The organism is Bacillus sp. FSL L8-0099 (assembly GCF_038006385.1).
Taxonomy (GTDB): domain Bacteria; phylum Bacillota; class Bacilli; order Bacillales; family Bacillaceae_G; genus Bacillus_A; species Bacillus_A toyonensis.
This window is the reverse complement of sequence record NZ_JBBOVC010000001.1, coordinates 4,710,681-4,826,023: the sequence shown is the minus strand read 5'-3', so window position 1 is coordinate 4,826,023 and position 115,343 is coordinate 4,710,681. Positions and strand designations below refer to the sequence as shown.

Here is a 115,343-nt window from a genome sequence, read left to right as displayed (position 1 = left end):
ATCGACTCATTGATTTCATGCTTTCCAATATGGTGAATTCTAATATTCATAGTGTGGCGGTTTTTACAAGCCATAAAAACCGTTCGTTAATGGACCATGTTGGTTCAGGGAAACAGTGGGATTTAGATAGAAAACGTGACGGATTGTTTTTATTCCCACCAAATTGCCAATGTGACCAAGATGAGTTTGGATCTTTTGCACATTTTAGAAGACATATTGATTATTTTCTAAGAAGCAGAGAAGAATACGTTGTTATTACGAATAGCCATCTCGTAACAGCATTAAATTTCCAGGCGGTGTTAGAGCGGCATATACATACGGCAGCTGATATTACTGAAGTTTGCCATGAAGGGGTTTCGCTTCAAACATACGTGTTAAAGAAACAATTATTGTTAGATTTATTTGAGACATATAAAGATGTGGAGCAATACAGTTTATTTGATGTAGTGAGAGAAAAGCGCGGAAAATCACTGCATATTGCTACGTATGAGCATACAGGATATGTAGCTATTATTGACTCGATTGAAAGTTACTATAAACATAGCTTAGAAATTTTGCAACCTGCTATTTGGAAGCAATTATTTAAGAAAGAAGCACCGATTTTTACGAAAGTAAAAGATGAGCCACCAACTCGTTACCTAAAGGATGCAGTCGTGAAAAATACAATGATTGCAAATGGCAGTATTATTGAAGGGGAAGTAGAAAACAGTGTTGTTTCCCGTTCTGTTAAAATTGGAAAAGGTTCAATTGTTCGTAATAGTATTATTATGCAAAAGAGCCAAATTGGAGATAACTGTATAATAGACGGTGTTATTATTGATAAAGACGTGAAAATTGGTGACGGTGTCGTTTTAAAAGGAAACACCGATGAGCCGTACGTTGTAGAAAAAGGAAGCATTCAAAACAGTACGATTAATAGTTATTCTTGAAGAATCAGTGGGGGTCTTTCCTCCACTGATTAAAGTTTTAATTTAAATGAAAACTCGAAGGGAGGAAGCTGCAAGAAGAGTAATATATGCTTTTCGAGCAGTGGGACAACAAGTGAATATTTTATTTGCAGTATCAGAATGTGTACCGTTTGTTAAATCGGGAGGATTAGCTGATGTAGCAGGTGCGCTCCCAAAAGAGCTTAAAAAATTAGGTGTGGATGTACGTATTATACTTCCGAATTATAGTCTTATTCCGCAAAAATTAAGAGATGGATGTACGCTTCATAAAGTAATTAACGTTCCTCTTGGCTGGAGAAATCAATATTGCGGAATTTTAAAAGGTGAGCAAGACGGGATTACGTATTATTTAATAGACAATGAATATTATTTTAAGAGGGATTCTTTGTACGGTCATTATGATGACGGAGAGCGTTTTTCTTATTTTTCGAAGGCAGTTTTAGAGTGTATTCCGCATCTTGATTTTGAAGTGGATGTTCTTCATAGCCATGATTGGCATACCGCTATGGTTAATTTCTTACTTCGCGAAAAGTATCAAGACAACCCATTATATGAGCGTATTAAAACGGTATATACAATTCATAACCTGCAGTTCCAAGGTGTATTTTCTCCTGAAGTGATGTACGACCTGTTAGAGCTTGGTGATGAATATTTTCATAGTGAGCAGCTAGAGTTTTATGGAAATGTGAACTTTATGAAAGGCGGTATTATCGCTTCTGATCAAATTACAGCGGTTAGCCCGACATATAAAGAAGAAATACAATATGAGTTTTTCGGTGAGAAATTAGATGGATTGCTACGAAAATATAATGATAAGCTGAGTGGCATTGTAAATGGAATTGACACGAGCGTATATAACCCAGAAACGGACTCGTATATTACAGCTCAGTATGATGCAGAGTCATTATATGAAAAAAATGAAAATAAACGTGCATTGCAGCGTTATTTTGGTTTGCCAGAAAAAGAGGATACACCAATTATTGCAATGGTCACGAGATTAACGAAACAAAAAGGTCTTGATTTAGTACGTACTGTATTCCGTGAAATAATGGAAGAAGATGTACAATGTATCATTTTAGGATCCGGTGATTCAGAATACGAGCAGTTCTTTGAATGGATGGCATATGAGTATCCAGAGAAGGTGAAGGTATATATCGGATTTAATGAGGAGCTTGCGCATCAAGTGTATGCGGGAAGCGATCTATTTTTAATGCCGTCACTGTTTGAACCGTGTGGACTTGGACAACTTATCGCATTAGCGTACGGTACGATTCCGATTGTAAGAGAAACAGGTGGATTAAACGATACTGTACAATCTTATGATGAAGAAACAGGAGAAGGAAATGGTTTCAGTTTTACGAACTTCAATGCACATGACATGTTGTATACGGTTCGCCGTGCAATTGAATTTTATCACGATAAGCCGGTATGGGAACAGCTTGTAACACAAGCGATGACTGAAGATTATAGTTGGGAGAAATCAGCTCTTGCTTATAAGAAATTGTATAAAAGTCTCATGGAATAACATGTAGGTGGTGAAAAAATGTTTACTCATGTTGAAAGTTTCAAATCAGCCTTTCTAGAAAAGTTAGAGACGATGTATGGGAAAAGTTTCAAAGACTCTACAACTCGTGATCAATATAATACGCTTGGGTACATGGTACGTGAGTATATGAATAGTCAATGGATTGCAACGAACGAAAGCTATCGGTCTGGAGAGCAAAAGCAAATGTATTACTTATCCATTGAGTTTTTACTTGGACGTTTGCTTGGAAGTAACATTTTAAATTTAGGCATCAGGGATGTATGTGAGCAGGGCCTTTCGGAGCTTGGGATTTCTTTGCAAGAGTTAGAAGAGGTGGAAGCAGATGCAGGTCTTGGAAATGGTGGGCTTGGACGTCTAGCAGCCTGTTTTCTTGATTCACTCGCATCTTTAAACTTACCAGGACACGGCTGTGGGATTCGTTACAAACATGGCTTGTTTGATCAAAAAATTGTTGATGGTTATCAAGTTGAGTTTCCAGAACAATGGCTTCTTCATGAAAATGTATGGGAAGTAAGAAGGCATGATCAAGCTGTAGAAGTAAGCTATTTTGGCAGTGTGGAGCCGTTAGAAATGGATGGACGTTTAGAGTTCAGGCATACGAATGCAGAAGTCATTATGGCGGTACCATATGATGTTCCAGTAGTAGGCTATGAGACGAGTACTGTAAATACGCTTAGGCTTTGGAATGCTGAACCAGTTCCTTTCCCGCAAAACTGCAAAGATATTTTGAAATATAAGCGTGAAACAGAGGCGGTATCGGAGTTTTTATATCCAGATGATACGCATGATGAGGGGAAAATACTTCGCTTAAAACAACAGTATTTCCTCGTATCAGCAAGTTTACAAAATATCGTTCGTACGCATAGAGAAAGATATGGTGACCTTCGTCAATTACATGAAAAAATTGCGATTCATATTAATGATACACATCCGGTTTTAGCGATTCCAGAACTGATGCGTATTTTATTAGATGAAGAAAAACTAGCATGGGAAGAGGCTTGGCACATAACAACGCAAACGATTTCTTATACGAATCATACGACGTTATCAGAAGCGCTTGAGAAGTGGCCAATTCACATTTTTAAACCGTTATTACCGAGAATTTATATGATTATTGAAGAGATTAATGAACGTTTCTGTCATGAACTTTGGGAACGTTATCCGTACGAATGGCATCGCATTGAAGATATGGCGATTATTGCACATGATCTTGTGAAAATGGCTCATTTAGCAATTGTCGGTAGCCATAGCGTAAACGGTGTAGCAAAAATTCATACGGAAATTTTGAAGCAACGTGAAATGCGATTGTTTTATGAGTTTTATCCAGATAAGTTTAATAATAAGACGAATGGAATCGCTCATAGACGTTGGTTAATGAAGGCAAATCCGCAGCTGACGAACCTTATTTCAGAGGCGATTGGAACAGAGTGGAAGAAAGAACCGATTAAGCTGCAGGCGTTGCAAACAGTTCAATATGATGCGAGTTTCCAAGAGAAATTTGCAGAGGTAAAACAAGAGCGTAAAGAGATTTTAGCGGAGCGTATTCATAATAAAATGGGGATTACAATTGATCCAAATTCTATTTTTGACGTGCAAGTAAAAAGACTGCATGCTTACAAGCGACAATTATTAAACGTTCTTCATATTTTATATTTGTATAACCGTTTGAAAGAGGATACTAGTTTTACATTTTATCCGCGTACTTTTATTTTTGGAGCGAAAGCATCACCTGGCTATTATTATGCGAAAAAAATTATTAAATTAATTAATGAACTCGCAAGGAAAGTAAATAACGATCCGTACGTAAGCCAATATATGAAAGTTATCTTTCTAGAAAACTATCGAGTTTCTGTAGCGGAAGATATATTCCCAGCGGCGGATGTAAGTGAACAAATTTCAACTGCGAGTAAAGAAGCATCAGGAACAGGAAATATGAAATTTATGATGAATGGTGCGATTACACTCGGCACATTAGACGGAGCTAATATTGAAATAAAAGACAGGGTCGGTGATGATAACTGTTTCATTTTCGGTTTAACGGCGGAAGAGGTTCTTCATTACTATCAAAATGGTGGATATCGTGCAAGTGATTATTATCACCACAATATGCATATTAAAAAAGTGGTAGATCAGTTAACGAATGGTTTCTTTGCACAGTCGGGAGCTGAATTTGAAGCAATTTACGATTCTCTCGTTATTCAAAATGATGAATATTTCGTTTTGCGAGATTTTGGTCCATATGCGGAAAGGCAAGAAGCTGTAGGGCGTACTTATGAAAATCGAACGAAATGGCTAGAAATGTCGATTTTAAATATTGCACAATCAGGTCATTTTGCGAGCGATCGAACGATTTTGCAGTACAGTAATGAAATTTGGGGTATTGGTAATACGGTTAAACAACATTAAGTAAAAGTCCCTTTTGAAGGGACTTTTACTCATTATACAGAAGTGTGGTGAATGGCATATGAAGGGTATGTATGAACAAGGAGATTTAAAAACAAATAGATTAATTTTAACGAAGATACATGGTGCACATGCAGCTGATTTATTTGAAGTATATTCTAATGCGGAAACAGCTACATATGTACCGAGGGAAGTACATAAAACGAAAGAGGAAACTCATCGTTTATTAGAAAATATGTTTACAACGATACGAGATGGTAAGGCTCTTATATGGTCTATTATGCTGAATGATAACCAAAAGGTAATTGGAACATGTGGAATATGGCTTATGCCACATAATAGTGCATCGATTGGAGCTGTAATTAGCCCAACATATTGGGGGAAAGGAGTTATTGTTGAAGCGTTAGAACAAGTTATAAAAGTTGGTTTTCAAGAATTAAATTTGAATCGTATTGAAGGGAGATGTAGTGTGAAAAATGTAGCTTCTGAACGTGTGATGCAAAAATTAAAAATGGTATATGAAGGTACATTGAGGCAAAATGTAAAAATGAATAATACGTACAGTGATTCTAAAGTGTATTCGCTTTTAAAACAGGAATACGATTGCTTCGCAAAGTAAACCGAGCTAAATGAGACTAAGCTCGGTTTACTTATTTTGCTTAAGAAAGAAATGGGATAGCGGTATAGATTATGCCTGTTCCACCATATTCTCCTGTCGCAAAGTATGAAAATGTAAAGAAACCTGTAACCGAAAAAATTACAATGAGAAAAAGTGCAAAGATAAACTTTAACATGTAAGGTCCCCTCATCCAAAAGTAAATTCATATATTATTATAGTATACGAATGTATAATTTCCAATTGTTTACTGGTTAAAAATGAGAAGTCAGACATGTTTTGTATGTTGTCATGGAATGATTATTCGTAATAGATTTTGTATTTTTTGTAAATGTCATATTGTGATGAACGTGGGCATATTCCCAATCACGATCATTAAAATTTATGTTTCGCGGAGGGAGAAGTGGAACGACATCGAATAAATTTACAAAACGAAAGCTACTAGCTACTTGTAGTTTATAATAATTTCGAAAAGCGATATCTCCTACTTTTGGAGAAGCGAATGTATAAAGGCCATATTGTGCGAAGGCAGTATTGATACGTGCATCTAATATGTGTAATGTAGCAAGCGCACCACCTAAACTATGTCCGGTAGCTAGTAGTTTTTTATGGGCTGGCAACGATACGAGCATATCCATAATAGAATCTCGGCAAGATTCATAAATAGAAAGAAAGCCGTTATGGACATTTCCGCTGTTTAAAGCATATGGGTATGGCTTTTGGTTGACGAGTGAATCGATAATCCAGTCTGTATCTGTTTGTGTGCCCCGAAAAGCTACAATAATTGTATCCTCAGATTCTAATATGAATCCAAACCATTCTGTCATTTGAATGGTTTTTCCTTGAAAACCTTGTACATATTGAAAACCATCTGGTATTTCAAAAATCCCATTTTGTTTATATTGTTCATACGTTAACTCACAACAAGAAGCTAACAATATGGCAGTGTCTTTATCAAAGGATAAAGGAGTACGCATTAAGGAAGCCCTCCTTAAGAAAAGGTATGGTTAAATATATGCAGTGAGGGACTTGATTCATTCTTTTTGAGGGTTTTGAAAATGAGGATGGAACATTTAGTTATATGAGGGGGGAGGGGAAGCGTAGTCCACCTAAATAAAAAGCGCCCCATAAGGGCACTTTTACTCTTTTCCATCTAATAAACGACCAAGTCCACCTAAAACACTGCCTTCACCGGTGCTTTGAGCTGCTGGACTCGTAAGGCGTGCTGCTAAGCGGCTAAGTGTTAAGGACTGAATCCAAACCGTTCCAGGACCTTCTAGCGTTGCGAAGAATAAACCTTCACCGCCAAATAGAGCTGTTTTTACTTTTCCTACAAATTCAATATCATAGTTAACGTCTTTTGTCATGGCAACGAGACAACCTGTATCAATGCGAAGTTTCTCGCCGGGTTTTAATTCGCGCTTATATACAGTTCCGCCTGCATGCATGAAAGCTAGACCATCACCTTCAAGTTTCTGCATGATGAAACCTTCACCACCAAAGAAACCAGTTCCTATTTTTTTAGTAAACTCAATTCCGATAGAAACACCTTTTGCAGCACAAAGAAACGCATCTTTTTGGCAAACTATTTTCTCTTGATATTCTGTTAAATCAACAGGAACAATTTTACCAGGATAAGGAGCAGCAAATGAGACGTGGCGTTTGCCGTGACCTGTATTTGTAAATACAGTCATAAACATGCTTTCACCTGTAACAAGACGCTTACCAGCCCCCATTAATTTTCCGAATAGACCGTTAGATGGTCCAGAACCATCACCGAAAATTGTCTCCATTTCGATGTAGTCTTCCATCATCATCATTGCCCCAGCTTCTGCGATAACACTCTCTTCTGGATCTAATTCAATTTCAACGAACTGCATATCGTCACCGTATAACTTATATTCGATTTCATGTGCCTTCATTTTTTTCACCTCATATGTAATATATATTTATATTGTACAGAATTTAATAGTATTAGAATACTCTAGTTTTGTTAATTTTCAAATAAAATAAGGAGATGGAAATTCAACATTATATTAAAATTATAAAAAAATGATGGAATGAAAGTGTTCTCATTTGACGTTTTTCATATAGCGTGATATAGTGAAAGCACTATTGAGCTACATAATGTGGTACGGAAATAAAGCACGTTGTATTAAAGGCTGTAAGCTTGTTATACATTCATGTCCTTTATATCCACCTTTTCATGTGGATTCATAGTTTCATTTTTATTTAGGAGGTACATGACATGCAAACAGGTAAAGTTAAATGGTTTAACGGCGAAAAAGGTTTTGGCTTCATCGAAGTTGAAGGCGGAGAAGACGTATTCGTACATTTCTCAGCTATCCAAGGCGAAGGCTTCAAAACTTTAGAAGAAGGTCAAGAAGTTTCTTTCGAAATCGTTGAAGGAAACCGCGGACCACAAGCAGCTAACGTTACAAAAAACTAATTAGCTAGCGATAAAAAGCATTCCGAATTTCGGAATGCTTTTTTTTATCCCGTAAACGTCCGAAGGGTGTGGGCTAATAATTAGTGGGGGATGGTCCCCACACTAATTAAAGTTTCACTTTACTCTTTGGAACTAGATTCATTTGAAGATAATTCGCCTTTGAAGGTACGCTCTTCAAAGTCATCAAGCATTTGTTCATACTCTTCATGTTCTTCTGTGGCGAAAACTTGTGGGTTTTTTCCATACATATCTGTACCGATAAAGTTTTCGAAATCCTCTACATATCCAACATTCTCTTCACTATTTACATACATACCGTTATAATTTTTTGAATCTTGTCTTTCTAAATCAGACGGTGTTTCAGACGTTCCATAATTTGCGACATCTTGCCACGCATCTTCTGCATCGTACTCAACAGAATGATCTTCATCGTGCTTATGGAAAGAAGGAGCCAATACTTCTTCTTCAACTGGACGGGTCTCCATATTTAATTTATTTGTCGCGTGCTGTATGCATGTTGTAGCAGTCGGCATTGCTTCTAATCTTTCAAATGGAATTTCCACGCCAGACACTTCACAAATACCGTACGTACCTGCTTCTATTTTTTGCAAGGCATGTTTCGTATCCTCTAGCTGTTTATGCCAAAGCTCAATAAGCCCGAAATCTTTTTCACGTTCATATAGCTCTGTAGCCATATCACCTGGATGGTTATCATAGCTAGACAATTCTCCGACGGAATCGCGTTCAGAGGCACGATTTTCATTTTCATGAGTTTGTATTGTTTGCTCTAGTTCTTGTTTTTGTTTTTCTAAAACGGATTTAAATTGATTTACTTGTTGTGGAGTTAACATTGTCATCCACCTTCCTACAATTCAGTTTCTTTACATAGTATGAGCGTTGCGAGTAGGAATTATGAGCTGAAATTGGTATATGAAAAAGGAGCCGCATTAGCAGCTCCTTTTAAAGGAAATATCCAAGTAATAATCCGATTCCCATGAGGAGACCGAAGATTGTATTTGTTTTTGCTGTTGAAATCATCGCAGGTACCATTTCCATTGGAATGCTTTTGCCGATAAAACCTTTCGTCGCTTTAAATGCTTTCGGTGCACTTAAAAATACGATCAGCATCCATGGTGATACGATGCCCACGATAATTAAAGCAATTGTCCAAATGTAGGAAACGATGAACATAGAAGCAAGTACACCAACGGCTCTTTCACGTCCAACGAGAATTGCTAACGTTTTACGACCGTTTTCTTTATCGCCATCTAAGTCACGGATGTTATTAGCTAGTAAAATGGCACCAATTAAAATGGAGCTTGGAATAGATAGTAAAATGACTTCTGATGTTACAGTTCCAGTTTGAATAAAGAATGAAATCCCGATAATAATGACACCCATAAATAATCCTGCTGTTAACTCTCCAAATGGTGTATAGGCAATTGGAAGTGGGCCGCCTGTATAAAGGTAAGCAACGGCCATACAAACGAGACCGATTGCAGCAAGCCACCAGCTAGAATTCATACAAATATAAACGCCTAATAGCATTGCGATGCCAAAAAATCCAAATGCTAAGTTAAGCACTGTTTTTGGCTGAATGCCATCGCGAACGATAGCGCCGCCGATACCGACTGAACCTTCGTGATCGAGTCCTCTTTTATAATCAAAGTATTCATTAAACATGTTTGTTGCTGCTTGAATGAGAAGACAAGCAAGAAGCATCATAAGGAAAAGAGGGAGATGTATTTGATTTATACCTCCGACCTGCATCGCATATGCTGTTCCGATGAAAACAGGAACGAAAGCTGCTGTTAATGTATGGGGGCGTAGTAAACTCCACCAAATGCGCCAGCCTGTTTGTTTACTTGGCTTTGGCGCCGTAGGAGAGGAATTCGTTTCGACGTTCATTTCCATGTTGAATCCTCCTTAGGTCACATATTGTACACAATTAAGTGTAGAAAAAGCATCATTTAGTGTCAACGTTTATTTTCTAGGAAGAGAAGGTGAATTTCTCAGAAATGCTAAACGTTGACAGGCCTTTCGTTTGAGGTGTATCTTAAAATCAAGCGTAATTATGACTATTTTTCGCCCATAGGGGGGAGACAATTGTGATTCAAACGAAACAAAAAGGCTTGCAAGAAGTTCTTAGTGCGGCCATTAAGCGTGTAAAGAATGAAAAAACATTAGTTAGTTTTGTCAAACAAATAGACTGGGTGGATCCACTTCTGTTTTATGCAGCAGGAAAAAGGACTTCATTCGAAAATAGATGTTATTTTGCAGACCCAGCTCAGCATGTAATATTTGCAGGAATTGGCTCTGTTTTCACTATAGCAAATTCTTCTCATAAGCGCTTTCAAACTGCTCGTGATGAGTGGGAGAAAGTAAAAGAGAATGCATTTGTGCAAAGAGATGAATATGAATTTGGAACAGGTCCTCTTTTATTTGGTGGGTTTTCATTTGATCCAGAAAAAGAGAAAACAGACCTATGGAAAGAATTTAAAGATACAACATTTTCACTACCCGCATTTTTATTAACTGTAAAAAATGAAAAAGCGTGGTTAACGATGAATACATTTGTTTCAGAAACAGATTGTGCAGAAACTCTTTATAACGAAATGATTTCTTTAGAAGAGAAAATTTTTGGGGAGAGTAAATGTGCGCTAGAAGGATCGAAATTAATTGTTACTTCTAAAGTAGAAGTTGATCCGAAAGGCTGGATGAAAGCAATTGAGAAAGTGCAAGATGAGATGAAGCAGGGTAACGTGCAGAAGGTTGTATTAGCGAGGGAGTTAAAAGTAGAGGTGAATCATTCTATTGATTCTGCTCTTGTTTTAGAAGCGCTTCGCATTGGGCAACCGGATTGTTACGTATTTTCTTTTGATTATAAAGGAGCATGTTTCCTAGGAGCGACGCCAGAGAGATTAATTCGCAAAGAAGATGAGAAGTTTACGTCGATGTGTCTTGCTGGTTCAATCGGTCATGGTCATTCTATAGAAGAAAGTAAACAAAATGGTAATGCGCTTCTTCATGATGAAAAGAATTTAGCTGAACATGGTTATGTAGTGAACATGATTCGCGGTGTATTAAATGAGCATTGCAACGTCGTTAATATTCCGGAAAGTCCGGGTTTATTAACAACGAAAAACTTAATTCATTTATATACGCCTGTAGAAGCAAAAGGTGATGTGAGTCTTTTAACAATGGTAGAAGAATTACATCCAACACCAGCTCTTGGCGGGACACCTCGTTTGGGAGCGATGAAGCTCATTCGTGATGTGGAATTGTTAGACAGAGGATTGTACGGTGCACCGATTGGGTGGATAGATGATGAAGGAAATGGTGAATTTGCGGTTGCGCTTCGCTGCGGATTATTAAATGGCGAGAAAGCATCCTTATTTGCCGGTTGTGGGATTGTAATTGATTCTGTACCGCAACTTGAATATGAAGAAACAAGTTTGAAGTTTAGACCGATGCTTGGTGCTTTGGAGGAATTAATGAAATGAACAATCATATAGAAGCATTATCATATTATTTAGGCGCGTTCGTGGATGAACTGACGCGTCTAAATGTATGTGATGTTGTCATTAGTCCAGGCTCACGGTCAACGCCGATTGCTTTACTAATGGAACAACATGAAGGAATGAACACATATTTACACGTAGATGAAAGATCAGCAGGATTTTTTGCGCTTGGTATCGCAAAAGCAAAAAAACGTCCTGTTGCATTATTATGTACGTCAGGAACGGCAGCGGCGAACTATTACCCAGCTGTATGTGAAGCTTTTCATTCACGAGTGCCGCTTATCGTCTTAACGGCAGATAGACCGCATGAATTAAGAGATGTCGGTGCACCACAAGCGATGAATCAAATTAATTTATACGGTACGTTTGTGAAGCAATTTACAGAGATGGCGATTCCAGAAGCGAGTGAAGCGATGTATCATTATGCTCGCATGACGACGCAGCGCATGATAGCAAGCGCACTTTTAACGCCGCAAGGACCTGTTCATCTTAATTTTCCAGTTCGTGAACCGCTTATCCCGGACTTTTCATTAGAAAGTTTATGGGATAAAGGACGCGGGGAATATACAGGAGTAGTTCAGCAAGGGAACGCGGTGATGCCGAGTGAATATGTAGATTCTCTTGTAGGGCGCCTTTCACATATGGAAAAGGGGCTTATTATTTGTGGAGATGATAGTCATTCAGAAATCGCAGAGTTTGCGGCACAATTAGCTAAAAAAACAGGATATCCAATATTAGCGGATCCACTTTCTAACATTCGTAGCGGACATCACGATAAAACGATGGTAATCGACTGTTACGATACATTTTTACGAAATGAGTTGTTAAAAGAAACGTGGAAGCCAGAAGTTATGATTCGCTTTGGTGGTATGCCTGTTTCGAAAGCATTAACGCAGTTTATTAAAAAACAGACGAAAGCCGTTCATATCGTTGTCGACGAATCCGGACAATGGAGAGATCCAGCTCTTGTTGCGACAGAAGTTGTGCAGGCAAATGATATTGCATTTTGTAGTGCATTAATAGAAAAAATGCCAGCTATGAAAAAGAATGATTGGTTCGGAATGTGGCAACATATAAACGAAAAAACGAAGGAAACGCTTCGTGAAATGGAAACATATGAAACGGCATTTGAAGGAAAGGTTATTACGGATATTGTACGCGTCTTACCAGATGGGGCAACGTTATTTGCGAGTAATAGTATGCCAATTCGTGATACAGATTCATTCTTCTTCACATCAAATAAAAACATTCAGGTGATGGCAAATCGCGGTGTAAATGGTATCGATGGAATCATTTCAACAGCTTTAGGCGCGAGCGTTATTTGTGATCCGCTCGTATTAGTCATCGGTGATTTATCATTTTATCACGATTTAAATGGACTGTTAGCAGCGAAATTACATGAATTAAACATAACAATTGTCGTTGTAAATAATGACGGTGGCGGTATTTTCTCATTCTTACCACAGTATGAGAAAAAGGAACATTTTGAATCATTATTTGGAACACCGATTGGGCTTGATTATGAACACGTTGTTAAAATGTACGGTGGTTCATTTAGCCGTGTAAATGGTTGGGAGCAATTCCGAGAAGAGGTACAAAAGGGAACAAGGGCGGAAGGTTTACACGTTGTGGAAATTTGTACGAATCGTGATGAGAACTTAACATTGCACCGTACATTATGGGCAAAAACGATGGACGTAATTACTACATCTTTACAAGGTGAATCACGATGAAAGTAACGTTGCAAGGTGTATCGTATGAATATGAAGTAGTCGGAAGCGGTGAACCACTTCTACTTCTTCATGGTTTTACGGGAAGCATGGAAACGTGGCGTTCTTTCGTTCCTTCTTGGAGCGAGAAATTTCAAGTCATTTTAGTAGACATTGTTGGGCACGGAAAAACGGAAAGTCCTGAAGCTGTGATGCATTATGATATTAGAAATGCGGCATTACAAATGAAAGAGCTGCTAGATTACCTTCATATTGAAAAAGCGCACATACTCGGCTATTCAATGGGCGGTAGGCTGGCGATTACGATGGCATGCCTATATCCAGAATATGTACGTTCTCTTTTATTAGAAAATTGTACAGCTGGGCTTGAAAGTGAAGAGGCTAGAAAAGAACGTCGTGAAAAAGATGAGCGACTTGCTCATAAAATTGAGCGAGAAGGAATCGAAAGTTTTGTAGCGATGTGGGAAAATATTCCGCTGTTCGAAACGCAAAAACGTTTAGCAGAAAAGGTACAAGAAGCAGTGCGAAAAGAACGACTTGCTAACAATCCAAAAGGACTTGCAAATAGCTTGCGAGGCATGGGAACAGGGGCTCAGCCTTCATGGTGGAATGAGCTACAAAACTTAAAAATGCCTGTTCTTTTAGTGAACGGTGAGCATGATGAAAAGTTCTTTCGCATATTAAAAAATATCGAAAAATGCGTCTCTGACGCGAAATTTGTCAAAATTGATGGTGCTGGCCATGCAATTCATGTGGAACAACCGGAAAAGTTTGATACAATAGTAAAGGGATTTCTAAAAACTATGCAGTGATGCTTTTTTCACCTAAGAGGGAAGCTACACTTATAGAGGAGATCAGAAATATACAAGGAGGTAGTTGTAATGGCTATTGAATGGGTAAAAGAAGGCAATTACGAAGATATTATTTATTCAACATACAATGGTATCGCAAAGATTTCGATTAACCGCCCTGAAGTACATAACGCATTCCGTCCTAAAACGGTAATGGAGTTAATCAACGCTTTTGCACACGCTCGTGATGATGCAAATGTTGGCGTTATCATTTTAACAGGTGAAGGTGGACGTGCATTCTGTTCTGGCGGCGACCAAAAAGTTCGCGGTCATGGTGGATATGTAGGTGACGACCAAATCCCACGTCTAAACGTATTAGACTTACAACGTCTAATTCGCGCAATTCCTAAACCAGTTATCGCAATGGTAGCAGGTTATGCAATCGGTGGAGGACACGTACTTCATATCGTATGTGACTTAACAATCGCTGCAGACAACGCTGTATTCGGACAAACAGGTCCTAAAGTAGGAAGCTTTGACGGTGGATACGGAGCTGGTTACTTAGCTCGTATGGTAGGCCACAAGAAAGCTCGCGAAATTTGGTACTTATGTCGTCAATACAGCGCACAGGAAGCGCTTGATATGGGCTTAGTAAACACAGTAGTACCATTAGAAGAGCTTGAAGCAGAAACAGTACAATGGGCACAAGAAATTTTAGCAAACAGCCCAATGGCACTTCGTTTCTTAAAAGCTGCATTCAACGCAGATACAGACGGTCTAGCTGGTATTCAACAATTAGCTGGAGATGCAACGTTATTGTACTACACAACTGAAGAAGCAAAAGAAGGTCGTGACGCGTTCAAAGAAAAACGCAGTCCGGACTTCGGTCAATTCCCTCGTTTCCCGTGATCAAACCAAAAGCGGAGCCGACTGTTTAGCCTCGTAGGCTAAGGTTCTTTCGCACAGAAAGTGTTTTTTACTTTCTCGTGCGGAAGGTTCTTAGACGGAAGGGGCTAGGAGGCGCAGCTAGATGGAATCAACCGGAAACAAAACAACTAAGAGACTTGATGTCACATCAAGTCTCTTTCTTTCATGAAAGGAGAATGAATGATGGAGACGATGCCTAACTGGTTAAAGCAACGTGCATTTTTAACACCAGATCGCACTGCAATTGAAATAGAGGATGAAAAGGTTACTTTTATGCAGCTGCATGAAAAAGTAGTATCTGTTTGTGAACGTCTCACGCATGTTGGAGTGAAGCGTGGACAAAAGGTGGCTGTTCTGATGAAAAATGGTATGGAGATGATTACAGTTATTCACGCCCTATCTTACGTAGGTGCAGTAGCTGTGCTTTTAAATACGCGTCTTTCAAGAGAAGAGCTACTTTGGCAAATGGATGATGCTGAAGTTGTTTGTTTAGTGACGGATCAAGATTTTGAGACTACAGATGTTCCTGTATATTCATTCGCTGAAGTGATGAATGGATCGAAGGCAGAAGCATCTATACAGGAAGAATTCTCTTTAGAAGAAGCGATGACAATTATTTATACGTCTGGGACGACAGGGAAGCCGAAAGGCGTTATTTTAACGTACGGTAATCATTGGGCAAGCGCAGTCGGTTCTTCGCTTAATTTAGGGCTTCGTGATGATGATTGCTGGTTAGCTTGTATGCCGATGTTCCACGTTGGCGGGCTATCTCTGTTAATGAAAAATATTATGTACGGTATGCGCATTTTACTCGTTCCGAAATATGATGCTAATTTTATTCATGAAGCACTTCAAACGAGAGGCGTTACGATTATTTCTGTCGTTTCTAAAATGTTAACAGATCTTTTAGAGCGACTTGGAGAAGAGACATATCCCTCTTCTTTACGATGCATGTTACTAGGCGGAGGGCCAGCGCCGAAACCATTATTAGAAACGTGTGTAGAAAAAGGAATTCCTGTGTATCAAACGTACGGTATGACAGAAACGTCTTCGCAAATTTGTACGTTATCAGCAGATTACATGTTAACGAAAGTAGGATCAGCTGGAAAACCACTATTCCAATGTCAGCTTCGTATTGAAAAAGACGGCATAGTAGTGCCTCCACATGCTGAAGGAGAAATTGTTGTAAAAGGACCGAACGTAACAGGTGGCTATTTTAACCGTGAAGATGCGACGCGTGAAACAATTCAAAATGGCTGGCTTCATACTGGTGACCTCGGTTATTTAGATGAAGAAGGATTTTTATACGTATTAGACCGCCGCAGTGATTTAATTATTTCTGGGGGAGAAAATATATATCCAGCTCAAATTGAAGAAGTGTTACTATCTCATCCTGCAGTAGCAGAAGCCGGTGTTGTCGGTATGGCTGACGAAAGTTGGGGACAAGTGCCAGCTGCTTTTGTTGTAAAAAGCGGAGAGGTAACAGAAGAAGAAATTCTTCATTTTTGCGAGGAGAAATTAGCGAAATATAAAGTGCCGAAGAAAGTGTGTTTCTTAGAGGAATTACCACGAAACGCTTCGAAAAAATTGTTAAGACGAGAGTTAAGACAATTAGTGGAGGAGATGTAGGTGGAGATAAAAAAAGCGACACTTTATATAACGGAAATGCCACTCGTAATCCCGTTTGCTGCAAGCTACGGAACTTACGAAAGGCGTGAGAGTATCGTCGTTGAATTAGAAGATAAAGATGGATACGTTGGTTTTGGTGAAGTCGTTGCTTTTTCTGAACCGTGGTATACGGAAGAAACGGTGAAGACAGCACTGCATGTACTTCAGGATTTTTTAATACTGGATTTATTGGAAACTGAAATTTCTCATCCGAATGAAGTGCCGAGTTTGTTCCAGCATATAAAGAGAAACCGAATGGCAAAGGCCGGAATAGAAGGGGCTGTTTGGGATTTATATGCGACGCGTCAAAAGAAACCGCTAGCGACATTGCTTGGCGGAACGAAGTCTGAAATTGAGGTCGGCGTTGTAATCGGGATCAATACGATTCCGGTTATGCTAAAACAAATTGAGAAGTACGCGGAAGAAGGATACGAGCGTTTTAAAGTGAAAATAAAGCCAGAGCATGATTACGAATTATTGAAAGAAATTCGTAAAGAGTTTCCGAATATCCCGTTAATGGCTGATGCAAATTCAGCCTATACATTAGCGGATACGGAGAGGCTGAAACGACTAGATGAATTTCAATTGCTGATGATTGAACAACCGCTAGCGGATTACGATTTTCTTGATCATGCACAGCTGCAAAAGAAAATTGAAACGCCGATTTGTTTAGATGAAAGCATCCATAGTTTAGAAGATGCGCGCGTTGCGATTACACTTGGCAGTTGCCGAATTGTTAACATTAAACCAGGACGAGTGGGCGGATTAACAGAATCTATTCAAATCCATAATTATTGTATGGAGCATAACATACCAGTTTGGTGCGGCGGTATGGTAGAAATGGGTATATCACGAGCACAAAACGTTGCGCTTGCTTCATTGCCGAACTTTACGATTCCTGGTGATATATCCGCTTCTAGTCGACATTGGGAGCAGGATATTATTTCGCCGGAAGTGATGCTTAAGGGCGGGAAAGTGATTGTACCGCAAAGTGTTGAAGCTGAGTATGAAGTAGACCGCAAGAGACTGGATGAAATCACGAAGCAGCGGATTGTGTTTGAGCGGTAAATGGAAGTTTCGTTAGGCTGTCCGCAAATAGCGAGAGGGTTTTGTCGTTAATTGTCGGTAAGTCGATATATTTCAATAATCGCTGATATAATTCGAGTTACGGTCGATATAATTGGAAAATCGCCGATATAATTCAAGTTATGGTCGATATAATTTCATTTACTAAGGCTACTCAAACGGGTAGCCTTTTTTGTATTGTACAAATTGGATAGACTAGTTTAAAATCGAGCGTATAAAGGGGGAGTAAGATGAAGCGCATTTCAATTTTGATAGCTGATGATGAGGCAGAAATTGCTGATTTAATTGAGATACATTTAGAAAAAGAAGGGTACCACGTTGTGAAAGCAGCTGATGGGGAAGAGGCAATTCATATTATTGAAACGCAGTCAATTGACTTAGTCGTTTTAGATATTATGATGCCGAAAATGGATGGGTATGAAGTGACGAGACAGATTCGCGCCAAATATCATATGCCGATTATTTTCTTAAGCGCGAAAACATCTGACTTCGATAAGGTGACAGGTCTTGTACTAGGTGCGGATGATTATATGACGAAGCCTTTCACACCAATAGAACTAGTTGCACGTGTAAATGCACAACTGCGTAGGTTTTTTACGTTAAATCAACCGAAAGTAGCGGAGAGTAAGTCTGCTTTAGAGATTGGCGGAGTCATTATTGATCCTGAGCGCCGAACGGTAAATGTATATGGAGAGCAAATTGAGTTAACACCGAAAGAATTTGACATTTTATATTTATTAGCGAGTCATCCGAAGAAAGTGTACAATGTGGAAAATATTTTTCAGCAAGTATGGGCAGATGATTATTATGAAGGTGGAAATACAGTTATGGTACATATTCGTACGTTACGGAAAAAGCTTGGGGAAGATAAAAGAAAGGATAAGTTAATAAAAACAGTGTGGGGGGTAGGTTATACTTTCAATGGCTAACATGATGAAAAGCTTTCGTTTTAAAATGATTGCCTTATTTGCGTTAAGTATGGTGCTTGCAGCAACTGTAACTTATATAATTTATAAAGGATTGCAGCTGTATTATAAAAAGATGGTTCGCTACGAAGAGCCTTTAGCGCAATTTCGATCAATGGTAAGGGAATTTGGGGACATTAACTTCTTTTTAATTTTCTTTATTCCGTTATCTATTATCTTTTTCTTCTTTTTGACAAAACCGTATTTAAAATACTTTGATGAAATTTCTAATGGGATTCATCATCTTGCGAACGGTAACTTTACAAATAAAGTTCAAGTTTCATCAAATGATGAGTTTGGAAATATCGCGCGCGAAATAAATGTTGCGAGTGAAAAGTTAAAAGAAGCTGTGGAAAGAGGCGACTTTGCTGAAAGTAGTAAAGATCAGCTCGTTGTGAATTTAGCTCATGATTTAAGAACGCCATTAACATCCGTGTTAGGATATTTAGATTTAATTCTTAAAGATGAGAATTTGACGAAGGAACAAATTAAACATTTTTCCACGATTGCATATACGAAATCACAAAGGCTGGAAAGTTTAATTGATGAGCTATTTGAAATTACACGTATGAATTATGGCATGCTAAAGCTGGATAAAAAGCCTATTGATATAAGTGAGTTGCTTATACAGTTAGAAGAGGAATTATATCCGTTATTAGAGAAACATCATTTAGAAGCTAGATTGCATGTTGATGCTCATTTACCGATGCACGGTGATGGAAAATTGTTAGCTAGAGTATTTGAAAACTTGTTAACAAATGCTGTTCGATACGGATATGATGGACAATTTGTTGATATGAATGGGTATGTCGATAATGGAGAAGTTGTCGTGCAAGTTATGAATTACGGAGATAGCATTCCAGAAGAAGATTTACCGTATCTATTTGATATGTTTTATACAGGTGATAAAGCGAGAACCGAGAACCGTGGCGGGACAGGCCTTGGACTATTTATTGCAAAAAATATTGTCGAGCAGCATAACGGTACGATTTCTGCTGAAAGTAATGTAGTTAGAACGCTATTTGAAGTGAGATTGCCAAAAGACGAGAACGTAACAATTTAATAAAAATTTAAACTTTACCCCACTTTTTATTTTAATAGTTTTTTCTATTCTATACGTAAGTTACGTTAAGGAGGAACTAGAAATGAAAAAGTGGGTATTTATTTCTTTTTTTATAGCATGCACAATCTGTGTAGGCGTTTACATATCACCGTTATTTCAAAAGGAAATTGATGTGAAAATCGGCGGGGGAAATAGTGCAGTAAAGACTGCAAGTATGGAAAAGGTAGAGGTTACAAAAGAACAAATTTATAAAGGGGATCTACTATTAGTTAATAAAGATTACCCAGTAAAAAAAGATAGTATTAGGTCTGATATTATAAATGTAAATCATAATAGTGAATTAGTAAGAGGTTATGTAATATTTGATAGAAACCTTCGCTTATCAAAGGGTGTTGTAAAAAAGTTTTTGAACGTTGTCGATGCGGCTGGAAAAGATGGAGTACAGCATTTTCTAATGAGTAGCGGGTACCGAGATTTTCAAGAACAAAGTAAATTATATAAAGAAATGGGATCAGATTATGCACTCCCAGCAGGATACAGTGAGCATAATTTAGGATTATCACTCGATGTTGGGTCTACTCAAAAGAAAATGGAGAGGGCTCCTGAAGGTAAGTGGGTGGAGGAGAACGTATGGAAGCATGGCTTTGTATTACGCTACCCGAAAAATAAAAGTAACATTACAGGCATTCAATATGAGCCATGGCATATACGTTACGTCGGTTTACCTCATAGCGCAATTATGCAAAAAAAGAATTTTACGCTAGAGGAATATTTAGAGTTCTTAAAAGAGGAAAAAGAAATTTCAACTGAGGTGGAAGGCAAGAAATATACGGTTTCTTATTATAAAGTTTCAGAGAATATGAACGTAAATGTCCCAGTAAATAAGCAGTATGAAATTTCGGGGAACAATATGGATGGGATTATTGTGACGGTTCAGGAATAGATAAAGAGGTTGTTCCGTTTTGGAGCAGCCTTTTCGTATATAAGAAAGGGATTGGCGTTTTTTGTCGGTAAATCGATATTCCTTGTCGAATCGTTGATATATTTTGAGTTACGATAGATATAATTGAAAAATCGTTGATATATTGTAAGTTATGATAGATATATTCGAAAAATCGTTGATATAATTTCCTGTACTATCAGCATTTTGAGGAGCATCTTTTTATTTACTTTTAAACATTATAACGTTATATTTACTTCTCCCTTTTTTTGTGCTACTCTAAATGTGTGAAAGAGATAAAGAAAAATGAAATTTTAATGTAAGCGTATTCTTATGGCTTCTTATAGAAAAGGGTGGAAATACAATGACAGAACGATTCGTACTACGTAATGTGAAACGTGTGAACGGGGAAGAGATTGACATTGTAATTGAAAATAATAAAATCGCACAGGTGACGAAAGCTGGTGCTGGTGAGGGTGGAAAGGTTCTTGATTACTCAGGTACTTACGTATCAAGTGGCTGGATTGATTTGCACGTTCATGCTTTTCCAGAGTTTGATCCGTATGGCGATGAGGTGGACGAAATTGGCGTTAAGCAAGGGGTAACGACAATTGTTGATGCAGGTAGCTGCGGTGCTGATCGCATTGCAGATTTAGTAAAAAGTAGAGAGCAGGCAAAAACGAATTTATTTGCCTTTTTAAATATTTCTCGCATCGGTTTAAAACGAATTGATGAATTATCCAATATGGAATGGATAGATAAAGAGAAAGTAATAGAAGCAGTAGAAAAGTATAAAGATGTAATCGTTGGGTTAAAGGCGAGAATGAGTAAAAGTGTCGTTTGTGATAGTGGAATTGAACCACTTCATATAGCGCGTGATTTATCCCGTGAAACATCATTGCCAATTATGGTACATATCGGTTCAGCGCCTCCTCGCATTGAGGAAGTTGTACCTCTTTTAGAAAAAGATGATGTCATTACACATTATTTAAACGGGAAAGAAAATAATTTATTTGATGAAGAAGGCAAACCGCTACCTGTGTTACTAGATGCAGTGAATCGCGGCGTACATTTAGATGTTGGTCATGGTAATGCTAGTTTTTCTTTTAAAGTAGCAGAAGCGGCGAAGCGTTACGGTATTGCGCTTAATACAATTAGTACAGATATTTACCGGAAGAACCGTATACACGGTCCAGTGTATAGTATGGCTCACGTTCTTTCGAAATTCCTTTACTTAGGTTATCCGCTAGAAGAAGTGATTGATGCGGTTACGAAACATGCAGCAGAGTGGCTTAAGAAACCTGAGCTTGGCCGCATTCAAGAAGGCGATATTGCAAATTTAACTTTATTTACGGTGAAAGATGAGAAGGTTACGTTAATTGATTCAGAAGGGGATCAGCGCATTGCTGAAAGAAGGATTGATACGAAAGGGGTTGTAATCAATGGGTCATTCATTGAATGCTAAGTATGGATTAAAAAGAGTGATTAATGCGAGCGGTAGAATGAGTATTTTAGGTGTATCCGCTCCGGCAAATACAGTTATGGATGCAATGAAACATGGTGGACAAAATTATGTGGAAATTGCTGATTTAGTAGATAAAGCAGGAGACCATATTGCGAGAATTCTAGAGTCAGAGGCAGCAGTTGTTGTGAATTCAGCATCGAGTGGAATTGCGCTTTCTATCGCTGGTATCGTTACAGAAGGAAATCGCCGTAAAAGTGAAAGACTTCATCAAGAAGTAATCGCGAAAAACGAAGTGATTATGTTAAAGGGTCATAACGTTCAATACGGTGCCCCTGTTGAAACGATGATTTACTTAGGCGGCGGTAAACTTGTAGAAGTTGGCTATGCAAATGAAGGGAAAGCAGAGCATATTGAAGATGCGATTGGTGAAAATACAGCGGCGATTCTTTATGTGAAATCCCATCATGCAGTACAAAAAAATATGATTTCTGTTGAAGAAGCATGGGAAGTTGCGCAGCGAAATAACATCCCGCTTATCGTCGATGCGGCAGCTGAAGAAGACATTCAAAAATATGTGAAGTATTCAGACCTTGCCATTTATAGTGGTTCAAAGGCGATTGAAGGGCCTACTTCTGGTATTGTGGGCGGTAAAAGAAAGTATATTGAGTGGCTAAAAGTGCAATTACATTGCATCGGAAGAAGTATGAAGGTTGGGAAAGAAACAACATTTGGCTTACTTCAAGCGCTTGATGAGTACGGGGTAAAAGAAGATAAGAGCGAGCAAGAAAAAGAATTGTTACAAGTACTTATGCCGCTAAAAGAATTAAACGGCGTAAATGTAACGATCGTTCAAGATGAAGCCGGAAGAGCAATCTTTAGAGCTCGTATTCATATTAACGAGACACAATTAAATAAATCAGCAAAAGATGTTGTGACAGCATTACGCGAAGGGGAAATCGCAATTTATACACGTGATTACGGAGTAAGACAAGGATTCTTTGATATTGATCCACGTCCACTTCAAGGTGATGACATACATGTAATTGAAGAAAAATTGAGAGAAATTGTAGGGGGAAACTAAAATGACAAACATTCAAAAACGTTTTTATAAAGGCCGCGTAGCATTAAATGTATTAGCGAACAATATCGAAAATGCAAAAGATATTTTTGAAGCAGCAGAAGGTTATGTAGTAGTTGGTGTATTATCAAAAGATTATCCAACTGTAGAAGAAGCTGTTACAGCGATGAAAGCATACGGAAAAGAAATTGAGGACGCTGTATCAATCGGACTAGGAGCAGGAGATAATCGCCAAGCGGCAGTTGTAGCTGAAATTGCGAAGCATTATCCTGGTAGCCATATTAACCAAGTGTTCCCTTCAGTCGGAGCGACACGTGCAAATCTTGGCAAAAAAGATAGCTGGATTAATAGTTTAGTATCGCCAACAGGAAAAGTAGGTTACGTAAATATTTCTACTGGCCCAATTAGTGCGGCTGGAGAAGAAAAAGCAATCGTTCCAATTAAAACAGCGATCGCACTTGTACGTGATATGGGCGGAAATTCATTGAAGTACTTCCCGATGAAAGGGCTAGCTCATGAAGAAGAATATCGCGTAGTTGCGAAAGCTTGTGCGGAAGAAGGATTTGCATTAGAGCCAACAGGCGGAATTGATAAAGAAAACTTCGAAACAATTGTACGTATTGCGCTTGAGGCAAATGTAGAGCAAGTTATCCCGCACGTGTACTCTTCTATTATTGATAAAGAAACTGGTAACACGAAAGTAGAAGATGTGCGTGAATTATTAGCAGTCGTGAAGAAGTTAGTTGATCAATATGCGTAAGAAAATTGCAGCATTCGGTGAAGTAATGATGCGCCTACAAGTGCCAGGATATGAATTATTGTCGCAAGCAAACACATTAAATTACTCATTTTCTGGTACAGGTGTGAATGTTGCAGCGGCGCTTTCTCATCTAGGGCATGAAGGACTTCTTATCTCAACTTTACCGGAAAATCCGGTTGGAGATGCGGCATTATCATACATTCAAAAGTTAGGTGTGCAAACCCCGCTTGTTTCAAGGGGCGGCAAATATGTCGGCATGTACTTTTTGGAAAATGGATTTGGAGCACGTGCAAGCCGAGTTACATATTCGAATCGATTAGAAAGTAGTTTCAATACGGCATCTGAAGAGATGTACCAATTTGAAGAAATTGCTAAGGAGATTGATATCGTTCATTTTTGCGGTATTACGCTTGCGATGAATGATACGGTGCGCCATCATATGAAGTCTTTAGCGAGAGCAGTTAAAGAAAACGGAGGAGCCGTCGTTTTTGATTGCAATTATCGTCCATCACTTTGGGGAGAAGACGGATATGAACAGGCAAAGCCGCATTATGAAGAAATGCTAGGACTTGCTGATATCGTTATGATGAACGAAAAAGATGCGATGTTTGTTTTAGGAATGAAAACAGAAGAAACGGAGCGAGAGGCGCAACTTGTTGATCTTATTCCAAAGGTAGCTGAAACGTATCATATTGCTACAATTGCTGGTACACATCGCTCTATTAACGGTGATAATACACATTCACTGCGCGGGTTTATATGTAAAGATGGAACGTTCACTTTTGCAAAAACACTTACGTTTTCTGTATATGATAGAATAGGTGCTGGAGATGCTTATACGAGCGGGATTATTCATGGCGAGATAGAAGAGTTTGCACCAGAGAAAGCTGTTTCATTTGCGTCAGCAGCTGGCATGCTTGCACATACAATCGTCGGTGATACGCCAATGTCATCAGAGAAGGATATACTTCGGGCAATGACGGCATCAGTAGGTGATGTAGAAAGGTAGTGGGTGTAACGGTGAACGTAACGAGAAAAAAAGGACCATTATATTTACAAATAAAAAATATTATTCGTGATCGAATATTGCATGGTGTATATGCGATTCATACGAATATTCCTTCAGAACCACAATTAGAGGAAGAGTTCAAAGTGAGTAAAATTACAGTACGTAATGCGATTAAAGAACTCGCTCAAGAAGGATATTTGGAAAAGAAGAGCGGTAAAGGAACGAAAGTCATCCGTAATACTTCTGCGACAAAACTGTCAAAGGGTAAGAAATTTACTGAAGTGTTAGTGGAAGAAGGATATAAAGTACAAAAGAAATTGCTAAAGGCAGAAGTCGTTCATAATGAAGAAGGAACAGTGCCATTTCGCTTATTCGGTAAAGAGAGTTTTCGTATTGAACGTTTATATACGTTAAATGATGCACCATATATTCATTATACGCACTATTTCTCAGCGAAAATGGCAAGTACAGACTTATCGGACTTTGATTTACAATCACTTTATGATTTAGTCGAAGACCGAGGTATACATTTAGAAAACTTCAGAGATGAATTCGCAGTTGGACTTGCGCCCAGTTTCGTTGCAGAATCGTTAGGTGAAAAAGAGGGGACAGCGTTATTAAAACGTATGCGCTATTCTTACGATGAAGTTGGCGAAGTAATTGAATATAGCGAAGGCTACTACAATACAGAAATGCAGCATTATGTAGTGAATTATGACGTATAAAAAAGAGGGGATTTTCCCTCTTTTTTTATAAAAGTAAGGGGAATGAGAGATGGATATATACTTATTAATCGTCACGTTACTTGCGATCGCAATTGTCATTTTAGGGGTATCATGGTGGAAATGGCATGCATTTATTAGTTTAACAGTTGCTAGTTTGTTTTTAGCTATCATGTCTGGACTGAACTTAACGAAAATAGTGACTGCCTATGAAACTGGTGTTGGTAGTGTACTAGGGCATTTAGTTGGCATTTTGGCACTTGGAACTATCTTAGGGAAAATGATGTCTGATTCAGGGGCAGGCATGCAAGTTGCAGATTTCTTTATTCGATTTTTCGGCGTAAAAAAATTACCTTGGGCAATGTTATTTGCAGGGTTTGTTATAGGGATTCCAGTCTTTTTTGAAGTGGGGATCGTCATTTTATTACCACTTGTTATTTCCATTCGAAAAACGACGAAGCAAAATATATTGTTAATTGCGTTACCTGTTATTGCTGGATTATCGATTGTGCATGGGCTAGTGCCTCCGCATCCAGGTGCGATGACTGCAATCGGGATTTATAATGCGAACTTAGGAAAAGTACTTTTATATTCATTAATTATCGCGTTACCAACAGCCATCATCGCAGGGCCGATATTTGCGAAGTGGGTACATAAGAGGGTTATACCTGAAAATGAACCGGAGCTTGTTCGAGTTACGACTGTATCAACCGATTTACCAAGTCGTAAAGTTTCGTTTTTTATTATTTTACTGCCAGTTGTGTTAATGATTTTATCAGTAGTTGCACCGTATATTTCTTTACCAATAAAAATAACTGAATTTTTAGTCTTTATAGGAAGTCCAGTAATCGCTTTACTTATTTCATGTTTTGCAGCATTTTATTTACTTGGCATCAAACAAGGAATTAATAAAAAGATGATAAAAAAATTAACAGATGAAAGTTTACTACCTGTAGGCTCAATTATTTTAATAATTGGTGCAGGTGGTGGGTTTAAACAAATATTAATTGAAAGTGGAGTTGGAACGGCGATTGCGCAAATGGCAGAACATATATCGTTATCACCAATCGTCTTAGCTTTCATGGTAGCTGGATTAATTCGAATAGCGACCGGATCAGCTACAGTAGCATTAACGACAGCAGCAGGAATTGTTTCACCAGTTATTCAGCACATGTCTGGTGTAAATTTAGAATTGCTCGTTATAGCAACCGGTGCAGGTTCACTAATGTTTTCTCACGTAAATGATGCAGGCTTCTGGCTTGTAAAAGAGTATTTAGGTTTGACGGTGAAGGAAACGTTTAAAACGTGGACGGTGCTGGAAACATTGTTATCATTTATTGCATTCGGTTTTGCCCTTGTGTTGAATATGTTTCTTTAAAAGATACCTGAATAGGTATCTTTTTTTTGATGAAGCCCAATTGCCAAAACAAGCCCGTTTTTAAGTAAGCCAAGCTTCCTATTCGCCCTGAAAACATACTATAAATGGAATCCCCTCATTTAGAGCAAGGTGAACTTGTTATGAATGATACTAAAGGAGGAATAGAGTAATGAGCGAAAAGTGTGAACACAGACATGATGATTGTAACCGCAGACATGGGTGCGGCGGCGGTTTTGCGCTTCTAATCGTATTGTTTATTTTATTAATTATCATCGGTGCTAGCTGCTTCGGCGGAGGCGGCGGTTGTGGTTATGGTGGTTATGGCGGTTATGCAGGTGGCTATGGTGGATATTGCTGCTAATTAAAAACTATTGAAAATGGCCTTGTGCGTATTGCACAAGGCCATTTTATTCACGTTTTAATATGTTGTGATAATTTATTAATGTACAGAGAACGGATTAAGAAGAAGAAAATGATCTCGATAATCCCGAAAAAGGTGAGTACAATACATGTCTCTTTTAGTAATGAAAAAGAAAACATACTTTGTAAAAACTTAACCGCAAATAACGTGTGAACACCAGCAACGATGTAAGGAACGAAAAATAAAATTCCTAATTGAATCGTTGCAGAGCGAAACATTTCTGATTCAGTTAAGCCAAGCTTTGTAATCGTAATGTATTTTTGTTTTTCATTCGTTAAGTCGTTATACATACGGAAGTATAAAACACTAGCCGCACCGATAAAGAAAATAAAGCCGAGAAATGCCCAAATAAAGAACTGAGCAACCGCATTTCCTTTACTATGAACGAGTTCATCCGTAGCTGTATAAATATGAAATGGTTTAATGAAATCTTCTTCATCCTTATGTGCTTCATACAAGGTTTCTGCATCATGATCTAAGCTTTTTAATATATTTTTTGTTGGGACAATTGCATTTTCCCAATTTTCCACGAAGTAGTTATAAACTGTAATTGTTTCAATATGAGGAATCATATTTTCAATTACTTCATCTTGCATCACAATTAAGTGAGGTAATGCAAAGGGAGGCTCAATTCCTCTATTAATAAAACCTTTAATTTGAAATTCTTTTTTATTAGAGCCAAGTGTAATCGTGTCCTGCTTCGCAAATGGGTTAGACACGAGATTTAATAACGCTGGTGAATAGCGAGAAATATTATAAACTTGTGTAGAATCAAGAGTGATTTCTGGTCTGTTTAATTGCTTTGCTATTGCGTTATAATCACTCATTTTCATAATGGAAATTGATTCTTTTGAAGCTGTATCTTTTAAAACGGTAAACTTATATTTGTCATATTGAAAATTAGCATTTGTAAGTTCAGTTTCAATCGTAGTAATATGCTTTTGTTCAAATGCATTAACACCTTCTGATGTATAGGTGAATGGTATTGGATATCGTTCTAGTATGGATGCTTTCGTATGATTGTTTGCAGCAAATAACCCGATAATAATTGTAAATGCAAGTGCAGATAGCATAGAAACGATAAAGAGTACATTAATATTACTGCGAGTACGAGAAACTAAATCTGAAATCCATAACATATTTATTTGTTTCAAATAAAACTTTCTTCGTTTCTTTAAAATATAGATAAAGAGGAGAAATGTTTGTGAAAAAAATAAATACGTCCCAACTACTACGAGCGGTAAAATAGATAGTATAATTAAGAATACAGACCCATTTTGTACATTTTTTTCCGTTATGTAGCCTTGCGGATAACCGGCAATATAATAGCATAGTCCTAAACAAGTTAAAGCAAATAGTGAAATGAGTATAGATGGTTTTTTTTCGCTCTTCTTTTTGTTAACTCCCTTAATAAGCTGCGTTGTTTTTCGAGTACGAATAAACATTGGTGTAAACGTAGAAACGATTAAAAATAAAATGATAAACGTTACGGTTGTAACGATAATCGCTTCTGTTGGCCAATATAAATAGAGACCTTTCGCACTTGTTAATTTCGAAGTGACTAATAAGAAAAAGTTAGAAAATACAAGTCCACCTTGAATGCCGATAAAGATAGATAATATCCCGATTATCATATTTTCAGTAAATAACAGTCTTTTTAATTGTCTCTGTGAGATACCGAGAATGGTGAGTATCCCGAATTGCTGCTTCCGTACATTTAAAAATGTTCCAACTGAATATAAGAGAAAAAAGAACGAGAACATAACAATCACAAGCTGTGCTGTACTAGCTAAGTTCATTAGAGGATCCCGATCTTGAAAGCCTTGTACACTTTGTAAGCGCGGATGATACGCATATACAGTAAATGAAAAGAAAACCATAATAGAAAAAGCACTACTTACAAAATAAGCGAAATATGCTTTAGAATTACGCGAGACATTTTTAAATGCGAATTGCCAAAATGTCATCCACGTCTTCCTCCTAATAATGCTAGGACATCTAATATTTCTTGATAAAACTTCTCACGATACAATCCGCGATGCAGTTCATTGTAAAGCTCTCCATCTTTAATGAAAATAACACGGTTACAATAACTTGCTGCAAACGGATCATGCGTAACCATTAAAATCGTTGCATCTTCTTCTTTGTTTAATTTCGTAAATAATTCCATTACATCAATCGCTGCTTTTGAATCTAAGTTTCCTGTTGGTTCATCCGCAAGTAAAAGAGACGGATGATGAATGACAGCACGTGCTACCGCAGTACGCTGTGCTTGCCCTCCTGAAACTTCAAAAATACGTTTGTCCAAAATATGATCAATTCCAAGTTTCTTTGAGATGTTATCGAGCTTTTCGTCCATTTCTTTTAAAGGAACATTATCTAACGTTAAAGGTAATACGATATTTTCTCCAATCGTTAACGTATCTAATAGGTTAAAGTTTTGGAAAACAAATCCTAATTCTTGACGGCGGAAAATTGCTAATTTTTCTCTACGAAATGTATGAGGTTGTTTGCCGTTAATTACGACTTCTCCAGAAGTAGGAGAATCAATTGTAGAAATAACGTTTAAAAACGTAGATTTACCACTTCCAGAAGGCCCCATAATTGCGACGAATTCACCTTTATCCACGTGTAAATTTATATTTTTTAAAGCGGTATGAGGGACTTTCCCTTCATACACTTTTGAGACGTTTTTTATGTGTAATACTTCTTCCATAATAATCACCTTTCTATTTTTAAAACTTAATATGTTGTGATAATTTTTGCATATAAAAGGAACGAATTAAAAGGAAAAAGAGAATTTCAACCGTTCCAAAAATCATAAGTACGACTGTAATTTCAGCGAAGAACGAGAGATGTAATATCTCTTGTAGCATCTTTGTCGCGAACATCGTATGGATGGATGCCATAATGTAAGGGACAAAGAAAAGAATCGCAAGTTGGATTGTAGCAGATTGTTTCATTTCGTCTGCTGTTAATCCAATCTTTGTAATCGTTATATACTTTTCTTGCTCATTTGTTAAATCTGTATACATTCGGAAATACAGAACACTGCCTGCACCGATGAAGAAAATAACACCAAGAAAAGTTCCGATTAAGAAGAATGAAGCAACGTTTAGTTTCGTGTTGTATAAAGAGTCACTTGCTTCACTTGCATGAAACGGTGGATGTTCTGCCTGAATAGCTGCATTGTCGTTATCAATTTTTGTTATAAATGCTGAACCGATAGTATGTGCTTCTTCCCAATCGTTAACTTTAAAGTTATATACACTCATCTGTTTTGAAACGGTGGATAATGTTTCTACATTTTCATCAGATAGTATGAGCAATTGGTATATTAAGCTGTTTGGGAATGGGTTATAATTTTTATATTCTTTCACTTGTAGTTGTAAATTGTTTTGAGCAAGTGTAAGAGTATTTTTCTTTTCTTTAGTATGAATTGTTCCAACAACTTGATCGTCTAAGTCTTTCATAAGAATATAAGATTCATTCTTATTCACCGAGAGAGTTTCCCAGTTTAACGCCTTAGCAAGTACATTATAGTCACTTTGTTTAATGGCATAATAGAGCTGCGCGTTATCTTCAGCTGAAGATACTTCATATATGTCTGTTTTAAATTTTGTATAAGTAAAGTGCTCTTCATTAAATTTTTGTTCTAACCAGTTTAAATGTTCATCAGCTAACGTATTTTCAGTATGTGATAAATACGTAAACGGGAAAGGGTTTTGCCTAATCGCATCAAACTTTGTAAATTTCCCGAATCCATATAAGAATGTAATCATTGTAAAAGCGAGCGTTGATAGCATTGCTACTATAAATAGCATATTAATATTTGTTCGAATGCGCGTTGCTAAATCCGAAATCCAAAGCATATTAATTCGTTTCATATAAAACTTTCTTCGTGTTTTTAATATACGAATAAGTAAAAAACTAATCTGTGAAAAGAAAAAATATGTTCCGGCTGCAATAAGCGATGGAATGACAAATATACTAGAGACGGCATATAAAAGCCCAATGATGTCGCCTAGCGACATAAAATATAGAGGATTTGCTGCTAATACATATCCAGATATTAAACATATCGCACCAAATAGAGAAATGAGTACGGATGCTTTTCTTTCTTTTTGTTTTGTTCCTTCTTTTAAAAGACGTACAGCTTTTCTCGTACGGATTAGCATCGGTGTAAAAGATGATACGAGAATGAAGAGTCCAAGAAAGATGATTATAGTTAAAACGATAGCACCTGTCGGCCAATATAAATATAGACCAGGTACATGTGTAATTTTGGCGGTAACTAGTAAAAAGAACTGTGAAAAAACAAGTCCAAGTTGAATGCCAAAAAATATAGAAAGAACACCAATCAGCATATTTTCTATAAATATGAGTCGCTTTAATTGTTTTTGAGATATACCAAGAACTGTTAAAATCCCAAATTGTTTTTTACGAACCTTTAAAAATGTACCAATTGAATAGAGTAAAAAGAAAAATGAAAAGAACACAATGACAACTTCTGAAATTGTCATTAATATGTTCAGAGCATAATTCACGTCTGTCATATGCAATTTAGGATGAAATAAATAAACTGCAAATGAGAAAAAAATAGCAATGGAAAACGCACTGCTTACAAAATAGGCGAAATAAGCTCTGGCGTTTCTTGTTACATTTTTAAAGGCAAACTGCCAAAAAGTCATTCACCTAAACCTCCTAATAGAGTGAAGAGGAAAAGGATATAAGAGGTATCCTTTTCCTGTACTAATATATTTATAAAACTTAACCATTCGTATACTCTGATAACTTTTGCATGTAAAAGGAGCGAATGAATAAGAAAAAGATGAATTCAACTACTCCAAAAATAATAAGAACGGCTGAAATTTCTTTGAATAGTGATAAAGCAATTACGTCTTGAAGCATTTTTGTTGCGAACATTGTATGAATGGACGCCATAACGTACGGAACGAAAAATAAAATGCTAAGTTGAATGGTTGCAGATCTTTTCATCTCTGCATCTGTTACACCAATTTTTGAAATTGCTACATATTTTTCTTGTTCGTTCGTTAAATCTGTATACATTCTGAAGTAAAGAACGCTACCAGCTCCAATAAAGAAAATGACACCTAAGAATGTCCCGATTAGGAAGTATGCGGCACTTCCTGATGTGATTCTATATAATGAGCCTGCTGATTCATAGGAGCGTACAAGGGGTCCTTCGTATTGGAATTCTTGTCGATCTCTTTGTATTCTTTTCATAAAATCATCAGCAATTTCATACGTCTTTTCCCAGTTTTGTACGTTATAATTGTACGCTGCTACATGCTTTGTTGTACTTGGTAAGTTGTTTACAACAGCGTCAGGTAAAATTAAAGTTTGATATGAAAAGTCAGAGGGAATGGCCCCTGCTTGTTCATAGCCCTTTACTTGTAATATCGTATTTGTGCTAGAAAGTGTAATGGATTTTCTATTGAAGCTTGGCTCAAATTGGCTGAATAAGGTGAAATAAGCATCGCCGCTTAAGATATATGCTTCGTTATCACTCATGAATAGTTCTTTCATTCGCAGGGAAGCTGCAAGTTTATTATAGTCACTTTGTTTCATTGCATAAATGTCATTGTAAGTCGTTATACCTTCATCTTCTTTCAATGGTGTTTCATATAAATCAGTTTTGATCTTTTTATAAGAGAAATTTTCTTTTTGTAACTGCTGTTCAAGCCAAGTTAAATGCTTGTTAACAAAAGGATTTGCGTCATATGAAAAATAAGAAAATGGAAAAGGTGAAGTTCTCGCAACATCTAGCTTTGTAAACTTTCCGAATCCATATAGGAACGTAATCATTGTGAAAGCAATTGTAGAAAGCATGGCTACAATAAAAAGCATATTGATATTTGTTCGAATACGACTTGCTAAATCCGAAATCCAAAGCATATTAATTCGTTTCATATAAAACTTTCTTCTTTTCTTTAAAATATAAATAAGTAAGAAACTAATTTGAGAAAAGAAAAAATATGTCCCAATTGTAACAAGCGCTGGAATCACAAAAACACTTGAAACCATATAGATAACGCCTACTTGCGTGTTTATTGAGAAGAAATATTTAGGGTTTGCAGCTAAAATATAACCACCTAATAAACAGATAGCACCAAATAGAGAGATAAATATGGATGGTTTTCTTTCCTTTTGCTTCCTACCATTCGTTTTTAATAGGTTTACCGTCTTTTTCGTACGAATTAGCATGGGTGTAAATGAAGATACAGCGATAAAGAGACCAAGAAACACAATCGTTGTTAAAATGAAAGCATTCGTAGGGGGATATAAATATATCCCCGGTAGATGTGTAATTTTCGCTGTTACTAATAAGAAAAACTGCGAAAAGACAAGTCCAAACTGCATACCGAAAAAGATAGATAAAATACCAATTAACATATTTTCAGTGAAAACGAGTCGATGTAATTGTTTTTTTGATATACCTAAAATAGTTAAAATACCAAATTGCTTTTTACGAACTTTTAAAAACGATCCGATTGAATAGAGTAGAAAAAAGAACGAGAACAAAACAATCACAACTTCTGAAAAAATCATTAATCCTGAAATTTCAGAGATCATAGTGGGATTTTGTAATTTCGGATGAAACAAATAAACAGCGAACGAAAAGAAAACAGCAATGGAAAAGGCACTGCTTATAAAGTAAGCAAAATAAGCTCTTGAGTTGCGCGTTACATTTTTAAATGCAAATTGCCAAAATGTCATAATACGTGCCTCCCGTTAGCAGGGAAATATGTAGTTTTATTGCAAAAAATGTATGAGAGTGAGTTCTCATACATTTTGCTAGCATATGTTCTGATCATGATTCAGTCACCTTCTCTACATTCTCTGCTTGATTATTCGCAGCATTGTGGAAGATGATTTTAATCGTCGTTCCTTTACCAACTTCAGAATCTAGTTTGACGGAGTGACCTAAATAATCACAAATTTTACTTACAATATAAAGCCCCATACCGGTAGATTCTCCGAATGTACGACCGTTTTTCCCAGTGTAGAATGGTTCAAATACTCTTCGAATATCTTCTTGCGGAATACCAACGCCTTCATCGCGAACTTCTAGAATAATGTCTTTTCCATTTCGATAAGCGGATAAGAACACTTTCTTTCCACGCTCACCAGAGTAACGGACTGCATTTGTCATTAACTGATAGATAATAAATTTTAGCCATTTCGCATCAGAAGCAACTTTTAGATCAGAATGTACTTCTAAAACAGGGAAGACGCCATTACGAATAAATAGTTCTTTTAATCCATTAATATTTTTTGTTACCGTATCTTTTAATGAAATCGTCTCAACATGGAAATCTTCATGGAAGTTATTTAACCTAGCCATGTATAAAGCCATATCAAGTCCTTGGTTTAGACGCTCTAACTCTTTTTTGAATTTCGGAATTAAATGTTCGTCTTCCATTTCCAGTACCATAAGCTGCATAACAGAAACAGGTGTCTTCATTTGGTGTACCCAATGGTTAATGAACAATTGATGTTCCTGTTGTTTTACTTCATACGATTGTAGTTCTTTTTGGAAGAGACGGTATTGCGTACGCACGAGTTCATTTACACCGTGAGGCATCGGAGCGGTTGCTCTTTCAATAAACGCATCTTCCATTTTTTCCGGCTGCTCACTTAATCTATGATACATTCTACGGTTACGAACGTAACGATAAGCGAGGAAACAAATAAATAAGTATAAGCTTAAAACGATGAAGTAAAACTTATTATTTTGAAATCCATCTACTGCATCATAGAGAACGAAAATGATACCGAAGTTTAATACGTACAGTAGAAAAAATGTAAAATGATCACGTAAAAATAGCTTCATGCTTATTCACTCCAAGTTGCGTTAAAACGATACCCAAGTCCACGTACTGTTTCAATAGCATTTTCAATACCAAGCTCATTGAACTTTTTACGAAGACGCGTGATGTTTACGTTTAATGTATTTTCCTCAACGAAGCTCTCATCATCCCAAAGAGCAGCTAATAAATCTTCACGGCTCGCTGTACGAGGGAATTTAGATAATAACATTTCGGCTAAAATTGCTTCTTTCTTCGTTAAAAGAACTTGTTCAGATCCGAAGTGAATTTCTGGACGTTCAGGGAATAGTTTTAAACCTTCTACTTCAACGATACGCTCAGAAATATTTGGTGCATAGTCACCGTAAATACGGCGCAATTGACCTTTAATTTTTGCCATTACAACGTCGTAGTGGAACGGTTTCGTAATATAATCATCCGCACCGCTTTCAATCGCCATAATTTGTTCCATCTCACCAGCACGCGCTGAAATGAAAATAATTGGACAAGTAGATTCATGACGAATTTGACGGCACCAGTAGAATCCATCGAATTTCGGTAAGTTCACATCAAGTAAAACAAGGTGTGGTTTCACGGCGTTAAACGATTCCATAATATCATCAAAATTTTCAGTAACAACAGCGTCGTACCCGTATTTTTGAATGTGAGATTGCAGTAATGATGAAATATTTGGATCGTCTTCAACGATTAAAATTTTATACATATGTATATTCCTCCTCAAAAAAACAATTGTAGCTATAGTGTACCATGTGTTTCACGTCTTTTCATTATGTTGAAATATAAGCTAGTTAACAGTATAGGTTAAAAGTGAGAAAAGTAAAAAGTATTATAGGGATAACTGAATGTATTGTCCTTTTAAATAGATGAAATTTGGAACTTTATTTTGCTTACTGTCCAATATATAGTGAGAACATCGTTAAGGAGGGGGCACTACTTGGTAAGTAATGAGGATATACATATCTGGATAGAACGTTTATTAAAAGGTGATGAGGAGGCTTTTGAATTTATATTTGATTTAACGAGTCAGAGAATATATGAAACTGTCTTCGCTATAGTTAAAAATCGGCATGATACAAATGAAATCGTAAATGAAGTTTACTTTCAACTTTGGAAATCTATTTCAACATATGATCAATCTAGACCGTTTCTATTTTGGTTGAATGGAATTGTTTACAAACAGATTAGTCAGTGGAGAAAAAATATATGGAAGAGGATGCGCTTATTTGAAAAACAACAATTAAGTGATAATCCAGTTGTAGACGTTCCCGAAAAAGTATTATTAAGAAAAGAAACAGAAGAGCAGTTATTAACGGTGATACAAGAACTTCCATTTAAATTTAGAATAGTAATCGTGTATCGCTTTTACCACGATTATACGTATGAAGAAATTGCAGAACTATTACAAATCCCTATAGGTACAGTAAGGTCTAGAATTCACAGAGCGTTAGAAAAAATTCGGAATCAGTCTAGTATAGAAATAGATGAGGAGGAATCTAATTCAAATGTCGTTTTCAAATGAATTTAAAAAAGCAATGAAACAAGAGGTCCCTAAAGAAGTTAAAGAGCATGCTTATCAATCCTTTAGTCAAATGTATAAAAAAGATAGCAAAAAGAAAACGAAAAAGAAATTATTAATAGCGGGTTTAATAGCGGCTGTCGTTATACCGACGAGTACAATGGCATTAAACAATTCTTATTTTGTAAAACCGGAAGTAAAATTAAATGACATGATTAACGATCAAGTTAAAAAGGATGCTGCGGATGGAAAGTCTATACAGCTAAATGAAAAAATAGTCGATAATGGTATTACTCTTCATATAAAAGAAATATTAATTCAAGATGCCAAAATACTTGTTTATTATCGTTTTGAACAACAAGATGGTTCGCTCGTTCCATATGAATTTAATACAACTGGGCTTGATATTAAATCTGATGGTAAAGAAGACGGGAAACAAGTAGAGAGTCCACATTATGAAAATAAGAAATTTAATGCTGTGCAATATTTGCATTTTCTTAGTAACACTCATATCGATAATTATCAAAAAGATCGTATTGGTAATCCTGATGCACCAGAGGCAAGTACTTTTTACTTAAGTGATGAAGCAGGCAAGAGCTTTGAAACGGCATACGCTAATCACGACAAACCAGAGGGAGTAGCGGTTTTTGAACCGTTAGAAGGTGAAAAATTCCCAGACTTCTTATCTGTACATATTAATATTAACAGAATTGGAGGAACGGAAGGAACTTGGACAACAAAAATTCCGGTCGACATAGCGCATAAAACTGTGCAGAAGGAATCTATAAAGAATGAATAATTTCGTATTATATTTAATAGAATCTGAACTGAATGTGTGAAAGCATGATTAGTTATTGGTTAAATGAATTCGGAACGATAGTAGGTATGTCCTTTATTATAAGTTTGATAATCTTTTGGATTTCTTCGTTTGTTAATAAAATGATAAAATTTAAATAAAAGAAGCTCTTCCTTTAGTTAGAAGAGCTTCTTTTATTTTGTATCCCTCGTATTTCTTCCATCTTTACAGTTTTACTCTATAAAGTAATTAATGTAGGTTAAAAGTGGAAAAAGTAAAAAGGGCCTTACATATTATTGACAATTAACTGAAATCATTTTAACATTTAGATAAATATCTAAATGTCTAATTATCGAAAGGAAGAAAGACATTGAATCAAGCATTCAAAGCATTAGCAGATCCAACAAGGCGAAAAATTTTAGACTTATTAAAAGAAGGTGATCTAACCGCTGGTGAAATTGCCGAACATTTCAATATGACGAAACCAAGTATTTCACACCACTTAAGTGCACTTAAAAATGCTGAACTTATTCAAGATGAAAAAAGAGGGCAATTCGTTGTGTACTCTTTAAACACAACTGTCTTTCAAGATTTGTTGACTTGGGTGTTTACGTTTACAAATAAGGGGGAAGAGGGGAAATGAAAAAACATCTTTTCGCAATTATATTAATTGTTACAACTTGTTTAGCTTGGGCGTTTGCTTGGCCACATTTGCCGGATACAATTGCGACACATTGGAGCGGCGGTAAGGTAGATGGCTATTCGTCTAAATTTTACGGAATGATTTCTATGGTCGGAATTATGATTGCATTATATATATTTCTAAATGTGATACCTAAGATTGATCCAAGAAAAGCAAATTATGAGAAATTTTCTAAAGCTTTTATGATGATGAATAATGGGGTACTCCTGCTACTATTTGTAGGGAATATAGATATTATTACAAGTGGATTAGGATATAACTTATTTATTAATCGGGTTCCAGAATTATTAGTGGGTGTTTTATTTTTAGTAATGGGTAATTATTTACCACAGTGTAAGCCAAACTTTTTTGTCGGGATGCGTAATCCATGGACGTTAAGTAATGAAGAAGTGTGGCGGAAAACACATCGATTTAGTGGAAAAGTATTTGTGGCTTTAGGAATTATTATGATTATAAGTGTTTTCGCTCCGGCTGATTGGAGATCTTATATGATGCTGGGGATTATAGTAGTTGCTGTTATTATAACGAATTTATATTCTTACGTTTTATATAAAAAAGAAATACAATTGTGAGCTATATTAATCAAATTTTATAGTTATAGTTTCTATGTGTTAAGAGATTTTAATACTCAGTGGGGATAATGAAAAGCTCGCTGAGTAAATTTTCTGTTCAAAGGTCTGAAAATTCAGTCAAAAAGATGACTTGGGGGGATTTTACATGTTAGAAATTATAAATTTTAGTAAGACATACAAAGGTGGAAAGAAAGCAGTAAATCATTTAAATATTACTGTTAAAGCAGGAGATATCTTTGGATTTATTGGACATAACGGTGCGGGGAAAAGTACAACAATTAAGTCGTTAGTAGGAGTTATAGATTTTGAAGAGGGCGAAATTTTTATTGATGGACATTCAGTAAAAAAGGATCCGATTGCATGTAAGAGAGTAATGGCGTATATTCCTGATAATCCAGATTTATATGAGCAATTAACAGGAATTCAATATTTGAACTTTGTTGCGGATGTATTTAAAGTGCCGGCGAAGGATCGGGAAGAACAGATCCAGAAGTATGGGGATGCCTTTGAGATTACACCTTACTTGGGAGACTTAATATCTTCTTATTCGCATGGGATGAAACAAAAAGTAGCGATTATATCGGCGGTTTTACATAAACCGAAATTATTAGTTTTAGATGAACCTTTCGTTGGTCTTGATCCAAAAGCAGCCGTAGTTTTGAAAGGTATTATGAAAGAGCTTTGTGAAAAAGGAAGTGCGATTTTCTTTTCTACGCACGTTTTAGATGTAGCGGAGAAGTTATGTAATAAAATAGCGATGATAAATAGAGGGAAATTAGCACTTTCAGGGGAAGTGCATTCTTTAATAAAGGAAAGTTCATTGGAAGAACTCTTTATGAAGGAGCTTGCTAATGAATACTAATAGTTTAGGACTTTTAAAAATCCGGTTAATAACGCAGCTCGGTCTAAACACTTTTAAATATGAAAAAGATAAGAAAAAGAAGCAGAATAAGATTTTGCTGACAGCATCTATTGCTCTAGTTGGTGTCATGCTAATGTTATATTGCGGAGCCTCGGCATATGGATTGGTGAAACTAGGAATGAGTGAAATTATTCCCGTTTATGCACTAGTTATTAGCAGTGTATTAACGTTGTTTTTCACTATATTTAAGGCAAATGGAGAAATTTTTGCTTTTAAGGATTACGACTTTTTAATGTCATTGCCGATTCGTGTAAATACTGTTATTGCAAGTAGATTTTTGTATTTATACTTGCTGAATACAATCTTTTCAATCATAATCATGCTACCGATGGGAGTTGTTTATGGCATACATGAAAATCAATCAGTTTCTTTTTACTTTATGTGGTTCATCAGTATGTTTATAGCATCTTTAATTCCAACAACAATTGCAGCAATCTTTGGAGCTGCGATTACGGCAATCGCTTCTAAATTTAAAAATGTGAATAAAATAACTACGATTTTAAGTTTTATAGTAATTATTACATTCGGTTTCTTTATGCTAAAAAACGGAAATGCTCAATATAGCCTTAATGATATGAACGGAATTGGTGCAATTGTTTCGGAGCAATTAACTAAAGTGTATCCACTAGCTAACATGTTTCAAAAAGCAATTGTTCATGCTGATATTATAGCTTTCATCTTATTCGTCGGGATATCAGTTAGTTGGTATTATCTTTTTGTAAAAATACTTTCGTTAAAATATAAGCAAATAAACACAGGGATTTCCACTTATCATATGCTTTCAAATTATGAGATTAATAGTATAAGAAAAGAAAGTGTATTGGTCGCATTGTATAAAAAAGAGCTGAAACGTTTCTTCTCTTCTACAGTGTATGTCATAAATAGTGGAATGGGAGTCGTGATGGCGATAGCTTTCTCGTTAGCTGTAGTTGTAGTAGGGCCAAGTCAATTAATAGCGTACCCTGGAATTGAGCCCTTGTTGCAAAAGATTGCTCCATTTGCTATTGCAGCAGCGATTTCAATGACGTGTACAACATGTGTGTCATTGTCTTTAGAAGGAAAAAATGTATGGATTATTAAGTCATTGCCTATAGCGCCAAAGATGGTTTATGACAGTAAAATTCTTATGAATCTTTCATTGAGTATACCTGCATCACTTATTAGTGCTGTATTGCTAATAATCGGGTTAAAACTCGATGTTTGGAGTTCTCTTTTCATCGTAATAACACCGATAACATACTCACTCTTTTCGGCAGTATGGGGAATTTTTATTAATAATCGATTTGGTTATTATGATTGGGTATCAGAAACTCAAGTAATAAAACAAAGTATAGGATCGTTTATCGGTATGTTTGGTGGCTTAATTATGGCAGTTATACCTGCCATGTTAATCGGTACCGGTACTATCTTGAACGACAGAGTATTTACTTTTGTAGTTGTTATAGTACTTACGATTATTACTATTTTCTTGTATAAGAACGAGTCGAGAAGAAGTATAAAGTGAAACTTTGATCAGTGGGGGGTGTTCATCCCCACTGATTATTAGCCCTCACCAATTGGGCGTTTACGGGCAGTTTATCTCCCACCTAACTTCTTTGCTTCACCTGAATTTTGAGGTGGGAGTTTTACTGCCCGCAAATAGCGGGATAAAATAAAGAAGCTGCTTTTCCTTTAAAAAGGAAGAGCAGCTTTTTTATTTTGAAAAGGTTTAGACTCTTATATTACTTTTTTAAAACAGGTATCCATATCTCGCTTCTGAAATTCGGCGAGGATATCTCTTTACTTTCATTCCACAATATTTCCGGACCTCCTGCTAGTTCATAGTTTGAAGAAGGGAACCATTCAGAATAAATACGTCCCCACACATTTTGTAATGCATCAGGAAATGGACCGACAGCTTCAAATATAGCCCATGTTGAAGTTGCGACTTCAAGTTGCGCGAATTGCTCTGGACAATCTTTCGTTGTGGCTACCCCAATATAATGATCGAGTTCGCCTTTTTCCTCCATTCTTCCTTCAGAAAAATTTGTAGAAGCACTAATGATTCCATTTGGTTCCACATTTGAAAGGGACTTTAATGTTTGAATAGACTCTGGATTTAAACTTTTCCACATAGAAGCGATTTCTGCATTTACACCGTTAAACACAATCGGTACTCGTTTTGTAATACCAATGATTTGAAATGGTTCTTTTTCTTCAATTCGATAGTTCATTTCATTTCCTCCTCGGATCGATAACTGGAAGGTCATTGGTGAATAAGCTTTCAAAGAATGGCTACTATTTCGGGCCTCTGAAGGTGTTATGCCGTGCAAGTTTTGAAAGGCACGTGCAAAAGAATCCGGTGAGTTGTACCCATACTTTATAGCGACATCAATGACTTTTGCATTGTTATCTTTTAGTTCAAAAGCAGCAAGAGTAAGACGTCTACAGCGAATATAATCAGATAGTGATATACCTGCTAAAAACGAAAACATTCTTTTAAAGTGATACTCAGAACAGAGAGCTAGCCTCGCAACTTCTTTAAAATCAATTTCATTCGTAAGGTTATCTTCAATATAGTGCATTGCTGCATTCATATTTTTAAGTGAATCCATACTATGACCTCCTCTGTACATAGAATAGCAGGAACGAAATAACCCCATCCGACATTTCGTGCACAACTTTGTAGGTGCATTTTTTACCTTACAAAATTGTAATGTTCCTGTAAGGAGAATGAATGGATGGTATGATATCCCAATGTTATAGTAACAAAGTACTTTTGTTCAGTAGGTTAAATTTTTATATCTTTACTTATGCGTCTTACATAACTGTCATGTTTGTGTAAGAAACATCGATAGTGGCAAGAGTAGAGAGTGTATATAGTTGAAAATAGAGAATAGAAGAAATGAGGGATGTCGAGATGAAAACAGTGTTAGAAGCAAAAAATATTGAAAAAGTGTACGACACGGGTGGTAATAAATTTGCAGCGTTAAAAGGTATTAACTTACAAGTAAAAGAAGGTGAGTTCGTTGGAATTATGGGACCTTCTGGTTCTGGTAAGACGACTTTACTAAATGTTCTTTCTACAATTGATAATGCGACGAACGGTGAAATTTTAATTGATGGAAAAGATATTGTGAAGATGAATGATGATAAGCTAGCGTTATTCCGCCGCGATCATTTAGGTTTCATTTTCCAAGATTATAACTTATTAGATACGTTAACAGTGAAAGAGAATATTGCGTTACCTCTTGCTTTATCGAAAGTAAAGGCAAATGAAATTGATCGACGTGTTCTTGAAATTGCGAAAAAGTTCGGTATCGATCATATTTTAAGTCAGTTTCCATATCAAGTATCTGGTGGACAAAAGCAGCGCTGCGCCGCATCGCGTGCAATCGTTACGAATCCAAGTATGATTTTCGGAGACGAGCCAACTGGAGCGCTTGATTCTAAATCAGCGACAGATTTACTTGAAAGTATGAAGTCGTTAAATGAATATGATAACTCTACCATTTTAATGGTAACACATGATGCATTTGCAGCGAGTTATTGTAAACGAGTTATTTTCATTAAAGATGGTGAACTATATAAAGAATTGCATCGCGGTGAATCGACGCGTAAACAGTTCTTCCAAAAAATCGTTGACGTAATGTCTTCTATTTCTGGAGGTATGGCTGATGACCTTATCTAGCATTGCCCTCCGCAACATACAGCGGAACTTTAAAGACTACTTTGTATATTTTGCATCTATGATTTTTAGTATCGTCATTTACTTTACATTTAAAGCACTGCAATATAATTCACAAATGGAAAAAGCAGCGGAAGCCTCTAAAAAAATTAGCGGTGCGTTTCAAGTTTCAAGTGTGATGCTTATCATTTTCGTAGCAGTGTTCATTATATATTCGAACGGATTCTTTACACGTAAACGTAAAAAAGAAGTTGGCTTATATTCGTTATTAGGTATTCGTAAAAGACAAATTGGTAAAATGCTCTTTTATGAAAATATGTTAATGGGATTAATGTCATTAGTAATTGGGATTGCGATTGGTAGTGTCCTTTCAAAATTATTCCTTGAGTTATTAGTAAGTATGATGGGATTAAACTTAAACGTTCATTTTGAAGTACCGATGGCGGCCATTATTGATACAGCAATTATTTTCCTTGTGATTATTTTATATACATCGCTCCAAGGATATCGTTTAATTTATCGCTTTAAATTAATTGAACTTTTCCGTGCGGAACGTGAAGGAGAAGCAATGCCAAAAGGATCAGTCATTATGGCATTAATTTCAGTTTTCTTAATCGGTTCAGGTTATTTCTTAGCATTAATGTTCATGAAGGCAGTTAAGTATGCAGACTTTATGGCAATTGCACTTTATATTTTACTTGCGACAGTATTAGGTACGTACTTACTATTTATGTTCTTTACTGTATTCGTATTGAAACGTGCAAGAAATAATAAATCATCGTTTTATAACGGTATGAATATGGTAACGACGTCACAGCTACTATATCGTATTAAAGGGAATGCAAAGTCACTTGCGACAATTTCTATTTTAAGTGCGGTAACATTAACAGCAGTTGGTACGTCAGTTACGATGTATTACAACACATTTACACAATCAAAAGCAGTTGCACCATACAGCTACTCTTATGAGAAGAAAGATGCAGAACTAGATAAGAAAGTAAATGCGATTTTTGCTGAAGAGAAAGAAAATCATCCTGTAAAAAATCAATTTGAAGTTGAGATGGTTCCTGTAAAAGGAAAGTTTGAAGGAGCTAAAGTCGATTTTATCTTTAATATGAACTACAGTATCTCAGAGAAATATCAATTTATATCTCAATCTGAATTCAACAAACTTGCGCAAAAAATCGATGCGGAAACAGTGAATGTAGCTGCTGGTGAAGCCTTTATATATGATAGTTCTTATATTGAAGGGTATGAGTTTAGCCCTGAATATAAAGGAAATAAAGCGGTATTCCAAATTGGAAATGAAACGAAGACATTGAAGATCCAAGGTGCAAATAATAATGCAATTACGAATTTAGGTGAATTAGTTGTTGTCGTTCCAGATGAAATGTATGAACAAGCGAAGCAAGCATTTGGAACACGTGTTGTGAAAAATATTGATGTAAAAGATGAAAGAAACAGTAAATTATTAACAGAAAAATTTAAAAAAGTGATGCCAGCTGGTGAATCAGAAATGGCACCACCATTTAGAGACTTCTATACTGGTTTCCATATGGGACTTGAAGCAACTGGACTAATGATGTTCATCGGAATGTTCTTGGGACTTGTATTCTTACTAGCAACAGGTTCTATTATTTACTTCAAGCAGCTAACAGAAGCAAGTGCAGATCGTGAGCGTTACGTTGTCCTTCATAAAATCGGTGTAACGAAACAAGAAATGAAAAAAGCTATTGCAAAACAAGTGAGCTTTATCTTTGCAATTCCGTTAGTAATCGGAATTCTACACAGTTTGTTTGCATTAAAAGGTTTAGGGAACATACTACCATTTGAAATTATGATTCCGCTTCTAATTAGTATCGGAGTATACAGCGTTATTTATATCGGATATTATTTCTTAACAGTTCGCTCTTATTATAAGATTGTGAGTGCGAAGTAATAAGGGGACAGCTATCGCTATAGGCGGTGGCTGTTTTTTATTCTTCATAAAATCTTAAGAAATCTCCTCAATTTTTATTAAGAAACGCTAGTTATACTTAGACACAAGTTAAAAACTATTGATCGAATGGGGAGAGGTTTACATGCAACTCATAACATTCTTACATGAATTTATTAAACATCCGAAACATACTGGTGCAATTGCACCAAGTTCAAAAATATTAGCAAAGAAAATGGTAGATGTAATTGATTTTAATAAAGCGAAATGCATTGTAGAGTTAGGTCCTGGTACAGGAGTCTTTACGAAAGAAATTATGAAGAGAAAGAAGAAGGAAACAATATTTCTTCTTATTGAAATTAATGAAGTGTTTTGCAAAGAGCTAAAGAGAAAATTTAAAGATGAAAAGAACGTCATTGTTGTACATGGTTCAGCTGAAAATATAAAGAAGTATATGGAAGAGTTCAATATAGAATGCATTGATTACGTCTTATCAGGATTGCCTTTTACTTCTTTACCAGAAGAAGTTTCAAAACGTATTTTAAACAATGCAATGGAAGCGATACATGAGAATGGGGAATTCATAACATTTCAATATTCACTTGTGAAAAAAGGCTTTATACAGCATTTCTTCCCTGAAATTACATTAGAAAAAGTGTGGCTCAATTTCCCGCCAGCTTACGTCTTTAGCTGTAAAAAAGAGCTAAGGAGAGCGTATGCATAATGGAATTACATGAATTATTATCATACATTGAACAGTACGGGTATTGGGCATTATTTTTCTGTTTATGGTTAGGAATTATCGGTATGCCAATTCCAGATGAAATGATTGTGATGAGCGGAGGATTTGTATCTTCATTAGGTATATTAAGTGTTATTCCTGCGTTTTTATTAACATATTTAGGCGTTGTGTCCGGGCTTTCTTTAGGATATATATTAGGGAAAATATTTGGGACAAAAGTACTCCATAAATTAATGAAAAAGAAGAAGGCGAAGTATTTTATAAAATCACAAGAAATGGTCGAGGCATACGGACATTACGCACTAATTACGAGTTATTTCATACCGGTTGTAAGACATATCGTGCCGTATTTAGTTGGAATGAATAACATGTCATTTAAGACGTATGTTTTATATTCCTATACGACAGGCTTTGTTTGGACGCTCGTTTACTTTGTGCTTGGTTCTATATTTGGACAACATATTGAAAGTATTGTGGCGATTGCGATAGAGTATGGAGTGTATTTTGGAGGAATCATCGCAGTGATTGTGAGTGTGTTTTATTTATACAGACAAAAAAGGAATACAGTGATGAGTAAATAAAGGAGGCGGCAGCCTCCTTTTATTATGAATATGGCTTTATTTATCGAAGTGCTGATGCACAGCCCTGTTACATTAAGAAAAAGTTAAGAAACTGTACGAGTTTTTATTAAGAAAGGTTCTCTATACTTAGAAAGGTCTTATTGAAAAACATAATGAAAGGCGGAATATAGATGAAAAGATTTATTTTAGGATCATTACTTGTGATTGTAGCAGGGGCGGCATATTTATTAAATGGGAGTGCTACAATTGATCGAATGAACCCATTTCTTGATTTAGAATATCGTTATGCAGTGATCGATAATGATGGAAAAGAGTTAGATGGAAATAAAGGTCGTGAGTATACAGTAAAAGCTTATGATGAAAAAGGAGAGGTAAAAGAAGTTACGATTAATGGGGTAGATGAATTACCGATAGGATCGTATTGGCATGTAATTACAAGAGGGAAGTTTTTACACGATAAAGTGCAAATAGATGTAGATAAAATTCCTGATGGTGCGAAGGCAGAGTTAGGACTGTAAGTATAAACCCGATTCTAGATGAGAGAATCGGGTTTGTTATTTTATGGTAAAATATAGAGGGGAGTGAGAGATATGCTACTCATTGTTAGCCTTATATTAATTGGGATTATGTGTAGTATGAGAATAGTATCCTTAAATATGCTAGAGCGGCAAAAGATAGAAGAGCAATATGTATATTGTCCAAAATGTAATGCGAAAATTAGAAAAGGGAATTCTGCTCCTTTTTGTTCGAAGTGTAATTTGATATTTTAATAATAGTAAATCCAAAGTTGGTTGTTACGGCTTTGGATTTTTCTTTTTAAGAAAACCTTAAGAAACCATAGCACTATTTGTTAAGAAAATATATCTATACTGAATTCTGTTGCTTAAAGAGGACATCAAGAATCATAACAGGAGGTACAGATAGATGAAAACAATGTTAGAGGCGAAAGGGATTTCGAAAATATATGATACAGGCGGGAATACGTTTGAAGCGTTGAAAGATATTCATTTACAGGTAAAAGAAGGAGAGTTTGTCGGTATTATGGGACCGTCTGGTTCTGGTAAGACGACACTTTTAAATGTCCTTTCTACCATTGATACAGCTTCAAAAGGTGAGATTTTAATTGATGGAAAAGATATTGTGAAGATGAATGATGATGAATTGGCGCTATTTCGTCGTAATCATTTAGGATTCATTTTTCAAGATTATAACTTGTTAGATACGTTAACAGTACGAGAAAATATTGCACTGCCACTCGCTTTATCAAAAGTGAAGGCGAAAGAAGTAGAATTACGAGTCGAGACGATTGCGAAGAAGTTTGGAATAGATCATATTTTAAATCAATATCCGTATGAAGCATCAGGTGGACAAAAACAGCGCTGTGCAGCATCAAGAGCGATTGTAACAAATCCAAGTATGATTTTTGGGGATGAGCCAACGGGTGCACTTGATTCAAAGTCAGCGACAGATTTATTAGAAAGCATGAAAACATTAAACGAAAAAGATCGTGTAACAATTTTAATGGTAACGCATGATGCATTTGCGGCAAGTTATTGTAAACGTGTTGTATTTATTAAAGATGGCAAGTTATACAAAGAATTACACCGCGGGGATATGACACGCAAACAATTCCTCCAACAAATTATTGATGTGATGTCTTCAATTTCTGGAGGTGCTATAAATGAGCTTATCTAGCATTGCGCTTCGTAATATAAAACGAAATTTTAAAGATTATTTTATATACTTTGCGTCTATGATTTTTAGCATCGTCATTTATTTTACATTTAAGGCGCTGCAATACAATTCACAAATAAGTGAAGCTGGAGATAACATCGGACGAGGATTCCAGCTTGCGAGTGTAATGCTCATTATTTTTGTTACGATATTTATTATATATTCGAATGGTTTCTTTACACGAAAACGTAAGAAAGAAATAGGTCTTTATTCTTTACTTGGTATTCGAAAGAAAGAAATAGGTAAAATGCTTTTTTATGAAAACATGTTAATGGGGTTATTATCGTTAGTAATCGGAATTATAATAGGTAGTTTACTTTCAAAAGGGTTCCTGAATTTACTTGTAAATATGATGGAGTTAGGTGTAAAAGTTCACTTTGAAGTACCGATTGGAGCGGTTATAGATACAGCAGTTATTTTTTGTTTCATTATTTTATACACATCGTTTAAAGGGTACCGCGTTATTTATCAATTTAAGTTAATTGAGCTATTCCGTGCAGATAACGAAGGCGAAGTCATGCCAAAAGGTTCTAAAATAATGGCTATCATTTCTATATTATTAATTGGATCAGGGTATTTCTTATCAGTAACGGCTATTAAAAATGCAAACAGTGATAACTTTATGCCACTTGCTCTTTACATTTTATTAGCAACAGTACTTGGAACGTATTTATTATTTATGTTCTTTACTATTTTTGTATTAAAAAGAGTGCGAAACAAAAAATCTTCATTCTATAACGGAATGCAAATTGTGACGACATCGCAGTTACTATACCGCATTAAAGGAAATGCGAAATCGTTAGCGACGATTGCAGTATTAAGTGCAGTAACTTTAACGGCGGTTGGAACTTCTGTAACAATGTATTACAACACATATATGCAGGCGAAAAAATATAAGCCAGTTAGTTATTCATATGAAATGAAAGATAATCATGTGGATCGTAAAGTGAATGAGATTTTAAAAGAAGAAAAGAATGAAGTCATTCATCAATATGAGTTAGAGACAGTAAAAGTGATAGGTGAATACGGTGATGATATTTCAAATAAAGATAGTTTACATGCAAGAACAACTGAAATAATCGCACAGTCAGCATTTAATAGAATAGCAAAATATTTGAATGAAGAAACTGTGTCTTTAAAGAAGACCGAAGCGTATGCATTTGATGCTATGTATAGTGAAGGAAATAGAGATAGTGGTGTATATAAAGGGAGAAAAGCTATATTCCCAATTGGAGAAGCAGCACCGGTACAAGTGAAAGATGTCCAAGCACAAAACATTACAAACTTATATGAACTTCTATTTGTCGTTCCGGATGAAGTGTATGAGCAAGCGAAGAAGACAATTGGAGCTCATACTGTGAAAAATATTGATGTGAAAGATGAAAGAAATAGTAAAGTGTTAACAGAGAAATTAAAGAAAGTAATACCGGAAGAAGATGCAGAAGGAAGAGAGCAATTCAGCGATTTCTATACGATATTCCGCAGCGGTATTGAAACGTCAGGTTTAATGATGTTTAGTGGAACTTTCTTAGGTCTAGTATTTTTACTTGCAACAGGGTCTATCATTTACTTCAAACAATTAACAGAAGCACATGCAGACCGTGAACGGTACATCGTTCTTCGAAAACTCGGTGTTACGAAAAAAGAAATGAAAAAGGCAATCGCAAAACAAATGAGATTTATCTTCTTCACTCCTTTAGTACTTGGTATATTACACACTGTATTTGCGCTGAAAGGATTAGCGACAGTTATTCCGTATGAAATTGCAGTTCCGTTGTTAATTAGCATTGGCGTGTATAGCTTTATTTATATTGGTTATTATTTGTTGACGGTTCGTGCTTATTTTCGGATTGTTAGTAAATGAAAAAATCCCGTGTTGAGTTTGGACACGGGATTTTTTGTTTATTTAATACTAATAAACAAGGTAGATATTACACTTAGTTTACGATATCTTTTTGTATGAATATATTGTAATTCATTTTGAGTGATTATGAAATAGAAAATCGAAAAGTGTCGATAAAGAGTCGGAATAGATATTTTTTCTTTAAAACCTTATGTTCTTTAGTTGAGTTTCTTTCTAGAATTCATTAGATTTTTAATGAAAGTAAGTAGCGCTAATTAATAGGTAGTATAAAATACAATATAGAAATAACTAGGATTTAATATAGAGCAATATATATAAGAAATGCTTACTACGTATTTCTTAAGGGTTTTAAAGAAGATTAGTAGAAGGTGCTTAGTAATTCAGCTATGCTTTTTTATCATTCAAAATATTGTAGTGATTTTAATTGAAAAGGGAGCATGTTAATGGAGACACAAATCGTTATTGGAGTACCTGGTTTATGGAAAGATAGAACAGAATTAATACAAGAAGTTGTGAGTAAAAGTAACTATATGTTAGCAGGGAATAGTATGCACCATAAGGAGAAGGAGATTGGCTTTGAAATCGATATATATGAACAAGATCCTTCTTTGAGAGAGGCTTTCTTCTATGCAAGTGGTGAGCGTTTTGATGAAGAATTGCTTCGGGATTTGGAGAAGCATACTTATACAGTGTATGTTATTGCAAAAGTTGACGATACAGAGAGGTTACAAGAAGTAATTGATGTAGGAATGGAACTTTTAAATGCAGGTGGACTTGCTTTAAAAGTTGAAACAGCAGGTGTAGCTTATTCAAAAGAAGAATGGCAAGGGCTTGCAGAGGATAAGGAAATCTTTCCTATGTATTCACATCTTGTAACTTTAGTTGGAGATGAAGAGGACGGTTATTATTCATGTGGAATGCAAGCATTTAATCTACCAGACGTTGTTTTAGACGGAGGAATAGAGCCGGAAGTAGCTGTAGATTTATTAAATGATTTTAACCTACATAATATATTGGAAAAACCTAATTTGAAAGATGGAGATACAATTAGTTTCAAAGAAGATGCTCCAGTGTATCTTTTATCTCATTATATAGATAGTCGTTATGAACAAGAGGATCCATTTTATAATCCGTGTGGGGTATGGAAGTTAGAGAGTGCTTCGCCAAAGAAATCTATATTTCAAAAATTGAGGAGTATGCTAAGAGGATGAAGAAATGCATAAAAGAGCAACTACGCATATGTGAAAAATATGAGGCGGAGTATGTAGAATCACCAGATAACTTTAAGTTAGGGATAGCGCAAAATGTGAAAAGTGGTACCGTTCCAATTAATGGGTTACGAATGCCTGTAGAAAACGGAACGACAGGTTGGTACATTTGGGCTGGTGAAGAAATGGGGACAGAAGAAGATTTCTTTCTTCCTTTACACGTTCAACATATTGATGAATGGGCACCTGAAATAAAGAAGTATTTAGGGTTACCACCTGGTTGGAGATTTTTAATTGATGGAGATTACGAAGATGTGTGGTATGATCCGAATTTACTTAATGAAGAGTTAGAAGAGGATTCAGATGCATGGGAAGAAAATATGCTACAAGAGCATGGATGGTACATGCATAGCATATTAGCAGAAGATATTGATGGTATCCATGCTAATTATCATACGCATGGTCTAAAAGATAACTTTAATCATCAAGATTTATAAAAAATATTAAATATAGATTCTGAAGTTTTTCAAGTAACAGATTGAGAGTTTTTATTACTCAATGAAAGAGGAATTTTTTCAGCTGCATGAGAGCACGGTAAATGTTAGATAATATTAATGAAAAGGTGATAAATGTGCAAAAAGATATTTTAAGGTTATTAGATAGAAAGCAAAGTAAGTATGAATTTCCTATCTTAGATAATGAAAATATGGATATTTCACAAGTGAAATTCTTTCTTTTCTTTAAAGAGAATCAGGATTGGTTAATGGTGTTTCAATTTGTTGGTACAGGTTCATTAGGTGTATTTAATGATATTCAAGTATATGGAGATAGAATTACTCATTCAATGGGTGATGATGGTATTTTGCAATTAAATGATGGCGATTATGAGTTGTTTGATGATGAAGGTGAATTTATACTGGATATTTATAACGGCAGTTTAAAGATTCGTGAGCATCATTTTGAATATCAATTTACAGAAGAAGATTATGCGAATAATGGAATAGAAGTACAAACGACAGAGCAGTATCCAACATACTTCATGCGTATGCTTGCTACTAATGATGAAGCTAAAGAATTATTATGGTGGGATAAAGAAGAAATTTTAGAAGAGTTTGGTTTAGAAGGCGACTGGCAAGTAGCTTATGAAACGGAAGAATGGAAACATGTTGAAGAAGAAAAAGTAAGTGAAAATGAATTCTTCCAATCAGTAGCCGCTGCAATAGAGAAGAAAGATCCAAGTGTTATTGTGAATAAAAATGCTAATACGCATTGGAAAAATTGGGTAGAATTTGATTGTGACTGAAAAGGATAGGAGAAAGAATAACAAATGAAAAGAAGAAGAAAATCCGGAGAAAAAGTACAGATGAATCGTTTTACACTTCCTTTATGCTACGAAAGTGTAGCGCCATATTATTATTACGAGGTGGCGCCTCATGAAAGAGAGGGACGGTTCCATTTAACATCAGATCTTTGTGTAATGGACGATGAACATTACTTTATTAGAGGATGTTTAGAGATTCCTATAATTGATTATCACGAAAATTTCATTTGGACTGTGTGGGCATCACTTAGTAAAGAAAGTTATGATGAAGTATTAGAGAAGTGGGATGAAAGAGGCCGAGAAAATAGTGATCCTTACTTTGGTTGGTTATCTGTAGAAATACCAGTTTATCCAGAAACACTAAATTTAAAAACAAATGTACATATAAGAGAAGTAGGAATGGCGCCGTATGTTGAATTAGAGCCAACCGAGCATCCTTTAGCGATCGAACAAAGAAATGGAATTACTTTGGAGAGAGTTAAAGAAATACAAGAAATGATTCAACAACATAACTAGATTAGAAGAGAAAAAACGAGTGATAGCACTCGTTTTTTCTTATACAACCGCAGGATTATAAATCATCGTAAAGTGCCCTTGCAACAATTCAATATGACACGGTGTATGAAGTGAACTTTCGCCATCTGTATCTACTTCTTTTTCTTCTTCTGTTTCAATATGAATGGATTTCGCCTTTACATGGAAAATATCATTTTCATTTGAGTCTTCAAATAGTTTCTTTCCGATATAATCTTTAAACGCTTGAATGCCTGTTGACTTAACTACGAAAATATCAAGTGTACCGTCATCACATTTTACGTTCGGAATAAAGGAGGGAATACCACCAAGATATTCACCGTTTCCAACCATAACAAGAACAGCTTCATCTTCATATACTTGTCCGTCGTAAGTGATTTTAACTGGGAATGTTTCAGCATTTTTTACAGTTCGAATTGTGCTTAAGTAGTAGCCGATTTTTCCAAGTTTTGCTTTTTCTTCTGCATCGATATTGTTTGATACTTCAGATACGAGACCAATGCCCCAGAAGTTTAAGAAATGTTGTCCATTTGCTTTTGCAACGTCAACTGGTTTTACGTGTTCCTTTGTGATAAGTTTTGCCGCTTCTGAAATGTTTTGCGGAACACCAAGTGTGCGAGAGAAGTCGTTGCAAGTTCCGCCTGGAATAATTGCAAGTGTAGGTCTAGTTTCAAGAAGAGCTAAGCCGTTTGTGCATTCAAATACAGTTCCGTCACCGCCAAAGACGATAATTAAATCTACTTTACTAGCAAACTCCTGACAATATTTTGTTGCATCACCTTGTTTTTTCGTATGAAGGATACGTAAGTCAGGAAAATTCGCCGCAAGAGGTGGTACGATTTTCGCTAAATTTGTATGTAAGTCGCCTTGTCCAGCTTTTGGATTTACGATGAGGAGTACTTTTTCAAATTTTTTCTTTGTCATTTTTATTCTCTCCCTTTGTCTTTTACGAATTGTGATAGAAAATAAACTTCCATCAGTAATTGATGGAAGTTTACCCCGATTAACGGGCAGTAAGACTCCCACCTCAAATTTCGCCGAATACGAGGAAGTCAGGTGGGAGATTAACTGCCCGTAAAAGCCCGATTGGTGAAGGCTAATAATCAGTGGGAGAAAAAAACCACTGATTAAAGTTTCACTTTATTTTATTATATTACTCCGTTACAACTGAAGCGATAAATGGTAAGTTACGATATTTTTCTGCGCAGTCGATACCGTAGCCAACGATAAATTCGTCTGGAATTTGGAAGCCAACATATTCAGCTTTTAAGTCCACTTTACGGCGTTCAGGTTTATCAAGTAACGTACAGAATTTCAATGCTTTTGGTTTGTGCATGAAGAAGTGATCTTTTAAGAAGTGAAGTGTTAAACCAGAATCGATAATGTCTTCTACGACAATTACGTTTTTTCCAGTAATGTTTACATCGATATCTTTTAATAGTTTTACTTTTCCAGTTGTTTCTGTTTGATTTCCGTAGCTAGATGCAGAGATAAAGTCGATTGTTACTTCGTTTTTAATGTGACGAATTAAATCAGCAGCGAATACGAATGAACCTTTTAATACTGCGATTACTACGATTTCTTCTCCTTCAAAGTCACGCTCGATTTGAAGTGCTAGTTCTTTTACTTTTGCTTGTAATTGTTCTTCAGAAATTAAAGTGTCTTTTATTTCAATTTTCATTTGAATCCTCCTACAGTGTAAAACTTGTGAACATTTCGACTGTAAAGGATAGAAAGAAAAAAGTCAAAGAAGACATAAGGTTTTTACAAAAATCCCCACAAAATAATCAGATGATATGATATACTGATTACATTAAGAAAACGCTTCCACGAAGGGTGATTATGATGAAAAAGAAACAGTATACAAGTGTAACATTTATAAAAGCATTGCTGTTAACAATTGTTCTTGGTATGTTGGCTTACATAATTGATGTACCTGCAATTCGCATTTCACTAATTGGAATGACTTTAGTATTAGGCGCAATTTCCCACGGTATGATATCACAGCTCAAAGAAGCTGGACTTGATAATATGAAAAATCATATAGATAAGAATTAAGAAACCCTCACGTATATATAGTGAAGGTTTTTTCGTTTCTTACAAAACTGTAAGGTAGTTGTAAGACAAATCGATAGTTGCATAATAGTATTTTGGATAAACTAGGGGTGTAAGGTAAAAGGCAAGCACATTTTAGGTAAATTAAGTTTTAGGCACTCTATATGTGAAGAAGGAGTAGGAGGGCATGGAGAAACGTTGGACAACCTTTTCTTTTTTAGCGACTAGTAACACCGTAATGCTAGCTGGAGAAATGGATTTTTTGCACTTGTTTGATCGTAAAGACGATCATTCTTCTTCGCAAATTACAATGAAATGGCGTAAATGGAGCGAAAGTTGTAGATTGGAAGAAGAGGCCCCTAACGAAGAGCAAAAGATTATTTTAACAAATCCTATTAAAGCGTGGGTTGTTCAACGTCGTAAGTGTAACGTCAAAAATCACTTCAAGAAAACTGAGCCGAGACAATTAGTTATCGCTCCGGCCCGCTCTACTTCTGAAACACGCGAAAGTAACATGTAAATATTGAGACACGCACTCAAAAAACATCGTATATATTGCGATGTTTTTTATTTTTCTACAATGAAATCTTTAAATGAAATATATTTCATCTGCATCTTATATTTATCTCTCTTGTTTATTCTAGTGATACATCCGATGCGAAGTGATGTAAAACGTATAAGAGGAGAGAGATAAAATGAAAAAGAAACTATTACCGATCTGTGCAATGGCACTTTTAACAGTAGGATATTCTTCAGTAGCAAGTGCGGATACTGGAACAGTAACAAAGGAAGAAGAAGCGCAAGTGCAACAAGATAAAGCTAAAAAAGAAGAAGCAATTAAGGCGCAGCAAAAAAATGAAGAAGAGAAAAAGCAAGCGGCACAAGTCCAAGAGAAAAGTGATATGGCTAAAAAAGAAGCTGCGATAAAAGAGCAACAAAAGAATGAAGTAAGGAAAAAAGAAGAAGCACAAGTGCAACAAAAAAAAGATGCGGCAAAAAAAGAAGTAGCGAAGCCAGTTGTAAAAGGTGAAAAATTACCAAATACAGCATCTAATAATGTAGCAATGATGGGATTAAGCGCATGTCTTGTAGCGATAGGTACATTATTTGGTTTGAATCGTCGTAATAAAGTTAAGGCGTAAATAAAATATTGTCCTATAAAGAATGGGATAATTTCACATATTAAAAATGGTAGGTTATTCCTACCATTTTTTGCATGGAGGGATGAAACATGAAGTTACTCAATTATATCGGTATCATATTGATGGCCATAGGGCTATTCATGGGATCATATTACGCTGTGGAATGGTATAAAGGAAAAAGCTCTGCGCAAGAATTAACGGCAGAAGAAATAAAGAATCTTAAAAATATACAAGATACTCAACTTGCTCATGAAACACCTGTAACTTCTCAAGTGCCTTCTTCTCAAATAGAACATAAAGAAGGAGAAAAAGTAGCAATGTTAAATATACCGAAAATAAAGAAGAAGTTTTCTATATATTGGGGAGCGAATGATGCAACGCTCAAAAAAGGAGTTGGTATGTTTGTTAGCGATTTAACGACAACGCCATCTGGAGGGGGACATACTGTATTAAGTGGGCACCGGGATACTGTATTTACAGATTTAGGAGAGTTGAAAGAAAAGGATACTCTTACTTTAGAGTATGATAATAAAACTTACACATATGAAATTCAAAAGACGTGGATTACCCATGCGGATGATCGTACTGTTATTATAAAAAAAGAAGAACCACTATTAACACTGACAACTTGTTACCCATTTGATTATATAGGAGATGCACCGGATAGATATATTATCGAGGCGAAGTTAACTGCTAGTTATTCAAAATAAAATTATAGTTTCTGAAGGCGAGAGGGGGATACATACGTTATGTCAAAAAACATTTTAATTGTTGAAGATGAAGATATATTACGTGAAATATTAAAGGACTATTTTTTAAGTGAACAATATGTAGTGTTTGAAGCAAGGGACGGGAAAGAAGCTTTAGTTGTATTTGAAGAAGAAGAGGTTGATTTAGTTATTTTAGATATTATGTTGCCGGAACTCGATGGATGGTCTGTTTGCCGAAGAATTCGGAAGACGTCCGAGGTGCCTATTATTATGTTGACGGCGCGCGTAGATGAAGATGATACGTTACTTGGTTTTGAACTTGGAGCAGATGACTATGTGACGAAGCCGTACAGTCCACCAATTTTATTAGCAAGGGCGAAACGATTATTAGAAAGTAGAAAAGCATCGAAGAAACCTTTAGAGAATGAAGATGATACGTTATCAATTCATGGTATCCACGTTCATTTTCCATCACGTACTGTTACTGTTGATGAGGTAGATGTTAGTTTAACGCATACGGAGTTTGAAATATTGGTGTATTTCATGAAAAACCAAGGGATTGTACTAACAAGGGAACAATTAATTTCAAGAATTTGGGGATACGAATTTGCTGGCGATGATCGAACAGTTAATAGCCATATTCGTAATTTGCGAAATAAATTAGGAGAGAAAGCAAAGTACATTACAACTGTAGTACGAACTGGATATAAATTTGAGGGGAATGTATGAGAAAAGGGATTGTACTAAAATTATTTACTCTCACAACAGCATTATGTATGTTAATTTTAGCGACGATATTTATTGGACAAACGATATTTTTCAAACAATATTATGCGAATCGAAAAGTAGAAGATATTAAAGTGAATTTAAATTCCTTTGAAAAGAATTATTTAAATTATGCAGGAAATGCAGAAGGAATTCAGAAACTGGAGCAAGACTTTTTTAGAGAAAATAATACGTGGATTACGACATTAGATCAGAATGGGAATTTAAAACATGTGGATGATTTTTATTTTGAGGTAACGATAGACCGTAGGAAACAAAAGGAGTTTGGACAACAAATATTCAAGATTCCCTTATACAATCTCGTCAATATAGAGGAGATTGATAATAAATCATCAGATCAGTTTTTAGGACAAACAATGTCTGTTTCTGGGATGAAACAAGAAGATAGTTTTATTCCATTCTCTTTCATGTTAAGTAAGCAAAATTTAAATGGATCTAATAAGCCATTAGAAAAAGCGTTTCAGGAGAAAATTAAATTAGATGAGGAGAAAAGGAGAGCAGCTGGGGAGCAACTTGTTAAGGAAAAGAAACCAGCTGTTCAGGAAGAAGCTGCTCAGGAATTAGGCTTTTACATAGAAGGACGTGTTACAAAAGTACAGTTCCCAGATGTAAAAGGTCCTGTGAATCCAATTTATAAAAATAGTATATTCTTGGATAACATAAAAGAATTTCAAACGGATTTATTATTAAAAGAGAGCAAGCACACACAATATGCAACACAAACAATGGACTATGAAAAAAATGATATAAAATATAAATTATTAATCAAGCCAATAAAAGAAAAAGATGGATCAGTAGCATATATATATGCGATGGCTTCTTTACAGCCTGTAGATGAGGCTGTACAAATGGTTCAAGATTATTACATATACATCATTGCATTTGTAGTTGTTCTCATTTTTCTAGCTTCGTTCTATTATTCAAAACAAATTGCAAAACCGTTACTAAAAATAAATGATACGACGAAAAAAATAGCGCATTTAGATTTCACAGAAAAAATACCAATTACTTCAAAAGATGAAATTGGTGATTTATCGAAAAATATTAATACGCTATCGAATAAACTCCATTCGCATATTGGACAGCTAGAACAAGATATTGAAAAGGAAAGAAAGCTAGAAAAGACGCGGAAGGAATTCATTTCTGGTGTTTCACATGAATTAAAAACACCGTTAAGTATTATGAAAAGCTGTATTTCTATTTTAAAGGATGGGGTAGCTGAACATAAAAAAGAGTACTATTTTCAAGCGATGGAACGAGAAGTAGATAAAATGGATACGTTAATTTTAGATATGCTTGAGTTAGCTAAATTTGAGTCAGGTACATATAAAATGAAAATGGATTCATTTTATATCGATACAGTAATTGAAGATATATGTGAACACCTTTCTGTAGAAATAGAGAAAAAAGAACTTCGTGTTCATAAAAATATAGGTCCATTTGAAGTAGTCGCAAATCAAGGCCGGATTGAACAAGTCATCGTGAACTTCATTACGAATGCCATACGTTATACACCGAATAAAGAGGATATTATTATTTCTACAATAGATGAGAAAAATCGTATAAAAGTGTGTATTGAAAATAAAGGTACTCATATTGAAGAAGAGCAATTAGATAAAATTTGGGATCGTTTTTATCGCGTGGATGCAGCACGTCATCGTTCACAAGGTGGAACAGGGCTTGGGCTTGCTATTTCAAAGAATATTTTAGAACTGCACGATGCTGAATATGGGGTAAAGAATACAGAAGATGGTGTGTTATTTTACTTCTACTTACTGAAAAAAGCGTAGATCATACATGCTACGCTTTTTTTCAAGTTATTTTCATATTATCTTTACCTAATCTTTATTTTTAAGAGATATAATCTTGTTAGAAAAAGAGGTTATGTAAGGAGTAGATTAGCCATGAATAGCAATTTACTAGGTGTGATGGTATTTATTTTTCTTTGTGCATTTATTGTATTTATTATCGATATTACTCATTGAGAATTTTGATATAAAAAAGGGCGCTAGTTAAGCGCCCTTTTTGTTTGCATTTATTTGATAAGCATTGATGCTTTTGAATAAGCGTGGTGAAGTGATAAATAAAAATATAAGTAAAACTGTACATAGAATAAAAGAACCAAGCATTGTGCTGCCATTTACGATTAATGAATATAGCACAGCTGATTGACCTTTCGGTGCATATTGTCCCCAGAAAATAATACCGGCAATAAAGTGACAGAAGTAACGAGCTAGACTACCGATAAATGTAGCAACGATAATGAATTCAATTACTTTCTTTCCTTGGTTTTGTTTTGATGAAGGTTTATCTTTATGGCTACTTAAGTTTGATTGTTCGTTGCCATTCGCATTAGATGCTAAAAGTGCATTTTGAATTGGACGATAGAATAACCCGGCAAATCCGATAAAAGCAAAGGCAATGAAGTACTCAATGAATGCTTGAACTGGTGTTAAAATGTAGGCATCACCTACGACAATTTGTAACAGTCCCCAAACTAAACCACCTAAGAAAGCTGATTTAAAGCCCCAGCGGTAAGCAATAATAAAAATAGGAATCATAGCGAATGAGATAGAACCGCCTGTTGGAAGTTTAATTGATAATGGTAAAATGTCGATGACCATGGCGAAGGCTGCAAGAATAGCAGATTCGATCATCGCTTGTAAATTAGTGTTACGCATGTTGTCTCCCCCTAAATCCAAGTTGTACAAAAAAGAATAGATATCATAGGAGGATACGAAATACGTAAATAAAAATGAGGTATGTATTTCGGACGTTTGCACAATCCCTGCGTTAGCATTAACTAACAGGTTCGAAGGGTCGGAACGAAGTGTTCCCTCTCAGCGGCATGGCTCCCCCAGTGATAACGAGATTCTTTATTTGCTATTGTTTATTGTAAGCGAAATGGATGAGAATGGCAAATGAATACCTTATGACAATAATTGAAATAGAATTGTAGCGAAATGTTAATAAATATGAAGTAAAAGGGTATAGTACAAGAGAAATTGGGTGTGGTATAATTTTTTTGAAAATAATTATCATTCTCTTCTGAGGGGGAAGGTTATGAGCTTAGTAGATATTAAAATTGGAGAGAAAGTGTTAGTAAAAAGTATTCAGTCTTTAGATCAGCTATTAAAGCGTAGACTAGCTGCTTTCGGTCTTGCTGAAGGAAGCGAACTTCGCCTGAAACAGAAAGCGATGTTTAAAGGTCCTTGTACATTGGAGTGTCGTGGACAGTTAATTAGTATTCGTCATTGTGACGCGAAAATGATAAAGGTGGAATTAGCGTGAATAAGGTAGCTTTGCTAGGGAATCCGAATACAGGGAAGACATCATTATTTAATGCACTTACTGGTTCTTATGAGTATGTAGGAAACTGGAGCGGTGTAACAGTAGAAAAGAAGGTTGGTAAATTAAAAGATAGACAAGGAACATTAATTGATTTACCAGGTGTTTATGATTTAAATCCAGTTTCACGTGATGAAGGTGTTGTAACAAACTTTCTATTAACAGAAGAATTTAATCATATGTTAAATATCGTAGATTCCTCGCAGTTTGAACGAAATATGCATTTAACGTTGCAGTTGCTCGAATTTGGCAAGCCAGTTTCAATCGGTTTAAATATGGTTGATGTGGCGAAGCAAAGAGGAATTGTGATCGATGTAAAACGATTATCAGAACTATTAGGTGTAACAGTCGTTCCTGTCGTTGCAAGAAGTGGAAAAGGCTGTGAAGAACTACTTGCGACTCTTAAAGAAAATGACAAAAAAGAGAAAAAGCCATTCCTTATTTCATATGGTGTACAAATGGATGAAGGAATTGGAGAAGTAATTGCTCTTTTAGAGACAGTGAATTACGAGCATCCGAGATGGTTAGCACTTCAATTTTTAAGCAATAACGAAGTAGTAGAAAAAGAAATGAAAGCATTACCAATTTATAAGGAACTCATAGCCATTCGATCTCGCTTAGAAGGAAAACTTGATTGTACGTTAGAAGAGCACATTTACAAAACTCGTGAAGCGTATATTGAAAAGTTAAAAACAAATGTTATGAAGCATGAGAAAGAAGGAAAAATTCCTTTTTCAGAAAAAATTGATAGATTAATTACACATAAAATTTTAGGACTTCCAATCTTTTTAGCAGTTATGTTTTTTATTTTTCAGGTTACGTTTACTTGGATTGGTACACCTTTATCGGATATGTTAGATGAGTTTTTTGGTGGCCAGCTTACGGATTGGGTGACGGCTGGACTTACAAGTATTGGAGCTTCTGATTTTATTCAAGCACTCGTTACAGAAGGTATTATTGCCGGCGTTGGTGCTGTGTTAGTATTTGTGCCACAAATCTTTGCACTATTCTTTTTCATTTCATTATTAGAAGACTCAGGATATATGGCGCGAATTGCAGTTGTAATGGATAGAATTATGGAGTTCTTCGGCTTAAACGGTAAAGCTTTTATTCCGATGATTATCGGTTTTGGCTGTAACGTTCCAGGTATTATGGCAGCGAGAACGATTGAACAGGAAAAAGAGCGTTTACTTACAGTTCTTGTAACACCATTTATGTCTTGTTCAGCACGTTTACCTGTATATGCATTATTTGCGGGAGTGTTCTTCCCTCATAGTCAGGCAACTGTTGTGTTCTCTTTATACGTTGCAGGGATTGTCCTTGCGTTATTAGTTACAAAAATTATGTCTCTTACTATTTTAAAAGCAGAAAAATCTATTTTCGTCATTGAACTACCGCCTTACCGCGTGCCACAAGCGAAAACGTTATGGCTTAGCACATGGGAAAAAGGGAAAGGGTTTGTTCGTAAAGCTGGTACATTCATCTTTGGTGGTTCGGTTGTCATTTGGCTATTAAATTATGCAGGTCCATCAGGATTTGGTGTTGATATGGGAGACAGTTACTTAGCGATGATTGGTGGATTTATCGCACCGCTATTTGCACCGCTAGGCTTTGGAACGTGGCAAGCTGCAGCATCCCTTTTAACAGGATTTTTAGCGAAAGAAGTTGTCGTTTCTACAATGGCGATTATTTATGCGGTTAAAGAAGATGTGCTTGGAAACGTAATAGGAGCACATTATACAGCATTATCAGCGTATGCATTTATGTTCTTTATTTTATTATACGTTCCGTGCTTAGCGACAGTAGCTGTTATTAAACGTGAAACAGGATCAGCGAAATGGACGATTTTCTCAGTCGTTTATCCGCTCGTAGTTGCTTATGTATTAACGCTTATTATATACCAAGTTGGATCTTTACTCGGATTCTAAAAGGAGATGTATGATGATGGTCAATATTATAATTGGAGCTATCATTTTTGGTTATGCAGCATATACGTTAGTTAATTTCGCAAAGCGAAGTAAAAAAGGAAAATGCGCAGCATGTTCTTTAAATAAGTCATGTCAGTCGCAAACCTGTAGTCCGGATATGGAGCAAATTGCTCATAATAAATAGAAAAAAGCTTTGCGAATTTCGCAAGGCTTTTTTTGTTTTACTTTTTAATTTTTACAAGTTGAGAAGCTTCTACTCCATTTGCTCCAGGTAGCTCTTTGCTTGGGTCTTTATCAAATTTCAAAATACCTACAGATTTTTCTTCACCTTTTACATTTACATATGTTGCATCATCAACGATAGCAAACATGTCTGCATAAGAACGGCCATCACCGATAATTGTATTGCCTTCATATTTTAATTTCGCGCCATCAATTGTAGCATTTTCAACTTTGTTTTTTGCGAATAATACACCTTGTTCTGTTGTTACAGCTGGTAATTTATCAAGTGATTTCGTGTCGTCTTTTGCATCCACTTTGCTAAGTAACTCTTTCTTCACTAGTTCTTCACCAGTTTTTTTATCCATTACAAGAACTTTTTTATCTTCTAACGTTGTAAGTTTCATTTTATAGAAGTCTTTTTCTTTCACTTCTTTTTTGTTTTTATCTGCAATTTGTGTTACTTGCTCTTCTGATCCGTACAGTATAAAGCCGTTCGCCTTTTCTCCTAATAAAGAACAACCTGATAATGCTCCGAATGAAATTGCTACTGCTAATCCGATTCCTACTAATTTTTTCATGATGATTTCTCCTTGTCATATGTTTTATAGTAAATACAGTTTTTGTATTAGTTCTTACAGTTTGAGAAGCTTGTTTGTTGCTTCTGGTATTAGTGTATAAGAAATATCGGAACGTAACTATCGAGTTAGCTTACAGTAACATTACAATAATGTAATTTAGTGAAAGTAAATAAAAATAAGTCAATTTTAGAGGGGTTTAATGAGAATATATTAGGAAAACAATATTATATCTGGAATGTCATATTATATTGGCTATATTTTGGAAATAACATGTAAGGACATATTAGTTTTGTTATAATAAACACATAGGCTGTAAACTGAATATTCTTTACTGTAAAGGAAGATTTTTCAGTTTTCCAAGTAGTGAATTTGAAATATGAGGTATATCATAGGAGGAATTTGGATGTCTGTATTTAAACGATTAAGAGATTTAACAATGTCGAATGTGTATTCAATGATTGAAAAAGCGGAAGATCCAGTTAAGATGACGGATCAATATTTACGCGATATGCAAGCGGATGTACAAGAAGCTGAGAAGAGTGTAGCAGCTCAAATTGCACTTGAGAAAAAGTTCAAAATATTATTTGAAGAGCAAGAAGCACTTGTGAAAAAACGTGAAGAGCAAGCTCATATGGCTGTTCAAGCTAGTAACTTAGATCTTGCGCGCCGTGCACTAGAAGAAAAACAAAATGCAGAGCAAAAAATGAATGAGTATAAAGCAAGCTATGAGCAAAATAAAGCAGCTGCTGATAATCTTCGTGCAAAGTTAGAAGAAATGCGTAAGCAATTAACAGAGCTGAAAAATAAACGTGAAACACTTGTAGCACGTGTAAATGCAGCGAAAGCACAAAAGAATATTAATCAGGCGATGTCTGGGTTTGATTCAAATTCAGCAAAAGCTGGTTTAAGCCGTATGGAAGAGAAAGCTCTTCAATTAGAAGCTGAAGCAGAAGCAAGCGGTGAAGTTTACAAAAAAGAAAAGTCATTAGATGATGAATTCGCTAGCTTAAACAAAAATTCTGCTGTTGACGATGAATTAGCTCGTATTATGAAGCAGTATGAGAAATAATATAGAATAGAGACAAATGAACCGACATGTCTAAACAAATTCATGTCGGTTTTCTATTACCCCGCTATTTGACGGTAGTAAGACTCCCGCCTCAACATTTCGTGAAAGCAGAGAGGTTGGTAGGAGCCAATAATCAGTAGGGGATGGAAAATGCCCCACTGATTAAAGTTTCACTTTATATTTAGAGGAGGTTTTGCAATGACATGGATGAATGTAGTAGCCATGCTCGTATGGACTGGAGCGAGTGCAGTACTTTTATTTGCAATTATGTGGGTTGATTCGATTTTTACAAAATACAATGATTTAAAAGAAATAAAAAATGGGAATACAGCTGTAACAACTCGTTTTGTCATGAAATTATTCGCACAAGGTTACATTTTATCTCAATCAATAACGAAAGCAAATGACTTATGGCAAGCACTACTTGCTTCAGCAGTTTCTTTCGTTATTTTATTAGTGGTAGAAATGTTTATTGAATTTGTGCTAAAGAAAATGTCTGGTTTAGATTTAGAAGAAGGTACGAAAGAAGGCAGTGTTGCGCATGCGATGTTAGCTGGATCATTACATATTGTTGGTGCACTTATTTTAGGGGCTTGTTTATAAAGAGAAAAGGAGGGGTAGATTGTGAGCTTATTTAAACGAATTAAAAATATAATGAAAAGTCCAGAGCCGCCGAAGCCGGAAAAGAGTCTTTTAACGTTAGCTCCTGGCGATATGATTGAAGTTTCATTAGTTATGTACGAATTAACTGGAAAAACGAGCATGCATTCTCGTAAGGAAATTGTTTTAACACTGCAAGATGGGAAAGATATTCGTTATTTGAAAATTGAAGATCGTGAAAATACGTATTACAAATTATATACACCAATTGATGGTCGCTTAGATTCAATTGATGAAGTCCCGACGACAATTGAAATGGATGATACTGAGTATCATATGGAAGAGCAATATAACGGACGTGTTGTTGTAATGGGGAAAACACCATTCGCTGCTTCAGAAGAACAGTACGTATGGGAATTTCAATCTGATAACCGAAAATTATTACGTATTGAATGGCAAAATGGTCGCACAATGATGTATGAGGGAGAAGCAATCATTCCTGCTGATGTACAAATTATAAGAGCAACGTAAGGGGGCGTAATCATGTCAAACCGATTGTTTACCATGATTAAATCGTTCGTGATCCCTATACTTGCTATCGTTATTTTACTTGTTGTTGCCGGTTATGCTTTATCAGGCTGTCAAGGCGGGCAGACGAAGTCGATTCAAGACCGTTATCCACTCGAGTCTGTTGCAAAGGAAGGTAAACAAGAATCTTACGTGTATAGGGCCGCCAATCGGTCTGTTCCTGAAGTAGCAAAGGAACTCATTAATGAAAGAGAACCGAAGCAAGCATCTAAAGAAGACGAAAATCAAATGTTCCTGGTTTATTCTGATAAGATTTATAATCTGCAAAAGGATAAAGAGAAACCGTCTGATACGTTAATTGAAATAAGTAATAAAGAGTTTGTCCGTCAAAATTACCAACCATCCTTCTTACAAGGGTATATTATGGGGAGTATATTAAACGATATATTCGGTTCAAAAAAATCATCATCTGGTGATTATCGAGGATATAATGACAGACAAAATCATAAACCAGTTATTCCGGAAAGGCCACCTACGAAAGAAGAAAAGAAAACCCCGCCTCCAATTACGAAGGAAGGGAAAGGATCTATCATTAAGCGAGGCGATAATGTAGATTCGAAGTCATCAGTAGGTGATAAGGGAAGTATTACTGAAAAAGGAAATAATACGACGCCTCCACCTTCTACCGGAAGCAAAGGGAAAATTACAAAAACACCAGGTGGTTCAAGCGGATCAGATGTGAAGCCGAAATCATCTATTAAAACCCCGCCAAGGAATACATCCCCTCCGAAAACGAGGGTCGGTGGTTCTGGGAAAATTACGAAGAGAAGATAGTATAGAGACCGAAAAGTGTAAATTGCTTTTTGGTCTTTTTTTTCGTCATGGAAATTAATTCCTTATAGCTGGTACAATGAAGTTATAAGGAGGAGATTATTATGACTATGTATAAAAGATTTAGTGTAATTATGTTCCTCGTATTATTCTTAAGTTTGTTTATTAGCACAACGATGAAATTTCACTTTGTAGTAGGTATTCTATGGATACTATGCACATGTACTCTTTTTCTATATGTTCCGTTTCGTTTTCAACAAGAAGTGCCGGTTTTTCAAAAGTATGTAGAGTGGATTAAACGAGGGAGCCGGTGGGGCGAGTAAAAATATATCAGCGCTTATTGGAATATATCGACCGCAACTCAAAATATATCAGCGATTATTGAAATATATCGACTTACCGACAAAAACTGACAACGATAGCAACTTAATAATAAAACGAGGCTGTGCCAAAATGTTGGCACAGCCTCGTTTTTCATAACGATTAATGAATATCACGTTTCTTGAAATTACCGCCTTTTACTTCTGCTACGTCATAAACTGTAATAAAGGCATTTGGATCGATTTCATTAATAAGATCTTTCATTTTACTTTCTTCTAAACGGTTAATTACACAAGAAATTTCTTTGAATTTCTCTCTTGAATAACCACCGTATACTTCGTTATACGTTGCGCTTCGGCCTAAACGATCGCGAATTGTTTCTACCATTAATTCAGGCTCTTTTGTGATAATTTTAAATGTTTTCGAACCACTTAAACCAACTTCAACGATATGAATCACTTTCGAAGCAATAAAGTAAGCAATTGCCGAAAGAATAGCTCCTTGAAGACCGAATACTGTTGATACGAAAATAAACACGAACATGTTTAAGAATAAAATAAGGTCACTCGTTCCAAAAGGTAACTTGCGAGAAAGTAATACAGCTAGCATATCGATTCCATCTAATGCTCCGCCGTTACGTAATGCTAGTCCCATACCAAAACCGATAATAATACCACCAACAACTGTAACTAATAATGTATCGCCTTCAATAATAGTTGGTATTCCGTGCATGACAACGGTACCTATTGCTAATGAAGCAATCCCGATAATGGAATAAATTGCAAAGCTTTTACCGATTTGCTTATATCCTAACCAAACGAAAGGAATGTTAATAACTGCGATTAGAGCCCCTAATGGCAATCCAAATAATCTTGAACTAACGATACTTAAACCAGTTACACCACCGTCGGATACGTTATTTGGAATTAAGACAGCCTCTAATCCGTACGCTGTAATAAATGCCCCAATAATAATCATCAAAGCTTTTGAAGCGATTTTTAGCTTATTGGGCTTGTTTTTGATAGTTTTCTCCATATAATTTCCTCGTTTCAAACTAGTTTCTTGTTTGTTACATCATTCACACCTAAATTTCATTTTAACATTTAATTTGAAAAAATTCTCCTTTAATGGATGTATGGAGGGAATATTATCGCCATATTATCTTTGAAATATTTTTGAAATGAGTATAAGAAATCCCATCCTTTCAAAGGATGGGATGCTATTAAGAAAATATAAAGCTAAGTACTGACACGAATAAAGCGAATCCTAAAATAGCTCCGCAAAACTTCATATGACGTTTACGTCCCATTACGACAATCGCAACGTATTCACGAATCATTGCATTAGGCCAGTAATAAAATGCGGTTTTTGATCCAATTCCTTGGCTATTTAGGCCAGCTTGTCTTGCATATATACCAGCGCGGAAAAGGTGGAAATTATTCGTTGTAAAAATACTTCTATACGTACCTTCAGGTTTTAAAGAGTCTATAATTTCTTTAGAGAACGACATATTTTGATATGTGTTTACAGAGCGATTTTCTTGCACTGTATGTTCAAGAGGAATTCCTTTTTCGACCGCATAATTTTGCATCGCTTCTGCTTCAGGAAGCCCTTCATCTGGACCTTGTCCACCAGAGAAAATAATTGTTGGTGGTGTATTCACAGCTGCTTGTTTCCAATAAAAGTCGATAGCTTTATTAATGCGGCTTGCAAGTAAAGGTGGTACTTTATCATTAATTAAGCCACTACCGAGAACGATGATGAAATCTTGATTACGTCTTGGTCTGTTGAATTGGTATAGAAAATAAGCACTTAAAAAGTTAGATAAGTGTATAAAGAAATATACGCTTATAAGAGAAATACCTGCAAAAATAGGCTCTAAATGTGATGAGACCAAACTTGCTGGATTTATAATAGGGAGTAACATAAAGAATAACAGCCCTAATGCAGCAAGGAGCGTTAAACAGTTAGTGAACCGTCTTCCTTCTCGCTTCATTAAAATTCTTGCATTAAGAAATAATCCAAACATTAAAGCGATAATACCGAAAGGAAGCATAATGAGGAGGGCTAAAAAAGGTAAAAATATAATGTAACGCAAGACAGCACTATCTGAGTTCAAAGATACGATTACGCAAAAAAGAAGGAAAAAACAGATAAAGGCATTAAATAAAAAGCCGTTTATGATTTTTCTCGGATCTTTTAAATAAGAGATAAGAAAAATCATAAACAATATAAGAGGAATAATTCCAAAATACAGCATAAATATAGTACACCTCAACTTGTATAAGAATTTGACATATCTTTTATATTACATGATTTCATAAGTGAAAATGAAAGAAAAAGGATTTTGAATTTTCTCAATAAGTTATATAGATACATATGTTAAAATGTATGTAAGGCGATATATTAAAAGTAAAGTGGTTGAAAAGGCACTCGGTAGAGTGTCTTTTCTTTTTTGTATGTAATTGTGCATATTATATTTATTTTCAAATGAAGAGGATTAAAATATAAGTTGTAGACAGACTTTATAAAGCAGAATTTTGTACAAGCATTTCCCTCAATTTTTTGTATCTAACAATCGTATAACAATAAAGTGAAACTTTAATCAGTGGGGGATTCATCCCCAGCTGATTATTAGTTGAACCAATCGGGCATTTACAGGCAGTTGATCCCCCACCTAACTTTTTTTCTTTCGCTGAATTTTGAGGTGGGGGTCTTACTGCCCGTTAATGCGGGATAAATAATTCTTTTTTTAGTGTCTGTTTATGAAAAGTGTCTTCTTTGAGGGCACTTTTTGTTGTTTAGTGGAGATAAGTTTTTACTGTTAACATAGTGGAAACTATCTATACTAAACATTAGCAATCTTCCGTATAAACATTATCAATTTACTATATATTCCAGTGGTGTTAAGTTAAATATGAAAGGCTTTCTTTTTCAAAATATTACCCCTAATAAAATTTTGAAGAAGTCAACTGTCTCCAAACTTGCCATTCATGCTTAGAGAAAAAGCACTCATTTTGAGTGCTTTTTCTTATTGAAACATGCTATTTTTATAGGCGATTTTCATAAAATGAAAGTAAGGAAATGAAAGTAGGTGACAATATGCCGGCAGTTGTTGAAGGTGTTATTATTGAAAACTGCAATGGGACGATTAATTTAGGGGATAAATATAACGTGCAACCGATTGAAAAGACGAAAGCTTATAATGGATCGGGATCATCGAACACTGGATTAAATGTGAGAACATTTAGCGGGATTAGTACAGCAGATGTAAGGGATAATGATGTAAATGACCAAGAGATACAATTTACCTTATAGTGCAATATGTAAAATTGCATACAATGATGAATTTGCCCTATGATACAATTTAGTTGTGAGCTGTTTGTGATTCTTCTGTATCATAGTTGTTAGATTGAAAGTATAACATCTTATCCTGCTATTTGCGGGCAGTAAGACTCCCACCTCAATTTAGGTGGGGGATCGAATGTCCGGAAATGTCCGATTGGTGTGGGCTAATAATCAGTGGGGGTGAACAAAACCCCCACTGATTATAGTTTCACTTTATCGAAAATCATACGGAAAAAAGACACTTCAAACGAAGTGTCTTTTTTATCTTAGTGATATCCTTTAGCAGAGTCTTTGTGGATTTTATTTTTAAAAATACTGTAGCTCCAAAGTTGATAGCCAATAACAATTGGTACCATAACTATTGCAACGAAGAACATAATTTTTAAGTTTAATTGGCTACCAGCTGCGTTGTATAACGTTGTACTATAGGCGTCGTTAATGCGAGAAGGTAACATTCTTGGGAACATACCTGCAAAGCCAGTTGTCATAAACATTGCGATTGTTAAGCAAACAAATGTAAAGGCGAGGCCGATTTTATGTTTGTACACCATAATAAGTGCGAGTACACTCATTAACATTGCAAGTACTGGAAGAATAAATAGTACCGGATATTCCGTAAAGTTTTGGAATAAGTTTGTGCGATTTGCAGTTGCTACATAGAAGATAGCTAAAATGATAGCAGCTGCCATTGAAAATGGTCTTGCGATTTTATAAGCACGATCGGATACTTCACCAGTCGTTTTAATCATAACCCAAAGAGCACCAGATACGACGAATATAGCAGTGAAGAACAGACCACCTAAAATACCGTAATGGTTTAGTAAGCTAAGTAAATTTCCTTCATAGCCATTTTTTCCGATTTGTAGTCCGTAATATAGGTTAGCGAATGTAACACCGAATAAAAAAGCGATTAGGAAACTACCAATTGTAAATGCCCATTTACAAGTTTTTTGCCAAATTGGTGAATCATCTTTATGCATAAATTCAAGTCCAGCAGCACGAGCAAATAGTGCAAGTAATACTAAAAATAGTGGTGTGTATAGGTAACTAAACATATTTGCATATGTGATTGGAAAGGCAGCAAATGTTGCGCCACCAGCTGTAATTAACCATACTTCATTACCACCCCAAAATGGTCCAATTGCTTCTTGTAATTGATTTCGTTCTTGTCGGTCTTTCGCAACGAATGGGAAAATCATTCCGTTACCGAGTGCGTAGCCATCAAGAATGAAGTAAACTGTCCAAATTACGCCCCATAAACCGAACCAGATGATTGCAAGCATATCATGAGACATGAGCTGTACCTCCTTCAGTAGCAGGCTCTTCTAATGCAGATGGTCCTTTTTTTGCGAACTTCAGCATTAAGTATACGTCTGCAATTAAAAGTAAAGTGTAGAACAATATTAAACTAATTAATGAGAACCAAATTTGTGGAACTGATATAGGTGATACAGATTCTGCTGTACGCATGAGTTTATAAACTGTCCATGGTTGACGACCTACTTCAGCGACAATCCAGCCAGCGTTAATCGCAATGTACGGAAGTAAGACAGACCACATTGTAATTTTTAAATAACGTTTTGAGTTTTCTAGTTTTCCTTTTCGGTTTAAATAGAAGCCGAACCAAGTTAATGCCATAAAGAACATGCCAAGTGCGACCATTAAGCGGAAGCTATAGTACACGAGGTTAACGTTTGGACGATCTTTTTTCGGAATATCTTTTAAACCAACAATTTCTCCATCAAATGAGTTTGTATAGAAGAAACTTCCGAGTTTTGGAATTGTAAGTAGTTCAAAGTTCTTTTCATTTTTCACATCAGGAATTTGAATGATTGAGAAACCTTGTCCTTTTCCAGTTTCCCAAACTGCTTCCATCGCAGCTCCTTTAGCAGGTTGATATTTAGCTGCCGATACACCAGATTGATGTCCCATAAACGGTGTAATAGTTGCGGCGAATAAGCCTAACATTAAACCAAACTTAAATGATTTTTTGAAGAATTCCACTTCATTTTTACGTAGCAAGTGATAGGCACTAATGGCCATAACGAAGAAAGCACCAACGATATAACAACTAATTACAGTATGGAAGAACATGTTCCAAGCATATGGATTTGTAACAAGTGCCCAGAAATCATTTAATTCAGCGCGGCCGTTACGTACTACATAGCCAACAGGATTTTGCATAAAGCCGTTTGCTGTAATAATCCAAAGTGCGGAAATATTTGTTCCAAGTGCAACCATCCACATACAGAAGGCACGGAACTTTGGTGAAATTTTGTCTTTACCGAATAACCATATTCCCATGAACGTAGATTCTAAGAAGAAGGCAACGAGTGCTTCGATTGCGAGAGGGGATCCGAAAATATCTCCCATATATTTGGAGTACTCAGACCAGTTTGTTCCAAATTGGAATTCCATCGTAATCCCGGTTATAATCCCCATTACGAAGTTAATTGTAAATAATTTACCCCAGAAATTTGCCATTTTGCGGTATGTTGGATTCAATGTGCGGGCGTATTGAGTTTCCATACATGCTACTAAAATAACAAGTCCGATTGTTAAAGGTACAAATAAAAAGTGATAAAAAATAGTAATTGCAAATTGAAAACGACTTAGTAACAGAACGTCGGACATAATAAATATTCACTCCTTTTTTACATTATCTACAATCAGTTTATAGTGAAAATACGTTTAAAGTATGTGAGACTTGTTACAAAGGTGTGTGTATATTTTGAAAGAATTATGTCGGTTATCTGAAAATATCTCATTTTTACTATAAAGCAATATCCTTTTTGAGTTTTTCAAATTTTGGTACACTACATATGTAATGTAAATGAGAGAAAAGAGGGTTCTGTACTATGAAGTCATTAGAAGAGATTTTACAATACAATGAAAAATTCGTTGAAGAGAAAAAATACGAAGAGTATGAAACAGGAAAATTTCCAAATAAAAAAATGGTAATTATCTCTTGTATGGATACTCGTCTTGTTGAATTATTACCGAAAGCGATGAATATGCGTAACGGTGATGTGAAAATTATTAAAGTAGCAGGCGCTGTTATTTCCCATCCATTCGGAAGTATTATGCGTAGTATTTTAGTTGCTGTATACGAACTTGGTGCCGATGAAGTTTGTGTAGTTGGTCATCATGATTGTGGTATGGCAAAAATTCAAGCAAGCAGTACAATTGAGAAGATGAAAGAGCGCGGTGTAACAGATGAGAAATTAGATACACTTCGTTATTCTGGAATCGATTTAGAAAGATTCCTACAAGGGTTCTCTAGTGTTGAAGAAAGTGTAGAACATAGTGTATCAATACTTCGCAATCATCCGTTACTTCCGGAAGAAGTACCTGTTCACGGTCTTGTTATAGATCCTGATACAGGAAAATTAGATTTAGTTGTGAATGGTTACGACAATTAAGAATTTACTTTGTCATCCTTTTTATCTGGGACAGGATCAAATCCTCCCGGGTGGAAAGGGTGACATTTTAATATACGCTTACAAGTAAGCCAAAAACCTTTCAATGCACCATGCTTTTGAAACGCCTCTAATCCGTAATGAGAACAAGTCGGATAAAAGCGGCACGTTGGCGGTGTCATCGGCGAAATAAATTTTTGATAAAAGCGTATAATTCCAATGAAAATCTGTTTCATAATGGTCTCCTTTTCAGCATATTCTTAAAGTATTATAGCACGACTGTACATAATACTTTACTAATGTGAATTTCCGTTATATCATATTGGATATAACGGAATTAAATTAAAAGCGGGAGAGATGTTGTATGCCATCAGTAGAAAGCTTTGAATTAGATCATACGATTGTAAAGGCACCTTATGTAAGACATTGCGGAGTTCATAACGTAGGTAGTGACGGTATTGTAAATAAATTCGATATTCGTTTTTGCCAACCGAATAAACAAGCAATGAAACCAGATGTTATTCATACGTTAGAGCATTTATTAGCATTTAATTTACGTAAATATATTGATCGTTATCCGCATTTTGATATTATCGATATTTCACCAATGGGCTGCCAAACAGGATATTATCTTGTTGTAAGCGGAACACCAACAGTTCGTGAAATCATTGATTTATTAGAACTAACATTAAAAGATGCGGTTCAAATTACAGAAATTCCAGCTGCAAACGAAACACAATGTGGCCAAGCGAAGCTTCACGATTTAGAAGGAGCACAACGCTTAATGAACTTCTGGTTAAGCCAAGATAAAGACGAACTTGAAAAAGTATTTGGATAAAGAAAAACTGCCTGTGAAAAGGCAGTTTTTTTATTTGTAAAAGAGAAAAGTACAGGTTTTATAGAAAAACAATGAGTTTCACTTATGAGCATTTTTAAGAAATGAAAGGCAGTAGGTGATTGGAAATTACATGTTATCTTTAGTGAAAGTAATTCGATATTACAATGAAGAGCATAAGACTAGAAACGAAAAAATGCGAGATGCCCATTGATTTTCTTCCGGATTTCAGTTCATTAATTCCTAGAAGAATAAAGAAACAACTGAGAGCAAATTGCATGTATGGGAGAAGTGTGAAGTTGTCGGTAGCAAGAGAATAAGTGCAAAGAGAGAATGTGAGAAGCATGAAAAAATAGCGTAATCCAGTTAGCATTGTATACCTCCTTTAAAGAGACTATTTATCGAAATATTTCTGAGAAGCCAAGAAATAAAGCACCAGCTCCTGCTAACAGAGCAAGTATACTACCACCTTTTTGCTGTTTTAAGATTTCCTCTATACTAATAACGAAAGCCATCATCCCTAAAAAGATGAACATATAAGGCATAATTTCTCTATTACTAGTAAAGAAACTATAGATTGCTATACATAAAGCAATAAGTGAAAAAGTAATTCGCAATCCTTTTAGCATACATGTATCCCCTTTATTTTATATAGCTAATGATAAGAACAATCCAAATGAAAGCACCGGCAACAATACAAATGAATCCTGTTCCTGAATCTTTCTTTTTTATTCGTTCCATTGCAATGAGGAACATGAGAGCTCCTAATAAAAATTGTGAAAGTGGTAGAAAGTTATTTTGACCTGTATAGAGCCCGATTATCGACATTATGATCACAGTGAGTGCGATTGCAATGCGAAGTACACGAAGCATATTATGAATCCTCCTTATTATTTTTTGTATAAGGATTATCTTCTGGTTTATCAACGGAATGTTTGTATGCATAGCCTTTATTAATCGTCATGACGGAGAGTACTAGTATGACTAGGACGATTATAATACCGATAATTAATATTTTGAACATGAAATCCCTCCTTTTCTTTATTTTACATAATTTTGTAATTGATGAAAACAATAGAAACTAAAAGGATGAAAGAAGGGTGTTACATGGAGAAGAAAAAAACATATTATATATCAATAGGTAATGGTCAAATTTCACAAGTGAAGACGGCAGATACGTACAATTTTGAAGTTTACGCAAATGATGAGGAAATTACGGAGTTAAGAGCGTACTTTGATCAAGCATATGTAGAGGATTTAGGTTCATTTGTACGGTCTCACGTTCCATTTGTTGAATATCATCACGATTCAAATAATGATCGATATGATGAACAACTACAAAAAGCATATAAAATGATTTACGAATTAGGAAATCATGAGACGAAAGAATTAGTCGCACAAATGGGAATAATCAATGGATTGTAATTGGATAATATTATGCAGAAAAGCGAGAATATGCTACAATTTGTGGTAGGAAAAACTTGTAACCATCAATAGGGGAGTAATGGCATGTACAAATTTAAAGATTATTACCACAACACTGTACAATTATCGTTTGAACGTTATCCATTTTCTCCTGAGCCAAAGCATGTTTGGGTTGTATGCCGGTACGGGGATCAATGGTTATTAACGCATCATTTACGTCGCGGTCTTGAATTTCCAGGTGGTAAAGTAGAACTAGGGGAAACACCGGAAGAAGCGGCGGTTCGAGAAGTTCATGAAGAAACCGGCGGCATAGTTTCGGATTTAACTTACTTAGGACAATATAAAGTATCTGGAAAAGACAAAATAATCATTAAAAACATTTATTTTGCAACAATTAGTGCGGTAGAAGAACATACGCATTACGAAGAAACGAAAGGGTCTGTTTTATTAAAAGACATTCCTGATAACATTAAAACTGATAGAAAATTTAGCTTTATTATGCGCGACGATGTATTAGCGCGTACGATGAAACATATAGAAGAAATCGGCTGTTTTACGAAGTAAAATGGCCGGTTTCTTTTTTTGTTCGAGAATGTAAATATATCTTTACATAATTTTGGGTATATTATACAATTTTGTAAAGATGTATTTACATTTTAGGAGGAGAAGATGGATAAAAGAAAAGAAACGACTGTTACTGTTTCGATGGTTAAATTAAATATCTATTCATTTTTTATAATATTAGCTCTAGCGATTGGAATTAGTTTTTTACATGCGCTTTTTTCAGGCGGGTTTCAAGTTGAAATTACATTGCCCGTTATGTTTCTTTTAATTATTGGAATGATTGTTCTCGTTTGTATACATGAAGCGATACATTTAATAGGATTTCGCTATATCGGAGGTGTTCCGTGGAGTGAACTAACATGGGGTGTCAATTGGAAATTAGGTGTAGCATATGCTCATTCTAAACAGGTGATTACAGTAAAGCAAATGAAGAAAGTTTTAATGTTGCCATTTTTACCGACTGGAATTTTACCAATTGTATTAGGATTAGCCATGAATCTGGAGCCACTTTCATTTTTAGGTGTTCTACTAACAGCAAGTTGTATTGGTGACATTGCTCTATATCAAAAAGTTTCAAAGTTTCCAGATGATGCACTAGTAAAAGATCATCCGAGTAAACCGCAGTTTACAGTTTATGAACAATAAAGGAAGAGGAGGCGTTTTTGAATAACGGCCTCCTCTTTTTGGCGGTAAATCGCTTATATAATTTATTTCCTATTATTTTGTTTTTATCTCTACCTCTAAAAATGAAAGAACATCTAATAAATCATCTATCACACGTGAATGCTCGAAGTCACCCCAAAATAAATCTCTCTTCCAAACGCCAAGAATTCCTACTTGTTCAGAACCGAGCGCGTCGTTTTCTGGATGATCTCCAACGTAAAGACATTCTTCGGCTTTTACATTCAGCTTTTGTAAAGCACGTTTGAAAATTTCAGGATGAGGTTTTTTGATTCCTTCCGCTTCTGAAACGAGAATTGTATTTGTATACGTATGTATGTTTAATGCTTGAAGGTTGCTCATTTGAAATTCAGTAAAGCCGTTTGTAATTATACCAATTTTAATGTTTAGCTGTTTTAATTGTTGAAGTAGTTCATGCATGTTTGGGAAAGGAATACAATGATGTCGGAAGTTTGTAATGTAGTCGTGCAACAGTTGCTCTGGCGTTAAAGTGGTAAAGTTGTATTCGCAAAGGAGAGTGGAATATACCTTATCTTTCCACGTGTAACCATTATTATCGAGCTCGAGAAAACGAGAGCAATACTCGAATTTTTCTATGTTTATCAAATGAAAGGCGAAACGATTATATTGATCACGAATAAATTGCTCTAGAGATTGGCGACGATCTAATAGTGTTCCATCTAAGTCAAATAAGACTGCTCGAATCATGGGAAACCTCCATACAGTTTTTATAATTAATTATCGCATATTCGTTAAAAAATGATTATGATATTTTTGTAGAATGGAATAATGGAGGGCGTATGAAAAAACTGTATGGCAAGTTAGTATGTTTTATGATTTCAACGGGCTTAGTAGCTGGATGTGATATGTCGGAGCAAACTTCAAAAAGAGAGAAAAAAGATGCGTGCGAAACGACAGAAGAATGTGCACAAATAGGTGATAAGACGCTTCAAAAGGTATATAAAAAAATAGATGGACTTTCAGAACTTGAAGTACTAGAGGATTATGATTTAGAAGGAAATTCAAGTAATGATATGAAAGAAGCGGAAATGAAAAAAGAGGATGATGAAAATTATTTCTTTTTAGCTTCTTATTATATTGATGGTGATGAAATTGTAGATCCGTATTTCGATAAACTAGATCGGAAACGATTGAATACGGCGTTCGCAGAAGATAAAGAAGCGAAAGAAGAGATACTAAAACAACGTCAAGATAAAGAGTATCATCAATCATTATGGGAGATGTATAGCACTCTTATTCCAGCTAAGTATCGCACTGACATAAAAGAGTTTGACATGGTAACAGATGGTTACGACGGAATTGTCGCCCACGTTATGCCGAGTGTAGAGTATCCGAAAGAGTGGACCCTTAGTTTAGATACGCTTGATTCTGCAGTAAATATTGATCAAGTGATGAAAACATTAATACATGAGACAGCCCACGTATTAACACTCGGACATAAACAAATATCAGTAAATGAAAAATACTTAAAGGCTTTTGAAGAAGAAAAAGATATTTCATCATACCAAAATAAATGTAAATCTCTTTTCTTGCAAGAAGGATGTGCGAAGGAGAGCTCTTATATAAATCAATTCCATAATTTGTTCTGGAAACCAATTGAGCAGGAGTGGACAGAAAAGAAAGTGGAAGAAAGCGAAGAAGCTCAAATTGAATTTTTTAAAGAGAAACAAAATGAGTTTGTTTCTCTTTACGGGACGACAAATGTAGCAGAAGACATTGCAGATACATTTACAGCGTTTATTTTACAAGATTCAAAAAAGGTGGAAGAAGGAACGGAGTTAAAATATAAAAAAATTGCGTTTTTCTATCAGTTCCCTGAGCTTGTAAAAATGAGAGCGGAAGTGTTAGCTGGATTATATGATGTTTCGAAAACGATAGAGTAACCAATTGGACACGAATGTGAGCTATGTATCCGATATATTTTAGCCAAGAGAAAACGTGAAGAATTTTAGTTCTTTACGTTTTTTATGTTGAGAAAGTTGAAAATTCTGTCTTTTTCAAAAAAGAAGAAGGAACTAGTGCTATAAAAGAGAATTAGTATAAAAATGTCACAATTTAGACACAATTATAATGCGCGTGTTGTAGGGACTATAAGTTTACTCTCGAGGAGGTAATGAAACGTATGAAAACGATTCTTGCTGTTGCTGGTCTCATTTGGGTAATGTCTCACGGTTTTCCGATTTTTGAAGGGGAGCAAATTCGTAGTGCACTAAATAAAAAGTTCAACGATTATCATGTAATAGATCGAAAAGATAATGTCGTTACAGTACGTGTGAAAGACTGTTTCCATACAGTTACGGTTGCCGATGGAAATGTTACAAATGAAACAAAAATGTGTGATAAAAGGTAAAAGAAAGAAGCTGACTCTAGCATATCGTTTTGAGTCAGCTTCTTTTTCGTTTTCCGATTAGAAGTTTTTCAAATGCTTCTACAAACACATACATCAGTGTTGCGAGAACACATGTGAGTAGCACACTCAGTAAGACGAGTGTGAAGTTAAAGACTTGGAATCCATAGCTAATTAAGTAGCCAAGCCCTTGTTTAGAAACGAGAAGCTCACCGAAAATAACACCGACCCATGATAATCCAACGTTCACTTTTAGCGTTGAAATAATTGCAGGGAACGATGAGGGGAGTATAACTTGCTTATAGCATTGCCATTTATTTGCGCCAAATGTGTCCATTACTTTTATATAGTTAGAATCGACTTCTTGAAATGCGCTGTAAATAACGAGAATGGTAATGATGATGGAAATGATTACGCCCATTGCAATAGACGATGAAATATTAGGACCGAAGATTACAATGATAATAGGGCCGAGTGCGACTTTGGGCATTGCATTTAGGACGACGAGATATGGATCAAGAACGCGAGCTAAAAGTGGTATCCACCAAAGGAACGTGGCAATAATAGCCCCGAGTACTGTTCCAAGAATGAAGCCTACTCCTGTTTCAAGTAGCGTCGTCCATATATGAATCCAAAGCGAACCGTCAATCCACTTGCTAAGAAAGAGATCCCAAATACTCGACGGAGAGCTAAAGAGTAAAGGATCAATCCATTCGTTTTTGCTAGCTATTTCCCATAATGCAAAGAAAAGAATGAGCAGTAAAAGTTGTAGCGAGCGAGCAATCCATGCACGCCTGCGTTCTTTCTTTCGAAATTGTTCATGTAGCTGTTTTATATTATCCAAGGCGCTCCAGCTCCTTCCATATGTCTTGGAAAAGGGCTGGAAAGTCGTAGTGATGGCGCGATTCTAACGGTGATAAGGAGCGAATACTTTCTGGGACGACGAACGTTTTTGCAATTTTTCCAGGATTCGCTTGTAGTAAATAAATACGATCACTCATCGCAATTGCTTCTTCAATATCATGTGTCACGAGTAAAGATGTTTTTTTAAAGTTACGTAATAATGTGAAGACGAGATCCTCTAGTTTTAACTTTGTTTGATAATCGAGAGCGGAAAATGGTTCATCTAACAATAAAATTTTTGGATCAGTCGCTAATGTTCGAACGAGTGCAGCGCGTTGACGCATACCACCGGACAATTCACGAGGATATTGCTGTTCTACATCATGCAAACCGACTTGTTTTAAAAGCTTTAAAGTATGTTCTTTCGTTCGTTCATCATAAATCTTTCGAATATGAAGTCCAAGCATAATATTTTCTTCAATTGTTTTCCACGGAAACAAGTAATCTTGCTGGAGCATATAACCCATAGATGGACTTTTTGTTGTAATTGGTTCACCATCTAAAAATACGATACCTTCAATTGGATCAAGTAGCCCAGCGATAATCGAGAGAAGCGTCGTTTTGCCGCAACCACTTGGACCGAGTATAGAAATAAATTCTCCTTCTTCCACTTGTAAACTCATATCTTCGAGAATTAGTTTGGCGTTCTCTTTTGCGAAAAAGCAGTGAGAAACGTTACGTATTTGTAAAAAACTCATACACTTCGCCTCTATTTCTTAATAACGCTTTCGGCAATTTTCGTATTGACGAGCGCTTCATGTGGGACTTCTTTTTGTAATTCACCAGCGTCTTTCATAATAGTTTGGAGCTGTTTCCATTCTTCCGCATCTAATAGCGGATTTGTCGCATAAGAATGTTGCTTTTTATACCGTTCAATTACTTTTACTGTAATGTCTTTTGAAGTGTCTTTAAATAACGGAGAAACGGCATCAGCGATCTCTTCGGGACTATGTGTATCAACCCATTGCTGCGCTTTATAGAGCGCACGTGTGAACTTTTCAGCAGCAGTTTTATCCTTCTTTAAGAAACTTTCTCTTGCCATGAACGATGTATAAGGAACAGTACCAGATTCATTTCCGAACGAAGCGACGATATAACCTTTACCTTCTTTTTCGAATATACTTGCAGTCGGTTCAAAGAGCTGTACAAATTCTCCCGTACCAGATGCGTAGGCATTTGCGATATTAGCAAACTCGATGTTTTGAATTAAGTTCGTATCTTTGTGAGGATCAATGCCATTTTTCTTTAAAACGTATTCTCCAACCATTTGCGGCATGCCGCCTTTACGCTGACCTAAAAACGTAACACCTTTTACGTCATTCCAATTAAAAGAATCTAGCTTCTTACGTGAAACTAAAAATGTCCCATCTGTTTGTGTAAGCTGTGCAAAGTTAATAACAGGGTCTTTTGCTCCTTGTTGATGAACGTAAATAGACGTTTCAGAACCGACAAGAGCAATATCAATTCCACCAGATAATAGGGCGGTCATCGTCTTATCTCCGCCAGCTGTTGTTTGTAGGTCAATATTTAGTCCTTCATCTTTAAAAAAACCTTTTTCAATCCCAACATATAACGGTGCATAGAAAAGAGAATGGGTAACTTCGCCGACGCGAATGTTTTGAGTTTGATCTTTTGGCCCTTCTTTTTTACTACTACAAGCAGCAAAAGTGAAAACAGTTAGTAACATGATGCAAAAAACAGCTATTAATTTTTTCACTATATAACACCTCCTAGAAGTCACTCTACAAGCATGATATGTAGGTAAGTGCCCATATGTGAGTATAGATAGCAGGAATTTTTTGAGTGATAAAGAAGTACAAATATAAGGGGTGATAAAATGAAGTACGAATATGATGATAGCGTACATTTACATCTTGATTATTTCGGAACAGAATGTGATATGGAATCGATTGCTTATAAGAGGAAGAATGAAGACGTATGGGATGTGTATTTTAATTTTGGAGTATACGGTATTCAGAAAGAGGATGTAGAGTTAGGAAGGTTTATGGACGAATATGCTGGTCATTACGTTTTTTCTGTACATGCTCGTGATTTAAGCTGGGAATTTGGAAGTGCTCAGTTTGAGGAGTGGGTTTTGAGAAATCAGATAGTAGAAAAATCACTGCAAAAATAGGTAGGGATTTTGTGGTCGATTTTCTCATTTTATTGTTCATTTTCGTAGTTGGATTTTTTATTATACAATTGCTCATTTACCGATTTGCAAAGAAAAACATTCAAAAATATACAAAAATGAAATGGATGCATATGTGGCTACATATGCATATGGAAAAAGGTCCGAGATTAGATTTTTTTGATTTTGTATTTATAGTAATCGTATGTATTATATGGAGAATGTGGATAGTTTCTCTTTTATAGTAGATGTTTCAACACGTTCTTAAAGGCATCATGATTTGTCCTCTTAGTTTGTAAGGAATAAAAAATAGAAATCAAAATACGAAGCAAAACCTGCAAGTTTGATCAGGTTTTGCTTCGTATTTTAATTTGCATAATAAATAGATTATATCTCCTAAAATAACGGTGAATTTTAACTTTTTTTGAAGGTAGAATCCTTTTGTAATATAGTTTGTATATGCAGTATTTTTGTACTTTTTAGAATCTGTTTTGTTGTAAAAAGTACGAAAAAATGTTATTTTTTAAGGGGTATTTAAGGTTATATATATATAATAAAAATAGATATAAAGATCATAAGTATAATGTTTTTTACTGATGCGGGGTGAAATAGAGAGAAGAAAACAAGAAGAGAAAAGAGGGAAATAAGTTGAGTTTGGATTTTGTAGTTCAGCAACAAAGAAGAAATGAATTTCGTTATAATTTTTCTGTTCAGCAAGAAAGAAAGAGCCCATTACTTTCTTTCATTATTAGCGGAATATGGACTGTTTTTTTAGAAACGTTGTTTGTTATTACATTAGGCTATTTCGAATTAGAGAAGACGAAGTTATTTTTTAATGAAGGAATCACGTTAAGTATAATTACTATAATTTTATGGAGCATACTATTTTTTATTGATTATTTGAATAAAGGGATAATCAATAAACTTAGACCAGCTATAAGAGTTCATATTTTATTGCTGCCAATAGCTCATTTAATAGTTTTTATTTATATATTCATACAAGAATATATGAATTTTTTGCTTGTGAATAACTGGATTTATTTGCAGTATACACAGTACCTATTCAGCGTTTTACTCATTTATATGGTGTATATTTTAGTTTACAATTCAATTGGAAAAATTTTACTAAGTGTAATGTTAACTAGTTGTTCTTTTATTATTTTAGGGATTGTTAATTACTTCAAGAGTATGTTCAGAGGAGAGCCGCTATATCCATCTGACTTTACACAAATAGGGCATATGCAGTCAGTTATACCAATGGTTATGGATTATTTTAGTTTGAAAAATATATTAATAGGAATCATTAGTATAGTTGTATTTGCATTTGTTGTTTTTACTATTCGAAAGCATATTAAATCTATAAAAATCCATATCGGTATGCGAATTGTTTTAATATGTACATCTCTGTTTATGGTGTATGCGTTTAGTAATTACCCTAATACATTTGTGAATAAGTTATTTGTAAAGGGTGGGGTATACTTCCCTTTATGGAATCAAAATATGAACTATGGTCAAAATGGCTTGGTTTTAGGATTTTTAAGTAACTTAGATACGACAGTTATTCAGGAACCAGAAAAATATTCAAAGGAAAATATGCTTCAAATTGCGAATGACATAAAGAAACAATATGGTGTTAATGTGAGTGAACAAAAAAAAGCCGAGAAACCGAATATTATATTTCTGATGAGCGAGGCTTTTTGGGACCCTACAAAACTAACGAATCTTTCATTTAGCGAAGATCCAGTCCCGAATCTACATCATTATATTGAGAATTTTCCAGGTGGACAAACAATAGCTCCTACATTTGGGGGGAATACAGCGAATACCGAATTTGAAGCGCTAACGAGTTATTCAATGAGTTTGTTAATGCCCGGTTCTATACCGTATCAACAAGCTGTTACAGGTCAGAAAGAAATCCCATCTATTGCAAGTGAATTGAAAAAACAAGGATACTATGCAAGTGCAATTCATGCTTTTGATCGCTCATTTTACAAACGAGATACTGTATATAATGTATTTGGATTTGATAACTTTAATGCAGAAGATACGATGAAGCATAAAGAATTAGCTGGGGACAATGTTAGTGATTTGTCTATGAGTAAAGAAATAATAGATGAATTGAATAAGAGAAAACAGCCTACATTTATTCATGCGGTAACGATGCAAAATCATTTTCCGTATAATCCGGGACGATTTGAAGAAAATCAAATAGAAGTTAATGGATTAACAGAAGATGCATCGAAGGCAGAATTAGAAATATATACGGAAGGTGTAAGGCGTTCCGATGAAGCTTTAAAATATTTAATAGACCAGCTTGATGAATTAGAAAGACCTACTTTATTAGTCTTTTTTGGAGATCATTTACCAGTACTAGGGACAAATAAGGCTATTTATAAAGAGGCTGGATATATAGAGAATGAAGAAACTGTAAGTGAAAGATTATCAATGGCAGAAACACCATTGTTAATGTATGCAAATTTTGATATACCAAATGACAACTTAGGTTTAGTAAGTCCAATGTATTTCTCAAATCTTGTTTTTGATTACGCAGGATTAAATAAATCACCATTTTATCAATTTTTATCGGGATTATATAAAGAAATCCCAGTGCTTAGAGATGAATTAAAAGTTGATAAAAATGGCGAAGAGATTAAAGACTTAACAAAGAAACAAAAAGAAATGTTAGAGCAATATAAAATGATTCAATATGATTTACTCGTTGGAAAGCAGTATAGTAAAGATATACTCTTTAAATAGGGGAAACAAAAAAGGACTTGTATAGGATACAAGTCCTTTTTTCATAGTATTTAACGGGGTAACCAGACAAGCTGGGTTTAGGGAGTATTACTTGTACATTTAGTATAAACAAAAATGTAATCGTTTTATTAATTGATTTGTGAGAAATGTGTGAATTTTATTTTATGAAAACTTCATTCACTTCAACAAATAACCTATAGGGCATATACTTTCACTTTCTTTGAAAAATAAATTATATTAACGGAAAAATAAGTTGTAATGATATTCGATGGGATAAATTAAAAAAGGAGATGAGAAGATAACAAAATGTATCATTCGTATCGTAGTTATTCTTACTTACGAATGGGCCGGTTTAATTGGATAAACAAAAAAGATAGTTAATAAAAAAGAATTTGCTGTAAGGAAACTATGAATTTAAAAATTTTATAAGTTCTGCATTTAATTCATCTGCTTGGTCGATTGGAGAGCCGTGACCACTATTTGTAAGAGCATGTAGTTGAGCATTTTTAATCCGTTTTTGCGTGAGTTCAGCACTTTTGTATGGGATCAGTTGGTCGTGAACGCCGTGGAATATTTTTGTTGGAACGTTAATTTTACTTAAGTCTTTCGTTACGTCTTCGTTTGCAGCTGCTTGCAAAATTTTGATGAGAGCATAGGAAGCGGACTGCATACCGAGATAAGAAAACCATTCAAGGGTTGCAGCTCCTAAGTTTCTATTGAAAAATGATAAAGATACATCACTTAAAAATTTTGGTAAATTTACATACATTTGATGAATGAGGGTATCTCCTTGTTCTTTTGGTACACCGTAAGGGGACTCTTGATTTTTCACGAAAGAAGGAGAGACGGCATCAATTAATGCGAGCTTAGAAATACGACGCCCATTGTAGCGAGACATATAGCGAATAGAAAGAGCACCGCCGACTGAAAAACCGACTAACGTAGCATTTTCTACTTGGAGTGCTTCCAGAACAATTGCAATATCATCAGCTAATCGGTCATACGTGTAGCCAGTCCATGGCTTATCAGATTGCCCATTTCCGCGTATATCCATGGCGATGCAGCGAAAGCCGTGCTCCGGTAAAACATTGAGTTGATATTGATACATTTGATGATTTAAAGGCCAGCCATGGACGAAAAAAACAGTTTTACTACCGGGACCGGGATTAACGTCTTGCACAAAAATATGAACATCTTTCTCGACCGTAACAAACATGAAGTATCCCCCTTATATGTGTTAGTATGCTCTATCCCAAATTAACGAATGAACGCCGAGCTTTGGCTTCCAGTGGAATTTTACGAATCGCGACTTTCCATTTTTATTAACGAAACGAAATGTATGAACGCCAAATCCTTGCATCATTCGAAAACTTCTTGGAATTGTACGGTCGGACATAATCCATATCATCATTGCAGCTGATTCTTGATTATTGGCGATGAAGTCCCAAAAAGTATCATGTGCTGTTTGGCCCTGTGGAATTTCATTATGTGGCTCTGGTTTAAGGGCGTGAATAAGATCAGGAAATTTAATACCATCTTGAATGAAGAAAATTGGTATGTTATTTCCTACTAAGTCGAAATTTCCTTCTTCTGTATAAAATTTAACAGCGAATCCTCTAACATCTCGATTCGTTTCATTGGCTCCTTTTGATCCCGCTACTTCAGAAAAACGAACGAAAAGTGGTGTTGTTTTTGAAGGGTTTTGTAGAAAGTGTGCCATTGTTAGCTCTTCTAAAGATTCATATAACTCAAAAATGCCATGTGCTCCGTATCCTCGTGCATGAACGACTCTTTCAGGAATTCGTTCACGATCAAAATGAGAAAGCTTTTCTCGCATAAGAAAATCTTCCAGAAGGGTAGGGCCACGATCACTGGCAGTTAAAGAGTTTTCATCATTTGAAATTTTAACACCTGTATTTGTTGTCATCTCCTTTCCTTCATTTTCGGGTGTAAAGGATTGGAGCTGTTCTGTCTTTTTATTTTTTTTGCCGTCCATATAAAACACCTCCCATAATATACGTATTATTGATTGTAGTTTTTATGCTTGCATATAGTCTGAAGATATTACACTGTTGGTATGATTTTCCTCAAATGTTCGATTTATCTTTGTTTGTCTATGAAAATCATTTATTATAATAAATGGTATTCTTCGAGATATTATTTTGAAGGGGTGTTAAAGTGAAAGAAAGTTTTCTATCATATAAAGAAGAAGAAAGGAATGCAAAAATTTTCTTATGGGTGCTATTTGTTACTGTTACTGCATATCAAATTTTCTATGCAATCGTATTAGAAAATAAATCACTAACGGATAAGGGACATAACATACTATGGCAAGTTATTTGTGGAACAGCAATACTCGGCGTGAATATATATTTAATAAAAAAAGAGAAAGCAAACCTTGTTAAATATACATGTTTATTTGCATACATAGGGATAGAAATGGCTAATATACTTTCGTATATTCTTTATAATAAGGCGGCATTTGATGGGGTAAATATAATAGAAATTATTCTCATTTTCTTTGTACCTATATTTTTAAATAAAAAGTATTTTGTGTTTTTACTTGCTACGATTATAGGGAAATATGTGATTTATTTATTTGTATTAGAGGAAGTAAAAGCGTTTATGTTTCTTATTATGTACACACTTTTATTAATAGCTGCATACATCATTTTAAATCGATTTTTACAATATCTTTCAGCTGTAAAGGAAAGTATTAAGATTGCTAGTGAATCACAAAAATTAGCAGTGATCGGAAAAATGGCAGCGACAGTCGGGCATGAAATTAAAAATCCACTTGCTTCGTTAAAAGGATTTACACAATTACAGCGAGAGAAGCATGAAGATGATCCTATTTATAAACGAATGATCTTTGAAATAGAAAATATGAATAATATGATAAGTGAGTTAATGGAAGTTGCTACATGTAAACCTTCTATTTATGAGAAACATGATGTAGGAAAAATTGTATTACAAGCAGTAAAAACTCTTCGCGAAAAAATGAATGAATCAAATGTTCAACTTATTTCTAATGTGGAAGAAAAAACAGTGGAAGTTGAATGTGATGAACGAAAAATAAGAGGAGTTTTTTTATATGTCATAAATAATGCTCTGGAGGCAATGGAGCAAGGTGGCATTTTAGATTTGCGATTAGAAAATAAAGGGAAAGATTATGTGATGATAAGTATAATCGATAGTGGTTACGGTATTAAGAAGGAAAATTTAGCCCGTGTGACAGAGGCTTTTTATACAACGAAACAAGATAAAATTGGTCTAGGACTTACGGTAGCGGATCGAATTGTTGCCGAGCATCTTGGTGAATTATGCATTGTAAGTGAAAGAGATATTGGAACAAGAATAGACATCATTCTTCCAATGAAGTTTGGAAATTATGAAATCCAAGTGGAAGAAAAGCTAGGAGTTACCATATGAATAAAGGCTATATATTTAAAAATGAAGAAATAAAGGCACTCAAAGTATTTTTAAGCTTATTTTTTATTATATTTTTTGTATATGATCTTGCCTATGAATTTATCGTACCTTTAATAGGGGGAGAACAAGAAGGAGTAGGAAAATTCGAAGATGGTTTAGGTTTATGGCTCTATTTTTGGATGGTGATATTGTTTTGCATCGGCATATATTTTATGAAATGGAAGAATCCATTTGCGGTAAAGTATATCATTTTAATTGGCTATAATATATTAGATTTTATCCATAATATTATGATTTATTCTGGTAGTGATGCTGAGTTTGATGGTGGAAATATAGTAGAAGGATTTTTCATTTTATTTGCACCAATCTTCGTGAGTAAAAAATATTTTTGGTTAGTTATAGGGATAATTGTTGGAAGGTACGCTCTTATTGGAATCATTATTCAATCTTCTCTCGTTTTAATCCCAATGGCATTATGTAGCGTATTCTCCATTATATGTTGGATTATATTTTTGAGATTCCAGTCTTACATTCGTACGATTGAGATGATGGATAAAGAAATAAAACAAACAGAAAAGCTAGCAACTGTTGGAAAAATGGCAACAGTTATTGGCTATAAGATTAGAAGACCTTTAGCAACTTTAAAAAAACTTGTGAATAAACAAGCGAACAAGCATCCCGAGGATAAGATTTATAGCGATATTATGAAGCAAGAGGTAGAACGAATTCATACAATTACTACAGAACTTAGTGGGTTTGAGAAATCTAAATCGCTAGAATCAGAAACTCATAACATACAAGAAATTATCGCTTATGTTATTCGGGTTATGGGTAAGCCTGCTTTAGAACAAGGGGTGCACATACAAGGTATTTACAGTAAAGACATACCGTCAATTACATGCGACGAAAAACGATTAAAACAAGTATTTTTTAATTTAATCAAAAATGGGATTGAAGCAATGTCAGTTGGTGGGACGATTACGATTAAAGTTACCGTAGAAGATGGAATCGTCGTTCAGGTGAAAGATGAGGGGTGCGGCATTCCAAAAGATAAAATTCCAAAGTTAAATGAAGCTTTTTACACAACGAAAGAAACGGGCACAGGTTTAGGGTTAGTAGTTACAGAAAAAATTATTAAAGACCACAACGGTAAAATGAGCTTTGAAAGTGAAGTTGGAGTTGGAACGACGGTAAAGGTAATGTTGCCGATGTAATGATAAAATATTCGAAAAAGGGAGATTACTTACTTGAGAGCGATCTCCTTTTTTATTCTGTAAAAAATAAATTGATGTGTGTACCCATCTTCACTAATTAAAGTGTCCTTTTATAACCACCATTTCTCCTGCGGAATTAAAGTAATATCCAAACGAAAGTTCTCTTTAAACCAATCATATATCAATGTCTCTTTCACTAAGTATTCAGAGGCAGAGTGCGACACACCGATGAGTGACATATTCGTTGTTTTTACATAATCCATAATGAGCGAGTATTTATGTCTACCGTAATCATTGTCGATATGGCAATGGATTTCTCCTGCAATATATGCTTCAGCACCTTTTTCTTCTGCTTCGTTCATTAAAGATACGACATCGCCACATCCAGCGATAATTGCAATTTTTTTAATGGAATCGTGTTGTTTACCTTCGAAGTCTGTGTAAGGAATGTGGAAGAGTTTTTTTAGACGTTTTTGGAGTGCTTCTGTTGATGTTTCATCTATTTCACAAATGAGACCGACTGGCTCGCTTTCTGGACCACCGTAAGCAAATCCGTCAATTACACTGGCTTGGAGTGCTTTTGCGATTGAAATGCTTGTTCCATACGTTTGATGAAAATCCATTGGTCCGTGACATGTATATATAGAAAGTTGTTTTTCTTTTATCGCCTGCAAATATTTTTCTGGAATGGGAATAAAACCACGGCCTGATTTTCCAAGCGGATCACCGCACTCCATTACAAGTGGATGATGCATAAAGAGTAAATCACCAGGTGTCGATTGTGAAATGAAGGCTTCAAGAACGTCATCTGTAGGGAATACAGCTAAAAATACTTTGTTTACATTTTCAGCCCCTCGTATCATAAGACCGTTAAATAGCTCTACAAAAGTTGCTTCAAAAAATTGTTGCCATGGAAATTGGATAGAATCATATACAGCAGGGATAAAGCGACTAAAGGCAATGTCTTTTCCGTATTTTTCGATTTGGAATATATGATTGAGTGATTGTTCTATTTCTTTTAAAGCTGGCATGTTGTGTTATCCTCCTTAAACTAATTCTTACTCTATTAGTTATTTTTATTGTTCATGGCAAAATAAGAAGCGGATAGGAAACAAATAAAACCTAGAATCCAACCAATAGAAGGAGAATAGGGAAGTATATGTTGTAATATCATTCCGCTAGAAATAAAAAAGCTACCTAATAGGCCTAATAAAATAGGATATCGCTTTAGTTGAGACATCAGTGATAGAACCTCCTTTATCACATACATTGTATATTAGTCTTAATTTTCTGTATACAAAGTTTTAGAAAAATAGTGGTACAATATATGAATGATATGAGAAGAAAGGATGAACATTAACAGATGTACGTTACTGTAACAGAAGCAGCATATAAAAAAATTATGGATACGATTCCAAATGAAGCGAAATATATAAAATTATTTTACGATAATGAAGGTTGCGGTTGTGTTATGAGCGGAATCATTGATTTAGTAGCTGTAGCTGAAAAAGATGAGCGTGATGTAGATATTGAATCAAGTACACTTAGCTTTATCGCCGATCGTACAAAGCTTGTATTTATGGATGATAAGTTAACGGTTGATTGGCATGAAGGTGGAGGAACTCTTCAGTTAAAAAGCCCGAGCCAGTTTTATAATCCAAATATGAAGTTACATGTTCGAGTATAATAAAGAAAAGACGGTTCCAATATGTTTTTGGAATCGTCTTTTTTATTGCATAAGGTGTTATTATTGCCGTTTTTTGTTGATAAGTCGATATACTTAAAAATCGCCGATATAATTTCATGTGTCAAAGTAAAGCTCTTGATACAATAAAAAGATTTTTTCACATAATGAAATGTACACATGATTGAATTTTCTGTATAATTTTCTTTGCGGAGGGGATACGCATGAGAAGATGGGGAATTGAGTTATTAATTTTAAGTGTGGTTATGATTTGGGGTATTAACTATACCATTGCAAAATATGGGCTTGTAGAATTTACAGCAATTGAGTTTACTGCTATTCGGATGATGGCGGCGGCACCGTTACTGTTATTGCTTACATTCTTTATTGAAAAGTCGCTTTATGTGGAGCGAAAAGATATACCAAGATTAATCGTTGTTAGTTTTGTAGGTATTGTACTATATCAAACGTTATTTATGGAAACTGTTAAATATACATCCGCTACAAATGCCTCTTTACTCATTTCTATTTCACCTATTTTTACAACTTTATTTGCGGTTTTTTTGAAACAAGAAAAGTTTTCTTCTCGGAAGTTAATTGGTTCTATGATTGCCTTTGTGGGTGCAGCATTAGTTTTAGTAGCGGGGCATTCACTCGCTAGTTCTTTTTACGGGAATGGAATTGGAATGATTACATCAATATGCTGGGGGCTTTATCCTGTTTTAGCAGGGCCATTAATTAAAAAATATTCAGCACTACGTGTTACTGCATGGTCGGCATTAGTTGGAGCAATTCCGCTTTTATTATTAAGTGGTCCACATGTATTTGTCATGCCGTTTCACATTACAAAAGGGATGACACTATTTGCTTTACTATATTCTATTTTCTTTGTAACAGTATTTGGTTTAGTAATGTGGTATATCGGTGTTCAAAAAATTGGGGCATCCCATACGATGGTATATATGTATATTACACCGATTGTAGCGGTTTTATTTGCAGCTATATGGGCAAATGAATCTATTTCATTACAACAAATGATCGGTGGGATAATCATTTTCTTTGGTCTATGGTTTGTAAAATTGGAGAAAGTAAAAGTTCATACTACCGTACAGGAACCTATATCAAAATAGGAAAACAGATCACTTATGATCTGCTTTCCTATTTTTTTATTTTTGGTAAGAAGACGAGAAATAAGATAGCAGTAATAAGTGGAATTAAGTTTAAAAATGGAATACGGAAGAGTGTGATAAGAATAATACCTGGAAGGAGAACACCGAGGACAGCGTAGAAAATACTATGATTTTTCGTGTACCAATATAGCGAAAGTCCAATAAGTGCAGGGACAATGAGATGAATGAGAGCCATTAAAAAATAAATCATTAGACGCCCCCTTTATTTGTGTATTTATTACATCATATCCGTATGTTCATAGATTGATATCACTTTTTTCATAAATGGACGAAAAATGTTTGGAAAAACGTCACAAATTATAAGAATATGATGTTCGAAATCTTGTATAATATTATTTTCTGAAAACATTTAAACAACATAAACATTGGGTTTATGTTGTTTTTAATTTGAGTGAAGAGAATTTTAAGTAGTATGAACTCGAAAGAAATGAGTTATACAGCTTTTGTTGGATAGATTAAAACTACTGAAGAGGGGTACAGCATGATTAGTATGTCATTAAGATCGTTTAAAATTCAATCGTATTATTTACTAGGTATTCTGCTATTAGGCTGGATGTTAACGCCGTTTTCAGCGCATTTTCTAGGTGCAGGAATTGGACTTATCGTAAGTATGTATTGTGTTTGGCTTTTAGGGAGACGAATTGAGAAGCTTGGAGATAGCATTGTAAAGAAAACGAAAGCACCGACGCTCGGTATGTTTAACCGTTTTGCCGCTGCTATTTTGGGTGCTATTATTATGTACGAAATTGAGCACCATATGGTGATGTGGGCTTTTGCAGTAGGGATTATGGGCGGTTATTTCTTAATTGTTGTTAATTTAGGCTACTATAGCATGAAAGATGAGAAAGAATTAACGAAGAGATAAAAAGATAAAAGCTGCTCTTTAGATGGGATAGAGGATCCAGCGGTGGCTAGAAGCGGTTAGAGCCTTTTTTAGTTCCAGGCAGTGTGAGACCAGAAGGATGTAGTAAGTAGGAAAAAAGTTTGTGTGTTTGAATCTGTGATTTATATGTGTGAAAATTTAAGTATATGAATTGTAGATTGTGGTTGGGAATTTTTTAGATGGAATAGAGAATCCGGCGATGGTTAGAAGCGGTTAGAGCCTTTTTTAGCTCCGTACTTGTATAAAAAATAGATAGAAAGAAGCTTACGTAAAAACGTAAGCTTCTTTTTTATGTAAGTGTGTGTAACCGTTAAGCCGCATTGGGTTTTGTCGGTGAGTACGCGAAACTTTTCGGTTACACGACACTTATTCATATGAGTAAAGGGTTATTCCAACAGAAAGTTTTAACTTAAGCGATTGGACCGCCTAAGTTAATAATAGCTTCAGAAACGCTGTCGAACTTTTTGAAGTTCTCTTTGAATTCGTTTGCAAGTTCAATTGCTTTTGTTTTGTAAGCAGCTTTATCAGCCCAAGTTTGTTCAGGCATTAATACTTCGTCTGGTACACCTGGTACGTGAAGAGGTACTTCAAGACCGAAGATGTCATGTTTAGCAGTTTCAGCTTTTGCAAGTTCACCGCTTAGTGCTGCTTGAATCATTGCGCGAGTGTAACCTAAGTTCATACGCTTACCAACACCGTATTCGCCACCAGTCCAGCCAGTGTTTACTAAGAATACTTTCGCATCGTGTTTCTCAATTTTTTCACCAAGCATTTCAGCATAGCGAGATGCATCAAGTGGTAAGAATGGTGAACCGAAGCAAGTTGAGAATGTAGCTTGCGGAGATGTAACGCCGCGCTCTGTTCCTGCTAGTTTACTAGTGTAACCACTTAAGAAATGGTACATAGCTTGTTCTTTTGATAACTTACTGATTGGAGGCAATACGCCAGATGCATCAGCAGTTAAGAAAATGATTGTATTTGGATGTCCTGCAACACTTGGCAGCACGATATTGTCAATCGCATGCATAGGGTAGGCAGCACGTGTATTTTCTGTTAAAGTAGTATCGTTATAGTCAGCGATGCGTGTTTGATCATTAATGACAACGTTTTCTAAAACAGATCCAAATTTGATTGCATCAAAGATTTGTGGTTCTTTCTCATGAGAAAGGTTTACACATTTCGCATAGCAACCGCCTTCAATATTGAATACACCGTTATCAGACCAACCATGCTCATCATCACCGATTAATTTACGGTTTGGATCAGCAGATAAAGTTGTTTTACCTGTTCCAGATAAACCGAAGAATAGTGCTACGTCACCTTCTTCACCTACGTTTGCAGAGCAATGCATAGAAAGAATATCTTGTTCAGGTAGTAAGAAGTTCATAATAGAGAAGATTGATTTTTTCATTTCTCCAGCGTATTCTGTACCACCGATTAGTACGATACGTTTTTCGAATGAAGCCATGATGAATGCTTCAGAGTTTGTACCGTCAATTACTGGATCTGCTTTAAAGTTCGGTGCAGAAACAATTGTAAACTCTGATTCATGAGTTGTTAATTCTTCTTCAGTTGGACGAATAAATAATTGATGTACAAATAGATTGTGCCATGCATATTCGTTAATAACTTGAATTGGTAGGCGATAGTTGCGATCAGCGCCTGCAAATCCTTTGAAGACGAATAACTCTTCTTTTTCTTTTAAGTATTCTAAAACTTTAGTATATAATTTATTAAAATGTTCTTCAGAAATCGGTTGGTTCACAGCTCCCCAAGCAATTTTGTCAGCAACCGATGCTTCTTTCACAATAAATTTATCTTTAGGAGAACGTCCTGTGTATTTTCCTGTTGAAGCAGAAACTGCACCAGTAGAAGTTAATTTCCCTTCATTTCGCATTAATACTTTTTCCACTAATTGCGGAACACTTAGTTGAATCTGTGCATTGCTTCCGTTCAATAATTCATGTAAACCGATTTGGACATTCACAGTACTCATATTTATATACCATCCTTTTCATTTAATGAAATATTTCTCGTAATCCCCATCAAGAGTATAACACAATTATATAAATAATGTATACTATTTATTTATTTTTGTTTGTGTGAATGTATTATTTCCTTATTAATATTTCATTCCAGGCGTATTGAGAAAAACTTTCAGGAAAATGTGAATATTAATTGACAAATGAATATCATTTCTTTAGTATAGGTTGGGACGGATACTCTCTTATCCCGAGCTGGCGGAGGGACAGGCCCGATGAAGCCCAGCAACCTCACTTGTAGTGGTAAATACATGTGAATAGGTGCTAAAACCTGTGCGAGGCTAATGGTCTCGAACGATAAGAGCAAAGGGCAAAAAGCAGTATGCAAGTAGCAAATTAAACCTTTCCTCTATGTTAAGTAGGAAAGGTTTTTCTGTATGCTTGTGTGGGAGAATAAATGTATGTCGCAGTTTGTGGCAAATTAAGGATGAGTTCCGTACAATATATACAATTACTGTAGGGAGGTTTACCACATGACAAAAAAACGTCATCTGTTCACATCTGAGTCTGTAACTGAAGGACATCCAGATAAAATTTGTGACCAAATTTCTGATTCAATTTTAGATGCGATCTTATCAAAAGACGCAAATGCACGTGTAGCTTGTGAAACAACTGTAACAACTGGTTTAGTATTGGTAGCGGGGGAAATTACGACTTCTACTTACGTAGACATTCCAAAAATCGTTCGTGAAACAATTCAAGGCATTGGTTACACACGCGCAAAATACGGATTCGATGCAGAAACTTGTGCAGTTTTAACATCTATCGATGAGCAATCTGCTGACATCGCTATGGGTGTTGACCAAGCGCTAGAAGCACGCGAAGGTCAAATGACTGACGCTGAGATTGAGGCAATTGGTGCAGGAGACCAAGGTTTAATGTTTGGTTTTGCATGTAATGAAACACAAGAATTAATGCCACTTCCAATCTCGCTTGCTCACAAATTAGCTCGCCGTTTAACTGAAGTACGTAAAGATGACACATTATCATACTTACGTCCGGATGGAAAAACGCAAGTTACAATTGAGTATGATGAAAATGGTAAACCTGTACGTGTAGATACAATTGTAATTTCTACACAGCATCATCCAGATGTTACATGGGAAGAAATCGATCGCGATTTAAAAGAGCATGTAATTAAAGCTGTAGTTCCAGCAGAATTAATGGATGGAGAAACGAAATTCTTCATTAACCCAACTGGTCGCTTCGTAATTGGTGGACCACAAGGTGATGCTGGTTTAACAGGACGTAAAATCATCGTTGATACTTACGGTGGATACGCTCGCCACGGTGGCGGTGCATTCTCTGGTAAAGATGCAACGAAAGTTGACCGTTCTGCAGCATATGCAGCTCGTTATGTTGCGAAAAATATCGTAGCAGCTGGACTTGCTGACAAAGCAGAAGTACAACTTGCATACGCAATTGGCGTAGCACAACCAGTATCAATTTCAGTTGATACATTTGGCACTGGTAAAGTATCTGAAGACGTACTAGTAGAACTAGTTCGTAACAACTTCGATCTTCGCCCAGCTGGTATTATTAAAATGCTAGACTTACGTCGCCCAATTTACAAACAAACAGCAGCTTACGGTCACTTTGGACGTACTGATGTAGATCTTTCATGGGAACGTACAGACAAAGCAGCTACTTTAAAAGAGCAAGCTGGTCTATAATATATGAAAAAAAGCTTTGCGCAGTGAGCGCAAAGCTTTTTTTATTTCGTTTTACTTACAATTTGAATGCATGATTTACAATACACTTCTCCGTCTAGCTCAATATATTTTTTCATATTAGTCATACCACTTGCTGGAAATGGCATATGAATCCGTGATTTTTCATATGTTTGTATTTCTTTTTCACATGATTTACAAATGGTCCGTTTCTTATGTAACATATGCAATCAACCTTTCATTTGACGTGCTTTACCCGCGCAAAAGGCACTGCTTAGTAAAAATAGCGTTGCGAATATAATACTTACTAATGTGGCGTATGGAATTGCTCCTTTTAGAGAAAAACCGACAGTGATGGAAGCAACGAATAAGAGGATGAATGTTGTTGTTAATTTTTTGTATAGTTCCATAATAGGTAGACCTCCGATTTATTTGGTAGTGCAATTTTAAAAACTGAATTCTACTATGTAGAAAATATAAGAAAAGTTAAAGGTTAGCTAATGATGTGAAGTCTAGGGGGATAAGAAAGAATGTTTTTCATTTTCCTTTTTGTGGATTACTATACTTATATTGTATCATGATGCATCATCGTCTTCATACATAATTGTGTAAAGGTATGTATGATAAAATGAAGAAAAGTCTTTAAGAAAGGAAGAAGAAAAATGAGTGTCAATGAACATAAAAAACAAGCGCCAAAAGAAGTGCGTTGCAAGATTGTAACAATTTCCGATACACGTACGGAAGAGACAGATAAGAGCGGACAACTATTACATGAATTGTTAAAAGAAGCAGGCCATACAGTGACTTCTTATGAAATTGTAAAAGATGATCAAGAAAGTATTCAGCAAGCAGTGTTAGCTGGTTATCATAAGGAAGATGTTGATGTTGTATTAACAAATGGTGGTACAGGTATTACGAAACGTGATGTCACAATTGAAGCTGTATCAGCTTTATTAGATAAAGAAATTGTCGGATTTGGTGAGTTGTTCCGCATGATTAGTTATTTAGAAGATATCGGAAGTAGTGCAATGTTAAGTAGAGCGATTGGTGGCACAATTGGGCGAAAAGTTGTCTTTTCAATGCCAGGATCTAGCGGAGCAGTTCGCCTTGCGATGAATAAGTTGATTTTACCGGAGTTAGGTCATATTACATTCGAGCTGCATCGCCAATGAGTAAATGGGCTGGAATTGTATTAGCGGGCGGTATGTCGAGTAGGTTTGGTGAGCCGAAAGCGTTAGCGAGCTGGCAAGGGAGTACTTTTATTGAGCATATTTTGAAAGTGATGACAAGGACGCTCCAAGAGGTTGTAGTCATTAGTCATTCTGATATAAAAGAGCGAGTGGAGCAATTCGTACAAGTTCCTGTTATAGAAGATATTCCGCACTATAAAGGAAACGGTCCACTTGCTGGAATTGTATCAGGAATGGAATATATAGAAGCAGATTGGTACGCTATTATGCCTTGCGATGCGCCAAATGTTTCGCATGAGTGGTTTACTATTTTATTAGAGCAAACGAACAATGAATATGATGCGGTTGTACCTATTATTAATGGAAGAAAACAACCGTTACTTGCAGCGTATCATAACCGTGTGAAAGAAAAGATTTATACTTTACTTCAAGAAGAAAAAAGAAGTATGGGGCAGCTTTTATTACAATGTAATGTGAAATATGTTGCCGGAGAAGATATACAAGCAAATGCAGAATGGTTTATAAATGTAAATACGAAAGAAGAATATGCGCAAACTCAAAAAAACCTTTCAAATGAATGAAAAGTTTTTTGATATACAGAATTGGGGAACAATTGCTGTATAAAGGTATGTGAGTAAGCTGATTTTAAGGGGAATTCTTAAAATCACTATACAGTAAAAATACTGTATAACCATATATTAATTTTTATGGGTTTTTATTACAAGTCTGTTTAGTTATGTTTATTTTTGTTATAATGAATATAGAAATAAAGTGATATTTAACCTTATGTATCATTTATTAAACTAAAATTTGTGTTCGTGTAATAAACTCCCTTCATTTTTTTGAAGGGAGTTTTTGTGTTTAAGCGAGTAATTCTGATGTGGTGTGCTGAAGGACTTCTTCATATTGATTAAGTAAGCCACGAAAAATCTCATCCCAGCTTTTGGATTTCGCATAAGACGAAGCTGCTATTCCCATCTGTATAAGTTTTTCTTTATTTTGTAATAAAGAATAAATGGATGATAGAAATGCATCCGCATCTTTTGGTGGACAAAGAACTCCCGTTTTTCCATCTGTAATAATATTTTTAACTCCGCCACTATTTGCACCAATGACAGGGGTACCACATGCAAGTGATTCGAGTACGACATTTCCAAACGTTTCAGTAGCTGATGGAAATACCATTATGTTAGAACAAGCATATGCTTCAGCTAAATCTTCACCTTGTAAATAGCCAGTAAAAGTGACATTTGTTTTCGAGACAGCTTCACATAAGTTTGCTGCTAGAGGACCATCTCCGGCGATGAGCCAATGAATGTCGTTTCGAGTATGCGCGGATTTAACGATAAGGTCTTGCAACGTATCAATATCTTTTTCAGGAGCAATCCGTCCAACATAGGAAAGGACATACTTCGCTGTAATATTATATTTTTTTCGGAATAGGTCTGTATTATAAGCTGGATGAAAGAGTGTGCAATCTACACCACGTCCCCAAATAGAGAGGGACTGAAACCCTTTATTTTTTAGTTGATGTAATGTTTCAGAGGAAGGAACAAAATTCTTTTGCATATGACTATGAAACCATTTTAAATAGTTCCAAAGCATATTAGAGAGGAATTCGATTTTGTAATAGCGTAAATAGGCATCGAAATCAGTATGATAAGAACCGACAACTGGAATGTTTAACTTTTTTGCATAATACAATCCACAAAGTCCCATGTTGAAAGGTGTAGCAATGTGAATCATATCAGGTTTAAAGGTAAGAAGTTCCCGTTTAATGCGCGGAGTAGGAAAAGAAAAGCGGCATTCTGGATATAATATTGTTAACGGGATACTTCTCATTTTGTTCACATTTGCTACGAAATTATCTTCAGCGGTATGCTGAGGGGCGAAAACAGAATAGGCAATCTTTTCTTTTTGAAAGTAACGTGTTAATCGCTCTAATGTTTTCGCAACCCCATTGATTTGTGGTGTAAAAGTATCGGTAAATATGGCGACTCTCATCATATCGCTCCTTTACGTGAAGAGTGGGATGCATTGATAAAAAGAGATGATGCCAGAGCAAGTGCCGAGGCACATACCGACGAATACGTCTGACGGATAGTGAAGCCCTAAATAAATGCGAGAAATCCCGACGCATAATGCTAGCGGTAATAGAAAAACAAGTAAGCTTGGATTATAGCAAATAAATGGAATGAACACAGAGAAAACAGCCGTTGTATGACCAGACGGGAAAGAGTGGTCTTTTAATGGATGGACTGGATATTTTGCATCCTGAATTGCTAAATAAGGACGTTTTCGCGGATACCATCTTTTTAATATTTGCACAGGAATATGGCTAATTGCTAAAGAAATAGCAGTTGCAATTGCAGCTTGATGCAAAGTCCCTTTTGCGAAAATTAAAAAGAAAAGTGTGAGTGCAATGGAGAAAGTGGCACCACCAATATGAGTAATATTGCTGAAAAAGATATTTAATGTTTTTTGATCAAAGTAGCGATTAATTTCTTTGAAAATGTAACATTCTATTTTATATAATCCACTGACCTTCATGAAAATTATCCTCCCTCATCTACATATATATGGAGATATTTGCTTCTATTTTAATAAGATTTTGTTGAGGGAATAATAATGTTTTGTAAAGAAAAAGTTAGTTTTTATAAAGTGAAACTTTAATCAGTGGGGATTCTGTTCATCCACCACTGATTATTAGCCTTCACCAATCGGGATGAAAAAAGCTGCCAATCTTATGGCAGCAGGAAAATTATTTTTGTAATGATTTATAGTATTGACCTTTTTCAACGTATTGTGTGCGAATTCGTTCCATGTCTTTACGGTCTTCTTCTGTTAATTCACGAATGACTTTCGCTGGGCGACCGAACGCTAACGTATTTGGTGGAATTTTCTTCCCTTGTGAAACGAGACTCCCAGCACCGATAAAGGCTCCTTCACCAATTTCAGCACCATCTAATATAATAGATCCCATTCCAATTAAAGCATCTTTTTTAATGTGACAGCTATGTAAAATGACTTGATGTCCAACTGTAACGTCATCTTCTAAAATAAGAGGATACTGAGGGCTTTGGTGGAGTGTACATTGATCTTGTACATTTACCCGGTCTCCAATTATAGTCGGTGATACGTCACCTCGGATGACTGTATTAAACCAAATACTTGCTTCTTCACCAATGGAAACATCGCCTGTAATCGTAACATAGTCAGCGATAAAAGCACTACTCGAAATTTTTGGTTTTTTTTCTTTATAAGGATATATCATGTAAAGCCTTCCTTTCCTAGAGACTAGTTTTAGTGTATCAAATTATGAAAAAGAGTGAAATGGAGGAGGTCTGTATGTGGAATTATGAAGCGGAGGAAGCGAAAGCTGTAGTCGTTATTGTACACGGCGCAATGGAATATCACGGACGCTACGAAGCGGTCGCGGAAATGTGGAATCATATCGGCTACCACGTCGTGATGGGAGACCTTCCGTCACATGGAACGACTTCGAGAAATAGAGGACATATTGATTCATTTGATGAATACATAGAAGAAGTTAAATTATGGGTGAAAGAAGCTAGAAAATACCGGGTACCTATTTTTCTATTCGGTCATAGTATGGGCGGTCTTATCGTGATTCGTATGATGCAAGAAACGAAGAGAGAAGATATAGATGGTATCATTTTAAGTTCGCCATGTTTAGGCGTATTAGCTGCACCTGCTGCTCCGCTTCGAGCGGCTTCAAAAATATTAAATGTTGTTGCACCAAAATTGCAATTTGCAACGAATCTTACAGTGGAAATGTCGACACGTAATCATGAAGTGAGAGATGCGATGGAGAATGATTCATTGTTCTTGCGCAAAGTATCAGTACGTTGGTATAGTGAATTAATTAAGTCTATTGAAATGGCCCATAAGAAAATAAACGATTTTCCAGATGTTCCGCTCTTGCTAATGCAAGCATGTGAGGATAAACTTGTAGATAAAACACGTGTCCGCATGTGGTTTGATAATGTTAAAATAAGTGATAAGGGATATAAAGAATGGCCTAATTGTTATCATGAATTATTAAATGAGTATGAGCGTGATGAAATTTTGAATTATATTCAGTCATTTACTGAAATACGTATCAATAACATAATAGAAACAAATAAGTAAATTATTTGTACAATGAATAGAGGAGATGAAGGAAGAAGTGAACGTACCGAGTAATCCCATAACGCTCATGGCGAAAGTATACCGTGATGTGTTTCCGGTTGTACACCATGAGCTAGCGATGTGGAAAGAGCGTGCCTACCATATTCCGAATGATGAGCTTCATAGTCAGGCAATCGCAAGTATTGAGCATAAAACGTTTCATTGCGAGGGCGGTGGCATTTTAGCGCTATTAGCAAATGGACACCGAGAGGAATGTATTCGTTTTATCGTAGCGTATCAAACGATTAGCGACTATTTAGATAATTTATGTGATCGCAGTACATCACTTGATCCGAACGATTTTGCCGCGCTGCATGAATCCATGTTAATGGCATTATCACCTGAAGTAGAAGGTGGCGGTAATTATTATCGTTATCGTGATGATCAAGATGATGGTGGTTATTTAGATGAACTTGTTGAAACGTGCCAAGATGTTTTAAAGAAAACGAAGCACTATGACAAAATTGCTCCTGTTCTTCATGAACTAGCTTGTTATTATTGTGATTTGCAAATTCATAAACACGTGAAGTTAGAAGAAAGAGAGCCGCGCCTGAAAACTTGGTTTGAAGCACATAAAGAAAACTTACCTGAGATGAGCTGGTTTGAATTTTCAGCATGTGCCGGTTCTACACTTGGAATTTTCTGTCTTGTAGCATATGCATTTCATGATGAATTACATGATGAAGATATTGCGAAAATTAGACAAGGGTACTTCCCTTACGTACAAGGACTCCATATTTTACTTGATTATTTTATCGATCAAGAAGAAGACCGTATAGGCGGAGATTTGAATTTCTGTAGTTATTACGAAAACGAGCAAGCTATATTAGATCGCATGAAACATTTTGTAGAAGAAGCAGAGAACAGCATTGGTGATTTGCCTCATGCGAAGTTTCATCGTCTTATTAGCCGAGGGTTACTTGGTATTTATTTATCAGATCAAAAAGTATCAGCACAAAAGAATATGCACAAAATGGCACGGCGCATTGTAAAATACGGAGGGCTTACTTCACGATTCTTCTATTGGAACGGGAAGTTGTACCGAAAGAAAATGGCGCAGTGATGAAGAAAACCACTCTATATGAGTGGTTTTCTTCAGGCTGTGGAGAAAGTCTTCTCCACAGCCTGTTTATGTGTCTGAACCTCTTTTTATGTGTCAACACTGATAAAAAAGAGGTAAAGGAGAGATTTTTTATGATGGGTGCTTTAAAAAATCATCGTGATGAGCGTGTATCCGTTTCTGTAGAAGAATTAGTTCCGCAAGACCATTTCCTTCGTGCGATTGAAGCGACAATCAGTTTTGATTTTATTGAGGAAAAGTTACGCCCTTATTACTGTGAAAACAATGGTCGTCCGTCAATTCACCCTATCGTTTTATTTAAGATGATGTTTATCGGATATTTTTATGGTATTCGTTCAGAGCGACAATTGGAAAAGGAGATCAAAACGAATATTGCCTACCGTTGGTTTCTAGGTTTTTCTCTATCAGATACAATTCCAGATCATTCTACAATCAGTTGGAATCGCCGTACTCGTTTCATTCATACAAATATTTTCGAAGAAATTTTTGATGAGATTGTGAGTCAAGCGACCGAGCACCGTATGGTGGGAGGACGTGCGTTGATGACAGATTCTACACACATTAAGGCGAATGCCAATAAAAATAAATTTGTACATAAATATAAAAAAGAAAAGGCAAAGTTCTATATAGATGAACTAGAAGCTGCGGTAATCGAAGATCGTGAGGTACATGGAAAAAAGAATTAAGACCTAGAAAGGAAAGTGATACCCCCACTAAAAAAACTCGTATCAGTACAACGGATCCAGATAGTGGATTTTTAATGAGGGATGGAAAACCGAACGGTTTTCATTTCTTAGATCATCGTACGACTGATGCGAAATATAATATTATTACAGATACCTATATAACGGCTGGAAATATGGCGGATTCCGAGCCGTATTTAGCACGTCTACAAGCTCAAACTAATAAATTCGGATTCAAAGTTGAAGCTGTAGCTCTTGATGCAGGCTATTTTACAGGTTATATCTGTAAGAAACTATCAGAACAGAATATATTTATGGTGATGGGGTATCGCCGATTTGGAAAGCGAAATAAAGACGTTCCGAAAAGCCAATTTAAATATGTAAAAGAAATGAATGTATTTGCTTGTCCGATGGGATGTATTTTAGAATATACGACAACGGATCGCGAAGGATATCGTCAATATAAATCAAATCCAGAAGACTGCGCTGTTTGTCCGCTACGTGAGGTATGCTTTTCAAAAAAACAAAAACAAAAAGTTATCACTCATCATATATGGGAAAAATATAAAGATATCGCTAGAAAAAACAAACTAACAGCTACAGGGAAAAGACTGTATAAAGTACGCTGTTCAACTATAGAGCGAAGCTTTGCGGATGCCAAAGAACTACATGGCTATCGATATGCTCGGTTTCGAGGGCTGAAGTCTGTCCAAATGCAAGCTTACCTCACCGCAGCTTGTCAAAACATGAAAAAAATAGCCCTTCACCTAACCAAAAAAGGTCTGGTGGAGGGCTGTTTTTCTAAAATTTATTATTTTATATTGTTTTCATTTACTAAAATTAAAAAGGATTGCAGAATGTTGGGAACCCTAAAGGGTTTCCCAACACTCTGAAGAAAACCACTCTATATGAGTGGTTTTCTTTTCATTATAATCGTATTTTTGAAAATACATATATAAGAAGTTCAATCGCAAAAATAACTAAAACAGACAGTCCGAATAAAGGCATGACAGCGCCTAGTATAACCATCATGATAAAGAAAACGAGTACGCTTTTCTTATCTCTTTGCTTTGGCGGTGCTGCTAATTTTCCTTTCGGCTTTCTTGCTAACCACATTTTTATTCCGTAATAAATGAGAAGTAATAAAGAAAATGTCGTTAGTAAGCATAATATTTTATTTGGCCATCCGAATAAATGTCCTTCGTGAAGCGGGATACCGTAAGTGAACCATTGTGCAAATAAGCCATAATCACGATAGTCCGTTTTTGAAATGAGTTCTCCGCTATATTGATCAAAGTAAGCTGTTATCTCTTCATTTGGTGCAACATGCATACCTGTAATACCAGAACCGCTCGATTTCGAAACAGTGAATACACCTTTTGGATCAGCTGGTAGTGAGATAACATATGGCTTTTTTATTTCAATTCCTTTTTGTAATTCATCGACAGAAATTGCTTTCGGTTCATTTGAATTCGATTCAGGCGGAGCTTCTTTTCTTGTTGCCCACGGCAATTCTTTTACCTTCGATTCAGGCGGTGCCATATATAATTTGGGATATCCGATCGATTCATTCGACGCTGCGATTTTATAAATTTGGTTGCCCATAAATCCTGACCACGGCAATCCAGATGCGACTAGCAGAACGAGAGGAATTGTAAATATAATACCGATAATAGAATGACGCCGTTTTGCTTTTTCTCGCTTATTGGATGATGGTGTGTTTTTGAATTGGCGTATACTCATATATAAACCAGTCATAATTAAAAAGATTGTCCAGCATGCTGCGAGTTCTACAATATAGTTGACGACAGTACCACCAACTAAAAGAGAACTATGTAATTCCCGCATGATATTGGCAAACGTTTCACTTGCGTTTTGATCCCCAACAATTTGATTATTGCTATCTAAATACACATATTTTTGTTGCCCAGTATATTCATTCGCAATAGTAAGCCTCGTATTATAATCCCCATTAAACTCACTAATTTTCGCCACACTATAATGTGGATATTTTTTCTCAGTTAAGGAAATAGAATCAGACATCGAAATAGATACTGTTTGGGCGCTCTTCCCAAAATATAAATCTTTATAGATGAAATCTTCAACCTCTTCCCGAAATAAATACCCAATTCCGCTCAGTGACAAAGTAATAAGAAGCGGCGTAATAAAAAGCCCAGCATAAAAATGCCAACGCCAAAAAATGTAATGAAGCGAACGATTTTGTTTCATACTTTCAGTTCCCCTAACCTTCCCTATATGAATAACTACTTATTTAATATAGCGAGATTAAGTGTGATTACTTTGAAAGAATTGTGAAGAAAGTTAAAAGTTTTGGGGATTTTTAGCAAACAAAAAACACATTTTAAAAGGGCTGTTTTCTATGTTTATGAAGATCTCTTAGTATTTGATAGATACATCCTAACAACCGCCTCAGCAAGACATTGAGCAGAATCCACAAAATCCTCACTCGCCACAACATTCAAATCAGTACATGCGATAATAGCAGTATCTATTTCATCTTTTAATTGTAAAACGAGTGCGCTCCATAATTTGCGGGCTTCTTCAACTTCTCCGCTTTTAATACAAGTAATAATTTGATTAATCATCTCCTGCCATTTTTCATTATGGAGGTATTCTATATTACGTTTTGCAATCCCGTCTTGGTAAATTCCAGCTTGAACAGTCGCTTCTGTTGCGAGAAGAGCGACTCTTTTTACAGTTTCAGGAATTGCTCGTAACGTCTCATCGACTATATTCAAAATTGGAATAGAAAGAGAATGCTGTAATTCTTCAAAATAAAGATGCGCTGTATTGCACGGCATAGCAATAAAGTCTACACCAGCACTTTCGAGTTTTTGTGCTCCTTCAATAATCGCTTTTTTCATCGCTTCGTGATCGATAGGACGATCCATGTAAAACGGTGTTGGGCAAGAATAAATCATCATATGAGGAAAGTCCATATCATGTTTTGCTCCATATATTGTTTGGCACTCTGCTACAACTGTATCGACGAATGGCCCAGTTGATTTTGGCCCCATTCCTGCTAGTATTCCAATCATTTTTTCGTCTCCTTTAACATTGTATATATCCATTATATAGGAGAATAACAAAAAGACGTGCAGTGAGTGCACGTCTTTTTTTGTTATGTTTTGTCGAACAATCGATATATCCAAGAAATCGTTGATATATTGTAAGTTATGATAGATATATCGAAAAAATCGTTGATATATCCCGAGTTATGATAGATATAATTGAAAAATCGTTGATATAATTACCCCGTTAATGCTCGATTGGTGAGGGCATTAACGGGGGATGCCCCACTGATTAAAGTTTCACTTTATCGCTTCTCAATCGCCACAATAAATGGCGGGTTATTTTGCTGGTTAATGAAGCCGTATCGCAAAACGTGAGCTTGTTTTTGGTCGAGTTCTTCTGCAAATTTAAGTACAGCGTCGCGTTCTACTTGTCCTTCTGGATGTCCGTGGTAAATGACAAGGACGATGATACCTTCAGGTGCCATTACTTCTAATAATTGTTCAATCGCCGAAATCGTTGAGTTCGGCTTTGTAACGATATGTTTGTCTCCGCCTGGAAGGTAACCTAAGTTGAAGATTGCGCCTGTTACTTTTCCTTTTGCATCTTCTGGTAATACGGATACAAGTGTATCGTGACTATCGTGAACTAAAACAGTACGTTCGAAAAGTTTTTTTTCTTTTAGACGGATAGTAGAACTTTCAATTGCTTCTTTTTGAATATCAAATCCAAATACTTTTCCGTTATCTCCAACAATTTCAGCTAGGAAGCAAGCATCATGACCATTTCCGAGTGTTGCATCTACAGCGTAATCGCCTTCTTTAACAGCCGTTTGCAGCAGCGAGCGAGCAAACGGTAATACACGTTCTAATTTCATTTTTGTTTCTCCTCATTTGCATATTTTCCTTGCCAGCTTCCGCGGCGTACAAATTCTGCATCGATGGAATTTAATACTTCCCATTTATTTAAGCTCCACATTGGGCCAATCATTAAATCAGGTGGACCGTCACCTGTGATACGGTGCACAATTACGTCTTCTGGAATCATTTCAAGTTGGTCAACAACGAGACTTACGTAATCTTCAAGAGAAAGAAACTCCAATTGTCCTTTTTCATATTGCTTCACCATTGGCGTTCCTTTTAATAAATGAAGCAAATGAATTTTAATTCCTTGTACGTCAAGCTTCGCTACTTCACGAGCTGTTTCCATCATCATGTCGTAATCTTCAAGTGGAAGACCATTAATAATATGAGAGCAAACTCTAATGCCGTGCTTACGTAATTTATTTACACCTGCAACGTAAGACGGATAATCGTGGGCGCGGTTAATAAGATTGGCAGTACGTTCATGGACAGTTTGTAGTCCAAGCTCAACCCAAAGATAAGTGCGTTTATTTAAGTCCGCTAAATATGCAACGACATCGTCCGGTAAACAATCTGGACGAGTTGCGATAGAAAGACCGACAACGTCTTTTTCTGCTAGAAGCGGTTCAAATTTTTCTTTTAACACTTCAAGTGGAGCATGTGTATTTGTGTACGCCTGGAAATAAGCGATACATTTTCCGTCTTTCCACTTTGCGTGCATTTTTTCTTTCATTTCATGATATTGCGTTATAACATCATCGCGGCGATCGCCAGCGAAGTCACCAGATCCAGCGGCACTGCAAAATGTACAGCCACCATAAGCAACTGTACCGTCACGGTTCGGGCAATCGAAGCCAGCATCTAATGAAACTTTAAAGATTTTTTCACCAAATTCATTTCGTAAATGGTAATTCCATGTATGATAACGTTTATTGTCGTTTGTATATGGAAAAGGGTTTTGAACCTTCATTACTTTCCCTCCTAAGACGAGTCAAAATGAAACAAATAAAATCCATTATAACATACTCATAAGGTTCAGATGGAAGGGACACACTAAAGGGGAATTGAAGCAAGGAGGGACAATTATGGCAGAGCGTCAATCACTTGAATCGTATATTACACAGGCGGAACAAGCGGTGGAATATGCGAAAGAGCAATTAGATCTTGGTATGAGACAAGAGCATTACAATACGATGGAGTATTCAGATGCACAGTTACAATTAGAACAAGCATATAACGATTTACAAACGATGCAACAACATGCGAATGATGAGCAACGTGAGCAGTTAAATAGAGCACGTATGGCAATTCGCCAATTGCAACACCAAATGATTATTACACCGCACTAATAAGGAGTGAATGTAATGGCGAAACGTTCAGATCAAAATAACCCAGAGCAAAAAACACAAAATGGACATAACGCTGAGTTTTCGAATGAGCTTGATCCAGTTGTGCAAGTGAAACAGCGCAACAGTAAAAAAGGACAACCTCAAAGATCGAAGCAATCAGAGTAGACCAGGTCGCAATATGACCTGGTTTTATTTTATTATATTACAATAATGTAAGATTCCTGTAAGGTTAACCGATAGTTACGATTGTCCTTTTCCAGTAGAGTAAGGAAGGATTAAATTTTATACAAGGAGTTGCTTTATGGGGAACAATATTACAAACAAACGAATTGATGAGTTAGATTACATTCGTGGTTTCGCACTACTGGGGATTATTTTAGTAAATATTCTTGCACTACTTAATATTAAAATTCCAGACCCTAATACAGTGGATGCAAGTTATCAAAGGTTTCTATACTTATTTGTAGAAGGTCGTTTCTTCTCAATCTTCTCATTCTTATTTGGAGTAGGATTCTATATCTTTATAACGAGAGCAATTGCGAAAGGGAAGAATGGATATGTTCTATTTCTACGCCGAGTAGTTGCACTATTTATTTTCGGTTTGATTCATTACATGTTTCAGCCAGGAGAGGCATTAACGTTATATGCAATTTGCGGGTTAATCGTTTTACCATTTTATAAAGCGAAAAAAGAAGTGAATTTAGTAATTGGTCTTATTCTTACAATAGCTTTTAGTATTATGGCTTTTAAGGAACTATTACCATTAGGATTAATTTTATTAGGCCTTGCTGCAGGGCAGTATAAAGTATTTGAAAACCTTTCAGCGAAAATTAAACAAGTCGCTATTTTTACAGGCATTATGTTTGTATTAAGTGTTGCAGCGTTATGGTATCAATATGGGCACGTTCCTGCTGAGCCATTCGTAAATATGATAATCATGAATGAAGATGGAACAATAGATGCTACAGGTCAATTCTTAAAAATTGGTGTTACAGTCGGACCGATTATTTCAGCTTTCTATGTCGGAGCATTAATTTTATTACTTCAGCTAAAACCAGTTCAAACATTGTTAGCACCACTGAAATACTACGGTCGTATGGCGTTAACAAATTATATTGGACAAACTGCAATGATCTTAATTGCAGGTAGTGTATTTAACTTTGTAGGAAACTTAACATACATGCAGACGTTATATGTTTGTATCGCAATTTATGCAATTCAAATTGTTTTTAGTGTAATTTGGATGAAAATCTTTAAAATGGGTCCACTAGAATGGATTTGGCGTGTTATTACGTATTGGACGGTAACACCTTTAAAGAAATAAAGAGAGAAGTCGGCTGTTCCTTTTGTGGAACAGCCTATTTTTATTGTTATCTTTTGTCGGTAAGTCGATATATTTTGAAAATCACTGATAAAAATTCATTTACGAACGAACCTTACACACGCCCGTTTTTTATATTACAAAAGTGTAAGGTAATTGTAATGTTAACAAATAGCAGTTCACCCCCAAAAGGCGCAAAATAGGTAATGGAAAAACAAACGTAGGAGGATATATATGACGAAACCAGTTGTAGACGTGAAAAACGTTCAAAAAGTGTACGGTAAAAAAGGTGAGAACCAATCACACGCTTTAAAAGGTGTTTCATTCTCGATTCAAGAGGGTGAGTTTGTTGGGATTATGGGACCATCTGGTTCTGGTAAAACGACATTATTAAATGTAATTTCAACGCTTGATAAAGCAACGGGCGGCGTTGTTGAAATTGCGGGTACGGATATTACGAAAATGAAACAAGGCGAGCTTTCTGATTTCCGTTCACAAAAATTAGGATTCATCTTCCAAGACTTTAACTTATTAGAGAACTTATCTATTTACGAAAACATTGCACTTCCACTTTCACTTCAAGGTGTTTCATCACGTAACATTGGACCGAAAGTAGAAAAAGTAGCAGATATGTTAGGAATCACAGAAATACTTCAAAAGTATCCATCTGAAGTATCTGGTGGACAGAAACAACGTTCAGCAGCAGCACGTGCTTTAGTACATGAGCCAGCAATTATTTTAGGGGACGAGCCAACAGGAGCGCTTGATTCTAAAAATGCAGCGAGTTTACTTGATGCGATGACAAACTTAAATGAAGATCAAGGCGTATCTATTATGATGGTTACACATGATCCGTATAGTGCAAGTTACTGTCAGCGTATTTTATTCATTCAAGATGGTGAGCTATATAAAGAAATTCACCGTGGTGGTACACGTGAAGAGTTTTATAAAGAAATTTTAGATGTGCTTGCAGACTTAGGCACACAAAAAGCGTAAGAAAGGAGGTTCTAGAGCATGTTATTTAAACTTTCCATGTCAGGACTAAAAAGTAAGCTGAAAGATTATATCGTCTTACTTGTCGGCCTTGTCATGTCTATTTCAATTTTTTATATGTTCCAAACATTAGCGTTAAACGAGGCCTTCCTTAAGGAAAATTCTACTATTGGTCAAATTGGATTTGTATTCCAAGCAGGTTCATTTTTACTAGCTATTATAACATTCTTCTATATTTTATATGCGAACTCTTTCTTACTATCTCTTCGTCAAAAAGAGTTTGGTATGTATATGATGTTAGGAGCAAAAAAGCATAAAGTTACATTACTTATGTTTATTGAGACAATTGTATTAGGTGCCGCGTCTCTTGCGATTGGACTTGCAGTTGGTGTAGGACTTGCTGAAGGTATTGGTCAGTTGTTAATGAAACAACTCGAATTTGCGGGTGAAGGTTATAAAGCATTTTATTTACCATCCATGACTGTTACTTTTATCTTCTTCTTTGCACTATTTGTATTATCAGCAATTATGAACAGTATTAAATTATCTCGCATTTCTGTATTACAACTTGTACATGCAGATGCACAAACAGAACGTGTTGCGGTAAAAGGTAAAATGACAGGTTTAGTTGCATTCCTTGCGGTTATTTTATTAGGTATTGGCTATGCATCAATGATTTACATGGAAAAACTAAGAGAAATGGGAATCATTATTGCATTAATTACAACAACAGCTGGTACTTACATGCTATTTGGATCGCTTCTTCCTGTTATTATTAAAAAGTTAAAAAGTAATAAAAAACGAAGCGAAAAAGGGCTTAACGCTTTTACTTTTGCACAATTAAACTTCCGTATTAATAGTTTAACGAAAGTGCTTGCGACAGTAGCAATGTTAGTTGCTCTTGGAGCGGGTGCAATTTCAGGTGGTATGGCGTTTAAAAATAACGTTATAAAAATGGTAGATGGTTTAGTAATATATGATTCAGTAGTTCATAACCCAACAGCTGAAGAAAAGAAAATTTTAGACGGTATTACATTTAAAGAGAAAAGCGAATATCGTTACAAAGTAGATGATAAATACGTTTACTATGTAAAAGAGGATTTAGAGAAAAATCGTCCTTTAGTAAAAGATATGACAAACGTGAAGTCGATGAAAGATTTAGTAAATACGAAGAAAGCTTCAGAGGAACTACCAGTAGGTGCAGTTTCTAGAGAAATGAATGAAAAAGATGCGAACGCTAAAGAACTTCCACAAGAATGGGTTGATGCTTTTAGTACAATCCATCCATATTATATATACGAAGATCATGCGATTAAAATTGTAGATCAAAAAATGTACGATGGGATAAATGGTAAAGAAGGTATAGCATTTATCGGAAAAGTAGATGATTTCTTAACATATACAAAAGAATGGAAAAAACTTGACGAGTTGCAGCTAGATAAATATAAAAATGTAACGGCTGAAAGAATGAACAGTAAATATCAAGCTTACGACATGTTCTACGGTTTTGCGAGTGGAACAGTGTTTATGGGCTTCTTCCTTGGCATTGCTTTCTTAGCGATGATGGCAAGTTGCTTAATGTTTAAAATTCTGTCTGGTGCATCAAAAGATATTACGCGTTATCAAATGCTTCGTAAAATCGGGGTGCGCCGTGAATTATTAACAAAATCTATTTATAAAGAGTTATTCTTAGTATTCTTATTCCCAGCAATTGTGGGTATCGCTCACGTATTAGTTGGTATGAATATTTTCGGATTTATTTTAATGGATCCTTACTTCCGTATTTGGGTACCAATCGTAATTTTCGTAGTTATTTATGCGATTTATTACTTCATTACAGTTCAATTGTATAAAGGAATTGTTCTTCCGAAAGAGGACTAATAACAAAAATACCGAGCATAGGGTGCTCGGTATTTTTCTTTATTTTCAGAAATAAATATCAAAAAAACATTGATATGTTACTTAATTATGTTATAGAATATAATTAAGTAACATAAACTAAATGTATAAAGTAGCAGGAACTGAAAGGAGGAATCCAATTTGCAGAAAGAAGGTGGATCTTTATTTGAAGTTATAAGTATAGCGCTAAGGTCCAAAGAAGTTTTACTATTTTCATCTTTATCCCTCGTTATTTTTCTAACCGCAACGTATTTTTACAATAGTAAGTTTCCAAATCATAAATATCCAGAATTTTTAGATGAATTAAAGTATATCGCTTCAATTGTATAGTGTAAAAAATTTAAAAGGAAATGGATAATACATGGAATTCTCATAGCATGATAAGGTAAAATGGACAACATGATGAGAAAATTACCGTTCATAAGATGAGGAGAATACATGTATGGAAGTTGTAGAGGCACTAAAAGATATAAGCCAAATTGAGGCTATGAAAAAATATTTGAAAGAGCATTCCCAGCGAGATTATCTTTTATTCGTTATTGGAATTAACACGGGATTAAAAATTACTGAGCTACTTAGTATGAAGTTTGAAGATGTATTAAATGAAGATGGAACTGCTAAAGAGTTTTATTCTCTTCCTGT

122 protein-coding genes, 2 pseudogenes and 2 riboswitches (2 of these 126 cut by a window edge) are annotated in these 115,343 nt (G+C 35.7%); of the genes and pseudogenes, 82 read left to right on the top strand and 42 right to left on the bottom strand.

Translation table 11 applies throughout. From position 1 onward, the window contains the following. The 4 genes from glgD to MHH42_RS24600 form a co-directional block, all read left to right on the top strand. On the top strand, positions 1–929 hold the 3' portion of the coding sequence (glgD, locus tag MHH42_RS24615; protein WP_097837521.1) for a glucose-1-phosphate adenylyltransferase subunit GlgD. The gene continues 106 nt to the left of window position 1, outside the view; the window shows 929 of its 1,035 coding nt (coding positions 107–1,035); its start codon lies beyond the left edge, outside the window; it ends in the stop codon at positions 927–929. 112 nt (positions 930–1,041) lie between these two features. Continuing rightward, a complete protein-coding gene (gene glgA, locus MHH42_RS24610) occupies positions 1,042–2,472 on the top strand; it encodes a glycogen synthase GlgA (RefSeq protein ID WP_002106619.1) in 1,431 nt (476 codons plus the stop codon). 18 nt (positions 2,473–2,490) lie between these two features. After that, positions 2,491–4,899, top strand: coding sequence for a glycogen phosphorylase (gene glgP / locus MHH42_RS24605; protein ID WP_000494069.1), 2,409 nt, complete (start codon positions 2,491–2,493; stop codon positions 4,897–4,899). Between the two features lie 58 nt (positions 4,900–4,957). Then, positions 4,958–5,515, top strand: a complete 558-nt coding sequence (locus tag MHH42_RS24600) for a GNAT family N-acetyltransferase (RefSeq protein WP_097837519.1) — start codon at positions 4,958–4,960, stop codon at positions 5,513–5,515. Positions 5,516–5,555: 40 nt separating this feature from the next. Here MHH42_RS24600 and MHH42_RS24595 read toward each other — a convergent pair whose 3' ends face one another. The 3 genes from MHH42_RS24595 to MHH42_RS24585 form a co-directional block, all read right to left on the bottom strand. Continuing rightward, positions 5,556–5,690: a hypothetical protein gene (locus MHH42_RS24595; protein WP_000911069.1), complete on the bottom strand. Its 135-nt coding sequence runs from the start codon at positions 5,688–5,690 to the stop codon at positions 5,556–5,558. 76 nt (positions 5,691–5,766) lie between these two features. Further along, a complete protein-coding gene (locus tag MHH42_RS24590; protein WP_001260116.1) occupies positions 5,767–6,489 on the bottom strand; it encodes a lipase family protein in 723 nt (240 codons plus the stop codon). A 162-nt stretch (positions 6,490–6,651) separates the two neighbouring features. Continuing rightward, the gene (locus MHH42_RS24585) at positions 6,652–7,434 is read right to left on the bottom strand and encodes a TIGR00266 family protein (protein WP_070173879.1); all 783 of its coding nucleotides are present in this window, start codon (positions 7,432–7,434) and stop codon (positions 6,652–6,654) included. 326 nt (positions 7,435–7,760) lie between these two features. Here MHH42_RS24585 and cspD point away from each other — a divergent pair, with 326 nt between their 5' ends. Further along, positions 7,761–7,961 carry a cold-shock protein CspD gene (cspD, locus tag MHH42_RS24580; protein WP_001193053.1) on the top strand — a complete coding sequence of 67 codons (201 nt, stop codon included), beginning with the start codon at positions 7,761–7,763 and terminating at the stop codon, positions 7,959–7,961. 119 nt (positions 7,962–8,080) lie between these two features. Here cspD and MHH42_RS24575 read toward each other — a convergent pair whose 3' ends face one another. Next, positions 8,081–8,812, bottom strand: coding sequence for a yteA family sporulation protein (locus MHH42_RS24575; protein WP_000957400.1), 732 nt, complete (start codon positions 8,810–8,812; stop codon positions 8,081–8,083). 109 nt (positions 8,813–8,921) lie between these two features. Next, positions 8,922–9,875, bottom strand: a complete 954-nt coding sequence (locus MHH42_RS24570; RefSeq protein WP_000425759.1) for a 1,4-dihydroxy-2-naphthoate polyprenyltransferase — start codon at positions 9,873–9,875, stop codon at positions 8,922–8,924. 194 nt (positions 9,876–10,069) lie between these two features. On the opposite strand from MHH42_RS24570, the gene MHH42_RS24565 reads away from it, so the two are divergent. From MHH42_RS24565 to MHH42_RS24490, 16 genes are all read left to right on the top strand, one after another. Then, entirely contained in the window at positions 10,070–11,464 is a 1,395-nt protein-coding gene (locus MHH42_RS24565; RefSeq protein WP_070173878.1) for an isochorismate synthase, read from the top strand. Further along, complete coding sequence (gene menD, locus MHH42_RS24560) at positions 11,461–13,215, top strand: 2-succinyl-5-enolpyruvyl-6-hydroxy-3-cyclohexene-1-carboxylic-acid synthase (protein WP_001059231.1); 1,755 nt, start codon at positions 11,461–11,463, stop codon at positions 13,213–13,215. The genes MHH42_RS24565 and menD overlap by 4 nt, the downstream gene beginning before the upstream one ends. Then, the gene (menH, locus tag MHH42_RS24555; protein ID WP_070173877.1) at positions 13,212–14,024 is read left to right on the top strand and encodes a 2-succinyl-6-hydroxy-2,4-cyclohexadiene-1-carboxylate synthase; all 813 of its coding nucleotides are present in this window, start codon (positions 13,212–13,214) and stop codon (positions 14,022–14,024) included. Before menD ends, menH begins: the two co-directional genes overlap by 4 nt. A gap of 69 nt (positions 14,025–14,093) precedes the next feature. Next, positions 14,094–14,912: a 1,4-dihydroxy-2-naphthoyl-CoA synthase gene (menB, locus tag MHH42_RS24550; protein ID WP_340894402.1), complete on the top strand. Its 819-nt coding sequence runs from the start codon at positions 14,094–14,096 to the stop codon at positions 14,910–14,912. Between the two features lie 201 nt (positions 14,913–15,113). Then, positions 15,114–16,559 (top strand): o-succinylbenzoate--CoA ligase, encoded by a 1,446-nt coding sequence (locus tag MHH42_RS24545; RefSeq protein WP_070173876.1) that lies wholly within the window; start codon positions 15,114–15,116, stop codon positions 16,557–16,559. Continuing rightward, on the top strand, positions 16,560–17,666 hold the full coding sequence (gene menC, locus MHH42_RS24540; RefSeq protein ID WP_070173875.1) for an o-succinylbenzoate synthase: 1,107 nt from the start codon (positions 16,560–16,562) through the stop codon (positions 17,664–17,666). 248 nt (positions 17,667–17,914) lie between these two features. After that, the gene (locus MHH42_RS24535) at positions 17,915–18,613 is read left to right on the top strand and encodes a response regulator transcription factor (protein ID WP_000822496.1); all 699 of its coding nucleotides are present in this window, start codon (positions 17,915–17,917) and stop codon (positions 18,611–18,613) included. Further along, the gene (locus tag MHH42_RS24530; protein WP_000002593.1) at positions 18,606–19,712 is read left to right on the top strand and encodes a sensor histidine kinase; all 1,107 of its coding nucleotides are present in this window, start codon (positions 18,606–18,608) and stop codon (positions 19,710–19,712) included. Before MHH42_RS24535 ends, MHH42_RS24530 begins: the two co-directional genes overlap by 8 nt. Before the next feature lie 82 nt (positions 19,713–19,794). Beyond that, positions 19,795–20,655 (top strand): M15 family metallopeptidase, encoded by an 861-nt coding sequence (locus tag MHH42_RS24525; RefSeq protein WP_097873208.1) that lies wholly within the window; start codon positions 19,795–19,797, stop codon positions 20,653–20,655. Positions 20,656–21,016: 361 nt separating this feature from the next. Next, positions 21,017–22,117, top strand: a complete 1,101-nt coding sequence (locus tag MHH42_RS24520) for an amidohydrolase/deacetylase family metallohydrolase (RefSeq protein ID WP_000139941.1) — start codon at positions 21,017–21,019, stop codon at positions 22,115–22,117. After that, positions 22,095–23,198: a DgaE family pyridoxal phosphate-dependent ammonia lyase gene (locus MHH42_RS24515; protein WP_000510082.1), complete on the top strand. Its 1,104-nt coding sequence runs from the start codon at positions 22,095–22,097 to the stop codon at positions 23,196–23,198. Before MHH42_RS24520 ends, MHH42_RS24515 begins: the two co-directional genes overlap by 23 nt. 1 nt (position 23,199) lies before the next feature. Beyond that, positions 23,200–23,955, top strand: a complete 756-nt coding sequence (dagF, locus tag MHH42_RS24510) for a 2-dehydro-3-deoxy-phosphogluconate aldolase (protein WP_000181928.1) — start codon at positions 23,200–23,202, stop codon at positions 23,953–23,955. Continuing rightward, on the top strand, positions 23,948–24,964 hold the full coding sequence (locus tag MHH42_RS24505) for a sugar kinase (protein ID WP_001227496.1): 1,017 nt from the start codon (positions 23,948–23,950) through the stop codon (positions 24,962–24,964). The genes dagF and MHH42_RS24505 overlap by 8 nt, the downstream gene beginning before the upstream one ends. Beyond that, complete coding sequence (locus MHH42_RS24500; protein WP_000539290.1) at positions 24,964–25,689, top strand: GntR family transcriptional regulator; 726 nt, start codon at positions 24,964–24,966, stop codon at positions 25,687–25,689. Before MHH42_RS24505 ends, MHH42_RS24500 begins: the two co-directional genes overlap by 1 nt. Positions 25,690–25,738: 49 nt before the next feature. After that, entirely contained in the window at positions 25,739–27,064 is a 1,326-nt protein-coding gene (gntP, locus tag MHH42_RS24495; protein ID WP_097837513.1) for a gluconate permease GntP, read from the top strand. 169 nt (positions 27,065–27,233) lie between these two features. Continuing rightward, complete coding sequence (locus tag MHH42_RS24490) at positions 27,234–27,425, top strand: YjcZ family sporulation protein (RefSeq protein ID WP_001290392.1); 192 nt, start codon at positions 27,234–27,236, stop codon at positions 27,423–27,425. Between the two features lie 50 nt (positions 27,426–27,475). Here MHH42_RS24490 and MHH42_RS24485 read toward each other — a convergent pair whose 3' ends face one another. The 6 genes from MHH42_RS24485 to MHH42_RS24460 all read right to left on the bottom strand — a co-directional run bounded on the left by MHH42_RS24485 (position 27,476) and on the right by MHH42_RS24460 (position 36,041). After that, positions 27,476–29,452 carry an FtsX-like permease family protein gene (locus MHH42_RS24485; protein WP_000144933.1) on the bottom strand — a complete coding sequence of 659 codons (1,977 nt, stop codon included), beginning with the start codon at positions 29,450–29,452 and terminating at the stop codon, positions 27,476–27,478. Continuing rightward, a complete protein-coding gene (locus MHH42_RS24480) occupies positions 29,449–30,201 on the bottom strand; it encodes an ABC transporter ATP-binding protein (RefSeq protein WP_000393256.1) in 753 nt (250 codons plus the stop codon). The genes MHH42_RS24485 and MHH42_RS24480 overlap by 4 nt, the downstream gene beginning before the upstream one ends. Positions 30,202–30,220: 19 nt before the next feature. Then, complete coding sequence (locus MHH42_RS24475) at positions 30,221–32,176, bottom strand: FtsX-like permease family protein (protein WP_000144985.1); 1,956 nt, start codon at positions 32,174–32,176, stop codon at positions 30,221–30,223. A gap of 79 nt (positions 32,177–32,255) precedes the next feature. Next, positions 32,256–34,226, bottom strand: a complete 1,971-nt coding sequence (locus MHH42_RS24470; protein WP_000145026.1) for an FtsX-like permease family protein — start codon at positions 34,224–34,226, stop codon at positions 32,256–32,258. 94 nt (positions 34,227–34,320) lie between these two features. Beyond that, entirely contained in the window at positions 34,321–35,343 is a 1,023-nt protein-coding gene (locus tag MHH42_RS24465) for a sensor histidine kinase (RefSeq protein WP_000765359.1), read from the bottom strand. A 2-nt stretch (positions 35,344–35,345) separates the two neighbouring features. After that, positions 35,346–36,041 (bottom strand): response regulator transcription factor, encoded by a 696-nt coding sequence (locus MHH42_RS24460; RefSeq protein ID WP_000276732.1) that lies wholly within the window; start codon positions 36,039–36,041, stop codon positions 35,346–35,348. Positions 36,042–36,272: 231 nt separating this feature from the next. On the opposite strand from MHH42_RS24460, the gene MHH42_RS24455 reads away from it, so the two are divergent. The 6 genes from MHH42_RS24455 to MHH42_RS24430 all read left to right on the top strand — a co-directional run bounded on the left by MHH42_RS24455 (position 36,273) and on the right by MHH42_RS24430 (position 41,351). Beyond that, positions 36,273–36,857 (top strand): sigma-70 family RNA polymerase sigma factor, encoded by a 585-nt coding sequence (locus MHH42_RS24455; protein ID WP_000254380.1) that lies wholly within the window; start codon positions 36,273–36,275, stop codon positions 36,855–36,857. Next, positions 36,841–37,653, top strand: coding sequence for a DUF4179 domain-containing protein (locus tag MHH42_RS24450; protein ID WP_000010523.1), 813 nt, complete (start codon positions 36,841–36,843; stop codon positions 37,651–37,653). The genes MHH42_RS24455 and MHH42_RS24450 overlap by 17 nt, the downstream gene beginning before the upstream one ends. 367 nt (positions 37,654–38,020) lie before the next feature. Next, positions 38,021–38,293 carry an autorepressor SdpR family transcription factor gene (locus MHH42_RS24445; RefSeq protein ID WP_001070532.1) on the top strand — a complete coding sequence of 91 codons (273 nt, stop codon included), beginning with the start codon at positions 38,021–38,023 and terminating at the stop codon, positions 38,291–38,293. Beyond that, on the top strand, positions 38,290–38,925 hold the full coding sequence (locus MHH42_RS24440; protein ID WP_000716342.1) for an SdpI family protein: 636 nt from the start codon (positions 38,290–38,292) through the stop codon (positions 38,923–38,925). Before MHH42_RS24445 ends, MHH42_RS24440 begins: the two co-directional genes overlap by 4 nt. Positions 38,926–39,070: 145 nt before the next feature. Next, positions 39,071–39,787 (top strand): ABC transporter ATP-binding protein, encoded by a 717-nt coding sequence (locus MHH42_RS24435; protein WP_000889765.1) that lies wholly within the window; start codon positions 39,071–39,073, stop codon positions 39,785–39,787. Beyond that, positions 39,777–41,351: a putative ABC transporter permease subunit gene (locus tag MHH42_RS24430; RefSeq protein WP_097873204.1), complete on the top strand. Its 1,575-nt coding sequence runs from the start codon at positions 39,777–39,779 to the stop codon at positions 41,349–41,351. The genes MHH42_RS24435 and MHH42_RS24430 overlap by 11 nt, the downstream gene beginning before the upstream one ends. Before the next feature lie 217 nt (positions 41,352–41,568). Here MHH42_RS24430 and MHH42_RS24425 read toward each other — a convergent pair whose 3' ends face one another. After that, entirely contained in the window at positions 41,569–42,441 is an 873-nt protein-coding gene (locus MHH42_RS24425) for an AraC family transcriptional regulator (RefSeq protein ID WP_016109249.1), read from the bottom strand. Between the two features lie 305 nt (positions 42,442–42,746). Here MHH42_RS24425 and MHH42_RS24420 point away from each other — a divergent pair, with 305 nt between their 5' ends. The 12 genes and pseudogenes from MHH42_RS24420 (at position 42,747) to MHH42_RS24365 (ending at position 53,416) form a co-directional block, all read left to right on the top strand. Continuing rightward, entirely contained in the window at positions 42,747–43,517 is a 771-nt protein-coding gene (locus tag MHH42_RS24420; RefSeq protein WP_000859652.1) for an ABC transporter ATP-binding protein, read from the top strand. Beyond that, positions 43,504–45,453, top strand: coding sequence for an ABC transporter permease (locus MHH42_RS24415; RefSeq protein WP_000176170.1), 1,950 nt, complete (start codon positions 43,504–43,506; stop codon positions 45,451–45,453). Before MHH42_RS24420 ends, MHH42_RS24415 begins: the two co-directional genes overlap by 14 nt. Positions 45,454–45,595: 142 nt before the next feature. Beyond that, entirely contained in the window at positions 45,596–46,174 is a 579-nt protein-coding gene (locus MHH42_RS24410; RefSeq protein ID WP_001176051.1) for a class I SAM-dependent methyltransferase, read from the top strand. Then, a complete protein-coding gene (locus MHH42_RS24405) occupies positions 46,174–46,773 on the top strand; it encodes a DedA family protein (RefSeq protein ID WP_000418929.1) in 600 nt (199 codons plus the stop codon). The genes MHH42_RS24410 and MHH42_RS24405 overlap by 1 nt, the downstream gene beginning before the upstream one ends. A 170-nt stretch (positions 46,774–46,943) precedes the next feature. After that, a complete protein-coding gene (locus tag MHH42_RS24400; RefSeq protein ID WP_000819389.1) occupies positions 46,944–47,291 on the top strand; it encodes a YxeA family protein in 348 nt (115 codons plus the stop codon). 72 nt (positions 47,292–47,363) lie between these two features. Then, a complete protein-coding gene (locus MHH42_RS24395) occupies positions 47,364–47,543 on the top strand; it encodes a hypothetical protein (RefSeq protein WP_000924677.1) in 180 nt (59 codons plus the stop codon). Between the two features lie 154 nt (positions 47,544–47,697). Continuing rightward, on the top strand, positions 47,698–48,468 hold the full coding sequence (locus MHH42_RS24390) for an ABC transporter ATP-binding protein (protein WP_000855628.1): 771 nt from the start codon (positions 47,698–47,700) through the stop codon (positions 48,466–48,468). Then, a complete protein-coding gene (locus MHH42_RS24385) occupies positions 48,455–50,371 on the top strand; it encodes an ABC transporter permease (protein ID WP_000059453.1) in 1,917 nt (638 codons plus the stop codon). Before MHH42_RS24390 ends, MHH42_RS24385 begins: the two co-directional genes overlap by 14 nt. A gap of 443 nt (positions 50,372–50,814) precedes the next feature. Continuing rightward, on the top strand, positions 50,815–51,582 hold the full coding sequence (locus tag MHH42_RS24380) for a DUF4261 domain-containing protein (RefSeq protein WP_000449854.1): 768 nt from the start codon (positions 50,815–50,817) through the stop codon (positions 51,580–51,582). Beyond that, positions 51,579–52,073: pseudogene (locus tag MHH42_RS24375) on the top strand (immunity protein Imm33 domain-containing protein); the annotation flags it as partial. The gene MHH42_RS24380 and the pseudogene MHH42_RS24375, both read left to right, overlap by 4 nt. 104 nt (positions 52,074–52,177) lie before the next feature. Beyond that, the gene (locus MHH42_RS24370) at positions 52,178–52,882 is read left to right on the top strand and encodes a DUF7003 family protein (RefSeq protein ID WP_000886479.1); all 705 of its coding nucleotides are present in this window, start codon (positions 52,178–52,180) and stop codon (positions 52,880–52,882) included. 24 nt (positions 52,883–52,906) lie between these two features. Then, the gene (locus tag MHH42_RS24365; protein WP_000830223.1) at positions 52,907–53,416 is read left to right on the top strand and encodes a DUF2199 domain-containing protein; all 510 of its coding nucleotides are present in this window, start codon (positions 52,907–52,909) and stop codon (positions 53,414–53,416) included. A 39-nt stretch (positions 53,417–53,455) separates the two neighbouring features. Here the strand turns inward: MHH42_RS24365 and MHH42_RS24360 are convergent, their stop codons facing one another. Continuing rightward, a complete protein-coding gene (locus MHH42_RS24360) occupies positions 53,456–54,358 on the bottom strand; it encodes a diacylglycerol/lipid kinase family protein (protein ID WP_340894374.1) in 903 nt (300 codons plus the stop codon). A gap of 229 nt (positions 54,359–54,587) precedes the next feature. Beyond that, complete coding sequence (gene hpt / locus MHH42_RS24355) at positions 54,588–55,115, bottom strand: hypoxanthine phosphoribosyltransferase (protein ID WP_000687583.1); 528 nt, start codon at positions 55,113–55,115, stop codon at positions 54,588–54,590. 161 nt (positions 55,116–55,276) lie between these two features. Here hpt and MHH42_RS24350 point away from each other — a divergent pair, with 161 nt between their 5' ends. From MHH42_RS24350 to MHH42_RS24325, 6 genes are all read left to right on the top strand, one after another. After that, positions 55,277–55,492: a hypothetical protein gene (locus MHH42_RS24350; protein ID WP_002039823.1), complete on the top strand. Its 216-nt coding sequence runs from the start codon at positions 55,277–55,279 to the stop codon at positions 55,490–55,492. Between the two features lie 184 nt (positions 55,493–55,676). Beyond that, positions 55,677–56,009, top strand: a complete 333-nt coding sequence (locus tag MHH42_RS24345) for a hypothetical protein (protein ID WP_000415609.1) — start codon at positions 55,677–55,679, stop codon at positions 56,007–56,009. A 175-nt stretch (positions 56,010–56,184) separates the two neighbouring features. Further along, complete coding sequence (locus MHH42_RS24340; RefSeq protein ID WP_016109246.1) at positions 56,185–56,631, top strand: LPXTG cell wall anchor domain-containing protein; 447 nt, start codon at positions 56,185–56,187, stop codon at positions 56,629–56,631. A gap of 89 nt (positions 56,632–56,720) precedes the next feature. Next, positions 56,721–57,341 carry a class D sortase gene (locus tag MHH42_RS24335; RefSeq protein ID WP_000771583.1) on the top strand — a complete coding sequence of 207 codons (621 nt, stop codon included), beginning with the start codon at positions 56,721–56,723 and terminating at the stop codon, positions 57,339–57,341. A gap of 39 nt (positions 57,342–57,380) precedes the next feature. Then, positions 57,381–58,070, top strand: coding sequence for a response regulator transcription factor (locus MHH42_RS24330; protein WP_000041849.1), 690 nt, complete (start codon positions 57,381–57,383; stop codon positions 58,068–58,070). Continuing rightward, the gene (locus tag MHH42_RS24325) at positions 58,067–59,917 is read left to right on the top strand and encodes a sensor histidine kinase (RefSeq protein ID WP_070173870.1); all 1,851 of its coding nucleotides are present in this window, start codon (positions 58,067–58,069) and stop codon (positions 59,915–59,917) included. The genes MHH42_RS24330 and MHH42_RS24325 overlap by 4 nt, the downstream gene beginning before the upstream one ends. Positions 59,918–60,139: 222 nt before the next feature. On the opposite strand, the gene thiT is transcribed toward MHH42_RS24325, so the two are convergent. Then, positions 60,140–60,808, bottom strand: a complete 669-nt coding sequence (thiT, locus tag MHH42_RS24320; RefSeq protein ID WP_070173869.1) for an energy-coupled thiamine transporter ThiT — start codon at positions 60,806–60,808, stop codon at positions 60,140–60,142. A gap of 86 nt (positions 60,809–60,894) precedes the next feature. Continuing rightward, a riboswitch (TPP riboswitch) is annotated at positions 60,895–60,996 on the bottom strand. A 194-nt stretch (positions 60,997–61,190) separates the two neighbouring features. Here thiT and MHH42_RS24315 point away from each other — a divergent pair. The 3 genes from MHH42_RS24315 to MHH42_RS24305 are packed head-to-tail and all read left to right on the top strand — an operon-like array spanning position 61,191 to position 63,587. Then, entirely contained in the window at positions 61,191–61,418 is a 228-nt protein-coding gene (locus tag MHH42_RS24315) for a FeoA family protein (RefSeq protein ID WP_000060512.1), read from the top strand. Beyond that, entirely contained in the window at positions 61,415–63,403 is a 1,989-nt protein-coding gene (feoB, locus tag MHH42_RS24310) for a ferrous iron transport protein B (protein WP_340894367.1), read from the top strand. The genes MHH42_RS24315 and feoB overlap by 4 nt, the downstream gene beginning before the upstream one ends. A 13-nt stretch (positions 63,404–63,416) precedes the next feature. Beyond that, a complete protein-coding gene (locus MHH42_RS24305; RefSeq protein WP_000989588.1) occupies positions 63,417–63,587 on the top strand; it encodes a FeoB-associated Cys-rich membrane protein in 171 nt (56 codons plus the stop codon). 37 nt (positions 63,588–63,624) lie between these two features. Here MHH42_RS24305 and MHH42_RS24300 read toward each other — a convergent pair whose 3' ends face one another. Further along, entirely contained in the window at positions 63,625–64,203 is a 579-nt protein-coding gene (locus MHH42_RS24300) for a lipoprotein BA_5634 family protein (RefSeq protein WP_070173867.1), read from the bottom strand. Between the two features lie 403 nt (positions 64,204–64,606). Between MHH42_RS24300 and MHH42_RS24295 the strand changes: the two genes are divergently transcribed. The 5 genes from MHH42_RS24295 to MHH42_RS24275 all read left to right on the top strand — a co-directional run bounded on the left by MHH42_RS24295 (position 64,607) and on the right by MHH42_RS24275 (position 67,554). Then, a complete protein-coding gene (locus tag MHH42_RS24295; protein ID WP_000110297.1) occupies positions 64,607–65,272 on the top strand; it encodes a PspA/IM30 family protein in 666 nt (221 codons plus the stop codon). Between the two features lie 198 nt (positions 65,273–65,470). Further along, positions 65,471–65,875 (top strand): DUF350 domain-containing protein, encoded by a 405-nt coding sequence (locus MHH42_RS24290; RefSeq protein WP_000220091.1) that lies wholly within the window; start codon positions 65,471–65,473, stop codon positions 65,873–65,875. A gap of 21 nt (positions 65,876–65,896) precedes the next feature. Then, entirely contained in the window at positions 65,897–66,403 is a 507-nt protein-coding gene (locus MHH42_RS24285; protein WP_000051752.1) for a DUF4178 domain-containing protein, read from the top strand. Between the two features lie 12 nt (positions 66,404–66,415). Then, positions 66,416–67,234 carry a DUF4247 domain-containing protein gene (locus MHH42_RS24280; protein WP_000071184.1) on the top strand — a complete coding sequence of 273 codons (819 nt, stop codon included), beginning with the start codon at positions 66,416–66,418 and terminating at the stop codon, positions 67,232–67,234. Positions 67,235–67,335: 101 nt separating this feature from the next. Next, positions 67,336–67,554, top strand: coding sequence for a hypothetical protein (locus MHH42_RS24275; protein ID WP_097837506.1), 219 nt, complete (start codon positions 67,336–67,338; stop codon positions 67,552–67,554). A gap of 160 nt (positions 67,555–67,714) precedes the next feature. Here the strand turns inward: MHH42_RS24275 and MHH42_RS24270 are convergent, their stop codons facing one another. After that, positions 67,715–68,587 carry a YitT family protein gene (locus MHH42_RS24270; RefSeq protein WP_000415908.1) on the bottom strand — a complete coding sequence of 291 codons (873 nt, stop codon included), beginning with the start codon at positions 68,585–68,587 and terminating at the stop codon, positions 67,715–67,717. A 187-nt stretch (positions 68,588–68,774) separates the two neighbouring features. Then, a complete protein-coding gene (locus tag MHH42_RS24265) occupies positions 68,775–69,812 on the bottom strand; it encodes a YdcF family protein (RefSeq protein ID WP_340894363.1) in 1,038 nt (345 codons plus the stop codon). Between the two features lie 824 nt (positions 69,813–70,636). Here MHH42_RS24265 and MHH42_RS24260 point away from each other — a divergent pair. Then, positions 70,637–70,870, top strand: coding sequence for a spore germination protein (locus MHH42_RS24260; RefSeq protein ID WP_002039815.1), 234 nt, complete (start codon positions 70,637–70,639; stop codon positions 70,868–70,870). A 296-nt stretch (positions 70,871–71,166) separates the two neighbouring features. Here MHH42_RS24260 and cydB read toward each other — a convergent pair whose 3' ends face one another. Both cydB and cydA read right to left on the bottom strand, forming a co-directional pair. Beyond that, positions 71,167–72,195 (bottom strand): cytochrome d ubiquinol oxidase subunit II, encoded by a 1,029-nt coding sequence (gene cydB / locus MHH42_RS24255; protein WP_000017645.1) that lies wholly within the window; start codon positions 72,193–72,195, stop codon positions 71,167–71,169. Further along, the gene (gene cydA, locus MHH42_RS24250; RefSeq protein WP_097837504.1) at positions 72,185–73,534 is read right to left on the bottom strand and encodes a cytochrome ubiquinol oxidase subunit I; all 1,350 of its coding nucleotides are present in this window, start codon (positions 73,532–73,534) and stop codon (positions 72,185–72,187) included. Before cydA ends, cydB begins: the two co-directional genes overlap by 11 nt. Positions 73,535–73,758: 224 nt before the next feature. Between cydA and MHH42_RS24245 the strand changes: the two genes are divergently transcribed. Continuing rightward, positions 73,759–74,322 carry a beta-class carbonic anhydrase gene (locus MHH42_RS24245; protein WP_000838170.1) on the top strand — a complete coding sequence of 188 codons (564 nt, stop codon included), beginning with the start codon at positions 73,759–73,761 and terminating at the stop codon, positions 74,320–74,322. Here MHH42_RS24245 and yidD read toward each other — a convergent pair. Next, entirely contained in the window at positions 74,319–74,555 is a 237-nt protein-coding gene (gene yidD, locus MHH42_RS24240; protein WP_000809334.1) for a membrane protein insertion efficiency factor YidD, read from the bottom strand. The genes MHH42_RS24245 and yidD overlap by 4 nt on opposite strands. A 128-nt stretch (positions 74,556–74,683) precedes the next feature. On the opposite strand from yidD, the gene luxS reads away from it, so the two are divergent. Beyond that, complete coding sequence (gene luxS / locus MHH42_RS24235) at positions 74,684–75,157, top strand: S-ribosylhomocysteine lyase LuxS (protein WP_001141371.1); 474 nt, start codon at positions 74,684–74,686, stop codon at positions 75,155–75,157. Between the two features lie 395 nt (positions 75,158–75,552). Here the strand turns inward: luxS and MHH42_RS24230 are convergent, their stop codons facing one another. The 3 genes from MHH42_RS24230 to ytzI are packed head-to-tail and all read right to left on the bottom strand — an operon-like array spanning position 75,553 to position 76,178. Next, positions 75,553–75,783: a DUF3953 domain-containing protein gene (locus MHH42_RS24230; protein ID WP_000911975.1), complete on the bottom strand. Its 231-nt coding sequence runs from the start codon at positions 75,781–75,783 to the stop codon at positions 75,553–75,555. A gap of 13 nt (positions 75,784–75,796) precedes the next feature. Continuing rightward, positions 75,797–76,027 (bottom strand): DUF3953 domain-containing protein, encoded by a 231-nt coding sequence (locus MHH42_RS24225; protein ID WP_097837503.1) that lies wholly within the window; start codon positions 76,025–76,027, stop codon positions 75,797–75,799. Position 76,028: 1 nt separating this feature from the next. Then, the gene (ytzI, locus tag MHH42_RS24220) at positions 76,029–76,178 is read right to left on the bottom strand and encodes a YtzI protein (RefSeq protein ID WP_000472801.1); all 150 of its coding nucleotides are present in this window, start codon (positions 76,176–76,178) and stop codon (positions 76,029–76,031) included. Between the two features lie 83 nt (positions 76,179–76,261). On the opposite strand from ytzI, the gene MHH42_RS24215 reads away from it, so the two are divergent. The 3 genes from MHH42_RS24215 to MHH42_RS24205 all read left to right on the top strand — a co-directional run bounded on the left by MHH42_RS24215 (position 76,262) and on the right by MHH42_RS24205 (position 77,788). Beyond that, positions 76,262–76,579, top strand: a complete 318-nt coding sequence (locus MHH42_RS24215) for a hypothetical protein (RefSeq protein ID WP_000412304.1) — start codon at positions 76,262–76,264, stop codon at positions 76,577–76,579. Positions 76,580–76,663: 84 nt separating this feature from the next. Further along, positions 76,664–77,143: an antimutator 8-oxo-(dGTP/GTP)ase gene (gene mutTA, locus MHH42_RS24210; protein ID WP_000276384.1), complete on the top strand. Its 480-nt coding sequence runs from the start codon at positions 76,664–76,666 to the stop codon at positions 77,141–77,143. 105 nt (positions 77,144–77,248) lie between these two features. Continuing rightward, positions 77,249–77,788 (top strand): DUF3267 domain-containing protein, encoded by a 540-nt coding sequence (locus MHH42_RS24205; RefSeq protein WP_097837502.1) that lies wholly within the window; start codon positions 77,249–77,251, stop codon positions 77,786–77,788. Between the two features lie 72 nt (positions 77,789–77,860). Here MHH42_RS24205 and MHH42_RS24200 read toward each other — a convergent pair whose 3' ends face one another. Then, positions 77,861–78,532, bottom strand: coding sequence for an HAD family hydrolase (locus MHH42_RS24200; RefSeq protein WP_070173863.1), 672 nt, complete (start codon positions 78,530–78,532; stop codon positions 77,861–77,863). Positions 78,533–78,624: 92 nt separating this feature from the next. Between MHH42_RS24200 and MHH42_RS24195 the strand changes: the two genes are divergently transcribed. After that, entirely contained in the window at positions 78,625–79,728 is a 1,104-nt protein-coding gene (locus MHH42_RS24195; protein WP_000737835.1) for a hypothetical protein, read from the top strand. Positions 79,729–79,967: 239 nt separating this feature from the next. Further along, positions 79,968–80,195, top strand: coding sequence for a hypothetical protein (locus MHH42_RS24190; protein WP_000849116.1), 228 nt, complete (start codon positions 79,968–79,970; stop codon positions 80,193–80,195). A 34-nt stretch (positions 80,196–80,229) separates the two neighbouring features. On the opposite strand, the gene MHH42_RS24185 is transcribed toward MHH42_RS24190, so the two are convergent. Genes MHH42_RS24185 through MHH42_RS24175 form a run of 3 tightly spaced genes read right to left on the bottom strand, consistent with a single transcriptional unit; the run spans position 80,230 to position 82,812 of the window. Next, positions 80,230–81,036, bottom strand: a complete 807-nt coding sequence (locus MHH42_RS24185) for an ABC transporter permease (protein WP_000368773.1) — start codon at positions 81,034–81,036, stop codon at positions 80,230–80,232. Further along, complete coding sequence (locus tag MHH42_RS24180; protein WP_000009038.1) at positions 81,029–81,793, bottom strand: ABC transporter ATP-binding protein; 765 nt, start codon at positions 81,791–81,793, stop codon at positions 81,029–81,031. Before MHH42_RS24180 ends, MHH42_RS24185 begins: the two co-directional genes overlap by 8 nt. Positions 81,794–81,804: 11 nt before the next feature. After that, complete coding sequence (locus tag MHH42_RS24175) at positions 81,805–82,812, bottom strand: ABC transporter substrate-binding protein (protein ID WP_000733218.1); 1,008 nt, start codon at positions 82,810–82,812, stop codon at positions 81,805–81,807. Positions 82,813–82,932: 120 nt separating this feature from the next. Between MHH42_RS24175 and MHH42_RS24170 the strand changes: the two genes are divergently transcribed. From MHH42_RS24170 to MHH42_RS24160, 3 genes are all read left to right on the top strand, one after another. Further along, positions 82,933–83,229 carry a DUF3986 family protein gene (locus MHH42_RS24170; RefSeq protein WP_000873109.1) on the top strand — a complete coding sequence of 99 codons (297 nt, stop codon included), beginning with the start codon at positions 82,933–82,935 and terminating at the stop codon, positions 83,227–83,229. A gap of 11 nt (positions 83,230–83,240) precedes the next feature. Continuing rightward, the gene (locus tag MHH42_RS24165) at positions 83,241–83,471 is read left to right on the top strand and encodes a hypothetical protein (protein ID WP_000227437.1); all 231 of its coding nucleotides are present in this window, start codon (positions 83,241–83,243) and stop codon (positions 83,469–83,471) included. 403 nt (positions 83,472–83,874) lie between these two features. After that, a complete protein-coding gene (locus MHH42_RS24160) occupies positions 83,875–85,983 on the top strand; it encodes an LTA synthase family protein (RefSeq protein ID WP_000050732.1) in 2,109 nt (702 codons plus the stop codon). A gap of 406 nt (positions 85,984–86,389) precedes the next feature. Here MHH42_RS24160 and MHH42_RS24155 read toward each other — a convergent pair whose 3' ends face one another. Next, on the bottom strand, positions 86,390–87,199 hold the full coding sequence (locus tag MHH42_RS24155; RefSeq protein ID WP_097837501.1) for an alpha/beta fold hydrolase: 810 nt from the start codon (positions 87,197–87,199) through the stop codon (positions 86,390–86,392). Positions 87,200–87,226: 27 nt separating this feature from the next. Beyond that, positions 87,227–87,979: pseudogene (locus MHH42_RS24150) on the bottom strand (catalase); the annotation flags it as partial. 182 nt (positions 87,980–88,161) lie between these two features. Between MHH42_RS24150 and MHH42_RS24145 the strand changes: the two are divergent. Both MHH42_RS24145 and MHH42_RS24140 read left to right on the top strand, forming a co-directional pair. Beyond that, entirely contained in the window at positions 88,162–89,415 is a 1,254-nt protein-coding gene (locus MHH42_RS24145; RefSeq protein WP_000664869.1) for an ATP-binding protein, read from the top strand. Next, on the top strand, positions 89,412–90,629 hold the full coding sequence (locus MHH42_RS24140) for an ATP-binding protein (protein ID WP_001032640.1): 1,218 nt from the start codon (positions 89,412–89,414) through the stop codon (positions 90,627–90,629). Before MHH42_RS24145 ends, MHH42_RS24140 begins: the two co-directional genes overlap by 4 nt. 110 nt (positions 90,630–90,739) lie before the next feature. On the opposite strand, the gene MHH42_RS24135 is transcribed toward MHH42_RS24140, so the two are convergent. Further along, on the bottom strand, positions 90,740–91,660 hold the full coding sequence (locus MHH42_RS24135) for a Nif3-like dinuclear metal center hexameric protein (RefSeq protein ID WP_001111097.1): 921 nt from the start codon (positions 91,658–91,660) through the stop codon (positions 90,740–90,742). A gap of 332 nt (positions 91,661–91,992) precedes the next feature. Here MHH42_RS24135 and MHH42_RS24130 point away from each other — a divergent pair, with 332 nt between their 5' ends. Continuing rightward, on the top strand, positions 91,993–92,316 hold the full coding sequence (locus MHH42_RS24130; RefSeq protein ID WP_000289564.1) for an iron-sulfur cluster biosynthesis family protein: 324 nt from the start codon (positions 91,993–91,995) through the stop codon (positions 92,314–92,316). 221 nt (positions 92,317–92,537) lie between these two features. Continuing rightward, a complete protein-coding gene (locus tag MHH42_RS24125) occupies positions 92,538–93,443 on the top strand; it encodes a DMT family transporter (RefSeq protein WP_001255426.1) in 906 nt (301 codons plus the stop codon). Between the two features lie 28 nt (positions 93,444–93,471). Here the strand turns inward: MHH42_RS24125 and MHH42_RS24120 are convergent, their stop codons facing one another. Continuing rightward, positions 93,472–93,693 carry a hypothetical protein gene (locus MHH42_RS24120; RefSeq protein ID WP_000639048.1) on the bottom strand — a complete coding sequence of 74 codons (222 nt, stop codon included), beginning with the start codon at positions 93,691–93,693 and terminating at the stop codon, positions 93,472–93,474. A gap of 291 nt (positions 93,694–93,984) precedes the next feature. Between MHH42_RS24120 and MHH42_RS24115 the strand changes: the two genes are divergently transcribed. Beyond that, positions 93,985–94,368 carry an ATP synthase subunit I gene (locus MHH42_RS24115; RefSeq protein WP_000624935.1) on the top strand — a complete coding sequence of 128 codons (384 nt, stop codon included), beginning with the start codon at positions 93,985–93,987 and terminating at the stop codon, positions 94,366–94,368. 427 nt (positions 94,369–94,795) lie between these two features. On the opposite strand, the gene pckA is transcribed toward MHH42_RS24115, so the two are convergent. Beyond that, entirely contained in the window at positions 94,796–96,382 is a 1,587-nt protein-coding gene (pckA, locus tag MHH42_RS24110) for a phosphoenolpyruvate carboxykinase (ATP) (RefSeq protein ID WP_097837499.1), read from the bottom strand. Positions 96,383–96,610: 228 nt separating this feature from the next. Further along, positions 96,611–96,732: riboswitch (SAM riboswitch) on the top strand. Positions 96,733–96,901: 169 nt separating this feature from the next. Here pckA and metK point away from each other — a divergent pair. Then, positions 96,902–98,101, top strand: a complete 1,200-nt coding sequence (gene metK, locus MHH42_RS24105; RefSeq protein ID WP_000163114.1) for a methionine adenosyltransferase — start codon at positions 96,902–96,904, stop codon at positions 98,099–98,101. Between the two features lie 41 nt (positions 98,102–98,142). On the opposite strand, the gene MHH42_RS24100 is transcribed toward metK, so the two are convergent. Beyond that, positions 98,143–98,322, bottom strand: a complete 180-nt coding sequence (locus MHH42_RS24100) for a hypothetical protein (RefSeq protein WP_000902511.1) — start codon at positions 98,320–98,322, stop codon at positions 98,143–98,145. Positions 98,323–98,328: 6 nt separating this feature from the next. Then, entirely contained in the window at positions 98,329–98,508 is a 180-nt protein-coding gene (locus MHH42_RS24095) for a hypothetical protein (RefSeq protein WP_000424805.1), read from the bottom strand. Positions 98,509–98,760: 252 nt separating this feature from the next. On the opposite strand from MHH42_RS24095, the gene MHH42_RS24090 reads away from it, so the two are divergent. Continuing rightward, complete coding sequence (locus MHH42_RS24090; RefSeq protein WP_080326637.1) at positions 98,761–99,270, top strand: MogA/MoaB family molybdenum cofactor biosynthesis protein; 510 nt, start codon at positions 98,761–98,763, stop codon at positions 99,268–99,270. Then, positions 99,267–99,869 (top strand): molybdenum cofactor guanylyltransferase, encoded by a 603-nt coding sequence (locus tag MHH42_RS24085; protein ID WP_097873197.1) that lies wholly within the window; start codon positions 99,267–99,269, stop codon positions 99,867–99,869. Before MHH42_RS24090 ends, MHH42_RS24085 begins: the two co-directional genes overlap by 4 nt. 280 nt (positions 99,870–100,149) lie before the next feature. Here the strand turns inward: MHH42_RS24085 and MHH42_RS24080 are convergent, their stop codons facing one another. The 3 genes from MHH42_RS24080 to MHH42_RS24070 form a co-directional block, all read right to left on the bottom strand. Beyond that, a complete protein-coding gene (locus tag MHH42_RS24080) occupies positions 100,150–101,292 on the bottom strand; it encodes a glycosyltransferase family 4 protein (protein WP_097837498.1) in 1,143 nt (380 codons plus the stop codon). 12 nt (positions 101,293–101,304) lie between these two features. Next, positions 101,305–101,838, bottom strand: coding sequence for a phosphatase PAP2 family protein (locus MHH42_RS24075; RefSeq protein ID WP_016109239.1), 534 nt, complete (start codon positions 101,836–101,838; stop codon positions 101,305–101,307). 211 nt (positions 101,839–102,049) lie between these two features. Continuing rightward, complete coding sequence (locus MHH42_RS24070) at positions 102,050–102,562, bottom strand: gamma carbonic anhydrase (protein WP_000640192.1); 513 nt, start codon at positions 102,560–102,562, stop codon at positions 102,050–102,052. A gap of 74 nt (positions 102,563–102,636) precedes the next feature. Between MHH42_RS24070 and MHH42_RS24065 the strand changes: the two genes are divergently transcribed. From MHH42_RS24065 to MHH42_RS24055, 3 genes are all read left to right on the top strand, one after another. Beyond that, on the top strand, positions 102,637–103,440 hold the full coding sequence (locus MHH42_RS24065; RefSeq protein WP_016109238.1) for an alpha/beta hydrolase: 804 nt from the start codon (positions 102,637–102,639) through the stop codon (positions 103,438–103,440). A 37-nt stretch (positions 103,441–103,477) separates the two neighbouring features. Continuing rightward, positions 103,478–104,542: a tetraprenyl-beta-curcumene synthase family protein gene (locus MHH42_RS24060; RefSeq protein WP_016109237.1), complete on the top strand. Its 1,065-nt coding sequence runs from the start codon at positions 103,478–103,480 to the stop codon at positions 104,540–104,542. Between the two features lie 131 nt (positions 104,543–104,673). Next, a protein-coding gene (locus MHH42_RS24055) for an IS1182 family transposase (protein WP_375166148.1) occupies positions 104,674–106,136 on the top strand; the annotation gives its coding sequence in 2 pieces (ribosomal slippage) (positions 104,674–105,235 and positions 105,235–106,136; 1,464 coding nt in all). Positions 106,137–106,170: 34 nt separating this feature from the next. Here the strand turns inward: MHH42_RS24055 and MHH42_RS24050 are convergent. From MHH42_RS24050 to MHH42_RS24035, 4 genes are all read right to left on the bottom strand, one after another. After that, the gene (locus tag MHH42_RS24050) at positions 106,171–107,472 is read right to left on the bottom strand and encodes a PepSY-associated TM helix domain-containing protein (protein WP_262714690.1); all 1,302 of its coding nucleotides are present in this window, start codon (positions 107,470–107,472) and stop codon (positions 106,171–106,173) included. Between the two features lie 155 nt (positions 107,473–107,627). Further along, entirely contained in the window at positions 107,628–108,302 is a 675-nt protein-coding gene (locus tag MHH42_RS24045; protein WP_016109236.1) for an aspartate/glutamate racemase family protein, read from the bottom strand. A 278-nt stretch (positions 108,303–108,580) separates the two neighbouring features. After that, positions 108,581–109,153: a class I SAM-dependent methyltransferase gene (locus MHH42_RS24040; RefSeq protein ID WP_000764466.1), complete on the bottom strand. Its 573-nt coding sequence runs from the start codon at positions 109,151–109,153 to the stop codon at positions 108,581–108,583. Next, positions 109,150–110,109 (bottom strand): TIGR01212 family radical SAM protein, encoded by a 960-nt coding sequence (locus MHH42_RS24035; RefSeq protein WP_000868008.1) that lies wholly within the window; start codon positions 110,107–110,109, stop codon positions 109,150–109,152. Before MHH42_RS24035 ends, MHH42_RS24040 begins: the two co-directional genes overlap by 4 nt. Positions 110,110–110,224: 115 nt before the next feature. On the opposite strand from MHH42_RS24035, the gene MHH42_RS24030 reads away from it, so the two are divergent. The 7 genes from MHH42_RS24030 to MHH42_RS24000 all read left to right on the top strand — a co-directional run. Next, positions 110,225–110,488, top strand: coding sequence for a YtzC family protein (locus tag MHH42_RS24030; RefSeq protein ID WP_000840865.1), 264 nt, complete (start codon positions 110,225–110,227; stop codon positions 110,486–110,488). Positions 110,489–110,503: 15 nt separating this feature from the next. After that, positions 110,504–110,653, top strand: a complete 150-nt coding sequence (locus MHH42_RS24025) for a hypothetical protein (RefSeq protein ID WP_001129345.1) — start codon at positions 110,504–110,506, stop codon at positions 110,651–110,653. Positions 110,654–110,789: 136 nt separating this feature from the next. After that, positions 110,790–111,812, top strand: a complete 1,023-nt coding sequence (locus MHH42_RS24020) for a DUF418 domain-containing protein (RefSeq protein WP_016109235.1) — start codon at positions 110,790–110,792, stop codon at positions 111,810–111,812. 231 nt (positions 111,813–112,043) lie between these two features. Further along, positions 112,044–112,805: an ABC transporter ATP-binding protein gene (locus MHH42_RS24015; protein WP_000165849.1), complete on the top strand. Its 762-nt coding sequence runs from the start codon at positions 112,044–112,046 to the stop codon at positions 112,803–112,805. Positions 112,806–112,823: 18 nt separating this feature from the next. Next, on the top strand, positions 112,824–114,683 hold the full coding sequence (locus tag MHH42_RS24010) for an FtsX-like permease family protein (protein WP_097837493.1): 1,860 nt from the start codon (positions 112,824–112,826) through the stop codon (positions 114,681–114,683). 159 nt (positions 114,684–114,842) lie between these two features. After that, positions 114,843–115,031 carry a hypothetical protein gene (locus MHH42_RS24005; protein WP_340894329.1) on the top strand — a complete coding sequence of 63 codons (189 nt, stop codon included), beginning with the start codon at positions 114,843–114,845 and terminating at the stop codon, positions 115,029–115,031. A 112-nt stretch (positions 115,032–115,143) separates the two neighbouring features. Continuing rightward, positions 115,144–115,343, top strand: the start of a protein-coding gene (locus tag MHH42_RS24000; RefSeq protein ID WP_097837491.1) for a tyrosine-type recombinase/integrase. It continues 367 nt past the right edge of the window; 200 of the gene's 567 nt are visible here — the first part of the coding sequence; the start codon lies at positions 115,144–115,146; its stop codon lies off the right edge, out of view.

Coding starts and splice junctions, on each gene's coding strand:
- MHH42_RS24230 (WP_000911975.1), bottom strand. CDS start 75,783: ATGCTAAAAGGATTGCGAATTACTTTTTCACTTATTGCTTTATGTATA.
- MHH42_RS24245 (WP_000838170.1), top strand. CDS start 73,759: ATGAAGTCATTAGAAGAGATTTTACAATACAATGAAAAATTCGTTGAA.
- thiT (WP_070173869.1), bottom strand. CDS start 60,808: ATGCGTAACACTAATTTACAAGCGATGATCGAATCTGCTATTCTTGCA.
- MHH42_RS24405 (WP_000418929.1), top strand. CDS start 46,174: ATGGAATTACATGAATTATTATCATACATTGAACAGTACGGGTATTGG.
- MHH42_RS24070 (WP_000640192.1), bottom strand. CDS start 102,562: ATGATATATCCTTATAAAGAAAAAAAACCAAAAATTTCGAGTAGTGCT.
- MHH42_RS24195 (WP_000737835.1), top strand. CDS start 78,625: ATGAAAAAACTGTATGGCAAGTTAGTATGTTTTATGATTTCAACGGGC.
- MHH42_RS24410 (WP_001176051.1), top strand. CDS start 45,596: ATGCAACTCATAACATTCTTACATGAATTTATTAAACATCCGAAACAT.
- pckA (WP_097837499.1), bottom strand. CDS start 96,382: ATGAGTACTGTGAATGTCCAAATCGGTTTACATGAATTATTGAACGGA.
- MHH42_RS24395 (WP_000924677.1), top strand. CDS start 47,364: ATGCTACTCATTGTTAGCCTTATATTAATTGGGATTATGTGTAGTATG.
- MHH42_RS24595 (WP_000911069.1), bottom strand. CDS start 5,690: ATGTTAAAGTTTATCTTTGCACTTTTTCTCATTGTAATTTTTTCGGTT.
- MHH42_RS24420 (WP_000859652.1), top strand. CDS start 42,747: ATGAAAACAGTGTTAGAAGCAAAAAATATTGAAAAAGTGTACGACACG.
- menB (WP_340894402.1), top strand. CDS start 14,094: ATGGCTATTGAATGGGTAAAAGAAGGCAATTACGAAGATATTATTTAT.
- MHH42_RS24370 (WP_000886479.1), top strand. CDS start 52,178: ATGTTAGATAATATTAATGAAAAGGTGATAAATGTGCAAAAAGATATT.
- MHH42_RS24215 (WP_000412304.1), top strand. CDS start 76,262: ATGGAGAAGAAAAAAACATATTATATATCAATAGGTAATGGTCAAATT.
- MHH42_RS24380 (WP_000449854.1), top strand. CDS start 50,815: ATGGAGACACAAATCGTTATTGGAGTACCTGGTTTATGGAAAGATAGA.
- MHH42_RS24325 (WP_070173870.1), top strand. CDS start 58,067: ATGAGAAAAGGGATTGTACTAAAATTATTTACTCTCACAACAGCATTA.
- MHH42_RS24115 (WP_000624935.1), top strand. CDS start 93,985: ATGATTAGTATGTCATTAAGATCGTTTAAAATTCAATCGTATTATTTA.
- gntP (WP_097837513.1), top strand. CDS start 25,739: ATGGATATATACTTATTAATCGTCACGTTACTTGCGATCGCAATTGTC.
- MHH42_RS24295 (WP_000110297.1), top strand. CDS start 64,607: ATGTCTGTATTTAAACGATTAAGAGATTTAACAATGTCGAATGTGTAT.
- MHH42_RS24020 (WP_016109235.1), top strand. CDS start 110,790: ATGGGGAACAATATTACAAACAAACGAATTGATGAGTTAGATTACATT.
- MHH42_RS24095 (WP_000424805.1), bottom strand. CDS start 98,508: ATGGAACTATACAAAAAATTAACAACAACATTCATCCTCTTATTCGTT.
- MHH42_RS24330 (WP_000041849.1), top strand. CDS start 57,381: ATGTCAAAAAACATTTTAATTGTTGAAGATGAAGATATATTACGTGAA.
- MHH42_RS24545 (WP_070173876.1), top strand. CDS start 15,114: ATGGAGACGATGCCTAACTGGTTAAAGCAACGTGCATTTTTAACACCA.
- MHH42_RS24015 (WP_000165849.1), top strand. CDS start 112,044: ATGACGAAACCAGTTGTAGACGTGAAAAACGTTCAAAAAGTGTACGGT.
- MHH42_RS24075 (WP_016109239.1), bottom strand. CDS start 101,838: ATGAAGGTCAGTGGATTATATAAAATAGAATGTTACATTTTCAAAGAA.
- MHH42_RS24010 (WP_097837493.1), top strand. CDS start 112,824: ATGTTATTTAAACTTTCCATGTCAGGACTAAAAAGTAAGCTGAAAGAT.
- MHH42_RS24300 (WP_070173867.1), bottom strand. CDS start 64,203: ATGAAAAAATTAGTAGGAATCGGATTAGCAGTAGCAATTTCATTCGGA.
- MHH42_RS24130 (WP_000289564.1), top strand. CDS start 91,993: ATGTACGTTACTGTAACAGAAGCAGCATATAAAAAAATTATGGATACG.
- glgP (WP_000494069.1), top strand. CDS start 2,491: ATGTTTACTCATGTTGAAAGTTTCAAATCAGCCTTTCTAGAAAAGTTA.
- MHH42_RS24585 (WP_070173879.1), bottom strand. CDS start 7,434: ATGAAGGCACATGAAATCGAATATAAGTTATACGGTGACGATATGCAG.
- MHH42_RS24190 (WP_000849116.1), top strand. CDS start 79,968: ATGAAAACGATTCTTGCTGTTGCTGGTCTCATTTGGGTAATGTCTCAC.
- MHH42_RS24035 (WP_000868008.1), bottom strand. CDS start 110,109: ATGAAGGTTCAAAACCCTTTTCCATATACAAACGACAATAAACGTTAT.
- MHH42_RS24390 (WP_000855628.1), top strand. CDS start 47,698: ATGAAAACAATGTTAGAGGCGAAAGGGATTTCGAAAATATATGATACA.
- MHH42_RS24575 (WP_000957400.1), bottom strand. CDS start 8,812: ATGTTAACTCCACAACAAGTAAATCAATTTAAATCCGTTTTAGAAAAA.
- cydB (WP_000017645.1), bottom strand. CDS start 72,195: ATGTCTCATGATATGCTTGCAATCATCTGGTTCGGTTTATGGGGCGTA.
- dagF (WP_000181928.1), top strand. CDS start 23,200: ATGACAAACATTCAAAAACGTTTTTATAAAGGCCGCGTAGCATTAAAT.
- MHH42_RS24480 (WP_000393256.1), bottom strand. CDS start 30,201: ATGGAAGAAGTATTACACATAAAAAACGTCTCAAAAGTGTATGAAGGG.
- MHH42_RS24505 (WP_001227496.1), top strand. CDS start 23,948: ATGCGTAAGAAAATTGCAGCATTCGGTGAAGTAATGATGCGCCTACAA.
- menD (WP_001059231.1), top strand. CDS start 11,461: ATGAACAATCATATAGAAGCATTATCATATTATTTAGGCGCGTTCGTG.
- MHH42_RS24350 (WP_002039823.1), top strand. CDS start 55,277: ATGATGAAAAAGAAACAGTATACAAGTGTAACATTTATAAAAGCATTG.
- MHH42_RS24345 (WP_000415609.1), top strand. CDS start 55,677: ATGGAGAAACGTTGGACAACCTTTTCTTTTTTAGCGACTAGTAACACC.
- MHH42_RS24170 (WP_000873109.1), top strand. CDS start 82,933: ATGAAGTACGAATATGATGATAGCGTACATTTACATCTTGATTATTTC.
- MHH42_RS24490 (WP_001290392.1), top strand. CDS start 27,234: ATGAGCGAAAAGTGTGAACACAGACATGATGATTGTAACCGCAGACAT.
- MHH42_RS24125 (WP_001255426.1), top strand. CDS start 92,538: ATGAGAAGATGGGGAATTGAGTTATTAATTTTAAGTGTGGTTATGATT.
- MHH42_RS24600 (WP_097837519.1), top strand. CDS start 4,958: ATGAAGGGTATGTATGAACAAGGAGATTTAAAAACAAATAGATTAATT.
- MHH42_RS24040 (WP_000764466.1), bottom strand. CDS start 109,153: ATGAAATTAGAACGTGTATTACCGTTTGCTCGCTCGCTGCTGCAAACG.
- cspD (WP_001193053.1), top strand. CDS start 7,761: ATGCAAACAGGTAAAGTTAAATGGTTTAACGGCGAAAAAGGTTTTGGC.
- MHH42_RS24415 (WP_000176170.1), top strand. CDS start 43,504: ATGACCTTATCTAGCATTGCCCTCCGCAACATACAGCGGAACTTTAAA.
- MHH42_RS24590 (WP_001260116.1), bottom strand. CDS start 6,489: ATGCGTACTCCTTTATCCTTTGATAAAGACACTGCCATATTGTTAGCT.
- MHH42_RS24260 (WP_002039815.1), top strand. CDS start 70,637: ATGAAAGTAGGTGACAATATGCCGGCAGTTGTTGAAGGTGTTATTATT.
- MHH42_RS24530 (WP_000002593.1), top strand. CDS start 18,606: ATGGCTAACATGATGAAAAGCTTTCGTTTTAAAATGATTGCCTTATTT.
- MHH42_RS24050 (WP_262714690.1), bottom strand. CDS start 107,472: ATGAAACAAAATCGTTCGCTTCATTACATTTTTTGGCGTTGGCATTTT.
- MHH42_RS24305 (WP_000989588.1), top strand. CDS start 63,417: ATGATGGTCAATATTATAATTGGAGCTATCATTTTTGGTTATGCAGCA.
- MHH42_RS24225 (WP_097837503.1), bottom strand. CDS start 76,027: ATGCTTCGTGTACTTCGCATTGCAATCGCACTCACTGTGATCATAATG.
- MHH42_RS24425 (WP_016109249.1), bottom strand. CDS start 42,441: ATGGATTCACTTAAAAATATGAATGCAGCAATGCACTATATTGAAGAT.
- MHH42_RS24205 (WP_097837502.1), top strand. CDS start 77,249: ATGGATAAAAGAAAAGAAACGACTGTTACTGTTTCGATGGTTAAATTA.
- MHH42_RS24340 (WP_016109246.1), top strand. CDS start 56,185: ATGAAAAAGAAACTATTACCGATCTGTGCAATGGCACTTTTAACAGTA.
- mutTA (WP_000276384.1), top strand. CDS start 76,664: ATGTACAAATTTAAAGATTATTACCACAACACTGTACAATTATCGTTT.
- MHH42_RS24030 (WP_000840865.1), top strand. CDS start 110,225: ATGGCAGAGCGTCAATCACTTGAATCGTATATTACACAGGCGGAACAA.
- MHH42_RS24335 (WP_000771583.1), top strand. CDS start 56,721: ATGAAGTTACTCAATTATATCGGTATCATATTGATGGCCATAGGGCTA.
- MHH42_RS24535 (WP_000822496.1), top strand. CDS start 17,915: ATGAAGCGCATTTCAATTTTGATAGCTGATGATGAGGCAGAAATTGCT.
- MHH42_RS24435 (WP_000889765.1), top strand. CDS start 39,071: ATGTTAGAAATTATAAATTTTAGTAAGACATACAAAGGTGGAAAGAAA.
- MHH42_RS24085 (WP_097873197.1), top strand. CDS start 99,267: ATGAGTAAATGGGCTGGAATTGTATTAGCGGGCGGTATGTCGAGTAGG.
- cydA (WP_097837504.1), bottom strand. CDS start 73,534: ATGTCCGACGTTCTGTTACTAAGTCGTTTTCAATTTGCAATTACTATT.
- MHH42_RS24275 (WP_097837506.1), top strand. CDS start 67,336: ATGACTATGTATAAAAGATTTAGTGTAATTATGTTCCTCGTATTATTC.
- menH (WP_070173877.1), top strand. CDS start 13,212: ATGAAAGTAACGTTGCAAGGTGTATCGTATGAATATGAAGTAGTCGGA.
- MHH42_RS24465 (WP_000765359.1), bottom strand. CDS start 35,343: ATGAAGCTATTTTTACGTGATCATTTTACATTTTTTCTACTGTACGTA.
- MHH42_RS24315 (WP_000060512.1), top strand. CDS start 61,191: ATGAGCTTAGTAGATATTAAAATTGGAGAGAAAGTGTTAGTAAAAAGT.
- MHH42_RS24470 (WP_000145026.1), bottom strand. CDS start 34,226: ATGACATTTTGGCAATTTGCATTTAAAAATGTAACGCGCAACTCAAGA.
- MHH42_RS24045 (WP_016109236.1), bottom strand. CDS start 108,302: ATGATTGGAATACTAGCAGGAATGGGGCCAAAATCAACTGGGCCATTC.
- MHH42_RS24385 (WP_000059453.1), top strand. CDS start 48,455: ATGAGCTTATCTAGCATTGCGCTTCGTAATATAAAACGAAATTTTAAA.
- ytzI (WP_000472801.1), bottom strand. CDS start 76,178: ATGTTCAAAATATTAATTATCGGTATTATAATCGTCCTAGTCATACTA.
- MHH42_RS24515 (WP_000510082.1), top strand. CDS start 22,095: ATGGGTCATTCATTGAATGCTAAGTATGGATTAAAAAGAGTGATTAAT.
- MHH42_RS24400 (WP_000819389.1), top strand. CDS start 46,944: ATGAAAAGATTTATTTTAGGATCATTACTTGTGATTGTAGCAGGGGCG.
- MHH42_RS24155 (WP_097837501.1), bottom strand. CDS start 87,199: ATGTTTGTTACGGTCGAGAAAGATGTTCATATTTTTGTGCAAGACGTT.
- MHH42_RS24430 (WP_097873204.1), top strand. CDS start 39,777: ATGAATACTAATAGTTTAGGACTTTTAAAAATCCGGTTAATAACGCAG.
- metK (WP_000163114.1), top strand. CDS start 96,902: ATGACAAAAAAACGTCATCTGTTCACATCTGAGTCTGTAACTGAAGGA.
- MHH42_RS24090 (WP_080326637.1), top strand. CDS start 98,761: ATGAGTGTCAATGAACATAAAAAACAAGCGCCAAAAGAAGTGCGTTGC.
- MHH42_RS24200 (WP_070173863.1), bottom strand. CDS start 78,532: ATGATTCGAGCAGTCTTATTTGACTTAGATGGAACACTATTAGATCGT.
- MHH42_RS24365 (WP_000830223.1), top strand. CDS start 52,907: ATGAAAAGAAGAAGAAAATCCGGAGAAAAAGTACAGATGAATCGTTTT.
- MHH42_RS24460 (WP_000276732.1), bottom strand. CDS start 36,041: ATGTATAAAATTTTAATCGTTGAAGACGATCCAAATATTTCATCATTA.
- MHH42_RS24440 (WP_000716342.1), top strand. CDS start 38,290: ATGAAAAAACATCTTTTCGCAATTATATTAATTGTTACAACTTGTTTA.
- yidD (WP_000809334.1), bottom strand. CDS start 74,555: ATGAAACAGATTTTCATTGGAATTATACGCTTTTATCAAAAATTTATT.
- MHH42_RS24120 (WP_000639048.1), bottom strand. CDS start 93,693: ATGATTTATTTTTTAATGGCTCTCATTCATCTCATTGTCCCTGCACTT.
- MHH42_RS24280 (WP_000071184.1), top strand. CDS start 66,416: ATGTCAAACCGATTGTTTACCATGATTAAATCGTTCGTGATCCCTATA.
- MHH42_RS24140 (WP_001032640.1), top strand. CDS start 89,412: ATGAATAAAGGCTATATATTTAAAAATGAAGAAATAAAGGCACTCAAA.
- MHH42_RS24485 (WP_000144933.1), bottom strand. CDS start 29,452: ATGACATTTTGGCAATTCGCATTTAAAAATGTCTCGCGTAATTCTAAA.
- MHH42_RS24100 (WP_000902511.1), bottom strand. CDS start 98,322: ATGTTACATAAGAAACGGACCATTTGTAAATCATGTGAAAAAGAAATA.
- MHH42_RS24265 (WP_340894363.1), bottom strand. CDS start 69,812: ATGCTGTATTTTGGAATTATTCCTCTTATATTGTTTATGATTTTTCTT.
- MHH42_RS24135 (WP_001111097.1), bottom strand. CDS start 91,660: ATGCCAGCTTTAAAAGAAATAGAACAATCACTCAATCATATATTCCAA.
- hpt (WP_000687583.1), bottom strand. CDS start 55,115: ATGAAAATTGAAATAAAAGACACTTTAATTTCTGAAGAACAATTACAA.
- MHH42_RS24525 (WP_097873208.1), top strand. CDS start 19,795: ATGAAAAAGTGGGTATTTATTTCTTTTTTTATAGCATGCACAATCTGT.
- MHH42_RS24290 (WP_000220091.1), top strand. CDS start 65,471: ATGACATGGATGAATGTAGTAGCCATGCTCGTATGGACTGGAGCGAGT.
- MHH42_RS24475 (WP_000144985.1), bottom strand. CDS start 32,176: ATGACTTTTTGGCAGTTTGCCTTTAAAAATGTAACAAGAAACGCCAGA.
- MHH42_RS24270 (WP_000415908.1), bottom strand. CDS start 68,587: ATGGAGAAAACTATCAAAAACAAGCCCAATAAGCTAAAAATCGCTTCA.
- MHH42_RS24450 (WP_000010523.1), top strand. CDS start 36,841: ATGTCGTTTTCAAATGAATTTAAAAAAGCAATGAAACAAGAGGTCCCT.
- MHH42_RS24520 (WP_000139941.1), top strand. CDS start 21,017: ATGACAGAACGATTCGTACTACGTAATGTGAAACGTGTGAACGGGGAA.
- MHH42_RS24025 (WP_001129345.1), top strand. CDS start 110,504: ATGGCGAAACGTTCAGATCAAAATAACCCAGAGCAAAAAACACAAAAT.
- MHH42_RS24570 (WP_000425759.1), bottom strand. CDS start 9,875: ATGGAAATGAACGTCGAAACGAATTCCTCTCCTACGGCGCCAAAGCCA.
- MHH42_RS24080 (WP_097837498.1), bottom strand. CDS start 101,292: ATGAGAGTCGCCATATTTACCGATACTTTTACACCACAAATCAATGGG.
- luxS (WP_001141371.1), top strand. CDS start 74,684: ATGCCATCAGTAGAAAGCTTTGAATTAGATCATACGATTGTAAAGGCA.
- MHH42_RS24065 (WP_016109238.1), top strand. CDS start 102,637: ATGTGGAATTATGAAGCGGAGGAAGCGAAAGCTGTAGTCGTTATTGTA.
- MHH42_RS24360 (WP_340894374.1), bottom strand. CDS start 54,358: ATGACAAAGAAAAAATTTGAAAAAGTACTCCTCATCGTAAATCCAAAA.
- MHH42_RS24180 (WP_000009038.1), bottom strand. CDS start 81,793: ATGAGTTTTTTACAAATACGTAACGTTTCTCACTGCTTTTTCGCAAAA.